Below are 115,343 nucleotides of genomic sequence, written 5' to 3' on the forward strand. Positions count from 1 at the left end.
GCGCATAAATATTTGTACTAGGATTTGTTACATCGTCATTTGTAAGATCGATAGGTTCATCAGAAACAACACTTTTTAAAACCCATTCCCCTGAAAATTCGGTTTCCTTATCTGATAATTCACCCGTAATCGGATCATCACACACTAAGTTATCGTCGTTCGAGTTGCAACTAAAAACTAAAAGGTTTATGGCAATTAGGGTTGCTAAAAAAAATGGCTTTTTCATGATTTTTATTTTTAATAAGATGTTGAATTAAATATTGAGGGTATTAAAATTTAATGGGGATGATTTTTTGTGTAAAATGTTGTTTATGAGCTTAGTGTGTTTTTAATTTCTCTACAAAAATACAACAAACAAAAAAGAACGAAGCATGACACTTCGTTCTTTAGGCTATAATTAACTAGGGAGATAATTATGCTTCAGTGTCATCTTCTTCCTCTTCTTCGGCTTCAACAACTTTTTTATAAGTAGTTGTAGTTTCGGTAGTGATTTTTTCGTCATTTACATCTGTAAAAGTAACTGTACCTACAACAGAGAATTCTGTGTTGTCTTCATTGAATTCAAGATTCGTTTCGGTAGCGAAACAATTAGCTACATTTATTAAAATGTTTTCTTCAGTTAATTTCCAAGTACCATTTGCTTCATGTTCTTCTTCGCAATCTTCTGCATTTTTTCCTTGGGTAAAAGTGTAATCTCTATCTGCTTTAAAAGTATAAACAGCATCTTGTTGGCATTCGTCATATTGCGAATAAATATCAGTACTTGGGTTGTCTGTATCGTCATCGGTTAAGTCGATTTCGTCTTCAGTAACAATGCCTGCTAGAGTCCAAGTTCCTGCAAATTCAGTTTCATGCTCGGTTAATTCTCCTGTTAATTCTTCTTCGCATACAATATCGTTGTCGTCGTTACTATTACAGTTAACAAGAAATACACTTAATACTAATAATGCTAATAAATTTTTTACTACTAAAATTGATTTGTTCATGATATTGGGATTTTTAATTTGTTTTAAAGAAGATGTATAAATTGTCGAAGCGTTGCGTTGGAAACATGAAAATATTTTATTTAATTTTTAAACCTTTGTGAACGAGATTTATAGGCAAATATTTTTTTTAAAAAAAGTTGTATTCATCATATTGAATTATTGAATTAAAAATAAAACAACGATTTCTTTAGCGTTAAAATCGCTTTTTATACATTAGACAAATAATTATTCAATTTTAGCTTATGAAAAAAGTTCTCGTCCTATGCTTTGCCGTTTTAATTCTTGCTTGTAATTCATCTAAAAAAGAGAAGGTTGCCAATGCCGATGAAACTAAAATGGTATCAGAAAAAGTTAAGCTTTACGAAGTCCCAAAGTTGGATTTAGGTCAAGCCAATAAGTTAGCCGATTTGCCGCTACATTGTATTAATATTGAATATCCAAATCGTTTGTCGCAAACTTTAGGTAGTGATGAAGATTTAAAATCGCCAGCGGTTTTACATCCTGCATTTTATGGGTGTTTCGATTGGCATTCGTCGGTTCACGGCCATTGGAGTTTGGTGAGTTTACTGAAGACTTTTCCAGATTTAGAAAACGCCGATACCATTAAACAACGTCTTCTTAAAAATATTTCTAAAGAAAACATTGAAGCCGAAGTCGCTTATTTTCATGGAAAACTTAATAAAACTCATGAACGTACCTATGGTTGGGCATGGTTACTGAAGCTTGCAGAAGAAATACACACTTGGGACGATGAAACAGCCAGAACCTTAGAAGCGAATTTGCAGCCATTAACCAATTTAATTGTTGAAAAATACATTGAATTTTTACCAAAATTGAATTACCCACTTCGCGTAGGAACCCATACAAATACAGCTTTCGGTTTATCCTTTGCTTACGATTATGCTGAAACAGTTGGACATGAAGCTTTAAAAGCATCTATTTCCAAACGTGCTAAAGATTTTTATTTAAGTGATGAAAATTGTCCGATGAGTTGGGAGCCTAGCGGAAGTGATTTTTTATCGCCATGCCTAGAGGAGGCAGCACTGATGAAACGCTTACTTTCAAAAGATGAATTTATAACTTGGATAGACGTTTTTTTACCTCAATTAAAGGATGAAAATTACAATTTAGAGCCCGGAGAAGTTTCTGATAGAACCGATGGACATTTGGTGCATTTAGATGGTGTGAATTTTTCTAGAGCTTGGAACTTAAATAAGATTGCTGAAGGTTTACCGCAATTTAATCACTTAAAAAATATCGCAAATAGAGGTATTCAATATTCGTTGCCAAGCATTTTTGAAGATAGCTATGAAGGCGGGCATTGGTTAGGAAGCTTTGCGATTTATTCGTTAAACTCTGTTTCTAAAAATTAATTAAATAAAATAGGGTAACACCGAAACATCCGTTTGAAAAACTGGTTTAAAAATATTGGCCCAGGCCCTTTGGTAGCAGCTGCTTTTATTGGTCCAGGCACGGTTACGGTTTGTACTTTAGCGGGGGTGGGTTTTGGATTTTCCTTGTTGTGGGCTATGGTTTTGTCTATTTTGGCAACCATTGTTTTACAGGAAATGTCGGCTAGATTAGGCATCATTTCTCAAAAAGGTTTATCGGAAATCATTCGAGAAGAAATAAAACATCCGGTAATTAAAGTATTGGCTTTACTTTTAATACTCTCGGCAATTGTTATTGGCAACGCAGCCTACGAAGCAGGAAATATAAGTGGTGGTGTTTTAGGTTTGGAAGCCATTATAGGAAAACAAAGTATTGCTATTGGCAGTTTCTCTTTAAATGGTTTAAGTGTTCTAATTGGTGTTATTGCCTTTTCGTTATTGTACATTGGTAATTACAAAGTCTTAGAACGGGTTTTGGTTGCTTTGGTAACTTTAATGAGTTTGGCTTTTCTGCTTACAGCTATTATAACAAAACCAGATTTAGCTCAAGTTTTTAAAGGGGCTTTCATTCCAAATATTTCAAAAGAAAATTTACTTACCGTTATTGCTTTAATAGGCACTACGGTGGTGCCTTATAATTTGTTTTTACATGCTTCATTAGTTAAAGAAAAATGGCAAAAACTTAGCGATTTAAAATACGCTAGAAAGGATACTATTGTGGCCGTAATTTTAGGCGGTATGGTGTCGATGTGCATTATGATATCGGCAGCTTCAATACAAACTTTACAAGTGCATAACGCGGTAGATTTAGCCAAAGGTTTAGAGCCTTTATTTGGTAGTTTTGCTAAATATTTTCTTGCTGTTGGTTTATTTGCTGCAGGCATAACAAGTGCGATTACGGCGCCTTTAGCTGCCGCATTTGTAATGAGTGGCTGTTTGGGCTGGAAAAGCGATATGCGCGCTGTAAAGTTTAAAAGTGTTTGGGGGAGTATTATAATTTTAGGGGTTTTATTTTCTTCATTAGGGATTAAATCCATTGAAATTATAAAATTTGCTCAGGTAACCAACGGCGTTTTATTACCAATAATAGCAGGTTTTTTGCTTTGGATTATGAATAAATCTTCAGTTTTAGGGGCTTTTAAAAATGGCTTAAAACAGAACGTTTTAGGAAGTATTATTTTAATTATTAGTATCTTGTTGTCTATAGCTACCTTAAATAAGGTTTTTCAATTAAATATTTTTTAAACATGCAAACACGCATAGATGTTAATGCCGATGTAGGCGAAGGAATGGGAAATGAGGCTGAACTCATGCCATACATTACGTCTTGTAATATTGCTTGTGGCGGTCATGCAGGCGATTTGCAAACCATGAAAACTGTGGCGCAATTAGCAAAACAACATCATGTTAAAATAGGGGCGCACCCTTCGTTTCCAGATAAGGAGAATTTTGGGCGACAAGCCATGGCTATGCCTTGTGTGGCGCTATACACCGCGATTAAAAATCAAATAAAAGACTTAATTGCTGTTTTAGATGAAGAACATTTACACCTGCATCATGTAAAACCGCATGGCGCATTATACAACTTAGCAGCCGTAGATGAAAAAATAGCAAATGTGATTATTGAGGTGATGAAGGGGTTAATGCTACGCGTAAAACTTTATGTGCCTTATCATTCGGTAATTGCTAGATTGGCGATTGAAAATAATATTCCCATTATGTATGAAGCTTTTGCCGATAGAAATTATAACGACAATTTAACTTTGGTTTCTCGATCTGAAAATAATGCTATGATTCATGATGCCGATACCATGTTTAATCATGTTTTTAATATGGTTACTACAGAAAAAGTAAAAACCATATCGGGTGTGTTAGCAACCATAAAAGCTGAAACCATTTGTGTTCATGGAGACAATCCTGAAGCCTGTACATTAATTTCAGAATTAGCAAGCCGTTTAGAATCTAAAGGCATTCAGGTTATTTAATGTTGGGTTTTAAACTTTCATATAAAGCTTATGGTGATCGTGCGATTTTGGTAGAATGGCCGAAACTTATTGCTGAAGATATTCTAAAAGATGTATTAAATTTTAAAGAAAAGATAAAAGCTTCAGATCTTGAAAACATCGCCGAAATACGTTCGGCATACCAATCTCTTTTAATTATTTTTGATGCTGCTTTTTCGTTTGAAACGGAAGTGAAATCGCTTCAAAATCTGTATAAAACTGAAACAAAATCTCTTGAATTACAATCTACTCTGTGGCGAATTCCAGTGTGTTATGATGCTTCTTTTGGTTTGGATTTGGATGCTATTTCTGATGCTAAAAACATATCAAAAACAGACCTTATTAAACGGCATACTCAGGCTATTTACAGTATTTATTTCATTGGATTTTTACCTGGATTTTTATATTTAGGGGGCTTGGATGAGGTGCTATGGACACCTAGAAAAGCCACGCCACGCATGAAAATTGCAAAAGGAGCCGTTGCCATAGGAGGGAATCAAACAGGTATTTATCCTACCGAAAGTCCTGGAGGTTGGAATATTATAGGGAATTCACCCATCGATTTTTTTAATTTGAATAATGAAAGGCCTTGTTTTTCAAAAGCAGGCGATCGTATTCAATTTTATGCCGTGTCTTTAAAAGAATATCACGACATTAAAGTTTTGGTTGAGGCGAATGTTTATCAAATAGAAAAGGAGGTAGGTGATGATTAAAGTTTTAAAACCAGGATTATTTACTACCATTCAAGATTTAGGACGTTTCGGATTTCAGGAATTTGGCGTGCCTTATTCTGGAGCAATGGATGTTTATGCCGCTAAAATGGCCAATGCGTTGCTTGGAAACTCTCAAAACGATGCGGTTTTAGAAATGACCATGTTGGGGCCTACTTTACAATTTAATTGCGCTACTTTAATTTGTGTTTCTGGCGCAGATATGCAAGCTAAACTAAATAATAAACCGATTGAAGCTTATAAATTGGTACAGGTAAAAGCGGACGATGTATTAAGTTTTTCTTCAGTAAAAAAAGGATTTAGAGCTTATTTAGCAGTGAAAGGTGGTTTTCAAACTGAAACTGTAATGCAAAGCCGAAGCATGTATCAAAGTATTACTGAAAATCATTATTTAAGTGAAGGGGATACATTACCTATTGAATCGTATAACAATCAGCAGTACAATCCTAATGCGGCTTTAAAAGTGCAACATGATTATATGGGGCAATCTGAAATAGGTGTATTTAAAGGTCCTGAATTTGATTTGTTAACCAAAGCGCAACAAGAAAGATTACTAAGCTTTAATTTTAAAATTTCTAAGGAAAACAACCGCATGGCATATCAGTTAAACGAGCCATTGGAAAACACATTGGAAGCCATTATTACCTCGCCAGTTTTACCCGGAACCGTGCAGTTAACGCCGTCTGGAAAGCTTATTGTTTTAATGCGAGATTGTCAAACAACGGGAGGATATCCTAGGGTTTTACAATTAAGTGAGGCAAGTATATCTGCGCTTTCACAAAAATATACAGGACAATCTGTACGATTTAAGTTGCTGGTTTACGGTGTTCGAGCGGAGTAGAAGAAGGTGTTATTCTTAATCAAATAGGAATTACACTTTCAATTTTTCCAATTTATCCTGATAGCCTTTAATTTCGTCGCGTAATTTTGCGGCAATTAAAAAATCTAAAGCTTTGGCCGCTTCTTCCATAAGCTTTCTTTTTTCACGAATTTTCTTTTCTAATTCAGGTTTGCTTAGGTATTCGCTTTCTGGTTCGGCAGCGCGAGCAGCTTCCAATTCGTAACTATAAGTACTCACCGAGTTTTTAGACAAGGCGTTGTTTAAACTTTTGTTTAAAGCTTTTGGTTTAAGTTTATGTGCGGTGTTGTAAGCAATCTGTTTTTCTCTTCGGTAATTGGTTTCATCAATGGTTTTTTGCATGCTTTTGGTAATCTTATCAGCATACATAATCGCTTTACCATTTAAGTTTCTCGCAGCACGACCAACGGTTTGTGTTAACGATCTTGCAGAACGTAAAAAACCTTCTTTGTCGGCATCAATAATAGCAACCAAAGAGACTTCTGGTAAATCTAAACCTTCACGAAGTAAATTCACACCAACAAGCACATCAAATAGCCCTTTACGTAAATCTTGCATGATTTCAACACGTTCTAACGTATCCACATCACTGTGAATGTAACGGCAACGAATTTGAATACGATCTAAATATTTAGTCAATTCTTCAGCCATTCGTTTAGTCAGCGTGGTAACTAAGGTACGTTCATCTTTTTCAACACGTTGCTGAATTTCTTCAATTAAATCATCTATCTGATTTAAACTCGGGCGCACTTCAATAATAGGATCTAATAGTCCTGTCGGACGAATAATTTGTTCCACATAAACCCCATCACTTTTTTCCAATTCGTAATCGGCTGGTGTGGCACTTACATAAATAACTTGGTTTTGCAGGGACTCAAATTCTTCAAATTTCAAAGGTCTGTTGTCCATCGCTGCAGGCAAACGGAAACCGTATTCTACTAAATTTTCTTTTCTACTTCTATCGCCGCCATACATGGCATGAACTTGCGAAACAGTTACGTGACTTTCATCAATAATCATTAAATAATCGTCTGGAAAATAGTCTAACAAGCAAAAGGGACGCGTGCCTGGTAATCGGCCATCAAGGTATCTTGAGTAGTTTTCAATCCCCGAACAATAACCTAATTCCCGAATCATTTCAAGGTCGAATTCGGTACGTTCTTTAAGACGTTTTGCTTCTAAATGTTTACCAATTTCTTTAAAATAATCATGTTGTGTAACTAAATCGTCTTGAATTTCTTTAATAGCGCCTTGTAAAACATCCTGAGATGTTACAAACATGTTGGCAGGATAAATGGTTAATCGGTCATATTTTTCAACGACTTTATTCGTTTGAATGTCAAAGGATTCAATCTCTTCAATTTCATCTCCAAAAAAGTGAATTCTAAACGCATCATCGGCGTAACTAGGGAAAATATCAACGGTATCGCCTTTAATTCTGAAATTACCGTGCTTAAATTCAGATTCGGTTCTAGAGTATAAACTTTGAACCAATTGATGCAGTAATTTGGTTCTAGAAATCACTTGATCACGTTCTAAAGTGATGACGTTTTTTTGAAATTCCACAGGATTTCCAATACCATATAAACAGGACACCGAAGCGATTACAATCACATCACGTCTTCCAGAAAGTAAGGAAGAGGTGGTGCTTAATCGCATTTTCTCTATTTCTTCATTAATCGATAAATCTTTTTCTATATAAACGCCAGAAACCGGAATATAGGCTTCGGGTTGGTAATAATCGTAGTAAGACACGAAATATTCAACAGCATTGTTTGGAAAAAACTGTTTAAACTCAGAATACAGTTGTGCCGCCAAAGTTTTGTTATGTGCTAAAACTAGGGTAGGGCGTTGCACTTCTTCAATCACATTGGCAATGGTAAATGTTTTTCCCGATCCTGTAACACCAAGTAAGGTTTGGTATTGCTCGTTAGAAGTAATACCATTTACAAGCTGTTTTATGGCTTGTGGCTGATCGCCTGTTGGACTAAATTCCGATTCAATTTTAAACTGCATTTTGCAAAAATAAAGAATTTCTAACGCTTAGTTTTATTTAGATGCTTCTTATAAAGTAAAGCCGCGCATTTAGTTTGATTTTTTACCAAGGATATAGCTATCTACCTGAAAACGGAGGTTGTTTATAATCTTTCTGGTTGCTGATTTCGAAGATTTCAGTAAACAAATTCGATCTAGTAACTGCTTACACAGTATTGGGTTTTGTGTTTATTAATCGACGTCTTTTTGTAATTTATCAGGATCTTGTCGTGTGTCAAAAATTGTAATTATTTCTATTTCTTTTCGTTCAGCTAATATTCTGTAGAAAAATGTTGTTTGCTTTGTTACAACACATTTATAAAGGTTTTTAAAGGCTGTAGATTTCGGACAACTATCTGGTTGATTTGATATTTGTTTGATTTTCTCGTTCAGTTTTGAGATAAATTTATCACGAGTTTTTAAACCCCACTCTTCGATTAAATATTCTGATAGTTTTAGAAGTTTTGATTCGGCAAGTTCGGATAAGAATACTTTCATTAAGAAATTTTCTTTAGAAATGACTCGAAAGAAACTCTTTTTCCTTTGTCCAATTCCTCAATTCCTTGTTTTATTTCAGATTGTTCAGATAAAGACAATTCATCCCAAAAATCGTTTTTTTCTTTTTTCACAAAGTCTGCTATGCTTTGGATAAAATCGGCATTTTCGGTCTCCAAAATAGTTTTTAGTAGCTCAAGTTTTGTAGTTCGAATGTCCATTTTAAAATCTCTTTATTTAATCAAATGTACAAAAAATATAAATTAGTTAGTTTTTTGCTGTTATGAAGCTAAACAAAATACTTAGTTGTATTAATATTTTTGATTTGTCTTTAATTCTACAAAAAAGGCATTGTAAATTAAACTTAAAATAATGTGATATTTTACCTTGATTTAGGTCCTTATAATTTGTTTTTAATAAGCGTTTAAAATTATTTCAATATGATATTTTAGCTTATTGGGCAACCTAACGTTTTAAAGTAAAATGTCCTGAAAATTCTCGGCCATCTTCAAGAACGACTCTAAACCAATAATCATCGGTTGGCATTTTACTGCCATTGCAGGTGCCATCCCAACCATTAGATTGCACAGATAATTGTTTCATTAGTTTACCATAACGGTTATAAATTAAAATCACACTATTGGGTTGCACCACATTACTTAAGCCTTTAATTTCCCAAAAGTCATTAAAACCATCGCCGTTTGGCGTAAAAAATTTGGCATGCCCAATTACTGAAATATCCAACGAAGCCGTTCCGCAGATGGCATCTTTTACAAAAATGGTATGAAAACCTGGGCTTACATTGTCGAAAAAAGGTGCTTCTTGATACACAATAAAATTAGTGCCTTCCAATCTTAAAGCGTACTCATAGTTACCTTGCCCAAGGTTGGTAGGGTCTATCGTGACTGAGTTGTTTTCTGAAAGATCTTTTATAGTCACATCATCTTGTGTGATATGTGGCATTTCTGATGCGTTTACTAGAATTTCCCGTGATCGCGAACAAGAACTTCCATCTGTTTTTGTTAAAGTAACAGTGTATGTTCCCGGCGTTGAAACGGTTATTTCTGAGTTATTCGATATAAACTGATTCGAAGTTGTGCCGTCTAAACTGATCCATAACCACTCATAATCAAAAATTTCTGAAGGATTGGCTTCTTCAGGATCTAATAAAATTGAAAAAGAAGGGTCTGAAGAACATACAATTCTAGGGCTTTCAACAGTAAACTCGGGAAGCGGATTTACTACCAGCTCAATAGTTGTTGTTGCAAAACAGCTTGTGTTTATAGGGTTAATAACCTTTGCTGTGATAATTTGACTCGTAGATGTAAACGGGTTTGGAATTGTAGGACTGTTTAAAATTGAATTTCCGTTTTCATCAATATAATCATAATAAATTTCCATGTTAGATTGACTACCCAAAATGTTGCTTGTAAAATTAGATGTGTTGAAAGCGTATAAACCATCATCATCTATATCGCCAGCAGCTCCATCACAAACAATTTGAGAGCCTACAGGGTTTGCAATAGGTTGTGCGTCTACAATAAATTCTAAAGTTGTTTCATCGGAACAAGGTCCATCGGGAGCCGAAGAAGCGCTGTTGGTCACCACAATTGTAATGGTTTGACTTGCTGTTAAAAACGGGTCCGGCAACGGACTTGGGAGTGTATTTCCAAGGGCATCAAAATATGTGATGTTGACATCGGAAGGATTTTGAGTTCCTAGTAATTGAGTTTCAATTTGAGACGTGACAAAAGGGTAAGCACCATCGGTATCGTCGTCGCATTGACGCTGGATTGTAACGGGGTTTGCTACGGGCAAGGCTTCCACGGTTAAAAGCACGTAAGCGCCTAAACCTAAGCAGTCATTCGATATATTGCTATCAATCCTAACATAAATATATTGCGAGCCTGGATAGCCAATGTTTCTATAATTTGAAATGTTGGTAATTTCATTTATTTCAGCCAAAGCATCTGCCTCATTTTTAAAGTATCTAGGCGGCAATGGGTTTTGTCCTGGAGGAATAAAACCTAAAATTGTTGCAGTAACGCTGCTAAAATCGAAAGTCGCAATGCCATCTCTCGCATTGTTATTGGCGTTATCATTCCCGTTAATATCTAAGAAATCATCACATTGATTAAACGTTGCTAAAAAAGTTGAAGGAATTACCGTAGTTGAAACGTTTAATTGAATTTCTGCAACAGACGCACATCCAGATTGAGAGCTGATGCGTGCCCAAACGACATCGGAATTTATGGTTCTATTTGTAAATGTGGTTGGGTTATTAATATATTCAGGACTAGTTATATCTCCAGAAACCGCTGCCGTTTGGGTTAAAAAATAAGCGAAGGTTTCATTACTAGCATTTGTTGAAATCTCGTCATTGGCTTCGGTTAAATTAAACGCACTAAAACCAAGGGTTGCTGGATCGTTATCATCACATTGAATTAAAATTACAGGAGAGTTTATAATGGGTAAGGGATTAACGGTTAGTGTAACAGCATCTGAATATAAACCACAAGCATTTCCTGTTCTATCTAATTTTACGCGGTATTGATTCGTGTTAAAATTTAAAGGCAGACTGCTGAAATTAAGCGTGTTTGTTTGTGAATTGCTGTAAATTAAATCGTCTGTAATTGCTGTCCAAATAATACCATCTGTACTTACTTCCCATTGATAAGTTTCAGCTTCAGGAGAAATGACACTAATGTTTCCGTTGGAAGATTCGCAAATGGTGGTATTAGTAGGTTGTGTGCTTATTGAAAGTGCTGCGCTATTTAGATAATCATTATTAGGTAAAGTATAACCATCTGACGCGTTGTTAACTAAGCCAGAAGCATCGGTGGTCACGCTGATGTTACCTAAATAACCATCATCATTTCCATCGGAAAAACCGGCTTCAATCACATCCGAACAACCATCGTCATCAGAATCTGAGTCCAAATAACTAAATACAGTATCGCCATCTAAATCGTTAAGGGTATAACCCATTTCATGGCTGTCAGGAGCAGTTTCTGCAGCGTCGGCCCAACCATTTGTTCCAAAATTTGGTCCGTCTTCAATGCCGTTTAAATCGGAATCAAATAAGGTTAAACCTAATTGACCAGTTTCAAATAAATCGTAAATCCCATCATTATCGCTGTCTAAATCATAAAAATCTGGAACGCCATCGTTATCAGTATCAATGGGAATTAGGGTGCTATCATAGACATCATCTAAACCATTGGCGTCTGCATCAATACCTGAAAGCGCTAATAATATGCCTTGATTTTCAATAAAATCGGGAATACCATCATTATCAGAATCCAAATCTAGAGCATCTTCAACGCCATCTAGATCGGTGTCTTTTTTGAAACAAGTCAGAGAAATAATACCGTTATAGGTTGAAGAACTCGTTGTATTCGCAAGTTTATGCGTAAACGTAAAGCTGTCAACTTGGTTCGCAAGAAATTGATATGGCGTGTTTCCTAATGGTGACGGATTGATTTTGAATCTAATTTCAGAACCAGAAATTAGGGTCACACCTGTTTCAAAAATACCATCAAAATTGGAGTCGACTAATAAGCGATTATCAGGGTCTACCAAAGTTATATTTTTATTTACCGGAGAAACTTTAGCTATAAAATATTCTCCATCTATAGCGTTGTGTGTGTATGATATGTCTTCAGAGAACTTAAAATTAACCGATTCATTAAACGTGATATCGTAGTTGTTTTCTGCGTTGCTATCTGGGGGTATATTACTTATAAAAGTTCCTGTTCCAGTCAATCTAATGGAACTTGTTCCTGGATTGGTTCGGTTAAGGGTAATATTATCTACTGCTAATGTTGTATTAATTGTGCCATCTTGAAATCTTAGTCTAGGAGGTCTTGTGTCTGCTAAGTCTAAAATCACATCACCACGAGATTCTGTACAATTTAAAATACCATCATTGTCATTGTCAATATCAATATTATCGATAATGCCATCATTGTCAATATCATCAGGGCATATACTTACAGGGATTTCAGCAGATTCAAGTTCTTCGCCTGTACAGGTAATAATGCCTACTAATTTATATTTCCCCGGAAGGCTAGGTTTAATTTTAGGCGTACTAATCATTAGATCAACAAAACCAGAACCATCATCGAACATCCATTTAAAACTGTCGAAATTTTGGGTGTTTGCTGCTTCTAAAGTAATGTTTGGAATACAATTTCCTAAAGTGGCGAATTCGGCATCAAAATTTATTTCTGGTACGGCAGGAAACCCAGAATAGAAACTTCCGGATGTTGCTGCATTATTTTCATTAAAATAAGCGACATAAAGTTCGTTGTCGCCTTGCACAGAAATATTTCCAGTTAGCCCGTTAATTTTATAGGTAACATAATTGGCATTGCCAGTAACGGCACTTGGGCCAATAGTTGAAAAATTGGAAAGTGCTAAATGATTAATGGTAACATTAGCACCCGTTTTTGTGACTATAGTTACGCCTCCGGAATATATGGTGTTGCCTACTTTGTCTATGTTTGCAATATTATCAATATTTCCTCGAGTTTCACAACTTAGTGGTGGTACGAAAAACAAGCCTTGGTTGGCTTCGGAATCGTTGGCACCTACGCCTTGGTATGCAAAAACAGCTTCAGAAGTTTTTACATACATATTCCCGTTAGAATTATACGAGTTTCCTTCAATAAGGTAATATTCGCCAGCATTAATGGTTGCTATTGTTGGGTTGCCGTTAATGCTTATTTCGGTGCCATTAGTATGTGCTACTATTAAAATGTTTTCCCAGTTATTATTGCCACCACCTTTTACAAAAATATATTCTTTACCTACTTTAGATAAATCGGCAATTTGGTCGATACCGTAATCTCTTCCACCGCCATTGTGAAAACTTCCATTGGCAGAACCACAGTTTACAACTATGGGTTTATCAGATTGTACCAAACAACCTATTAAACCATCTCGGTTGATAGTTGCATCTGCGCTATTTATGGCGATGGTATAACTTTCCCCTTCATTTAATGTGATGTTTATAGGCGTTGTACCAGCGTAGTTTTTTATAATTAACCCAGTTGGTAAATCACTAAAATTAACCTGTGTATTATCTTCCGTAGCCATAACAGAGACAAAATTTAAATAATTGGATTGCGGATTTTCGTTTGTAAACGTACCTACTCGAAAAGTTGTGCCTAATGCCGACAGTCCTTTACTAACTAAAGCTCCAGCTTGCGCGCCTCCCCCTGCATTCATTCTAATGGAAACGTAAATTGGTGCATCAGCTTCAATAACATAGCCTTTATTAGTTGTAATTTGACTGGTTTCATTCGACGTCATGAACAATTGCCCATTGCTATTGGCAAGTAGCTTAACTTGCGGATTTGTGTTAGAAACTACACCAGATATTTGACTTGTAACAGGTTGACCAACAGGAATTATAGTATAACTTACATTTGCAGCGCTTGGTGTAGAAATGTAAATATATTGGTCTTCCGGATTCGCATTTCCAAATGCAGCATTTGTTAATGGCGGAATGTAGTGTGTTTTACTTAATTGAGAGAATCCCAAATATCCAATAAGCATGAATATTAAAAACAAATAGGGTTTTAGGTGGTTGGCGTGGTGCATTATATTTTGCTAGTCGTTAGGTTGGTAGTGTTGGTAACTAATATATGATTTTAGCTCCTATTAGACTTCAGAAATAGCAAAAGGTTTATTTTAAGTATGATGAAATTATAAAAGGCTTACTTATGCTGAAGAATTTCTAACGTTTTAAAGTAAAATGTCCTTTAATTTCAAAATCATTGCCGTTTTGTACAATGTTTGCCACGAACCAATAATCGTCAGTTGGCATGTTTTCGCCATTATAAGTGCCGTCCCAACCGGGTGAAGAGTAAGGCAGTGTTTTTAAAAGTTTTCCTAAGCGGTTATAAATATAAACTATAGAGCCAGGAAGTTGGTCGGCGCCAATAATATGCCAAGTATCGTAATAACTATCATTATTTGGTGTGAAAAATTTAGGAATATCAAATACAAAAACATCTTGAGTAACATCCATACACCCGTTTAAATCGCGAACAGTAACCGTATGATTTCCGAAGCTCACGTTTTCGAAGGTGTTCGACGTTTGCGGATCGCCGCCATCTAAAACATACACATAATTACCAATGCGACCTGAATTGATATCTACTGTGATGCTATTAGGATCTGAAAAATCGATTTTTGAAGTGAATTCAATTTCAGCTTGTTCAGATTCTATAACGGTAAATGTTTTTGTAAACTGGCAGTTATTTGGGGTTGTTACCGTAACAGAATAAGTTCCCAATTGATTTGGATTTACTGCAATTTCTGAAAATGTAGCGTTATTTGCCATTGTATTTACGGTTGAAGACCATAAATAGGTGTCACCAATATCACCTGTAAACGCATCGATGTAAAGCGGTAGATTTTCACGACACAGGACCACAATATCATCAATAGGAATTACAGGTAACGGATGCACAATGGTGTTAAATTGTGTGGTGCTAAAACAACCTGTGCTGTTATTTTCTATTCTTGCATAAATGGTTTCACCATCAAAAGCAGGATATACTAAGTCTATGGCATTTAGGTTTTCTTCAGCATCAATAAGTGTTGTATAGTAATTTACTGTATATAAACTCTGTGACTGAGTTCCTAATATTGTAGCGGTATTCGATGACAAATCAAAAGCATATAAGCCATCAAAATCATCATCACAACTCATTAAATCAGGAGGTGTATTGGCTATTGGATTTGGGTTAATCACTAAATTAAAAGTATCGGTGATATGGCATCCTGTAGAAATATATGAAATACGAGTAAAAAAGGTATGGTTGTTTGCGGTATAATTAAAGTTTGGGTTAAGTGCAGCTGTGTTCGTTTCGGCATCACTTTGTGTGCTGTGAAATGAAATGTTTACTTCGGAAGGATTGCTAACTATCATATCATTTAGCGTTGATAAATCGAAAGTATCTGTCGTATTATCGCAAATCTCGTGGGTTGTTATGTGATTTATCGGTGGAGGTAAATTCACAATAAGCTCTAATGGAATAACGGTAAAACAGCCTGTTAATGTGTTGGCGACTTTAATATAAACCGTTTTAGTATTGGATACAAAATTGGTTGGATCTGTAATTTCATTTGAATTGTCTAAACCATCATTTTGATTAATTTCAGATAATTCATCAAAATAATTAATGATGAGGTTGCTTTGAACACGATCTAATAACTGAAAATTAGCCGTTGTTAAATCGAAAGTTGTATAACCATCATAATCGGCATCACAATTTATTAAAGGCGAAGCTTCTGTAACATCGGGTGCTGCAATTATATTTATTCCTAATTCTTCAACAACATGACAGAGCGAATCGTCACTTTCTATTCTAATGTAAATACTTTGCGGATTGGTTATATTGGTATAGATTGATGGTAGTGGGTTAGAGTTTGTTTCGGCATCATTTCTAGATTCATGAAATGAAATGTTTAAAATATCGGTTGTAAAACCTTCTCTTAGTTCGGCAGCTTTTTCATCTAAATTAAATTCATGCTTACCATCGTTAGATTTATCATCACAAATAAGATAATCTGAAAAGCTATTGTACATGGGGTCTGGCGAAACTTGTAATATAAACGAAGCTTCATCAAAACAAGTTGGATCTGTTATGTTTTCAACACGAACGTATATGGTTTGCGGGCTAGATGTGTTGTGATACACCGCATTTTTATTGATTAGAATGGTACGCGCGGCATCTTCAAAATAAAACACCTCTTTACCGCTTTGACCGTTTAAAATTTCAGCATCTTTTTCATAGAGATAAAAGTCGGAAACACTAGTGCCAGAGGGTTCGCAAATTTGATAATTACTAATTGTTGGAATAATGGGTAAGGTGTTTACAATGGCTTCAAAAGTTTCAATAGCAAAACAACCGGTGCCACTAGTTGCATCTTCAACACGCACATAAATAGTTTGTGTGTTTGTGTTGAAAGCGTCTCTTTCGGTGTCTGGAATTTCGTCGGTTTTCGTTTGGGCATCGTTTAAAGACGTGAAAAAATCGATTTCTAAACCTGTGGTGCTAGATACTATTTCCGGAATTTTATTATTCAGATTTATTATTGAAAAACCATCTTGATCGTTATCACAAATAACTTCGTTTGTAGGTTGCATTGTGCTAGGAGCGGTTACCACCTCAATTTGAAATTCGTTTACCGTATAACAACCAGAAGCTCCATTACTGTTTATACGAGCGTATAAAGTGGTTATGGGTGTGGTATTTGCAATAAATCGCGGTAATTGATTTGCCGTATTGTAGTTTTCGGCATCCATTTCATTATCAAAATAACTCACTGTAAAGTTCGTGTCACCATTTGTAATGGTATCATCTAATGATTCTAAATCGATGCTAGTAATACCATCATCATCGGTGTCGCAATAAGCTATTGGTGGACTGCTAAATAATAATATAGGATTTACTAATAAGGTGATTTCAGTATCTTCTTCGCACTCACCGTTACTAATAGTTACATATAGAGTCTGTTGGCTAGTTGCAGTATAAAATTGATTTTTATCTAGGCTATTGCCGTTGGTTCTGTCGTCTTCAGTTTCATAAAAAGTAACGGTAATGGGGTAGGGTAAATCGTTAGCAATGGCGCTTTCAATTGAAAATAAATTAAAATTAGCTGCGTCTGTAAGGTCTTCATTCGTATCACAAATGGTAAAATCGCCTGTATCCGTTGCTGTTAAAAGCAAATTGGTATGTATTTCAAAAGGCGCAACCGAGGCACAACCTGTAGTGTTATCTTCAACTCTTAAAAATAGGGTTGTATAGCCAGGTTCGCTAGCACCATTAGTAAATTCGTAATTGGTATCATTGGTTATTGGGTTTGTGCCATTGCTTGCATCATCATAATTGTCGTGAAAAGATGTGGTTACTCCTGTTAGGCCGTTTAAAATTTCATCTATAACTTCGGTTAAATCAAAATTAGCTTGACCATCTAAATCATCATCACAGGCATCAATATATTGTGTGTCTGTAACGATTATTGGGCTAACTTGAACATGAACATTAAGGGTGGTTGTACTCACACATCTTGTGTTCATATTAACCACACGAACATAAACCATATCATCAGGAGTATTCGTGTTAATGTATGGTGAAGTAATTGGGTTGTTTCCTGTGGTAACATCCAAAGTATTGTAGTGGTAAGAAACGTATAAATCACTATTCCCGCCTGTTATTTCGTCATTTTTCTCGGTTAAATCTATTACAGCATAACCATCAGGATTATCGTCACTATCACAAACTTCTAAAGGTGTTGGGGTAGTGATGTTAGGAAGTTCATTTACAATGAGGTTTAAACTAGAGTAGGCGTAGCAGTTGCCATCTAAATCTTGAACGCGTACATAAATGGTTTGTGGATTGCTAGTGTTTGAAATTGGCGAAGTAATGCCATTAGTGTTGCTTCTAGCATCCGATTCTGAATAATGGTAACTATAATCGTAATTTGCAAAAGGACTATTCGCTGCAACTTGAGAGTTTTTTGTTGAAAGATCGAAAACCTCCGTTCCATCGCCGCTAGAATCATCGCACAATTCATAATCGGGGATAAGATTCATAGGCTCTTCTGTGTTTAAAACGATAACAATTTCATCCTCTTCAATACAGTTTGTTCCGTTTACAGGTACAGAAACTTCAACGCGGTAGGTGCCATTTTGAGTGGCAGTATAGTTTGAAGAAATTGCTCCAGAAATTAAGTTGTTGTTTAAATACCAAGCATAAGAAGCCAAGGGGTTTTGTATGTCGGCATTAATAGTGAAACTTCCAGCACAGGTGGATACATCTTCACCTAAATTTAAAACTCTAAAACTGTCGCCTTCAATAAAAATAGCCGAGTCTAAAGTTCTATCGTATTGGTCGGCAATAACTAATTTAATGTGGTACCTAACGTTGGGTTGAATGCTTCCTGAAGCGGTTAATATTGTAGTTCGGCCATTATAATTGGTGTCTCCTACATTGTAACCATCAAAATATTCATTGTTTTGGGCTGGACAAACGCCAAAAATTTCGTCGTGAATGGTGTTGGTGTTTACAGGGATATTTGTGCCTGGAATTACAGCAATATTTTGGTAAGGGTCTGTGGTTCCAGCTTCTTTTATTAGAAAAACAAAACTATCGGAAAACTCACAAGGATTGATGTCGAAGTATTCTTCTGAAGCTAAGATGTAATTGAATTGAAATTGATTTGAAATAGAGACAAAATCGAACTCAATGGCCGTGGCGTTTAAATGGTCGTTGGTAGTGCCTAGAGCGGCTTCTAAATCAGGATCGGTTCCCCAAGTTGTCGAACCTTCGCTAAGCGTTGGGGTTATGACGTTATTTCCTCCTGAAGCGGCACCACCTGTAGAGAGCATTATACCATTGGCAAAGGGAAAATTAGAACTGCCGCGCTCAAAATAAGCGTAACTAGAAAACCCACTTGAGGTTCCGTTTACAGGCGAGCTGATGTTGCTTATATCCACACAACCATCAACTAAATTATCTTGTATTAGGGAGGTTAAATCAACCGAATCATTAACTGATATGCGCTGAGAAAACATAACATTACAGCAGCACAAAAGGCAGAATACGATATAAAAATTTAATCTCATTGTGGGTAGGTTTTTCAATATGATTTAAACGGCTAATTGCTAAACTTATTGGGAGATTATCCTAGTTTGAGCGAAAAATAGCTATTATTTAATTCTAACAGAAAAACATTAGTTAAACTACAAATTAATTAGTTTTTAGGCTTTAATTTTTTAAAGTGAAGTGGTTTTTATAAACTCTGCCATCTTGTAATTGTACAGAAAACCAATAATCGCCAGTGGGCATATTTTGGCCATTAAATTGTCCGTTCCAGCCTTCTCCTAAGGGATTTAATTCTTTTAGAAGTTTTCCTAATCTATCAAAAATTAAAATTTTGGTTTGAGGCTGAAAAATTTCAGATAGGCCATAAACTTGCCAAGTATCATTAATGCCATCATTGTTTGGCGTGAAGAATTTTGGAAAGCCTATCACAGAAACAGCACTGCGAACAACACCACAATTATTTTTAATGTCACGAACAGAAACGGTATAATGACCCGGGTAAACATTTTCAAAAAGGTTGCTGTCTTGGTAGGGAAAAAGCATGCCATTATTAGAATTGCTTAATTGATATTGATAAGCACCTTCGCCAGATACAAGAACAGTTATGGTATTATTTTGAGTGACATCTACAACCTCAATATTAGAAATCGTAGCGATGTTTGAAGCTTCTACAGTTACCGTTCTAGTTTTAGAACAGCCGTTAGAATTCATAATATCTACGGTATAAATTCCGGCTTCATTAATTTGAATTTCATAAGTGGTTTCGCCGGTAGACCAATTATAGGTGTAATCGGTTGGAGAGCCGCTTAAAACCGCAGCATTAATAGTTATGGTGCTAGGATATGTATTTAAGCAATAATAACTTAAATCTGTTTCATGAATTTCTGGTAAACGGTTTACCGTTAGTAATACGTTGCTTATACCATAACAGCTATTTGCGTTTTCAATACGCGCAAAAATAGTTTGCGAATATGGCGTCGTGTTTGTATAATTTTCGCCTAAGGGATTTTGTTCGAGAAGTGCATCGTCATAGGTTTCATAATAGACAATATCTAAAGGCAGTGTTGTAATATTTGAATTCACATCTTTTAAATTGAAATTGTAAAGGCCATCTTCTAAACCATCATCATCACAAGCATAAAGTGCTACATCGTTGGCATCGGTATTACTTATTTCAAGGGTTAATTCAGCAAAAGAAAAACAAGTCGTATTTTCATTAATAACAGTAACGTATAAAGTTTGTGGATTCGATGTGTTTTGAAAAGCATCTGCGTTAGCTTCTTGTGTTCTTGCACTATCTGTGTAGAATTTAACGATTCTATCGGCCTCATTTCCTGTTAAACCCTCTGTAGCTTCGTTGAGGTTGAAGGTGGTTATTCCATCAATAACAGCATCTTCTTCACATTGTATTAAGCTATAATTAAAGGCGTCGGGGTTTTTATTAAAACTAACATAAGCTTCACCTTCAATTTCACAATCGCCGTTATTTGGGTTAATGTGAAGCTCGTAATGACCAGAATCGGACACATATAAACTGGTGCCTGTTTCTGGTAAAACACTTCCGTTTTTTGACCATGTAAAAGTTGCTCCTGGTATGGGGTCTGTCTTTAAGGTATAGCTGCCGCCTTCGCAGAGGTCTAGGTTTGCAGAATTTTTCCCGTTGTTAATAATATCAATTTGTTTATTGAAAAATGATGCAATAAATGGCGGTAACCCTTGCGAGGAATTCCCTGGAGCCAGATTAATGGCTTGGTGGGTATAATCGCAAGCTAAGCCAATTTGATTCGGATCGTTTATTGCAGCCAAATAGGGTAAGCCTTGATTGTAAGTAGCGCTTAAGGCTCTGTAAATTTTACCATTCGGACCTAATTGCAACGCACCTCTATACAGTTGCCTGTCGTCTATCGTTACTGCTGAATTTGGAATATTAGGCGAAGCTAAATTATACTGAATTAATTTAGAGCGATGCGTTTCTGGAAGATCTGGATTATCATGCTCGTAAAGAACATTGGACGTTTGTGCATATAACAGTTGGCTGTCTGGCGAAAACTCTAAGCCATAAGGAACGCTAGCATTAATGGGAATAAGCGAAATAGGGTTTGAAACTTTACCAGTTGCTACATCAAAATTATATAAATCCAATCCGTCGTATGAATTGGCACATGCTAATTTTAAACCATCAGGCGAAAGTTTTAAATAACCTCTGGGGTCTATAACTTGCTTTGGAAAGGTTGATTTTACTGATGTAGAATTCACACCTGAATTTGAAACTTCAAAAGCATGAAACGTATCAAAAGTTTCGGCATGTCCTGTGTATGAAGCAAAAGTAAGTACCCAAATGGATTTGGTTGAACAGTCTTTTAAAACCGCCGTGAGTTTTTCTGAAGAATCTTGTAATAAATTTATGTTTTTAGTGGTAATATCACCTAAGCCACCCTCTAAAGTTAAGTCGACTATCGAATAATTAAAACCAAATTTTACTCCCGAATTGTTCCGACTATCATCCACGGTAAATACATAATAAATGTTTTGGTCGTTAGGTTTCGGGATGATAATGGCCGATTGTGTACTGGAAGGATCGCCATATAAACCATATCCATTTGGCATCACATCATGATTTTTGTTCCAAACAGAAATGCCATTGGTGTAAAATAATAAGTTTCCAGATTCATCGGAAATGGAAGTACACCCTTCAATTGTGTTGAGTTTACCGTCCTGGAGTGCGGTAACTGTATTGGTTGCAGAATCAAAATGAATACCACTATTATGACCAAAATACCAATTTGCAGCTTCGTTTTGGGCAAAAGCTGTAAAAGAAACTATGTAAAGTAATAAAAGTAGGTTGTTTTTCATCTTTATAAGCAACGCTTCCAAAGATATTATAAATCGCGGTTTTTCAACAATCTATAAGATAAAAATACAAAAAGGGCTGTCCAGCATAAAACGATAACTATTTCGCCTGTATGCACACCATAATCATAAACCAAATTGGTTTTGTCTGGAAACTTAGCCATGGTGATGCGTTGAAAAGGCTGATTAATTAAATTGTACATAGATCTTAAGGGAAAGAAACCTTGAATATTTTCGGCTGTATTGCTGTTAAATTTCCAAGCAAAAATGCCGTATAAAATCCATTCAAAAATATATAGGATAAAAAGAAAGGCTAATGCAAAAGCAGAACGCTTAATTAACATGCCAAAAAACAAACACAAACTAAAGAAGCTAACCAATTTTACGAAGTAAGCGACTAAAAAGTTTACATCTCTAAAAACAATAGAAGCTTCGGTGTAGCTTGAATAATATAAGCCAATGCTTAAAGTTAGTATAAAAATGAGCAAGGTTGAAATTAACGAAAAGAATACAATGGCATAAAATTTAGAAAGGATAAATTCCTTCTTACTCAAGCCGTCAATAAGATTCTGTTTTATGGTTTTATTGCTGTATTCATTACCAATCATGCTTACTACTACAATGGCAAAAAAGAACTTGAATTGCGATGCAAAAAAGGTTGTTAAATGCCAAATAACAGGAAAGTTAAAAACGCCTAATTCGCCAAGTTCTAAAGTGAAAAATCCGAATACATTAATTTTTAATGAGGATAAAAGAATGATGAAAAACGGCAGAATGAAGGAAACAAAAATAAGAATCTTACTCGTTCTGCTAAGCAGCAGTTTTTGTAATTCTAAGTTTAATAGTCGAAGCATTAAAGTTGGTTTTAGTAGATTATTGATGATCGGTTAACTGTAAAAACTGTTCTTCTAAACTGGCTTTACGTTGCACTAAATGTGTTAAAATAATGCCGTTATTAAACATGAATTGATTAAAATCTTCAGATTTCATGGGTTCGTTTAAAAAGGCGGTTATTAAGTTGTCTTCAACTTTAATTTTTTCAAATGATTTATGATTCTCTAATAATTGAAGAAGCTCAGGTTGCTTGTTACATTTTACTTCAAAAAAACCATGGCTAGAAACCATTTCGTCAACGCGTCCCGAATACAGTTTTACGCCTTTTCTTAAAACCACTACGTGCGAGCATACTTTTTCAACTTCATCTAATAAATGTGAAGCCAATAAAATGGTGGTGCCTTGTGCTGCAATTTGTTTTATAATTTCTCTTATTTGATGAATGCCTTGAGGGTCTAAACCATTTGTAGGTTCGTCCAGAATTAATATTTCAGGATCGTTTAAAAGGGCAGAGGCGATGGCTAAGCGCTGCTTCATCCCTAACGAATAGGTTTTAAATTTGCTGTGTTTTCGGTCTAAAAGCCCAACAATTTCTAGCTTTTCATCAATTTTAGATATGTCGACTCCTTTAATTTTACAAACCAGTTTTAGGTTTTGTGCCGCCGTCATATAAGGATAAAAGTTTGGACGCTCGATAATGGCACCAACCTTTTTCAGTGCATTGTGTGTAGAAGTGTTTCCATCAAACCAACTAAAATCGCCCGAGGTTTTGTTTACCACGTTTAAAACAATGCCTAATGTGGTCGATTTTCCGCTTCCGTTAGGACCTAAAATACCGTAAACATCACCTTTGTTTATTGTGAAAGTTAAATTATTTACAGCGGTTAAATGCCCGAATTTTTTGGTGAGATTTTTAATGGTAAGTATATGTTCCAAAAGAAAAATGTTTTAGGATTAACTTTTACGCACACTTAAATGCATTTTAAATAGGACGATTGCATTTAAATATTGTTACAGCATTATTTGAAAAAGCCTTAAATTTGAATAAGAACTATATTATGCAAGATTTAAAAATTTCCAAAAGAAAACCGTCGTACCCTATAACGCCAGAATTACATGAATATTTATCGCGTTATAATCGTGATGTGAAAATACCAATTTTTTACGAAGATTTGTTGCGTTTTCAAGGTTCAATAGTGGTGTATGACAAAGATGATAATGATACGCTTTGGATTCGTGTGTATTATAACGAGTTTGAACGTGAAGAGATTGAATCGTCATTGAAGAAAGTCTATACTATTTTTCATTCGGATGGAAATGAAAATATTTTGCCATTTCTAAGTGTTGATGCTATTGATTTTTGCACTTTCGGAAATTCGAAACCTTTCAGAATAAAAATCAGAAATGTTTTAAATGATAATACCACCTATTTCTATATAAAAACAGCCGATGCTTCTCGTGTTTACGGTTTAGAATTAGAGCACATGTTATCGCCTTATAATCTGAATTTTCTAGTATATAAAAACACATTGATTGAAGAGCATATTGCTGGAATTCCGGGCGATGAGTTTATAAAAAATATGCTACCCAATTGTAGCAAACCAGAAAAAGCGCAAATAGCCAAGGAGTTTGTGAAGTTTAACGAGCGTTGTATGATTAGATTGCTAGGCGATATGCGCTCCTATAATTATGTAATTGTACCAACGCACGATTTTGATAAAGTGGTTTATAAAATTAGAGCCATAGATTTTGATCAACAATCTTATGAAGGGAAATTTAATATTTACAGACCGCAGTTTTTCAAAGAAAATTATGAAATGGTTCAATTAGTATCGAATACCATTCAAAAATTATCGATAGACCAATATAAAACAGAAGAGCGTTCTATTTTGGTGAAACGCTTAAAAAGTTCGCATGTTCGAATTGAAAAACTCCTTGAGTGTATGGAGCATGATGAAATTTCTATACCAGAATACATCGATTCGTTAAAAACGACCATTTTTAATTACACCCACGATGTTAACTTTAAGAAAAGTAAAAACATGGGCGAAATTTTAAGGTTTTCTTTAGCGTTTTTAACGAGAAATTACGAAAATGTAAACATTGCCGCATTAAGGAAATTACGACGTTAATTCCAGTTTTCGTCAAAATCTAACTGATCGTAATCGTCCATATCCAGGCCGTCTTCAAATTCGTCAAAATCATCTAAAGCATCGGCTTCAAAGGACTTTTCTGGGGCAGCTTCAGGAACTTGACCTTGAACAAACATAAGGTTTGGGTAGTCGTAACCTTCGGTTTCTTCAACAATTTCGGCTAATTCAACATAAAACGTCCACATGCTTAAAAAATCGTAAACATAAATCAGTTTTGTTTGTTCCTCGTTTACAACATCGTCTAAGGTCGTTTCATTCATTAAACGGGCTGTAGCTTCTTCACTTAAATCAAATAAAGAGATTTCTTCACCTTGTTCCCAAATGTCGTTACTTACATAAAATGAAGCCATTTCGGTACCATCAAAACCAAAAGATTGCGTGATGGTGTTGTGTAAATCTTCTAAGGTATCTGACTGACGAATTTCTAAATCGCGAAAAATATCTTCGTCGGTGTCATTGTCTAATATAACTCTAAATCTGTAAATCATTAGTGAAAAATTTAATGTGCAAAGGTAGACTTTTTAAGTTATTTGGTAAAGCGATGTAAAGTAAATGTCATGCTTGTTAATAAGAAAAATGCACCTATTTGATGCGCAATACCTAAGCCTAACGGAACTTGATAAATAATCGTGAAAACACCTAAAGCGAACTGTAATAAAACTAAAAGTATTAATGAATTTATACCTTGCTTTTGAAGTGGTGTTAAAGTGAATTTATTAGATTTTTTCCAAATAAGGAAAATGAGAATCACTACGATATAAGCCAAAGTTCGATGAATAAATTGAATGCCGCTAGGGTTTTCAATAAGGTTTTTGTAGAAAGGATCTAGCACATAAACGGTAAAGTGCATAAACTGACCATCATTCATTAACGGCCAGTGGTTATGCAGTAAACCTGCTTTTAAGCCAGCTATAAATGCGCCGTAAGTAATTTGAATTATTAAAACCAGGTAACTCACCAAAATTAGATTTCGCATGGGTTTGTTAGCTGGTTTTTTATTGGGGAAAATAAGATCTAATGCCACCCAAAGCGTAGCTGCAAAAGTTAAAAAAGCGGTCACTAAATGCGCTGCGAGTCTGTAATGGCTAACGTCTGGCATATCTACCAAACCGCTTTTAACCATGTACCAACCTAAAAAACCTTGAAAAGCGCCAAGGCCAAGCAACACCAAACATTTTTTTATAGTGCTTTTGCTGAGTTGTTTACGTATTAAGAAATATAAAAACGGAATGATAAACACCATACCAATCGATCGTCCAATAACGCGGTGCAACCATTCCCAGAAGTAAATGCTTTTAAAATCTTCAATATTGAAATGATTATTATAGGCGTTATATTCAGGGTGCTGTTTGTATAAATCGAAAGCTTCTTGCCATTCCTGTTCACCAATTGGTGGAATGGTACCTGTAATTAATCGGTAGTTCGAAATGGATAAACCAGAATCTGTTAAACGGGTAATACCCCCAATAACAACCATTATAAAAATGAGGAAACATCCTGTTAATAGCCAGTAGATTACGTTTTTGTTGTCTTTTTTCATGGTTATGGAGTTGCTGAGTTTCGGAGTTTCAGAGTTTCAAAGTTTCAAAGTTTCAGAGTTTCAAAGTATCTTATAGTTTGTTAATCTTTGTTTTATTTTTAGTTGTTTTTTTAATTTATAGGTTACTTCATTTCTCTGTTACTCAGCGACTTTGTTACTCTGTCACTTTGGTGCTTGAAAGTTTCGGAGCTTCAGAGCTTCAAAGTTTCAAAGTATCTATAGTTTGTTAATCTTTGTTTTATTTTTAGTTGTTATTTTTACAATCAGAGGAGATTTTCCCTCTGCGACTTTGTTACTCTGCGACTTTGGTGCTTGAAAGTTTCAGAGCTTCAAAGTTTCAAAGACTCATAGCTTCAAAGTGTTTTATAGTTTGTTAATCTTTGTTTTATTTTTAGTTATTTTTTTTAATTTAATAGGTTACTTCATTTCTCTGTTACTGTGCGACTTTGTTACTCTGTCACTTTGGTGCTTTGAAACTCTGATACTTTCCCACTCTAACACTTAACCTCTAATTTTTCGAATAAAGCTAGTTAGCATGCGTTCAATTTCTCTTGTGTTTAAATATAATTTATTGAAATTATCTTCATTTAAATAAGTTAAATTGTAAGCAATTTCAAGTTGTGTTTGTAATTCGTATAAAGAACTTAAAGCAATATTTAAAAAACGTAAATAATCCTTTGTACCATCTCTTCCATAGCCTTCGGCTATATTACTTGGGATAGACGTCGCCGATCTTTTTATTTGTGATGTTAGAGCATAGAGCTCATCATGGGGGAAGTTTTTAATATCACGATAAACTTCAGTTACTAAAGCCATAGACTTTTGCCAAACTAATAGCTTTCTAAATGTATGATTGTTTTTCATATTATATTATTCCATCATTCTGTAACTCAGAAACTATGCAACTTTGAGTCTTTGTAACTTTGAAACTCTAATCATTAACCCACTTCAACCCAAGTTTAGCGCCTTTTTCAAGCATTAGTTGATAAGCTGCTTCATATTCATTCGGAATTACGCCTTCTAAAATGGCTTCTTTAATGGCTTCTTTAATAATGCCAATTTCGCGTGATGGTTTTAAATTGAAGGTTGCAATAATTTCTTCGCCAGAAATTGGTGGCTGAAAATTACGAACATGGTCGCGTGCTTCAACTTCAATAATTTTTTCGCGTACAATTTTAAAGTTATTATGGTATTTGTTGAATTTCTTCGGATTCTTAGTCGTAATATCGGCCTCGCAAAGCGTCATTAGATCTTCAACATAATCGCCAGCATCAAAAACCAAACGACGCACGGCCGAATCGGTAACAATATCTTGCGCCAAAACAATAGGGCGCGAACTCATAAACACCATTTTTTGAACAAACTTCATCTTGTCATTCAATGGCATTTTTAGTCTTTTAAATAAATGATACACCATTTTAGAGCCTTCAAATTCATGAGCATGAAAGGTCCAACCCACTTTTTTGCTGAATTTTTTCGTAGGCGCTTTGCCAATATCGTGTAAAAGCGCAGCCCAGCGTAGCCAAAGGTTATCGGTGTTTTGTGCAATGTTATCTACGACTTCAAGCGTGTGATAAAAATTATCTTTATGGCGTTGGCCTTCAACTTCATCTATACCTTTTAAAGCAGTAATTTCTGGTAAAATGTATTTTAAAAGTCCTGTTTGTTCTAAAAGTAAGAAGCCAATAGATGGTGTTTCGCTTTCTAGAATTTTATTGATTTCGGTAACAATACGCTCGTTGGTAATTATTTTAATGCGTTCGGCATTTTTTGTAATTGAATGTAGAGACTCTGGTGCAATTGTAAAATTTAATTGCGTGGCAAATCGAATGGCTCTAAGCATACGTAATGGGTCGTCGCTATAAGTAATATCGGGATCTAGAGGCGTTTTAATAATTTTATTTTCTAAATCTTGAATGCCACCAAACGGATCTAATAGATCGCCAAAATTTTCAGCATTTAAATTTAAAGCCAGCGCATTTATAGTAAAGTCTCTTCGGTTTTGGTCGTCTTGTAATGTGCCGTTTTCAACAGCTGGATTTCTACTGTCTTCGGTGTAAGATTCTTTTCGGGCGCCAACAAATTCAATTTCAATATCATCGTAACGAAGCATGGCAGTGCCATAAGTTTTAAAAACTTGAACTTTAGGTCTGTTGGGTAAGTTTTTAGCAACTTGTTTGGCCAGTTTGATACCATCGCCAATGGCAACTACATCAATATCTTTAGCAGCGCCTCTTTTTAGTATAAAATCGCGCACAAAACCGCCAATAACATAAGAATCTAATTGTAACTCTTTTGCCGATTGCGAAATGATTTTAAATATTGGATGTTGTAATGCTTCTTTGTAATTCATTTTATTTGCCACTAATACATGACTCTTTATGTTTTCTTGCTTCAGATTTTTATAGCCACTAATTCACGAATTTTCGCAATGTTTTAAGGTGTTGGTGGCGTTTTTTTATGCTTTTTAAGGCCTAATAATCTTCACAACACCATTATTGCTTAATTTGATAATGGATGATGGTTTAGAGCAGATTTTTTCGTGCTGCAAATTTACAACATAGTCTACACCTTTTAAAATGGCAGGTGCAATTTCTTTATAGGATTTTGGAGTTGGTTCGCCGCTAATATTAGCCGAAGTCGATACAATGGCGCCGTTAAGTTTTCTTGAGAGTTGATAACAAAACTCATCATCAGGAATTCTTATGGCGATGGAGCCGTCATCAGCAATTAAATTTTCAGCTAGATTTTGCGCATCATCATAGATTATGGTGGTGGGTTTGTCGGTCACTTCAATAATATTTAATGCAGCAGCAGGAACTTGTTTTACGTATTTGTTAAGCATTCTATCGTCTGCGACCAAGCAAATTAGTGCTTTGCTATCTATGCGCTGTTTTAAATCGTAAATCTTTTTTACCGCTTCAGGGTTTGTAGCATCACAACCAATACCCCATACGGTATCGGTAGGGTAGAGTATAATGCCGCCTTGTTTTAATACTTCAATGGTGTTTTTTATTTCTTGATGCATTATGATATCTAAATAAATGAAAATGTTTTTGCAAAATTACAATTATTAGTATTTAATTCTAAGTTCTAATCTGGATGTTTTATTTAGAATAACTAAAAACAATATCTAACTCATATTGTTAATAATCTGATTCAAGTCCTTTATTCTTAGAGGGCTCTAATAGAAATTAGGGATGTTTTATGTGAAATAAAACATCATGTAAAGTAGATAAAGCTGATATACAGATTAGTGATGATATTTTTTTGTTATACCTTTGAAAGGTTAAGTGTTTTAAATGAAATTAGTTTATTATAAATCCGAATCAGGAAACTTTGGCGACGATCTAAATGTGTGGATGTGGCCACAAATTTTTGGTGCAGATTTTCTTGAAAAAGAACGAGATATTGGTTTTTTTGGTATTGGATCTATTTTAATTGAAAATTCCGTTTTTATAGATCAAGCAAATTTATGTGAAAAAAAAGTGATTTTTGGTACCGGAGTTAGATCTATAAACGAAAATATTGAAATGGACGATTCTTGGCACATTCTTTTTCTAAGAGGTCCCTATAGTTCATTGAAATTAAAAGGAGATTTAGATCATTATATAGCTGATGCTGCATACTTTTTAGCCTTATTACCACAGTATAAAAGATATTTAGATACACCTAAAAAGTATAAAACCAGTTTTATTCCTTATTTTAAATCTATTGATAAGATGGATTGGCAAAAAATTTGTGACGATTTATCTTGGAATTTAATTTTACCAACAGAAGTAAATAGTGTAGAAGACTTTATTTTGGAAGTTGCAGCAAGTGAGCAGGTTATAAGCGAAGCGATGCATGGAGCTATGATTGCAGATATTGTACGTGTACCATGGGTGCGTTTTCGTTTTTATTCGCATTTATATGAAGGGACAATGGTTTCTGAATGGAAATGGAACGATTGGTTGTTGTCGATTGGTTTTTCTGAAAACATAGAAATTAATGTAGGATTAAGAAACAAGAAAAAGATTCGTGGATTTCTTAAAAAAAGAAAAATCAGGAATAGAATTTTTAATGAAGTAAAACAAATTAATAACTCAACCTTTCGTTTATCTTCAGATGTAACTTTAAATACGATTATAAAGAAATTAAAATCCAAAAAGGAAGAATTAGTTCAACTTATGGGTTAAGCTTTTAAATGATGTGTTATGATTAAAAGAATAAAACTAGCTTACCGAAATTATAAGTTGAAATTTAAGCTTCGGAAAAGGAAGGTTTTTTTCGATTTTAATTCTATTGAGTATGGGGCTAAAAATATTTTAATAATAGATTCTAAGATTCCTAACTACAATGAAGATTCAGGATCTAGGAGGTTATATGAAATCATTAAAATATTGTTAGATCAAGATTTTTCGATTTTTTTACTTGCGGATTTGAATGAATATAAGTACGAGAATCGTTATGCTGAAGAATATATCGAAGAATATAAATCAATCGGTGTCAAGGTATATCAGCCTAGTTTAGATATTAAAGGAGACTTAATAACAAAAGAAAGATTTATTAGCGAAGTTTGTCCATTTATTAATTATGCTTGGTTACATCGCCCTGAAATTTTTAATAGTTATTATATAACAATTAAAAGTTTAAATAAGAATGTGATATTAATTTATGACATGGTTGATTTTCATTATTTAAGATTAATCAGGGAATGGAAATTAAATAATAAAAGTAAGGTTAAGCTTTCGGCCGATAAAATATTAAACTTAGAAATTGCCAATTGTAAAGCGGCCGATAAAATTATTGTCATATCAGATAATGATAAATTGTCATTAGAAAAATACTATTTAAAGCCTTCAAAAATGACAACAATAGGTAACCTGCATGAATTTAGAGAAAGGCCAAATACATTTAAAATATTTTCAGAGCGTAAAAACTTACTATTTATTGGTGGATTTAGTCATCAGCCAAATGTTGATGCTGTATTGTGGTTAAAAAATGAAATAATGCCTTTAATTTGGGCTGTTGATAAGGATATAAAAATTGATATTATTGGGAGTAATATCCCAAAGAAAATTTTAAGTTTAAAAACCGAAAACTTTAATGTAATTGGTTTTGTAGAAGATCTTTCAGTTTATTTTAACTCAGCAAAAATATTTATTGCACCCTTAAAATATGGTGCAGGAATTAAAGGGAAAATAGGGCAGAGTTTTGAATTTAGTTTACCCGTTATAACAACCGATATTGGAGCAGAAGGTTTTGATTTGTCACCATTTTCAGAGGAAATGATAGCTAATACATCCGAATTATTAGCCTCTAAAATATTAAAACTTTATAACGATCAAGATTTATGGCGTGCTATTAGCAATCGTTCCGAACAGTTTATAACTCCTTTTACAAAACAGCATATAGAAAATCAGCTCAAAAAAGTTTTTAATTTAAAGAAGAGCCATTATAATTGAACTGATTAAACCTGTATTTTATAATAAAATAGGGGGCTATGAGATGCTTTAGGAGTGGATAATTATTACTTATTTTCTAAAAAAAAACTATATATTAAAAAAAAGATGTAAATTTATTTTACAAATAAAATTAGTTAATTAATGTTAAAACAATAATCATGAAAAAAATCAGTAAAAATTTTTTAATTGCATCATCCTTTATTTTTGCTTCCCTTGGAGTGTTTGCACAAAGCAATGCCAGTGATTTGAGTAGTTTAGTAAATATGAAAGCAAGTTATTTAGATGACGAGATGAGTAATCACGGCTATAAATTTCATAATACAAACAAAAGCGGTTCTGATATTTACCAAAATTGGTGGAACAGTAGCAAAAATAAATGTGTCTCAGTACATGTAACAGATGGTCGTGTTAAGTCCCTTGTTAATACACCAGCTTCTGATTGTGGTAAATCATCAAGTAGTAGTGGATCTCATAACAATTATTCACATAGACAAGGTAATGTAAATAATCTAGTAGGTTTAAATGTTAGCCATTTAACTAGCGAAATGAATAGACGTGGTTATACTTTACATAAATCAGATAAAAGTGGTAGAGACTACTATGAAAACTGGTGGAATAAAAATCAAGAAAAATGTGTTTCAGTACGTATAAGTAATAATGAAGTTAAGTCTGTTACAAATACAATGCCTATAGATTGTGGTAGTAATTCTAATAGTTATAAACACAGTTATGATTCAAACAAACACCATTATACAGGAAAAAAACAATACAGTGATTTAAAAGGTTGGGATGCTGTAAGAGCATACTCTGAGTTAGAGGGTCGTGGTTTTCGTCAAGTTAAAGAGCATCAATCTAATGGAAATACTTACAGACTTTGGAGAGATTATGACACCAATCAATGTATAAAAACAGTAAGTGTTAATAAAAAAATCAGCCAAATCTACGCTTCTGATCACTGCGATTAAATAGATTATTGATTTTTTACTTTTAAGTCTTTATATTTAAAAGAATAAATTAAAAAAATCTCAACATTTATGTTGGGATTTTTTTGTTTCAGGTTACTTTTAATTTTATGGTTGCTTTGTAATTAAAAGAATTCGATATAATGTGTTATAGATACTATAGAGAAATAAAAACTAATTGTAATTTTGTAAAATGAATTACATAATTAATAAGAGGTTTCAAGCTTTTGAAACAACCTTAACTAACTTTATAATTAATTTTGATACTCTAGGTGATAACTACGGAAATCAAGATAGAAATTCATTAAAATTATTTCAATTACAAGGAGAAACCATAAATGTAAAATCATTTAGGATTCCTAACTTAGTTAATCAAATAGCTTATTGTTTATTTAGAAAAAGCAAAGCACAACGCTCGTTTGAATATGCTTCCAGACTAAAGGAACTCGGTATTGGAACGCCAAACCCTATAGCATACTACGAATTTAAAAATTTTTTTTTGTTTAAAAAGAGCTTTTATATTAGTGAACATTTAAATTATGATTTAACTTATCGTGAATTAACTACCGATTTTAATATCCCAAATTACGAAGCGATTCTTAGAGCTTTTACACGGTTTACCTTTCAACTGCACGAAAAAGGAATTCATTTTTTAGACCATTCTCCAGGAAATACCTTAGTTCAGCTAAACAACGGCGATTATAAGTTTTATTTAGTAGATTTAAATCGTATGGAATTTAGAGCTTTAGATTTTGAAACCCGTATTAAAAATTTTTCACGATTAACGACTCATAAATCTATGGTAGAAATTATGAGTGATGAATATGCGAAATGTTCTAAAGAAAATTATAATAAAGTATTTCAGCTAATGTGGAAGGGTACAAAAGATTTTCAGGAAAAATACCACAGGAAAAGACGCTTAAAAAAGAAGCTTAAGTTTTGGAAATAAGTTAATTTATCTTTATTAATAACACCAATGTGTTTCGCTTTTTGAAGTGATTTTTAAGGAAGCAAATATTTTTTTGTAGTCCAGTTGACTAGAAACCGTAATTTAAAAATAAAACCCATTTAACAACTTAGTAGTATAAAAAGCTAGTGTAATCTTATCCAATTTAGAACTGCTTAAGTTTTTAATTTTTAATTTCGAATATAGTGTCTACAAAACGATCAACAGTAAATTTATTGAATACGTCTTCATTTAAAGGGACATAATCTTTCGATAAAAATGTGCTATCAATTTTAATGTTTTCAGGGTCTAAAACCATAATATTATTAGGGTTATAAAACTCGTAACCAGTTATTGTACTATTGGTTGTTATAAGTTTTTTTTGATATGCAAGAGCTTCAAAAACTCTAAAGCTTAACCCATTATGCCCGTCTCTTACTAAATCTAATAATATTTTAGAGTGTTCTAAATACCATTTTAATTGTTTTAAATCAATTTCATCATTAGAAAACTCAATGTTTTTATAAAGATTAGAAGGTTTTTTTTGGCTAACAATTATAAATTTATAGTTACTGTTAATAGTATCTAACTGTCTAGCAATTTCATTCAATTGTGGTATTCTTTGGTCAGGTGACATCACAATAAATACATCATATTTGAAATGATGTTTTATTTCTTGTTTTTCTAAGTATATGTAATTGGTTAAGTGTGTAAAATTAAAGGTTTTTACATCATCAAGATCAAAGGAATATATCTTATCAAATACATTATCAAGTAAATGATCAATTGGGAACCGTTTGCAACTATCATAGATGTAAGCCACATATTTTTTAGTAAACGATTTTATTTTTAAATGAGCCTGTTTATCTATTAAATCAGGCCTTATACACAAAATATAATCTTGTTTTCCCATTCTATTTAATTCAGTAAGAATGAACTCCTGACGTTTTATTTTTTTTATGTTTCTTTTAAAAAATAATTTTGAAAGAAAATTACCTGTTTTGTAAAAAAAGTTTTTGTATTCGTATTTATACTGACTAATATCAATATGAGTTACATCTACACCTTTCTTTTGTAGAGATTCGACGATGTGATAGTCGTAATTCCAGTAATCAAAGCTAATAAGGCAGACTTTCATATGATGTGTTAAGTTATATTTAAGTTTCAAATTTACCTTTTTTTTAGTTATCCATTTCAGATGTATTTAAGTATCGTATATTTGTTTTTCAGTTTTCAAACTACTTTTTTATGAATAAAATCCAAGTAGGCTTTTTAGTGTCTTATGATTATCAGCTTCTAAAAAATGCTATTCCTTTGGTTTATAGTGAAGCAGATACTATTTTTTTAGCGGTTGATATAAATAGAAAAACTTGGAATGGTGCATCTATAGATATTTCGGAAGACTTTTTTACTTGGATAAAGGCTTTTGATACCGAACATAAAATTCAACTTTTTGAGGAAAGCTTTTATGTTCCTGAGTTGTCAACCATGGCTTGTGAAGTTAGAGAACGAAAAATGTTGGCAGAAAAAATGGGAGTGGGAAATTGGATTATTCAATTAGATGCTGATGAATATTTTATAAATTTTAAGCGTTTTGTTGATTTCCTGAAAAGTAAAAACCATTATTTAGTAAATCCCGAGAAGCATAAAATACAAATTCAGCCATTTCATGTGAGTTTATATAAAAAGACCGAAAACGGTTATTTGTATGTAAATGAAGCAACAAAAACGGTGGTGGCTACCAATTATCCAGATTATAAAATAGGGCGAAAAACCAGAGGCAAAGTTGTGTATTTTAATGCCTTAATATTACATGAGTGTTTGGCTAGAGATCGAAAAGATTTAGTACAAAAACTTACTAATTGGGGACACAATGAAGAAGTAGATCTGGAAGGGTTTATGAAAAAATGGGATGCTGTAAACGAGACCAATTATAAAGACTTTGAAAATTTCTTTTTTTTAGAACCTGAAAAATGGAAACATTTAGATTTTGTAAAAGGAAAAAATTTCAAAAAGCTTTTTGAAAATTTCAGAAACGAAAAAGAAAAAGCATTGTATAAATCCGATTTTTTTATTTTTAAAAAAAATTTAGGACAATTCTTCAAATACCTATTTAAATAAAGAAAACATTTGAAAGCGACTTTAATATTATCTACTTATAATTGGCCCGAAGCTTTAGAGCTTGTTCTTGAAAGCGTAAAAGCTCAACAAGTATTACCGTTTGAGGTAATTGTAGCTGATGATGGCTCTAAGGAAGACACAAAAGACCTGATAGAGCATTATAAAAATAATTTTCCAGTGCCGCTAATTCATGTTTGGCATGAAGATGAAGGGTTTACTAAAGCAACTATATTAAATAAAGCTATCGCAAAAGCAAAAGGGACTTATATTATACAAGCAGATGGCGATTGTATTTTACATCGAGCCTTTGTAAAAGATCATATTGATTTTGCAATAAAAAACGGCTATTTATATGGAAGTCGTGTGAATATACAAAAAGCGTATTTGCCTGCTTTATTTGAAAAAAAACAGATTAAATTTTCTGCTTTTTCTAGAGGAATTAAAAAAAGAACTCGTGCTTTACATTTTCCTATACTAAGCAGTTTGTACACTAAGAAGGATGAGTTTTCTAAAAAATTTAGAGGATGTAATACTTCATTTTTCAAAAGTGATTTTGTTGCTGTTAATGGTTACAATGAAGATATAAAAGGTTGGGGTAGAGAAGACTCTGAATTGGCATTACGATTTCATAATTTCGGGTTACAATCTAGAAGATTACGGTATAGAGGTATTGTTTTTCATATTTTCCACGTGGAAAAGTCAAAAGCACAACTTGAAGCTAATAATAATATTGAACAACAAACCATTAAAGAAAAAGCAGTTTGGTGTGTAAATGGTGTAGATAAATATTTAGTCAACTAATGTTTTCAACATTTGATACCTGTAATACACACCATAAGCACTTAAATAACAAATTTCGAAACCTTCTTTGCCGTCCAAAAAGCCTAGCCTGAAAATATAATTCACTATAAATTTATAGCAAGGCCTGATGTAAAAATGAAAAAAGTTGGGTTTTATGCCTTTTTTGTGCAACTCTATGGCCTTTAGTTTGGCATAATGTTCCATTTTAGACTTATAATGGGCAGCACTATCAAAACAATAGTGAAGGATATTATGCTCTAAAAGCGCACTTTTGCCATCTATTTGTGGCATTTCATGTACTATTTTGTCTTTTATATAAGTCACCTTATCTTTTTTGAACAGGCGGTAGGTGGTGTCGGTTTGAAAACCACTAAAACGAATGCGTTTTTTCTTGAAGAAAAACAGACGTTTTATCATAAAAGCAACAGCATCTTGGGGTTGGTTTATGGTTTCTAATATTTCTGTTTTTAATTTGTCTGTAATACGTTCATCGGCGTCAATAAATAAAATCCACTCATGATTGGCTTGCTGAATTGCAAAATTTCTTTGATCGGCAAAGTTTTTAAATTCACGCTGAAAGATTGTAACGTTTTTTAATGCTGAAAGTTTTTCAAAAGTACCATCGGTGCTAAAGGAATCCACAACAATAATTTCATCTGCAAAGCTGATGTTTTTTATAACATCTTCAATATGATTTACTTCATTTAAAGTAATTATTAAAGCAGATATTTTTTTTGAATGCGTCAAATTATTAAACGTTTGTTGGTAAAAATAGCTATTATAACTTAAGTTTTTGGCTATTTATTAGAAAAGCGAAATCTATGTTTTTAAAAAGTTTTTTAGTTGCTCTATAAACAGTTCAGGCTTAAATTCTTGATAAAGCTGAGTCGCTTCTCCTTTAAATGCTTTTTCTGGTTTATTATAAATTTCTGGCTTAAAATCTTTTAAGTGTACACTTACATTCTGGTTGTTTTCAAAAAGATTCCATGTGTTTTTATCAATCCATGGCGAAAAAATAGCAAAGGTTTTTATTTGTAATGCTTTTGCCATATTTATAGCACCACCTTCGTTACCAATTAAAGCATTGCAATGCTTTGTTATGGCTAGGAATTCACGTAAACTTTTACCAAACACATTAAAATAAATTTGTTTTTTAGTTACAGGTTGGCATAAATTATAAATACTTTCAGCTTCTGTTTTCTGATTGGGAATGTAATTAAATAGTATTTGAGCATCTGGTTTTTCAGCAATAATAGCATCAATAATTTGGGCCATGTAGCTGAAGGGATATGTTTTATTGGGCCCACTGCCTAATACACCAATCATATACAAAGGCTGGTCTAATTGAATGTTGTTTTTTTCAAGAAATGTTTTACTATTCGAAATTTCTTCAGCAGTTAAATATATTTTCGGACTGATAGACGAGGCTTCAATACCTAAGGGTTCTAACAATTGCATGCGGTGCAAAATGGCTAAATTCCCACCAGTTAAATCTTTGACTCTTTTAATATTATGATGGTATAAAAAAGTGGTGTAAGGTTTATGATAAGAAATTTTAGTTTTAGCCTGAGAAAAAGCGGTTATAATATTGCTAGAAATTTTAGAATAAACATCGATAACAATATCGTATTGTTTAGCTTTTATACGCTTTGCAAATTGAAGTAATGCCTTTTTACTCGTTTCTTCTTTTTTAGTGAAGAAAATAAAATCATCTATAAAAGGATTGTTTTCTACAACAGGAAAGGTGTGCTCATTAATTAAATAATGTAATTGAGCGTTTGGATATTTATGGCGAAGTGCTTCAAACAGAATACTGCTTGTAAGCACGTCGCCAATCATTTTTTGTTGTATAACAAGAATATTCACTTATACCGCTACACTGTGCTCACGAAGTGCATCGTTAAGCGATGTTTTTTTGTTGGTGCTTTCTTTACGTTTACCAATAATTAAAGCACAAGGTACATTGTAAGTTCCAGAAGGGAATTCTTTAGCATAACTACCAGGAATAACAACAGAACGTGCAGGTACAACACCTTTATATTCTATAGGTTCATCGCCAGTTACATCAATAATTTTTGTACTCATTGTTAAGGTAACACCAGCACCTAAAACCGCTTCAGTTTCAACGCGAACACCTTCAACAACAATACATCTGCTTCCTATAAACGCATTATCTTCAATAATTACTGGAGCAGCTTGTAATGGCTCTAAAACACCACCAATACCAACACCACCAGATAAGTGAACGTTTTTACCAATTTGTGCACAACTTCCAACCGTAGCCCATGTGTCAACCATAGTACCTTCATCTACATAAGCACCAATATTTACATAACTAGGCATTAAAATAGTTCCAGCCGAAATATAAGCTCCGTGTCTTGCAACAGCGTGAGGTACTACACGAATACCTTTTTCAGCATAACCTGTTTTTAAAGGAATTTTATCGTGAAATTCTAAAGGGCCACATTCTATAGTTTCCATTTTTTGAATTGGGAAATATAAAACAACACCTTTTTTAACCCACTCGTTAACTTGCCAACCACCTTCAACAGGTTCTGCAACTCTTAATTCTCCAGCGTCTAATAAATCGACAACCTTTCTAATTGCCGCGATTGTCTTGTCCTCACTTAAAAGCGCTCTATCATTCCAAGCGTTTTCTATGATTTGTTGTAATTCTGTCATTGATATAAATATTTTAAGCAAATATACTAGCTATCATTTAAAAAGGGAATGTATTTATTAAATTAATAAGCATGTTTGTATTAGAAAAGAAGAAATTTAATTGTTGTTTTTATTAGGAGAAACGCAATACCTTTTCAATTTTAACAAAGATAAAATTGGAAAATAACATTTTATTAACTACATTTATCGGCGTAATTTGCACTTAATCGATACTTTAGTGAAATTTTGTAACAGAACTAGTAAACGATTTAATTTTAGAATATAGCTAGTTTATTAGCAGTTATGGGTTTTATTGGATGTATTTTGAGGGAAATAATCAACTAACCAACTAATTTCGAGCACGTGAAAATAAATTTACACCTTGTATTCATTTTTTTGTTCTTTTTTTCTGTGGGATACGCCCAAAAAAAAGAAACACCTTTAGAAGTTGAAGCAACTAAAACGGAATCAATTTTAAAAGATGTTAAAGTTGATTTAAAGCCTGACAGCAGCGCTTTATTAGTGAACGAATTAAAAATGATGCCTTTGGCTGATTTCAAAAAAAGCGATATTCGTTTGTATTTTAACCGACAGAAAAAAGTAAGAAACATAACCATTGTATTTCCAAAAATGATCATGGAAGCCTTGGCTTAAATCAAATAATAAAAAATATTTTAGCTTTAAAAGCGAATAAAGACTGTCTGAAAGGGCGGTCTTTATTTTTATAAGACTTAATTTTGCAAAAAAAAGTATGGCACGCATTTTAGCATTAGATTATGGAACCAAAAGAACAGGAATCGCTGTAACCGATGCTATGCAAATTATAGCTTCAGGATTAACCACGGTTAATACTAAAGAGTTATTAACTTTTCTTAAAGATTATACGAAACAAGAACAAGTCGAATTGTTTTTGGTTGGCGAACCTAAACAAATGGACAATACAGCGTCGCAGAGTGAAGCCTATATTGTTCCGTTTTTAGCCAAGTTAGAAAAAGCGTTCCCAAACATTCCAATTAAGCGTGTCGATGAGCGTTTTACCTCAAAAATGGCCTTTCAAACCATGATAGATAGTGGTTTAAATAAAAAACAAAGACAAAATAAAGCGCTAATAGATGAAATTAGTGCGACTATAATTTTACAAGATTATCTGCATAAATTATAATTGATAGTACCAATTGTATGTTTTTTGTTTAATTATGATGAAAAATACTTTTACTATACACTTAGTTTTATGTCTTTTTATAAAGAAGTGTTGTATTTTTGCAGACATTAATAAAAGCACATAATGATTTTACCAATTGTAGCCTACGGCGATCCTGTTTTAAAAAAGGAAGCTAAAGACATAACCAGAGATTACCCTAAACTTGATGAACTGTTAGAGAACATGTTCGAAACCATGTATAACGCCTTTGGAGTTGGTTTGGCAGCACCTCAAGTTGGATTACCAATTCGATTATTTGTTATAGATACCACACCTTTTTCAGAGGATGATGATTTATCAGAAGACGAAAAAGCAGCTTTAATCGGGTTTAAACGTGTGTTTATAAATGCCAAGATTATTGATGAAAGTGGTCATGAGTGGGCGTTTAACGAAGGGTGTTTAAGTATTCCAGATGTTCGTGAAGATGTTTTTAGAAAACCAAACATTACCATTGAGTATTTAGATGAAAATTTTGAAGCACACACCGAATCGTTTGATGGTTTAGTGGCGCGAGTTATTCAGCATGAATACGATCATATAGACGGGGTATTATTCACTGATAAATTATCGAGTTTAAAAAAACGATTAATAAAAGGCAAGCTTTCTAACATATCAAAAGGAAAGATAAATGTAGATTATAGAATGCGTTTCCCAGATCAAAAAAAGAAACGATAATATTTGCAAGACATCAATAAACATTTAATATTTGCCACTTTTAAAAAGTAATATATGAGTTTAGAAAAAGTTATATCAATTGCAGGAAAGCCAGGATTATATAAATTAGTAACACAAACACGCGGTGGTTTTGTTGCAGAATCTTTAATCGATAGTAAGCGTATTTCTGTAAGTGCACAAAATAATGTTAGTGTATTAAGCGAAATTGCTATTTATACTTTAAACGAAGAAGTGCCTTTAAAACAAGTTTTAGAGAACATTAAGAAGAAAGAAAATGGTGCACCAGCTTCTGTAAAACCTAAAGACAGTAAAGATAAATTAGAAGAATATTTCTTTGGAATATTACCAGAATACGATGAAGATCGTGTGTATGCTAGCGATATTAAAAAAGTAATACAGTGGTATAACTTATTACAACAGCACAATATGTTAGATAATTTGGTTGATGACGAAGATGCTGCAAAACCTTCAAATGAAGAATAATAAGCAAACGCCTTACTAGTAATATAAGCCTCCTTTTTTTAAGGAGGTTTTTTTATGGCTTTTCGTTAATTTTATCAAATGAAAATTTCAAAACCTCATTTAAGTCTGAAGAACCTCATTTTTTTGGTGCTTATAGTTTTGCTACTAGTTCCGAAAACACGTCAGCCTATTCAAATTTGGTTAAATAGAGGATTGGCATGCTTTATCCGTCAACTATTTCAGAGACTAAACAACAGGTTTTAACCGATTATAATTGGCAGCTTCAAACCAAATCTGGTACTCTATTTAATTTTGAAAACGCTAAAGGTAAAGTGGTTTTAGTTAATTTCTGGGCAACTTGGTGTCCGCCATGTATCGCAGAAATGCCAAGCTTAGATGCGCTTTATTCAGATTATAACGATCGGGTGGTTTTCGTTTTTGTGTCTAATGAGTCGCCTGAAAAAATTAATGCCTTTTTAAAAGACAAAGGTTATACTTTTGAACCGTTTACGCCACTCACACAATCTCCAGAATTTTTTAATGTAACCAGTATTCCAAGAACCTTTTTAATAGATAAATCGGGGCATGTTGTTATCGATAAAACAGGAGCTGCTAATTGGAATAGTGATCGTGTAAGAAACACTATTGATGCTTTATTGAGCGTGGATTTGTAGTGATAAATAATTATGCCATCAATCTGTTCAGATAAACCCTATTCCTTCAAATAGGTCTCAGAAAACAGTATTCTAAGAAAAATCTTTATAAAAATCTTACCATATTTTAAATATTTAAGTTTTTTTCTAGTTCATTTCTTCTTATAAAAAAGAGATTATTTATTCTTAAGGGCTTATTTGTGTAAATAAAATTACTGGCATAAGTTACTTTATGTTAAGTTGTTATGTTGTTTTGTAGTAATTGTGCATACATCGATGAAACGTATGTAAAGAGTTAATCTACTTATATAATATCGTAATTATAAACATTTCAAATATTATTGTGTTTTCGTAGGAATAATACCAATTATTTTCCTGCAACAACTAAACCAATTACAATTAAAACCAATAATTATGATTTCTAAAAACTACAAATTTCTTGTGGTCACATTATCTGTTTTTATTTCAAATATTAGTTTTGCTCAAACGCCTGTTCCTGTTGGATCTGGAAGTTATGCTTCTTTTCCGCCGAGTCAGGAATTAGAATTTGAATGGGATGGTACCATTTATTACAATGATTATGACTTTGTATACAACGACCCGATTTATGTTTCAGACGGAGAAACTAGACCCATACCAACAAACGATTGGTGGACTCGCCTTTTAATCGATCAATATGGTGGTTTATTATATGCTTATCCTTTAATTTTAGAGCCTACTTCCGAGGGTTTAAAAGTGCAATATCCAATAGGATTTACACAAGATGGAACAAATCTTGAGCGGGGCAATGGGCTCATAATTAAAGCAGAAAATTATACGCCAGACAAAGCCATTGCAGCTGATTGGACCGATTGGTCGGTTGTTATGGGGATGCCAGATGCAGAAACTGGCGCAAATATGAATGTGACCATGGCGCACGGGATACCATTTACTCAAATTGAAACAAAAGGTATTAATCCTATACTGGTTTCCAACACAACAGCGACGTATTTTACAGCTTCAGGAGACCCTGTAGTATTTCCAATTGCTGCTGGGGGCGAATTTGTGTTAGAAACAGAAGGGCGATTGTTTGGAATTCATCTTGGCGATGGCGCTACTGCAAACATTAATAAAGATACTTATATCTCTGTCGATTTGGGGGCTGAATATCCAATATCATCCATGAACTTGATTTGGGAAGCCGCTTTTGCATCAGGATATAGCATTCAAGTTTCTAATAATAATTCTGATTGGACTACTATTGAAACTGTAACCAATGGAAATGGCGGTACAGATAGTTTTAATCTTTCGATAACTAGTCGATATGTTCGAATTTTGTTAACCGAAAAAGGAAGCAATTATGAATATTCTTTATACGAGATTGAAATATATAGTAATGCGACAAATATTGCATTAAATAAAACTGCAGTCGCATCGTCTCAAGAAAATAACAATGCACCTCATTTGGCTGTCGATGGAAACACAAGCACACGTTGGGAATCTGCTGCTGGGCAAGTAGAAAAATTGGTGATAAATATGAATGGTGCAGAAAATCATTTTGTAATTTCTGCTTTAACTGATTATAGCGACCTTAGTACTTATGAAAATTATGCGCATAATAAACCTGTAGAAACCATTGTAAATTATGATTACGATGTTAATGCCGGAAAAGTGAATACAACTTGGGAGATTGCTACCGAAAATTTAAATGGAGAAGCTAATGGTAATACCATTCAGGGATTTATTCCGCATCAATATAAAAACACCACTTTTACCGATGTTAATTTCACAAATACTAATTATGTTTCTCCAAGAGGTGTTTTAAAAACAGCCATTGGCAAATCTTTCTCATTTTCATATAATTTTGGAGGTATTTTGCCAAGTTTTACGTCGCCTTATAAAAATGAAAATGATGCCAGTCCTTATAACGCTAATGCACAATATGAACTTATTTCTAAGTTTGCATCGCAACGAAAAACGTATGGAAATGATACTTATTGGGGCGGAAAAGACCTAGTAAATATAGCAAAATATGCTTTAATGGCTAAAGAGTTAGACCATCAAGCTTATGAAGAAATTAAAGCTTTAGCAAAAGCATCACTTGTAGACTGGCTAACCTATACCAATGGGGAAACAGCCCATTATTTTGCACGCTACGACCGTTGGAAAGCATTGGTTGGTTTCGATCAATCTTATGGTTCGGCGCAGTTTACCGATAATCATTTTCATTATGGTTATTTAATTCATGCTGCAGCTTTATACGGCATGATTGATAGTGATTTTTTAAACGATTATAAAGGGATGTTAGAGCTTGTTTGTAAGCAATATGCCAATTGGGAAAGAGACGATGATTTCTTACCATATTTTAGAACTTTCGATCCATGGATAGGACATTCTTACGCAGGAGGGACCAGTTCTGGAGGCGGGAACAATCAAGAATCTACTTCTGAAGCCATGCAATCTTGGATTGGGATGTTCCTATTGGGAGATATTTTGAATAATAGTGCCATGCGTGATGCTGGTGCTTTTGGATATCGAAGTGAAGCAGCGGCTACTATGGAATATTGGTTTGATTGGGATCAAGAAACCCTTCCTGAAGCTTACTCTCATGATATGGTAGGAATATTATGGAATGGTGGCTATTCATATGGAACTTATTTTAGTGGAAGTCCCGTACATATTCATGGCATTCAGTATTTACCAGTAGCCCCAGGTTTTAAGTATTTAGCTGAAAATAAAACTTGGGCAGCTAAAGAATATTCGGATATGATGAGTGAATCTATGGCGATAGATGGGCATACTAGAGAAATTGATTTTGGCGATGATTGGGCACAAGTTGCTTTGGGGTTCAGATTGCTGTTTGATCCTGAATATGTTTCAAATTTTATGCAGTCTAATCTTGCATTAGATGAAAATAATCCGGATTATATTATGGATTATGAGGTGTCTGGTATGACTTATTTCTACACACATGCTATTCAAAATTTAGGTGATTTTTCTTTTAATTATTACACAAACTTCCCAACAAGTAGTGTGTTTGAAGAAAACGGAAATTTTTCACATGCTGTAGTTTTTAATCCTTCAGATGCTGAAAAAGAATGTGTGGTATCCGATTATTTTGGAAATAAAATAGCAACATTTAATGTGCCTGCCAAAACATTAGTAACATATCCAGATCTTCCTGAAACTGGTCAGAAACCAGAAGGTTGTTTCAGTATTAGCGGGCAAGCAAGCGCTACTTCAGGAGATAGTTCTGCATCAGCAGCCGTTGATGGGGATTTAGGAACACGTTGGATAGCAGAATCTACTACACCATGTACTTTCAATCTTGATTTAGGCAAACAATGGCTTCTTTCTGAAGTAAGTATTGCTTGGGAGACCGCTAATGCGAGCGATTATACGCTTCAAGGTTCAACAGATGATTTAACGTGGACTGATATTAAGAAATTTAGTGGTTTAGCTTCTGGCGAAAGAACCGATGTGATTGATGCAAATTTAGAATCTTATCAATATTTACGCTTAAATATAACTGCAGCTTCAACACCTTGGGCATATTCTATTTATGAAATTAATGTTTGCGGACAAGTTGATGATGGTAATAATAGTTTGAGTACAGACGAGGTGTCTCATCCAAATGATTCAGCAATAGTATTTCCCAACCCAACAAATTCTGATGTTGTTGTAAAAGGAGCTATTGCGGGGGCAACCATCGAACTATATACTATAAGCGGACAAAAAGTAATGCAGGTTATTGCTCGAAGTAATGCGCAAAAATTGGATTTTCAAAAATTACCACAAGGTGTTTATTTTATGAAAATAAGCGGAGAACCCAAGGTTATAAAAATAGTTAAGCAATAATAGATTTGAAAGCTGCTTGAAAAGTAGTACGAGTTCAATAGGTCATACTTGTTGAAAACATATCGATTATTTAATGTGTTTAATAAGTTGAATATGAGTTTATAAAAGAAACTTTTCAAGCAGTCTCTTTTTTAGAAATAACGATTAAAATTCCAAAAAAACTAGAATATGATTCCTTTTGAAAAAAACACCAAGGTTATAATAGATTTTACTTGGATCGTTTATACGCCAAGTCGGGAATATCAAATCATGAATTTTCGCGTCATTCCAAAATCTAGAAACTTTTTTACACGATCGTTAAAGTACAGTTGGCTTCGTTAAGATAGACTATGATAAGAATTAGGAGTAATAAGCCTTTTAAAAGTTTTCGGTTTAACTAAGTGCGCACGAGAATAACACAAATATACTTTTCATCTTTTTTCAATTGTTTTTAGATATTCAGTAAACTGCAGTAAAACAAAGGATTGTAAGGTGTTTTATTCCGTTTGTATTTTCGTCTTTTTTCAATTGTTAACAATTGTGTGCACAAATTTTGTGTTATTTGTGCACAATAGATTATCTTTGATATGTTCAAATATATCATATCATGGCTACAATTGCATTTGCTTACCGTTCTACAAAAAAGGAAGCTAATATTCAAGTAAGATTTGTTTATCAATTAGAGGGGTTTAAATCACGTAAAAGTATTTATGCACCTACAAAATTTGAAGTCTTAAATGCTTTTTGGGATAAATACCAATCAGGAACTAAATTTTCAGGAACTAATAAAGATTTAGCGTTAAAACTTGATACACTTAAAAAAGAATTAAGCGAACATATTTTAGATGCTTATAAAAGTGTAAAAGACAAATCAATTATAAATAAAGAATGGTTACTTCAAAATGTGCACGAGTATTACAACCCTCCACAACCTGAAATTGAAAATGTAATTCCTGAAAGCATTATAGAATATATTGATTTTTATAAAAAAGATAGGGGAAGCGATTTGAGTTTAAACGCTGTAAAAAAATGGGGTGTTATTAAAAATAAACTTATACGTTTTGAAGCATCACAAGGTAAACGGTTTATATTAAGTGAGGTTACCAGTTCTTTTAAAAATAAGTTTCTCGATTTTTATATCGAAAATCAATATTCCATTAATACTACGCAACGTGAATTCGCATACATAAAATCATTGTGTAAACATGCCAGGTTAAAAGGTTTAGATATTTCACCTGAAACAGAAGGTTTGTCAATAAAAAAAGAAAGGTTTAAAAAGCCTTATCTAACCTTTAAGGAATTAGAAAAAATTCAAAAATTAGAATATTTATCCGAGTCGTTAGATAATGCTCGTGATTGGCTTTTAATCTCATGTTATACAGCCCAGCGTATAAGTGATTTTATGCGTTTTGATAAAAGTATGATCCGTTATGAAAATGAAGTACCCGTAATTGAATTTAGACAACAAAAAACGCAAAAAGAAACTATTGTGCCTTTATTGCCCCAAGTGATTAACATCATAAATAAAAGAGAGGGCGAGTTTCCGCGTCGTATTTCAGATCAAAAGTATAATGAATCCATAAAATTGGTTTGCAAAGAGGCCGGTATAAACGATCTTATGAAAGGTAAAAAGCGTATTTGCGTAGCGCCGGAAGGTGTGAAACCTAAAAAGCATCATTTTAGAGATTTACCAGGTGAGTTTGAAAAGTGGGAGTTAATAAGTAGCCATTGCGGTCGTAGGTCTTTTGCCACTAATTATTATACAAAATTGCCAACTTCTTATTTAATAAGTATAACAAATCACAGCACAGAAGCTCAATTTTTATCGTACATCCAGAAGCCTAAAAAAGAATTGGTTTTCGATGCTTACAAACAATTATTAAACGTTTAAATATTGAAGTATGGCAGGCAGTAAAATAAATACAAATGCGTTTGGTTACGGTTCAAACTTCGAAATAACATTTCAAGATTATAAGAAACTTTATCCAGTTCTATTAAATGATTTTTTAAATAAGGGTGGCGACTTTACAGAATTAAATTTTATTGACGAACAATTAGAAGCATGTAAAAGACATACAATTGAGCTAAAAGAAGGTTTGGATAATTTAGATTTTCACAGTAAAAACAGGCTTGAGGTTCTACAGTTTTTTATGAATAGAATATTACTTTTTGATGGTTATGATCTAGAAAAGGAAACCGAAACAGAAGAACTAACAATATCTTTATCTGAAGAAGGGAAAAGGCAAGTTTATCAAGACCGATTAGAACCTGTTTTAAAAAACAGGATTGCATCAAATAAGAAAATAGCAGAGTATTTAAACAATCTAAGATCTATGATAAACGATATAAAGTCAAGCAGTTCAGAACCTAACATTAACCTTTTAAGCTTTAAACATCTTATAGAAAATAGCGAAACATACAAACGTGTTTGTTCTAATGTGTTAGGTCCTTTAGAGTTTGGAGGTAAAAAATATGCTTGCCATAATGTTTTTGGAAACACATTATTGTTTTTACATACAACCCTACAAGATGAGGAAATCTATAATACATTAATTGAAAATGGTTTCGATATTAGGATATATCAACACGCTTTTATAAAAGGAAGTGAAGAAGGTAAAGAATATTTCAAAGAGAGCTTAAAAGGTATGTATTCAAAAAATGAAGCTTTATCAACCATTAGTTATTTAGAAAATGAAGCTGGAAAAATTTTAAATAATATTGATCTCGTTATTAATCCGGGTGTGTTTGAAAAATACGGATATCATTCACAGGTATTAAATTATATTTCAGAATACAAAAAACAAAAATCTATTTGGTTTACTGGTAATAACAAAAGTGAAGTTTCAGAATCTAAGATACATGAATTGCCAGAAGGGTTTAATAAGTTCGTTATTACTGATGAAGCAAAAAGGGTGTTGCCAAAGATTTATGACACTTATAAAAATACAGATGGCAAAAATTTAGCTATCCTAATTTATGTATTATACGAAGAAAATATTATTAAATATGTAAAGCGTTCTAAAGCTGGATTAAGTAGAAAAGACTTAATGATTTGCTTTAACCCTAAGGCAAACGATGTTTTGGTAAAGAATTATTTTAACACAGGTTCTGATAACGAATTATACCGTATAGATAACAAACCTAGTTCACATTTTGTTTATGATGATGATATTGAGGAAGTTAGACAAAAAATACACTCTATTACAAAAGATGAGGTTACTTAAAGTAACTTTACAAGTATCTTCAAGTAACTGGTTTTCAGTTAATTACATAGGATTACAAGATATATTTGCAATGTAACATTAACATTGTAAAAAATGACAGATTTAAATGTAAACCTGCAAGACTATTTGCAGATGATAGTAAAACAAGCTGTTCAAAATTCTATTCCAGAAACAGCTAAGGCAGCCGCAGATTTAATAAAAAAAGACTTACAGGAAAACGATCCAGACGAACTTTTAACACCAAATGAAGCCGTAAAACTATTACGTTGTTCAATAACTTCTCTTTGGCGTTATGAAAAGTCTGGAAAAGTAAAAAGCGTAACCATAGGTGGTAAACGATTATACAGAAGATCCGATTTATTAGAAGCATTATCTAAATAAAAAAGGTCTGAGATATGAAAGACCATAAAAACAGACCAGATTTTAACCACCTGCAAGATATAAAAATAGACTACACTAAACAAAGAAAGCTAGTTTATAGCTCTTTCTATGCAGCTCCTAGGACAATGTTAATGGTTGCCTTAGATGCTGGAGTTTTCAGGGCTAATGTATGCAGATATGTTGCACAGTTTAAAAATCAAAATGCAATAGCTGAGGTTAAAAAGGGAATTTGTGAAATATCAAAACATCCTGCTACGTACTACAGCACAAATCCGAAGTATTTTGAAGATGATGATGAGTCTCTAAAGGAAGCAGCTAATGAATAACGCATTAGAAGCATTAAAGGCTCTCAAGTACGCTAATTTAAAGGTTAATCATCCTTTAATGCCTGAACATGCTATACCTAGACCAAAGTACACAGATCGAAATTCAAACGGGTTGACTCGATGTGTTATTGATTGGATAAAATTAAACGGATTCCAGGCTGAACGAATAAACAGCATGGGGCGTATGATCGACAATAGAGAAACTATAATTGATTCAATTGGTAGATCTCGAAATATTGGAAGTGTAACCTGGACAAAGGGAACTGGTCAAGTTGGTACGGCAGATATTTCTGCCACGATTAAAGGCCGTTCGGTTAAGATAGAAATTAAGTGTAAAGCTACCGGAGATAATAAGCAAAGTCCGGAACAAAAAGAATATCAAAAAAGCGTAGAAGCTGCAGGCGGTGTTTATCTAATAGTAAGAACCTTTCAAAGCTTTTTTGATTGGTATGTGGAATTTGTAAAAATGTAATAATGGCACAAAATATAAAAGATTTAAAAGCGGTGTACTTCAGCCACGATTGCAACGCTAGGAATGATGAGAAAATTATCTCATTACGTATGAAACATGGAACTTTAGGTTATGGCCTTTATTTTATGCTGTTAGAGCGTTTAGGGTCTTGCACAAACTACGTTGCTAAGTTAGATTATGATTTAATGGCTTATGAATTAAGAGAGAGTCCTGAGATTTTGAAAAGTGTGATTGAGAATTTTGGATTATTTAAAATCACAGATGATAAGAAATATTTCTTTTCTCAAAGTTTTACGTCTAGAATGGCTTATAAAGACAAAAGCTCTATAAATGGTATTATAGGAAATTTAATTAGACATGGACACGCTACAAGGGATCAATTAGATCAAATGTCAGAAGATGAAATTACAGCTCTAAACAACAAAATTAAAAGTGAAAAGTCGGGGGCGAACTCGGGGGCGAACTCGGGGGGCGGTCGCAATAAAGAAAGTAAAGGAAGTAAAGAAAAAGAAAAAGAAAAAGAAGAAAGAAGAGAGAGAGAAAAAGACGCTCGCGCCATCGATATTTTGAAAGAAGAAAAAGAGTCTGAACTCGATGTATTGTGGATGCAAAATAAAACACAAATAAAAGACGCAAAAAAGCTAATTGATTCTTTCAACGACAAAATGGATTTAGAAGCCGCTCAAGGGAAAATTGAATTTGAATCTAAACAGCTTATGCCAAGATTTAGAACTTATGTTAGGCAATGGGTATCTAATACCCTAGAAAAAAAAGAAAGAGAAAGTAAAACCCCTGCACCAGATTCTTATGAATCAGGAAAACTACCTAGAAAAAACTACCCAAATGACGCCGATAGGATGTATAGCAAGATGAAAAGGCTTTAAAAATCAATTCTAACGCAAAAATAAGCTAATCCTAGAGTGTTTTAACAAACTAAAGTAATTGTATTAACAAATCATTTAAACAGTCTTAAAACAACCCTAAAATAGACAAATAAAATATTACTAAATTTTTAAATAAAATAACAATGGAGAATCAAACAAAAATTAATGATGCGCGTAACTTTATGAGTAGATCTAAAGTAATACCTGAATCACTCAAAGCAAAATGGCTAGAACGAATTAAATATGATAGTAAGGTGTCAATTCAGGACCAAGTTAAAGAGTTGGAAGATGAAGTAGCTGAAGTTTCTATGGGTGTTACAGGTAAATTTCCGGAAGGATATAAGGCTGATGATGCAGCTAATGAAGTAGATGCTGATGAGGTGATAGATGATGTGTTAAACAGTTTAATGTAAAATAATAATGGCAGCAACAAAAGAATTTAAAAGAATCCTAATAGATGAGGATAAAAAACATCTTTCAAAAATTGTAAATCAAATAGAGAAATTTCAACCTCTTTTGCAAAAATTAAAGGCAAAATTTGAGGGTTTAGAGTTAGGTCCGTTAACCGATGAAGTTTATCAGGAGTTAGTATCTCAAGGCAGTAAAAGATTAGCTCAGGAACATTTAAAAAACCTAAATGGACAATGTGAAAAGGCTGGCATAACTTCTCAAATAATTAAAGAAGGGTTTTATAAAACGAGCCAGGATCGAATTAATCAATTAAATGACGTTTTAGGTAAACTGAAAAACCTTAGACCGATTGATATTAGTTTGGTAACTAATTTTAATGTGCCATCATTACGTCCAACTGATATTTATTATAGCCAAAAAAGAAATTTGTTTATGGTGGGACCAGAACAAAAGGAAAAATTATTAGAGAAGTATTGTAGGGTTTATATTGAAACTGAAAAGGAAAAAACAGCGGTAACCGCTTTAGAGAATCTAGTAAAAGCTTATAACGAATTTACAAGTATTACAGATGGATCTTTGTTGAGATTCTGCGGCTTAAAGGGTTTAGATAGTTTCGTTGTTGATCATATTGAAATAAATGCAGGAAACAAAGCCGCAAACAATAAGGTTGAAATCTTAAAAGAAGCTAAAGCCAAATCAAAAGATTTAGTTTTAGCTATGGTGTAATGCTTAGATATTTATAAATAATATCAATATTCCTACACCCTTTAAACTTCCTACGGTATTTTAAAACGAGAGCCAGCGGCTATTGGGGAGTTGTTTATCAAAGATGTTAGTGCAAACTAGCATCTTTTTTTTGTTGATAATTGTTGATTTTATTTTGGGCTTTTTTTGAGTTAATTTGTCGTTTACTTTTTATTCCAAAAACTACTAAAGGGGTAAAAAAAAAAGGTGTATAATCAAAAAAGTTTTATCAATATAGCGTGTTTTATCTATTAATTAAAACTTGTCAAAACTTGATACCCAGGGGTGTATAAAAATTTAATTCTTCAAAATTGGGGATCGGTTAAATCACAATAAAGCTTATCTTTTATAGGTTCTATTCTGTAATTGAACACAAGTCAGATTATTAAGTGGTTTAAATACAGTCATTTAGTTTAAGGTTAGTTGGTTAATTGTGCACATTTTGAGCATAAAATATTATTATTCTATTTTTTTAATGCGTTTTACAAGGTTTCATGTGTTATTTGTATAATAAATAATATTTCTATTCTTTTGCTAGTGTTAATAAGGGTTTACAGCGTTTTTAAATGTTGTGAACCTTTTTATTTGCCCGCAATTTGCCCGTTTTTTTTCAGTTAATTTGTCCTTTTACTCAAAATTGAGGAAAGTCTATACATTCTTTATATCCATATTCAAACATTCTTTTAGGGCAATTTGTAAAACCCAATCCAACTACGGAATTAACTAGGTTATTTAACGGTTCAAATCGCATCTATATTTTACATTGTTACCAAGTAAAACTTTTAAAAGATAGACTATTATGGGATTGTTACAAAACGATATTAACAGAACTAAAATTCAGGCACACAAATTTGAAGATATAACAGATTGCAATACGTTCATGCAAAATCAAAGCAGTCGTATTATTCAATTTGAAACTTTTTATAATACAACCTTAGACAAATGTGTTTATGTGATTTTACTTAAAGTAAATATTGATAATTAAAAGATGGCACTAGATAAACATTTAAAAACACTACATAAAGCACATGATTTATTAGATAAATATCATGATACCATGATTTCTATTCTTAAGGAATTAGGTGAGAAAATAACAAATAAAGCGAGACAGTCTGCTCCTGATATTAAGGATGGAAGTTCTCATAGTTTTTTACTAGGCTATAGTGTTATTTATAAAGGGAAAGGTGTTTTTAATTATAATGAAGGTCTTGATAACTGCGACAAAATATGTAATAATATTTCTAATTATTTAGCCAGATTATGCCCTGACAACTATGGTTTAGTGATAATTAATGATGTGAACTATGTAATCTATTTCCCTTCTAAAGATTGTAAAAGTTTTAAATCACATACAGGTTTAATTACATCGGATATGATTTCCGATAATATTGTTAAAATTTAAGATCATGGGAGTAGTAAGCGGCGAAAACTCATTGTTTTTTGCTACAGGATTAGACAATTCGGGGTTAAAACAAGATTCTTTTGATGCTGTTGGTATCATACAGAGCATGGGAAGTAAAATAGCAAGCATAAATCCATTTGCAGCTTTGGCTGTAGGTGCAATTGCGGCTTTTACTGCCATATCTGTTGACGCTTATAAGTTGTCTAAAAACTTTGAGCAGGCTATGAAAGAGGTTGAAACTATTTCTGCAGCTACACAAAAAAACTTCAAAGGCATTTCTAAAGAGGTTTTCGAGCTTTCAAAAATAACACCAGATGGTCCTGAAAAATTAGCTAAAGCATATTATCAAATAGTATCTGCTGGATATGATGGGGCTAAAGGTATCAAGTTATTAGAAACGGCATCTAAAGCAGCCGTTGCGGGTGTTACAGATACTATTACAGCAGCCGATGGAATAACAACTGTATTAAATGCTTTTAACCTAGAAGCAGAGGAAGCCACAGATGTTGCCGATGTCATGTTTAAAACCGTGCAATTAGGTAAAACTACATTCTCAGAATTAGCTGCAAACCTGTCTACTGTAGCCCCGTTAGCAGCATCATCTGGTATTGGATTCGACCAAGTATCTGGTGCAATTGCATCATTAACAAAACAAGGTGTGCCAACAGCACAAGCTATGACACAAATTAGAGCTGCCATAGTTGGTGCAAATGAAGCTTTAGGGGATGGTTGGTCCAACACGCTTACATTACAAGATGCTTTTCAAAAACTATATGAAGAGGCCGGAGGTAGTCAAGTAAAGCTTCAAAAAATGGTAGGAAGTATTGAAGCTGTTTCTGGAATTCTAGGATTGGCAGGAGACAAAGCGAAAGGCGCTGCAAGCGATTTACAAGCCATGGGGGATGCTGCAGGGTCTAGTGAAGGCGCTTTTAGAAGAATGTCCTCATCAAATGTTAATCAAATAGACATCCTAAGAAATAGAATAACAGCAACTACCAAAGGTATTGGGGATGCTGTATTAAGCATGAGTAATGATATTGCAGGGGGATTAAATGATTTATTAGAACCTTTAGACGGGGTTGTTTCCGGACTAGAAGATGAGCGTTTAAATTTATTAAAATTAGAGTCTACTGTAAAGGATAGCAACACAAGTAACGAGGAACGAATTAAATTAATTCAAGAATTAAAAGAAAAATATCCTGGCTTATTATCAAACATTGATGCGGAAACTATAAGTAATGATGAGTTATCACTTTCCATAAGAAAAGTAAATGACCAACTTATTAATAAAATAATTTTAGCAAAAAAAGATGTTGAAATAAATAATCAAAACGAAAACACGGCAAAAGTAAGATTAGATGTTATAGAGAGAGAAGATGAGATTAGAAAGAACCTAGTTAAACTAGCCGAAAAAGAAGGTATTATTTTAAAAGATAATGCAACATTAATAGAACAAAGTAAAGACTTTTTACAACAAGCAGGGCGTCAAGAAGGAGGTAGGCTTATTAATCCGATCGTTGAATTTTCACATCAATTAGTGTTATTAGAGAAGTCTCAACAAATTCTAAATAGCGCTGAAAGAGAAGGAACAAAACTATATGAAGAAAAACAAAAATTAGCAGATAGACTCGGTATTACTTTAGAAGATAATTCGAAGAAAATAACCGATGAGACTAAAAAACAACTCGCTTTAATAGCTGCTATTACTAAAGAGCAGTATGTTAAAAATAATGATGTTTTAAAACAGTTTTTGAACTCAGACAATAAAGCTATTGCCGAGGCTGCCGAAAAAAGAAAAGCGTTTTTTGATTTTACCCCAAAAGGAGATCCCGAAGAAGATAACACGTTTATTGATTATCTGAAAAAGAAGGAAGAGCAGTATGATTCATACACTTTGGCTATTCTTAATAAAGATGAAGATTTAGCAAATAAGCTTAGAGATCAATACGATTTAAAAGAGGAAGATTACACAAGTTATCTTAGAGCTTTATACGCAGAGACTGAGGACCATAATAAAAAAATAAAAATATTAGAAGCTTTAAATGGAAGCTCTATTATACCAAGAGCCGAACAAGAAGTAGCTTCAGAACTTGAGCCATTACCTATTGTACTTGATATAAAAATTGACACGAATTCTATTAACGCAATAAGTGCCAAATTACAAGATTTATACAAAGAGTTCAACGAGGCGCAAACAGAAGAAGAAGCCAGAGCTGTTGCGGAACAAATAAAAATATACAAAAAGAAACTTGATGAAAAACAGGCCCTTTTAAAAGAAGAGGAAGCCTCTGAAACACAACTTACAAGACATATTTCAGACATGTCCAATATTGCGCTTAAAGCTCATATTTCGAATTTAAGGAAGCGTGTAGAGGAACATAAAAAGGCAGGAAAAGATATTAAATTTCTTGAAGATGAGATAGCGCAATCCCAAGAGCAAATTGGTAGCAATATTACCGATACTATTGGGCAAATAACTGGTGCCGTACAAGAAGCATCTTCATTATTTAGAAAGTTTGGAGACGAAGATACAGCACAATTATTAGATCAGTTGGCAGGTGTTGCAGAAGGCGCTGGAAGTATAGCCAAAGGTATTCTAACTGGAAACCCATTAGATGTAATTACTGGCGCTTTAAAAGTTCTAAATTCAGCCATAACAGTCGAGGTGGTTAGCGATACTGAAAAATTTGAAAACGCAATTAAAAAGCTAGAAAGCGCAATTGAGCAGTTAGACTATGTGATTTCAAAAAGTATAGGTCAAGATAAAGTAACCAGTAGAAAACAAGCTATTGATGATTTAAAAGCACTTGAAGAGCAAGCACAATTAGCTAAAGAAGCTGAATTAAATGCGAGAAAAGAAGTTAAATTACTAGGTATTACTGTAGGCAAAAAAGGAGCTGGGAGCGGAACAGATGCGAATAAGTTAGAAGAGCTAACCGATAAAATGGAAGAGGCTAGACGCAAAGCTGTAGAATTTCAAGAGCAGCTTAATGAGCTTTACACTGGCACAACTGAAAAAACAATTGTAGATAGTATCATAGCAGGTTTAAAAGAGGGTAAGAGATCTGTAGAAGATTTTGCAGATAACTTCAAAGAATTGATTCAAAACGCAATGCTTAATGCTTTTCAACTTAAATACCTAGATAATCAGATTGATAAGTTTTATGAAGATTTTGCTTTAGCCGGAGCAGATAGCACATATTCAATAAGCGAAATTGAAGCTCTAAAAAGCTTGTACAATCAAATCCTTAATGGTGCTCAAAGTGAGTTAGACGCTATAAACGATGTGCTTAACGGTGCTGGAATTGGTGGTATTGGAAGCGATACCTCTAATAGTGAAGCTGGTCTTGCAGGGGCTATAAGACGAGAAATAACCGAAGAAACAGGAAGCGAAATAGCAGGATTATTAAGAGGTGGATATGATTTGGCTAAACAGCATTTTGAAATCTCAATTAAACAGTACGATTCTCTAAATAACATTGTGGCATTTTCAGAACGTATTGCTGATAATACAGCAAACACCGTACTAGAGCTGCAAAACGCCATAATAGAATTAAAGAAAATAGCAGACCATACAGAACGTCATTATCTTTTAGATTTAGGATAGATGCGTATTTTAAATAAACACAGTTGACTTATGCCAGTATTAAATATTTACAGAAACAACACAATAATTGCCTCTCCAGAAATAGATGAAGGAACAAAGCTAGTACGCCGTATTATGAATGCTCAGCGTGTAACGGCTAATTTTGTAGCTAATGAGGTGCTTCCATTGGAGCTTGGTGATTATGTTACTGTGCAAGGTGAGAATTATTATTTAAACCAGTTGCCTACGGTCGATAAAACCAATGAAAACAGCTATAAATATGTAGTAGTTTTTCAAAGTATACTCTACAACCTGTATAAAAAAATGCTTATTTCTTCAGATGGATTAACCGATTTTAGCTATACAGGAACCGCAGAAGATATGCTTTTGTTAATAATAAGTAACATTAACCAAATAGAAATTGGTTGGAGTGTTGGTAATGTAGATGATACCGAAATTAAAACCATACAGTTTGCAAATGAAAGCTGTAGAACGGCACTTACTCTAATTGCATCAACATTTAACCTAGAGTTTTATTTAAATGGAAAAACTGTTTATTTAGAAGAAGCTATTGGTACCATTAGAGATTTAACATTTAAATACGGTCAAAACAGTGGTTTGTATAACATTATTAGAAAGCCAGTAGAAAGTAAAAGCCTAGTTACAAGATTATACGCTTACGGCGCTACAAAAAACCTGCCTTACACCTACAGAGACCACGCTAAACGTTTGGTTTTTGAGGAGCGTTATTTAGAAAAAAACGAAACTGTTTACGGTATTCAAGAGGGGTATTATACTAACGACGATATTTTCCCAAACCGCACGGCAACATTAACGGCCGTTAGCGATTCGTTTGGCGATGGCGAGGGGCATGTAACCGATGCCTCGTTAGACTTTAATATAAACGATTATATTACTGAAACACGACCTAAAATAGTATTTAAAAGCGGGGAATTAAGTGGCTATGAGTTCGAAGTTTGGAAGTACGACCACGACACGAAAAGCATTTATTTTAATCCATTAAAAGAGGGTGATGGTTTTGAAATTCCTAGCGAAACCAATATGCCTGCAATTGGTGATAAATACACTTTGGTTAACATAAACATGCCACCCATTTATATTATTGAGGCTGAGGACGCTTTAAAGGCCGCGGCGCAAAAGTATTTAGATAGTAATTGTACGCCAAAAAGCCTTTATTTAGTTAAGTTAGACCATAAGTTTGTAAAAACAAACGCAATTACTTTAGATGCTGGCGACCTTGTGAAAATTGAAGATGCTTACTTGGGAATAGATCAGGCCATACGCGTTAATCAAATTACTTTTCCTCTGGTTAATCCTAATAAAATTGAAGCTGTAATTGCCGACTTTATTCCGTACAGCCTTCAGGAGCAAATAACAAAAGTTACTTCTAATATTAATCGAACTATCAATAATATTAATAACACTGTAACGAATAATACAAGAGTTGTAAATAATAACACCACGGTTAACGGCGGCGAGGTTAATAAAATTAAAATTAATGGTCAGGAGTTTTGGTGGGAAAAAGCCTTTGATAATAGCGGGGCAGATTTAGAGCCTAACGATGTGATTTATGGCAACTACTGGAACCGTTACATTTTTGTAAAAAAGTGGACGTTTTTAGGCGGCATTAAAGAGCTTCGAGAGAGCTGGGACGAAATTGAAACTATAGACGAAACACCAGAGCCATGAGTAAATCGATATTTAAAAGGTTACGAGTTAGAATTTTTAAAAAGTTGAGGTTTTCTTGTTTCCTAAAAGGTCTTTTTGAACTGTTTTAGTGGATGCGAATACCATTTCTGACACGTCAATAAGTATTTCCTTTACCATTTTTTTGTTTTGATTATTTAAGGTGTACCATTCTGCAAATAATCTTCTTTTTTCTAAAAGGCGCTGACTTCTGTTCATCTTTTCAAGTTTTTGATTTAGTTTTTCTGTTTTCAGATATTTATTAAAATCTTTGTGTAACTCTATAATTAGCTGAAATTGTTTCATTAACAATTCTGGAGTTGTATTTAGATTGTATTTATCGATGTACTGTTGTGCTGATTTTTTTATCTCCATTTTAGTTAACTTTGTAATTATGAAAACTATATTTGACTTCAATCCCTCTGAAAATGAACTGAATGATTTATTTTCTAACTCGAAAATGAACAAAGACACTTATTTGAGTGAATTCGACTCGCACGCCTATAAATGGGATTTGTGTTTGCTTTTTCATATTCGTAATGATTATCAAAACTTAAATGAAACCTTAAGCAAATTAGATCCTTTAACTCGCCAAGATTTCTATAGGACTATTGAGCACACTTAGAATTTAATATCTAGCCTTCACTTGGCCAATAAATCTCACAAATACAATCATTAACACCAAAATCATATAGCTTTAATAAGCTATCCCCTTCTTTTAAAGGAATACTCTTAATCAGTTCTGGCAGGTTTTTAAATGGCCTGTATTCAAACAACCGTACTATATTTAATAACTGTTTGCTATGGTAATGATCGAAGTCAGGTAATCTTCTTTTTAGGTATTTAATAATATCTAAGTTTTTAGTGTAATACGTTTTTATATCAAAAGAAGAATTGTCTTCACAAGTGTTTGATTCAGCATTTAAATTTTCATCTAACGCGATATTTGAAATTTTTGTATTCATGATTTTAAGTTTTAATTGTGGTTATTTTTTAAAAAGCGTGTTACTTAATAAATCTATTTTGTTTGAAATTGAATCCAACTTTAAAAGAATTTCATCTATGCTATTTGAGTGCCTTAAGTCCAAATCAATATACTTTTTAAGTGCTTGTTTTAGATCTGGATAAAACCATCTATCCACAAATACGAAAGGCTCCATTTCTAAAGTCTTTTGATTTTTCTTTTCTCTAGTTTCTGAAAAGACTAAAACCCACGAGTAAAAATCTTTTTCAATTTTGTAATTTTCTGATAATTCAATTGCTTTCATAATTATAAATATTCAATTTTTATAGATCCTGATGCTATTCCATTAGATATGTTAAAAGTATTCCAGGGCTTAACCTCGAAATTATTTTCATCTTCTTTAGCTTCGAAATGCTTTAATGCTTTCTGAAGCTTATAAACCCCCCAAGCTTTTTTTAAACAAGTTGAAAATGATTCTCCTGTTCTTTTCTTTGCTGCGTGTGCTGCCTTAAAGATTTTACTTCTAAATGATTTTAATATGCTTTTCATAATTATTATACTTATTTGTTTAACTTTCTTATGCAAATATAACACATAAATATAATAACAAGCAAATTTAATTAAACTTTTTTGTGTAATATTTTGTAATTAATTATACAATTATGTTTAACTTTGATAAAAAATATAATATCATGCTTAGAATAAAACAGATTTTAAAAGATCAAGGCAAAACACAAAAGGACCTAGCTAAAGATTTAGATATGACCCCTATAGGAGTGAATAAGCTTATAAAAGGAAATCCAACTTTAGAGACGTTGCATAAAATTGCAAAGGCTTTAGGCGTTGAGGTTATCGATTTATTTGAGAAAAAAACATCAGATACGGCTAAAGTAATTTACATTAAAGAAGATGGAAAATTTAAGCCGGTAGGATGTTTGGATAAATTACAATAATGCAAGTTAGTACGATCGTAGAAGTTTTGTATCTTTGTTTTATTCTACTATGTAGCCATAGGCAGAATATTTGAACAATTAGAGAGGGTTTTATACCCTCTTTTTTTATAAGTGCACAATATGTGCACAATTCTAAAGACGGTTAAAGTGTACTTATTTAATTATCAAAGTATTATGAAGTTGTAAAGTGCGCACGAGAAGATTCGAACTTCCACATCCTAAACGGATACTGGCCCCTCAAGCCAGCGCGTCTACCAATTCCGCCACGTGCGCTTAATTTAGTGCGCAAATATACTGAAGTTTTAAGTGCTATATAAATTTGTTTAAATTTTTTTTGAAATTCTAATTTGGGCGAGCCATTTAAAATAAAGGGTTACATTTAAGTATAACAAATCGCATCCTAAATCATGTATACAATTCATATAGAAGATAGCAATGGTGTCATGCATAACTTAAATTTTGAACCCAACACCACTCAAAATTTAATGGTTTTTATAGCAGATACATTGGCAGAAGAAATTGGCGACTGTAGGGGTAGGGCTTGGTGTGGAACCTGTATGATTCAACTAATGGATGGCGATTATACAAGTGAAAAAATAGGAGACGAGCAGCTTATTTTAAATCAATTTCCAGATATTCCTAATACGCGTTTAGCCTGTCAAGTTTTTTTAAGTGTTGGTTTGCATAATACAACTTGGAAGGTTTTAGACTCGCGACAGTTTATCTAGTTTCTTAAATTATTAATTAAACAATAAAAAGCCATGGCAACCAGCTACGGCACCAGCAGTTGTTATTAAACTTAAAATTAATAAAACCCAATGCGCCATGTGCATAATATTGAATGTTTTTTCAGGGTTTTTTTCGGCATATTTTTTAAATACTTTATGAAGAAATAGAGGTTCGAATATGTAAAGAATTAAAGTAAAAAGAATCCAGACTAAAGTCATGGCATGAATCCACCAAAAACGCAGTTCTAAATACCGATGCCAACCATCTAAAACATAAAGCATATAAAAACCAGAAAGCCCCGTTAAAAGTGTTGTTATTTTAGCTTGTATGGCAAATTTACCTTCAATAGTTTCAAAAGTTTTAATTTGATCTTCTTTTGAAGTCATGCGTTTCACAGAAGGAATAATAACCGTAGTAACCATAGCAACTCCGCCAATCCATAAAATTACAGCTATAACATGAACAACTCTTGCAATAACTAATTCTTCCATAAATAAAATTTTATAGGGTGTGTAACAAAGGTAAAACAATTGTAATCATCAATCTAAGCTCCAGTCATTCATAACTAAGCTGTTCAAAACTTTCAAAATCAGTTTCATTACGTTCGTTAAATATTGCGTTTTCTTTGGTAAGAATATCTATAGGCGAATAAATCTTGTTTTTGGGTATTTTGTTCTTTACCAAAAAATCACTCATTAAATGAATCGATTCATAGCCTTGTTCAAAAGGTTTTTGAGAAATTAAAAAGGCAACTTGATCTGTTGCTAAACTTTCAATGTTTTGCTTGGTGTTATCAAAGCCTATTATTTGGAGCTTAGCTAAATAATTACTATTAATAGCGTTAGCAATAGTAGCTACCCGACTGGAAGGAACAAATACACCTTTTATTTCTTGGTGTTCCTCTAAAAACGAATTTATTTTTTTTTCAATGCTAGCATCATTATTAAAACCATCAATACTTAAGGTTAAAACTTTATTTTTAATGTTATTTTTTATGAAATAATCATTAAAACCTTCAATTCTTCTTGATATAGCATGGTAGTTTGTTAGGTTTAATCTGGCATGTACTACTAAAGTCGAGGTATTTTTGCCTAAGCTTAAATGCATTAATTTGCCAGCAACATAACCACCCATATAAGAATCTTGACCAATAAATGAGATGTTATTAAAACCATCTAAATCAATATTTAGAAACAAATACGGAATATTTAATTGCTCTAATTGATTAACAATTTGTTTTGTTTCTGTCATAAAAGTAGGAACAATTATAACAGCTGTTGGGTCAGATTTTATTAAAATATTAAATTGTTCCAAGTAGGAGCTAGGATCAAATTGATTAAAAAAATAATTTTCAACGTCAACCCCATAATTTTCAACTTCATCTTTAGCTTTTAAAATTCCTAAATATGGCGATTTCCAGAATACATTATTTGTGTCGAAGTTAGGGGTTAGGGTTAAAATTTTAAATTTGTTTTTCATGGCAAGTGCCCGTGCAACGGGATTTACCTTGAAATTATGTTTTTCTAAAATTTTTTCTACTTTTTCTTTCGTTTTTTGAGATACACCACCTCTGTCATGTAATACCCTATCTACAGTTCCTTCTGAAACTTGAGCTTCTTTTGCAATATCTTTTATTGTAATCATAAAATTATAAGAGGGGGTTGAGCCAATTGAATGTACACTTTTTAGTGCTATAGTCTTAATTAAAAATCAAATATAAAATTAAAATCCCATATTTTTGTGTGCGCACACGGTTTTTTGATTACTTTTGTTGTAGTACTATTTGTTTTTTTAAAAACACATTTCGTGTGCGTACACGAAAATAAATATAAATGTTGAATTTTAGAACTAATAAGAGATGAGTAAAGTAGTGGTTTTAACAGGAGCTGGAGGTGTATTATGCAGTACGCTAGCTAAAGCATTGGCGAAGCAAGGACATAAAATAGCCGTTTTAGATTTAAAAATAGAGGCCGCAGAACAAGTCGCAAAGGAAATTGAAGCAGAAGGCGGGACTGCAATTGGTGTTATTGCCAATGTTTTAGAAAATGAATCTTTAGAGGCCGCGAAGTCTAAAATAAATGAAGCACTAGGAAGTGTTGATATTTTAGTGAATGGTGCAGGAGGAAATCATCCTCTGGGAACCACTTCAAATCCGTTTTTACAGGAAGGTGATTTATCGAGTAGCGTAGAAGGTTTTAAAACCTTTTTCGATTTAGACCCAAAGGGCATTGAGTTTGTTTTCAATTTAAACTTTATTGGCACCTTACTACCAACGCAGGTTTTCGCTAAAGATATGGTTGGTAAAAAAGGTTGTAGCATTTTAAACATTTCGTCTATGAATGCTTTTACGCCGTTAACAAAAATACCTGCTTACAGTGGTGCGAAAGCAGCGGTTTCAAATTTCACACAATGGCTTGCAGTACATTTTTCTAAAGTTGGCATTCGTGTAAATGCGCTTGCGCCAGGGTTTTTCTTAACCGATCAAAACCGAACATTACTTACAAATACCGATGGAAGTTTAACACAACGCGGACAACAAATTATAGACCAGACACCCATGGGACGTTATGGCGAACCAGAAGACTTAATAAGCACAACGCTGTATTTGTGCGACGATGCATCGTCGTTTGTAACAGGAGTAGTTATTCCAATCGATGGCGGATTTAGCGCTTATAGCGGTGTATAAAAAAATAATAATTTAGAAGTTATGGAACAAACATGGAGATGGTACGGACCTAAAGATCCGGTAACCTTATTAGATATTAAGCAAGCAGGTGCAACAGGAATTGTATCGGCATTACATCATATTCCTAATGGTATCGTTTGGAATACAGAAGCTATTTTAGAACGTAAAAACACCATTGAACAGGCTGGATTAACATGGAGCGTAGTAGAAAGTATTCCGGTTCATGAAACGATTAAAACCCGTTCAGGCGATTTTCAAAAATACATTGAGAATTACAAACAAAGCATAAAGAATTTGGCAGCTTGTGGTATTGGTATTGTGTGTTATAACTTTATGCCAGTGCTCGATTGGACACGTACCGATTTAAATTATGAGGTTGCCGATGGGTCTAGAGCTTTGCGCTTTGATGCCACGGCTTTTGCGGCTTTCGAATTGTTTTTATTGCAACGTCCAGGGGCAGAAGCAACTTATACCGAAGCGCAACAAGCGGCTGCGAAAAAATATTTTGAAGGCATGACTGATGCCGACAAAACCCAGTTGGTAAACAATATTATAGCAGGGCTTCCTGGTGCCGAAGAGGGGTATACCTTAGAGCAATTTCAAACCGTTTTAGATACTTATGCTCATATTGATGCCAAGGTGTTAAAGGCGAATTTAGTAGCTTTTTTAAAGGAGATTATTCCTGTAGCTTCACAAAACGAGGTGCTTATGTGTATCCACCCAGACGATCCGCCGTTTCCAATTTTAGGCTTGCCACGTGTAGTAAGTACTGAAGCAGATTATGCGTATTTGTTCGAGCAAGTTCCAAACAGATCTAACGGTATTACATTTTGTACAGGGTCTTTAGGCGTTATTGCTTCTAATGATTTGGTTCAAATTTTTAAGCGTTTTGCAGACCGCGTTCATTTTATTCATTTAAGAAGTACTCAGCGTGATGCAGCAGGAAACTTTCATGAAGCCAATCATTTAGAAGGCGATGTGCCGATGGTGGATGTGGTAAAATCCATTATTTTAGAAGAACGTAACCGTAAAACAAAAGGTAAAAATGATTGGAACATCCCTATGCGTCCAGATCACGGTCACCAAATGTTAGATGATTTGAAAAAGAAAACAAATCCGGGCTATTCAGGAATTGGACGTTTAAGAGGTCTTGCTGAATTACGTGGTTTGGAATTAGGTATCTCTAAATGCATTTAAAATGAAACATATCGATTCGGAAGGATTTATAACAGATAACTTTTTGTTGAATTCTAAAGCTGCCGAGGTTTTGTACCACGAGTATGCAAAAGATATGCCTATTATTGATTACCATAATCATTTATCGGCAAAGCAAATTGCTGAAGATAATCCCATTAAAAACCTTACTGATGCTTGGTTACAAGGCGATCATTACAAATGGCGCGGTATGCGAGCAAATGGTGTTGATGAGGATTTTATTACAGGTTCAGCTTCAAAATTAGATAAGTTTAAAAAATGGGCAGAAACAGTACCTTATACTTTGAGAAACCCGTTGTTTCATTGGACACACTTAGAATTAAAACGCTATTTCGATATCGATTTGGTATTGCAATCCAGTACAGCTGAAACGATTTACCAGCAAGCCAATAAAATTTTAGAACATAAAACCCCTGCGCAACTTTTAGAGCAAATGAAAGTTGAAGTGGTTTGCACAACAGACGATCCTACAGACGATTTAGCATATCATAAACAAATTGCTAAAGCCGATTTTTTCACGAAAGTCTATCCTACATTTAGAGCTGATGCTTTGTTTTTTATTGCTGAAGATGCGTTTTTAGGATATTTGAAAAAGCTGGAAGCTGCTTCAAAAGTTTCAATAACTAATTTTTCAGAATTTATTGCTGCGATTGATTCTAGACTCAATTTCTTCAATGAAAACGGCTGCCGATTATCAGATTTTGGTGTTGGTGAAGCTTTGGTGATGGAAGATTGTACTTTAGAGGAAGCTTCAGTTATTTTCAAAAAACGATTGGATTCTAAACCTCTTTCAGCTTTAGAAATCAATAAATACAGGTCGTTTCTATTCATTTATCTAGGTAGATACTATCATAAATTAAATTGGGTTCAACAATACCACTTAGGGCCCATCAGAAATAATAACACGCGGTTAGTTGAACAAGTGGGCTTAGATGCAGGTTGCGATTCGATTGGCGATTTTCCTATGGCAGAATTTATGTCGGCACTATTTAATTCCTTAAATTCAACAAACCAATTAGCGAAAACAATCACTTATAATTTAAATCCATCGCAAAACGAAGTGTTCGCAACCATGATGGGAAATTTCCAAACAGGAGGCACGCCAGGTAAAATGCAATGGGGGTCGGGTTGGTGGTTTTTAGACCAAAAAGATGGTATGGAAAAGCAATTAAATACCTTGTCTAACATGGGCTTATTAAGTCGTTTTGTGGGCATGTTAACCGATAGTAGAAGTTTTTTATCATTCCCAAGGCACGAATATTTTAGAAGGCTATTGTGTAATGTTATTGCCGAGGATTTAAAACAGGGTTTAGTACCAAATGATATCACTTTTTTAGGAAAAATGATTCAGGATATATGTTATCATAATGCCGTAAACTATTTTAATTTTAATAACCTCCATTCAAATGATGCAAATTAAAAACAAAATTGCGTTGCTATTGCTAGTAAGCCTTTGCCTTTTATCCTGCAAAAAAGAAGACACTGTAAAAACTCTTTATTTAGGACATACATTGCCACAAACACATCCTGTACACAAAGGGATTTTAGAGTTTAAAAAGGCCTTAGAAAAAAAATCGAATGGTACACTTAGAATTAAAATTTTCCCTGATGGCCAATTGGGGTCCGAGCGTGAAGTTTTAGAATTATTGCAAATAGGAAGTGTGGCCATCACCAAAGTAAGTGCTGCAACGCTTTCTAATTTTGTTTCAGAATATCATATTTTAGGAATACCATATTTGTTTAGAGACAAACAACATCAATTTGATGTTTTAGAAGGGCCTATTGGTAAATCGATTTTAGAGAAAGGCTCTAAGTTTTGGTTACGCGGCTTGTGTTATTATGATGCTGGAAGCCGAAGCTTTTATACTAGTAAAAAAGCCATTAGAACGCCAGAAGATTTAAAAGGGCTCAAAATTAGAGTGATGAATAATCAAATGGCTATTAATATGGTAAATGCTATGGGAGGTTCTGCAACGCCGTTGTCATACGGTGAACTTTATACAGCCATTCAGCAAGGTGTTGTAGATGGCGCAGAGAATAACCCGCCTTCATTCGTATCTTCAAACCATTATGAAATTAGTAAATATTATACATTAGATCAGCATTCAGCAGTACCAGATGTTCTCTTAATCGGAACCAAATTTTGGAATACGCTTTCAGATGAAGAAAAAGTTTGGGTACAAGCAGCAGCAGATGAATCTTCACAAGCACAAAAGAAATTCTGGAACGACTCTGTTGAAGAATCTATGAAAATAGCAAAAGAAGCAGGGGTAGAGGTAATTATTCCGGATAAATCCTTGTTTGCCGAAAAATCGAAATCGGTTATTGAAGCATTTGTAAAAGAATTTCCAGAGATGGAAACTACAGTAAATAAAATACAAAATAAGTAATTATGGATAAAGCAGAGCTTGTTTTTAATAAGGTGAATAAACTTCTGGAATGGTTTTTAATAGGCGTATTTGCCCTTTTGGTATTAGATGTGCTTTTCCAAGTATTTTCCAGGTATATTTTAGGGACTTCTTTTACATGGACTGAAGAATTTGCCCGATTTTCTCTCATTTGGATGACCATCTTAGGAGCGGCTTATTTAAATGCAAAAAGAGAACACCTGTCTATGGATTTTTTATACGGTAAATTTTCGCTAAGAAATAAACGAAAAGCATCCATTTTTATAGAGGTATGCATCTTTCTTTTTGCGGCAATCGTGATGGGCATTGGCGGTGGTAATTTGGTATATATCACCTTACGTTTAGAGCAACTTTCGGGAACTTTACGTGTACCTCTTGGATACGTTTACGCTATTCTACCTTTTAGCGGGTTGTTAATTATGTGCTTTTCGGTATATCATATTATAAAAATTTATAAAAACAAAAACGCATTATGAGTATTGAAGTTTTAAGTATTATTGTTTTGTTTGGTAGTTTTTTCATTCTTTTATTGTTAAAAGTTCCTGTGGCTTATAGTATTGGAATTTCAACTACTTTAAGCCTTTTGCTAAATATTGATAGGTTGCCAGGGTTAACAACCATAGCCCAACGTATGACGACTGGTATTGATAGTTTTGCCTTATTAGCCATACCATTTTTTATTTTGGCAGGTGAAATTATGAAACAGGGTGGCATTGCCAATAGGCTTATAAATTTTGCCAAATCTTTAGTAGCGAGTTTGCCAGGTGGCCTAGCCTATGTAAATGTTTTGGCTTCCATGCTTTTTGGCGCCATTTCAGGTTCAGCTTTGGCAGCTGCTTCTGCAATAGGAAGTATCATGACCGATAGAATGGAAGATGAAGGGTATCCTAGAACCCTGAGTGCGTCTGTAAATATTACAGCATCGACAACTGGATTATTAATTCCGCCAAGTAATATTTTAATTGTTTATGCCTTGGCAAGTGGAGGTACCGCTTCTGTAGCGGCTTTATTTATTGCGGGTTATTTACCAGGAATTTTATTAGGTTTTGCCATTATGGGTTATGTGGCATTTATAGCCATTACTAGAGGTTATGCCAAAGGTAAACGGGCTACTTTAAAGGAAGTTTGGACTTATTTTAGAAAAGCTTTTTTTAGTTTGTTACTATTGGTTATCGTGGTAGGTGGTATTGTAGCTGGTGTTTTTACAGCAACCGAAGCCTCTGTAATCGCAGTTTTATACGCAGCCATTTTGGCTTTAGTTTATGGCGATATGAAAACTAAAGATTTTCCTAAAATACTGCTGTCTAGCGCAAAAACTACAGCTGTGGTTATGTTTCTAATTTGTACCTCAATGGCGATGTCTTGGTTGTTTTCTTTTGAAAGTATTCCAGATATGATTAGTTCGTTTTTACTAGACCAGCTAAGTAATAAATTTGCCATCTTTTTAGCCATTAACATTATTTTACTCATTATTGGTACGTTTATGGATATGACGCCTGCCGTACTAATTTTTACGCCTATTTTTTTGCCAGTAGTTACTACTTTAGGAATGGATCCTGTGCATTTTGGTATTGTAATCGTATTAAATTTATGTATTGGTATTTGTACGCCACCAGTAGGCACATTACTTTTTGTGGGCAGTAGTGTAGCCAAAATTTCTGTAACACAGGTGATTAAGCCTTTGTTGCCATTTTTAGCAATAATGGTTGCCGTTTTAATGCTAATATCTTATATCCCTGAAATATCTCTGTTTCTACCTAGATTATTTGGGTTGTAAATTATACTAGCTTAAAAATATAGAAAATATAAAGGCTTAAAGTTCAGTTGAACTTTGAGCCTTTTATTGTTTTAGGCTATTATCGATTTAATTAAAAGTCACTTTTAACGGCGAATTAACTTTAAGCGAAAACTCTTGAAGGTAGTTCTCCCAAGCTGATTTTGTAGGATATATTCTTCTAGTCATTGAAACTTATCCTTTATTTATCCGTATTTAAGACGATTGGCACCCCAATTATAAATGGAGTGACACAGATTTGACACACGCTTTTAAATGAAAATACCGAAACCCTTTTGTTTAGAAAGTGTTTCGGTATTATTGTAGCGAGAGCGGGGCACGATCCCGCGACCTCCGGGTTATGAATCCGACGCTCTAACCAGCTGAGCTACCTCGCCATAATTTGAGGCTGCAAATATATAAACATTATTAATGTTACCAAACAGAACTGAAAAAAAATAATATTAAATTTTATACCCTCACTTATCAATTTATGTATATATTGGCAGATATAAATTTCAAAAGTACTTATGGACGACAAAATTAGATTTGATATTGAATTTCCTATACACGCTTCCCCTCAATTATTATATCAATATATATCTACACCTTCTGGTTTGTCAGAATGGTTTTCGGATAATGTAAACTCTCGAGGCGAGATGTTTACTTTTATTTGGGACGGCAGTGAAGAAAAAGCTAAACTTTTAAATAAAAAAAGCGGCGAACGCGTAAAATTTAGGTGGTTAGAAGACGTAGAAGACGAGTTAAGTTATTACTTTGAAATTAGAATACAAGTGGATGAAATCACTAAAGATGTGTCTTTAATTATTACAGACTTTGCTGAAGATGATGAAATCGATGAATCAAAAATGCTTTGGACCAATCAAATTTCTAGTTTAAAGCAAGTATTAGGTTCTGCTTAATTACAAATAGCATATTTTAAATTATATTTGTCCCGCTTACAAAATAATGCTGTAAGCGGGCTTTTTTATGACAAATTTTAACGGAACACTTTTAGACGGAAACGCATTTTTATCAATCAAAAATAGGGGGTATGCTTATGGTGATGCCCTTTTTGAAACGATTAAATCAAGCGGCGGAAAAATTTTATTTTGGGAAGATCATTATTTCAGGTTAATGGCTTCCATGCGAATAATGCGTATGGAAATTCCTATGAATTTTACCATGGAGTTTCTTGAAAGTGAAATTCTAAAAACCTTAGAAGCTAATAATTTGGCTAAGGAGTCTGCCCGTGTAAAATTAATGGTGCATAGAAATGAAGGGGGCTTATACACGCCTAGCACAAATCATGTAAGTTTTGTGATTTCTGTAAATTCAATTCAAGAAAACTTTTACGCTATTCAGGATGAGTTTTACGAAGTCGATTTGTTTAAAGACTACTATGTGTCACCAAGTTTATTATCTACCCTAAAAACCAATAATAAAGCCTTAAACGTCGTTGGAAGTATATATGCTAAAGAAAATAGCTTAAACAACTGTTTACTTCTCAACACAAACAAGCAGGTTGTTGAGGCTTTAAATGGAAATGTTTTTTTAGTAAAAGGAAACACGATTAAAACGCCGCCTTTAAGTGATGGCGGATTAAAAGGCGTGATGCGTACGCAACTTATAAATATTATTAAAACGGTTGCAGAATATGAATTGGTAGAAGAATCAATTTCGCCTTTCGAACTTCAAAAAGCAGACGAAATATTTATAACAAACGTTATGGTAGGAATACAGCCAGTAAGTAAATACAGGAAAAAAAGCTACACCAACGATGTTGCAAAAACATTGCTTCAAAAGTTAAATGTAAAAATACGCTTAGCTTAATTGTAACTAGGGTTTTCGGGGGCATTAGACCAAATGCTATATTCGCCACCAAATTCTAGCATTTTTTCTTTCCAGAAAGAAGCGTAGTCTTTTTCTATGATGCTGTTTTTATAAACATTATCTGAAACCACCCAAGAATTCGCTTTTAATTCGTTTTCTAATTGATTGGTATCCCATCCAGAATAACCAAGGAAAAAACGAATATCATTTTCGTTAATGGTGTTTTCTTTAATAAGTTCAGCTACACGATTAAAATCGCCACCCCAATAAATTCCTAAAGAAATTTCAATACTATTTGGTATCAATTGTGGGATTTTATGAATAAAGTATAAATTATCCTGTTCTACAGGACCACCGTTGTACACTTTAAAGGTGGCTTCCAATTCTGGAATTAATTCATTTATAGTATAGTCTAATGGTTTATTTAATATAAATCCTATAGAGCCTTCATCAGAATGGTCAGCTAGCAAGACTATAGAACGGTTAAAAGAAACGTCTCCAATAATTGCTGGTTCAGCAATTAGTAAATCTCCCTTTTTGGGCTTTATTGTAACCATATGTCGAGGAATTAGTAACTAAATCTAATATTTATTTATTAAAAAAGCAACTCTTTTGGGTATATATCAAAAAAAGCCCCCAATATTGGAGGCTTTTTGTATTATTTAGGAGTAAATAATTAGTTTACTGCGTTTGATAAATCAGAACCAGCTTTAAACTTTACAATGTTTTTAGCTGCAATTTTGATAGTTGCTCCTGTTTGTGGGTTTCTTCCATCTCTAGCAGCTCTGTTAGAAACTGACCAAGATCCGAATCCTACTAAAGAAACTCTGTTACCTTTTTTTAAAGCTCCTTCAATTTCTGTTAACGCACATTCTAAAGCCTTTTTTGCAGCTGCTTTAGTAATTCCTGCGTGTTCTGCCATTGCGTCGATTAAATCTGTTTTGTTCATAATGTATAATTTATTTATTGTTAAAAGTTGGTAAAACGTAATTGTTAAATCCATTACAAATTTATACGGATTATGCAACCATGCAAGTAACAGCAAGGGAAATACCTAGTTTTGTTAATAACTTAATACATTTGTTAATAAAGGCAGTGCATTTTATCGGATTTTTTAAAATATCAATGGCAATAAGGGTTTACAGCACTTTGGCATTTTCTTCAAAAGTATACCCGTTTAAAAGTGATTTTATGTCCATGGCACGTTTCCCTGGAAGCTTTATTTCTTTCAAAATGATGTAACCTCCTGTAACTGCAACTTTTAGTTCTTTTTTAGTTGAAAGTAATGTTCCAATAGGGGTATTGTGTTCAATTAATTCCTTTTCGGTGGCATAAATTTTTATATCTAATCGGTCTTCACCATTTATTAATGTGCACCATGCTGCAGGATACGGACTTAAACCGCGAATTTGATTATATATATGGTCTATGGAAGTGTTCCAGTTAATTTTACAATTGTCCTTATCGAGTTTATAGGCAGTCTTAATATCGGTAGAATCTTTCTGTGGAATGGTTTTTACAGGACCACTTTCAATTGATTTAACGGTTTTTAAAACTAAAGCGCTTCCTATGTTCATCAATTTATCGTGAAGGCTTCCTGCATTCTCATTAGCTTCAATAGGAAGTTCTTCTTGAAGAATCATGTCGCCCGTATCAATTTCTTCATCAATAAAAAAGGTAGAAACCCCTGTTTTTGATTCACCATTTATAATGGCCCAATTTATTGGTGCCGCTCCACGGTAGTTTGGCAATAGGGAAGCGTGTAGGTTAAAGGTGCCATATTCTGGCATTTTCCAAACCACTTTTGGTAACATTCTAAAAGCCACCACAATTTGTAGATTGGCATTTAAACTTTTTAATTCTTCTAAAAAATCGTCGTTTTTTAAGTTGGTAGGCTGTAAAACGCGTAGGTTTTTAGAAACCGCATATTTTTTTACAGCACTTTCATTTAACTTTCTACCACGACCAGCTGGTTTGTCTGGTGCAGTAATTACGCCTACTATATTATAGTTGTTTTCTACTAAAGTTTGTAAAGTGGCTACCGCAAAATCGGGAGTGCCCATAAATACGATTCTTAAATCTTTCATCTGTTGATGTCTTTATTTTTTTATTTATGAATGTGTTTTTTGAAGTAAATGTGTCAATTCTAGTGAATTTCATTCATTGTTAGGATTGAAATGATTATAGAGAATAAAATTTTTCAATACTAATTCGAACCGAAATTTATTTTTTCAAAATGCATAATAATTCAAAAGGTGTTTTTAAAACTTTATAAATGACTTAATTTATATGTGTTATTTGATGTAATAGCTATAATGTCATGCTCCAAAAGTAATTTTAATACAGTTTTCAGCTCGTTTTCAGAGCAGTTTATTTTTTCTAAAAGGGTTCTAGAATTGTAAGCTCCTGTTTCTAAAACTTCAATAACTTGTCGTTTTATACTAGTAATATCTAGAGGTGCTTCCTTTTTTTTCTGATTGATGCAAACCGAACATATTTTGCAAGCTTCAACATCTGTTTCTCCAAAATAGGAGAGCAGCTGAATGCTTTTGCAAACCGAATCATTTTCAATATAATCCAGCATGGCTTGTACTTGATTTTGTTTCAGCTTATTTTGTTGTTTAATAATTGGCGCAATTCTATTTATCGTTTTTTCATCTTCTCTAGGTGCTATAAAAGTGACTTGTGCATCGGTTTTAGCTAAGTTTAAAGTAATGATTTCATCTTCTTCTAATTGTTGTAAAGTATGGATTAGTTCACCTTCTGAAACGGATGCTTTTTGTGCTACTTTAGGTAAATCTATTTTTGTTAGATGATCGAAAATACCGCCATACATGCGTAACATCGATTTTACAATAATCCCAAAAGATTGATGCGTATTTAAATAATTAAAAAGTGCATTATTCGAAATTATAACCTGGATGGTGACTTTGTTTTTAAATTGCTTCGAAAGCGTAATCACACTATTCCTGTCTAAAAAAAGCAGGGCATTATAGCATAATATAGCAGGGAATTGATAGGTTTTACTGAAGCTGTTAAAATCGAAATCGAAGGTTTGGTATGCGCCTTCGCCATAAGAAATTTGAAAATAACTGCACAATTTTCGGTACACCTGTTTTATAAAATCTACCGTAGGTAAAACGTTTAAAAACTGATTTATAACCAATTCCTTATCACTATTATTCTTTAAAATTACAGCAAAAGCTTTGTCGCCATTACGTCCGGCACGACCAGCTTCTTGAAAATAACTTTCTATGCTTTCTGGTAAATTTAAGTGAATCACGGTTTTAACATCGGGCTTGTCTATTCCCATACCAAAGGCATTTGTCGCGACCATAACTTGGTTTTGGTTTTGCAACCAAGCCGTCATGTTTTTATCTTTTTCATCGTTTGATAAACCACCGTGATAAAAAGTAGCACTAATGTTTCTCGATTTTAAAAACGCCGAAATATCTAAAGTCGATTTTCTATTTCTAACATAAATAATTGAAGATGCTGGATTCTTTTTTAAAATGGTTTCTAGTCTGTAATGTTTGTCATCTTCATGAAAAACCATGTAGGCTAAATTGCTTCTTTCAAAAGAGTTTTTAAATATTTTAGGCTGAATAAAATCGAGCTCCTTAACAATATCATCAACAACCTCTGGCTTTGCCGATGCGGTTAAAGCCACCACATTTGCTGAAGGTTTTAGTTGACGAAGCAATGCAATATTTTTATAAGCCGGTCTAAAATCACTGCCCCATTGCGAGATACAGTGGGCTTCATCAACCGCAATTAAATTCACATTCATTAACCGAATACGATCTTGAACCAATTCCTGCTGTAAACGTTCTGGCGAAATATATAAAAACTTGTAATTGCCGTAAATACAGTTGTCTAGCATAGTATCCAACTGGCTGTAGCTTATACCACTGGTTAAGGCCATGGCTTTAATGCCTTTATCGTTTAAGGCCTGAACTTGGTCTTTCATTAAAGCAATTAAGGGGGAAATAACGATGCAAATCCCGTCTTTTGCCAAAGCTGGAATTTGAAAACATAAGGATTTTCCACCACCTGTTGGTAATAACACAAAAGTGTCTTCGCCTTCAATAACCGCATTTATTATGGCTTCTTGTTCGGGTCTGAAACTTGTGAAATTCCAATAGCGTTCTAATATGTTAATAGGATGATCCATATTAGAGCTGACAGGTTTTTAAAATGAAATTTGTGCGATTTTCAGGAGTATCAAAAGGCACATCAATTAAGTTATAGTTGTATGATGTGTAGGTTTTAATTAGAAATTGATGTATTTCTTCAGCTTGATTAAAATTCTCGTAACGCTCATTATCACTAGTGTAAATAGCTTTCCAAGGTTTTAAAATAAAAACGATATCGTATGTTGTTTTTTTACAAGCCTCGGTGAATTCTTTGGGATAAGCATCGCCTATATAATCCATATAAGCCAAAACATCGTGAACACCTCTGTCAAAAAAAACGGGTTTATTTTTTAGGTTTTCGGCAGCTTTAAATTGCTCTAAACGCCCGTTTAATAGCATATCGCTAAAAAGTAGGGGATTGGTTAAAAAAAGCTGATCGATGCCTTTTTCTTGGGCTTCAATAATAACCTGACGCGAAATTTCTTCCATGCAGGTAAAACCTTTTTTTATTAATGAGTTAATTAAAGTCGATTTTCCTGTTCCTGGACCACCCGTAATAAGAATCTTTTTTGAGTTCAAATCATCCATATTTGCTGTAAAAATCGGAATTTAACAGCGATAAAAAAAATAGAAAGACCATCAACATGATTATAAATTACATTATCTTGAATTGATTTTGATATATTGGTACTTTTCAGGATACGAAACTGTATTATTGAAAAGATGAAATTGTATATTTGTACTAGAAAAAACACATTATGAGCATACCTCCGAATTCAGAAGAATTTTACGAAAAATTAAAAGAACAATTATACGATACAACCCATTGGCCATCGGAATACTTATATAAATTTATAGTGCTTTCAGATAAAGAAAGAATTACGAAATTAGAGGATATTTTCGATAATTTAGGCGCTGTAATAGAGACAAAAGAATCTGCAAAAGGAAAATATACAAGCGTATCTATTAACGTGAATATGAAATCTCCAGAAGCTGTTATCGAAAAGTATAAAGAAGTGGCAGAAAAGATTGAAGGTGTTATAAGTCTTTAGTTTTTTTTTGTATTTTGCGCATGCAGAAATACTTCCTGCAACAAATTTAACTCTACACATTTATTTTGATAGATAATTTAGAATACAACACAGAGCGTGAGCATTTAATCATTCCCGAATACGGAAGACATATGCAGAAAATGATTAATTACGCCAAATCACTTGAATCAAAAGAAGAACGTAATAAAGTCGCAAAAGGCATCATTGCTGTCATGGGAAACATGCAACCGCACTTAAGAGACGTTCCAGATTTTCAACATAAACTTTGGGATCAAATGTTTATCATGTCTAATTTTGAATTAGATGCCGATTCGCCTTACCCAATTCCTACTAAGGAAATTTACGAAGAGCGCCCAGAGCCTTTAAAATATCCTCAGAATTTTCCAAAATACCGTTTCTACGGAAACAATATTAAAACCATGATTGATGTGGCAAACACATGGGAAGATGGCGAGCTTAAAGAAGCTTTAACTTATACCATTGCAAACCACATGAAAAAGTGTTTTTTAAATTGGAATAAAGATACGGTTGAAGATGCTGTGATTTACGATCATTTATACGAGCTTTCTGGAGGAAAAATTAACTTGAAAAATTCTGAAGAAGATTTATCAGATTCTACAAGTTTAATGCGCTCAAAAACTAAGTTTTCAGGCAATACCAATAGCTCTAAGAAAACCTATCAAAAGAAAAGTAATTCGAATAACCGACAAAGAAAACGCTACTAGTATTTCATGGGAACATTTATAATTGAAGGCGGACACCAACTAAAAGGAAGCATACAACCACAAGGCGCAAAAAACGAAGCTTTACAAATTTTGTGTGCTGTTTTGTTAACACCAGAATTAATTACCATCCATAATATTCCAAATATTGTCGATGTTAATAAATTAATTGAGTTGCTTAAAAAACTTGGTGTTAAAATAGAAAACATTGGCAAAGGCTCTTATACGTTTCAAGCTGATGAAGTTAATTTACCCTATTTAGAGTCTGAACAATTTAAAATAGATGGTCGCGGTTTACGTGGGTCTATCATGATTGTCGGGCCTTTATTAGCGCGTTTTGGTAAAGGGTATATTCCTAAACCTGGAGGCGATAAAATTGGTCGTCGTCGATTAGATACCCATTTTGAAGGTCTTATAAATTTAGGAGCCAAATTTAGATACAGTAAAGAAGAGCAGTTTTATGGTGTTGAAGCCGAAAAACTTAAAGGAACTTACATGCTGCTTGAAGAAGCTTCGGTTACAGGAACAGCAAATATTGTAATGGCTGCCGTTTTAGCTGAAGGGCAAACCACAATATACAATGCCGCTTGCGAGCCATATTTACAGCAGTTGTGTAAAATGCTGAATAGAATGGGCGCTAAAATTAGCGGTGTAGGCTCTAATTTATTAGTCATTGATGGTGTTGAAAGTTTAGGTGGCACCGATCATACCATGCTTCCAGATATGATTGAAATTGGAAGTTGGATTGGGCTTGCGGCCATGACAAAAAGCGAGTTAACCATTACCAATGTGTCTTGGCATGATTTAGGCGTGATTCCGGCAACTTTTAGAAAATTAGGGATTACTGTTGAAAAACGAGGCGACGATATTTTTATTCCAGCACACACAAACGGTTATGAAATACAAAGCTTTATAGATGGTTCTATTTTAAACATTTCTGATGCTCCATGGCCTGGATTTACTCCAGATTTATTAAGTATTATTTTGGTGGTAGCCACACAAGCTAGAGGCAGTGTTTTAATACATCAAAAAATGTTTGAAAGCCGTTTATTCTTCGTTGATAAATTGATTGATATGGGTGCAAAAATTATTTTATGCGATCCGCATCGTGCTACTGTTATCGGGCATGATTTTAAATCAACTTTAAAAGCAACCACTATGACATCACCAGATATTCGCGCAGGGGTTTCCTTATTAATTGCAGCACTTTCTGCAAAAGGAACGTCTTCAATACAGAATATAGAGCAAATAGATCGTGGTTACGAACATATTGATGAGCGTTTACGCGCCATTGGAGCGAAAATTACGCGTGTTGAAGATTAAGTAATCGAAAGGTTAAAAATGAAAATTTAAATGTAGTTACTTAGCTTTAAACGAATCTTTTTAAAAAAAAATATAATGACCACGTTAAGATGGTTTTAGGTAAAAAAAAAGCCCTTATTAAAATTTTAATAAGGGCTTTTTTTATGGTTTAAGGTTAAGGTCTACCTTTTAACCTTTTTTCAATTTTTTGTTTAATGACTGTTAATCGTTTCATTAAATCCATGATTTCAGGATCTTTTTCTTCTTTATAAATGGTATTTAAGCCTAGAATAAGGTCTTTTACTTCTCTAGATGATTCAATACGCTCGCTGGTTGTTTTAAAAGTGTGTTTGCGTTGTTCGAATTCTAAAGCGCGTTCTATAATCTCCATAGTATGTTTTTAATCTTTAATCAGTTTAAGGGTTGTAAAAAGACAAGTTCTTCTCACAATTTGCCAATATAATAAAATCTATTATATTTTTGTTTTTTATAGAGAATAATTATGTAAATTTTAGCACTTCAAAAAAGATATCACCTACTTTTTATGTTATTATAGCTTTTAAATTCCAAAAGATGATCTTCTTTAAACTGTTTTAGCGCATGTTTTTCGATTATTTTATCATGTTTATCGAGATAACTTCTTTTTATTTGGTCCAAGGCAAGTCTTTATAAATTGATTAATTTAGTCAATTAAGAATACATTATATAAATCCATTTATGAAGATGCTATTTTATCCGTTTATCCTATCGCTTTATTTGTTTTTTACGGCTTGTGGAGCTGATGATGTTTCCGGTTCAAAACCAGATGTAGAAGTCCCAGATGCTATTACAACTTTTTATTATGGAGCCGATTTGTCTTATGTTAATGAGATGGAAGATTGCGGTGCTATTTATAAAAATGATAGCGGTATGGCCGAAGATCCGTATAAAATTTTTAGTGATGCAGGAACTAATTTAGTACGTGTCCGTTTGTGGCATAATCCTACTTGGACTAACTATTCTAATTACGAAGATGTTAAAAAATCAATATACAGAGCAAAGCAGCATGGTATGAAGGTGTTGTTAGATTTTCATTATTCTGATTCTTGGACAGACCCCGAAAAACAAAAGATTCCAGCGGCTTGGGAAAGCGAGATGGAAAACAATGATGCTTTAGGAAAGCTATTATACGATTACACATATAATACTTTAAAGGATTTACATACCGCCCAATTGCTTCCTGAAATAGTTCAGGTGGGTAATGAAACAAATCCAATGATATTACAGGGCGACCATTTGGTTTGGCCAATTAATTGGGATAGAAATGCTTATTTATTAAATAAAGGCATCCAGGCGGTACGCGATATTTCAAAAGAGACAGATAAAAAAGTAGAAGTAATGCTTCATATTGCGCAACCCGAAAACGGGCTTTGGTGGTTTAAGGATGCTGTTGCAAATGGCGTAAACGATTTTGACTGGATCGGTTTATCCTATTATCCAATTTGGTCGGAGTACAAGCTAAATGATGTAGGGACTGCATTAACAGAACTAATAAGTACTTATAAAAAACGCTTAATGATTGTTGAAACAGCTTATCCTTTTACAATGGAAAATAATGATGCTGCAAATAATATTTTGGATAATACCGCGCTTATTTCAGGTTATCCCGCTACACAACAAGGACAATTAAACTACCTCAATAAATTAGCAGAAATTATTAAAAACTCTGGAGGAGAGGGCTTGGTGTATTGGGAGCCAGCTTGGATTTCTACCAAATGTAGTACACTTTGGGGCGAGGGGTCGCATTGGGATAATGCAACGCTTTTCGATTTTAATAATAAAGTAAATTTGGGCATGCAATTTTATAATGCTTCATTAAAAAAATAATAAAGATTAAATCCGTTTATAGAATGACTTTCAGTTCAAAATTAAATCGCTATTTAGTGCTATTTGCAATGGCTGTATTTTTTCCAAAGCACGAAATTATAGCGCAAACAAGAGCCATTACAACCTTAGAATCGGGTTGGAAATTTCAAAAAGGAGACTTCAAAAATGCTATGGAAGTTAATTTTGATGATTCGAAATGGCAAAACGTTTCAGTGCCTCATGATTGGGCAATCTATGGGCCATTTGATAAGGAAATTGATAAGCAGAATGTAGCCATTGTACAAAATGGTGAAAAAGTAGCTTCAGAAAAAACAGGACGTACAGGCGCTTTGCCACACATAGGAACAGCGTGGTACAGAACGCAATTTGATATTTCAGAATCCGATTTGTCTAAAAAAGTCATTTTGCTTTTTGAAGGAGCCATGAGTGAGCCTCAAATATTTTTAAATGGAAAAAAAATAGGAGAGTGGGCTTATGGATACAGTTATTTTTATTTTGATATTTCTGAATTCATTAAAAAAGGCAAAAACACATTGGCTGTACAATTAACAAATAAAGCTTTTGCTTCACGTTGGTACCCTGGAGCTGGATTGTATAGAAAAGTAAGTTTAATCACTAAAAATAAAGAAAGTATTAATCAATGGGGCACCTTCATTACCACGCCTTTTATTAGTAAAGAATCTGCCAAAGTTAATGTAAAAACGAAAGTTTCTGTTGAAAACGGCACTTTGGTAACTACCATTTTTAATGCAGAAGAAACTGCTTTAGGTTCAGATAAAAGTACTTTAGAATTTGGTCAGGAATTTGATCAAAACATCAAAGTTAAAAATCCTAATTTATGGAGTCCAGAAAATCCCTATTTATATAAGGCCGTTACACAGTTTTTTGTTGAAGGTGTGTTAAAAGATGAGGTAACCACGCGTTTTGGAATTCGAGAAATTAAATATGAAGCGAATAAGGGATTTAGTTTAAACGGTGAAGTCACAAAATTTAAAGGGGTTTGTTTGCATCACGATTTAGGCCCTTTAGGCACTGCGGTAAATATCGCAGCACTACGTAGGCAATTAGTTATTTTAAAAGATATGGGTTGTAATGCCATTCGCAGTTCGCATAACATGCCTTCTTTTGAGCAATTGCAGTTATGTGATGAGATGGGGTTCATGTTTTTAGCTGAAAGTTTTGATGAATGGGCGAAACCAAAAGTAGAAAATGGATATAATCGATTTTTTGAAGCCTATGCAGAAAAAGATATAGTAAATCTGGTTCATGCTACTAGAAATCATCCATCAATAGTGATGTGGAGTTCGGGCAACGAAGTACCAGATCAATGGGGTAATGAAGGTGTAAAACGCGCCAAATGGTTACAAGATTTATTTCATAGAGAAGACCCTACACGCCCTGTAACTGTTGGAATGGATCAGGTAAAAGCAACTATGGAGTCTGGCTTTGGTGCCTTATTGGATGTTCCAGGATTAAATTACCGTGTGCATTTATATGAAGAGGCTTTTGATAAATTTCCACAGGGGTTTATTTTGGGTTCCGAAACGGCTTCTACAGTAAGTTCAAGGGGGATTTATAAATTTCCTGTTGAAAAAGCTTCGATGAAAACCTATCCAGATTTTCAAAGTTCTTCTTATGATTTTGAATACTGTAGCTGGTCTAACCTTCCAGATGATGATTTTGTGTTACAAGATGATAAGCCTTGGGTTATTGGAGAATTTGTATGGACAGGGTTTGATTATCTTGGCGAGCCAACTCCTTATGATAATAGTTGGCCATCACGCAGTTCCTATTTCGGAATCTCAGATTTAGCAGGATTGCCAAAAGATAGATTTTATTTGTATAGAAGTCGCTGGAATACAGATGCGGAAACTTTACATATTTTGCCACATTGGAACTGGGAAGGACGCGAAGGAGAAAAAACACCAGTTTTTGTCTATACCAACTATGATGCTGCCGAGCTTTTTGTTAACGGAAAAAGTATGGGGATTCAAAAAAAGAATCCTTCTACACCACAAAACAGATACCGATTAATGTGGATGGATGTTATTTACCAACCAGGGAGTATAAAAGTAGTGGCTTTTGATAAAACAGGACATCCTGTTGCTGAAAATGAAATTAAAACAGCAGGAAAACCGTATCAAATTGTTTTAAAATCAGATAGAAAAATAATAAAAGCCGATGGTAAAGATTTAGTTTTTGTTGAAGTTGCTGTGGTTGATAAAAACGGAATTCCATGCCCAACAGCAACCAATCAATTACAATTTAAGGTTTCAGGAAACGGTAAGTTTAGAGCGGCTTGTAATGGCGATGCTACGTCTTTAGAACTATTTCATTTACCAACGATGAAACTGTTTAGTGGAAAATTAGTTGTTTTGGTAGAGTCGACCAAGGTTGCAGGACCAATGGAATTACTCGTCTCTGGAAAAGGTTTACAAAAAGGCCGTTTGAAATTGCAGGCAACCCATTGATTATTTCTTTTAAAATTAAAGCACTTGGTGTGAAAGCTGCTATTTTAATTTATACATTTATTTAATTTCTTATTAAAACAATGTTTAACAGTTAAAAACAAACATCTCATGAAACACATCTTATTTTTAGCTTGCATTTTAATTTCGGTAAGTGCCTATTCACAGACTGAAAAGGAACTTATTGGTAAATGGCATTTAATTGGTTTTACAACGCCCGAAGGCAACAAAAAAAGCATACAAGAAGAGTTTGGTACAACAGAGGTTTATCAAATTTTTTATAAAGATCACGTTTTTGTAAGTACGATTGGCGATGAGGAGTACTCGGGCACATGGGAACTTAAAGATAACAACAAAGAATTAGAGATTGAAACAGACGATGGACCGCTTAGATTTCATGTTGTTTATGCCGACAAGAAAAAAAGAACCATTTCAAACGGAATGTTAGGGACTTTGGAATACGTTAGAGCAGCAAATGAGTAATTGTTAAATACAATGCTTCTTTTAAATTATAACACTAGTTAATCTTTTTAGCTAGTGTTTTTTTATGTAGTAAATAGGTGTATAGTTTGTGTTAGCTAAATTTTTACCATAAAAAAAGAGGCTCTCATTACAAGACCCCCCTTTCTTAGTCAACCAAACCAAATTAAATTATTTTTTAACTAATTTTTTAACCGTACTGTAGTTGTTTGCATCGGTAACACGAATAATGTAAACCCCAGTTTTTAAATGACTTACGTTTAATTGGTCGTTAGTTAATGATTTTGTTTTTAAAACTTGTTTACCCATAACATCAAAAATGCTAACTTCTGAAATAGCTTGAACACCTTTAATAGTTACATGAGAACTTGCAGGGTTAGGGTAGATAGCGAAATCTTTAGTATCAAAAGATTCAGAACTTAAAGATGGATCAAAAGTAAAAACAACACTATCGATAACAAGGCTCTGATCTACAGATGGTCTACCTGAAGCAGTTGGATTGTTAGAATCAGCAACTCTAATTCTAAAAAAGTTTGCATCACCTGTCCATGCAGCAAATTCAGTCAAGTTAATTTCAAAAGTTTGAAAATTTGAACCGCTTGTTAATGGATATGTCATTGTGTTATTGGTTACATCTGTTCCGGCAGTAATTGCTAATTGATCTGTAGATGCTTCTTCACTTTTTAAGATTATAGTTGCTTTATTATAAGATCCGGTAGGAATAGGAAAATCAAATAAATTAAATCTAGCCCATTGATTTGCTGTAAGTGCTAATGTAACTTGTCCGCCAGTATGCGAAGACACACTAACCTGTGGATCTACTGTCCAGCCTTCTAAATCATTATCTGTATCAAAAGTAAAGGCATAATCAAAACTAGGGTTAATTACAAAATTAGCTGTCACTGTTTTGTCAGTATCCATTAGAATGTTATCAGGGTTAGTTGTCCCTGTTAAATCACCACTCCAACTATCAAAATTCCAATGAGTTGAAGCATTTGCTGTAAGTGTTTCAGTATCGGTAGGATCATAACCTAGCTTGTCTAAAGTTCTAGCTACAGTTCCAGCTCCAACAACATTAACAGTAAGTACGTTCCCTGCAGGTGGAACGTATGTTAAAGAAACATCATCCACTTGAATAGCAGTGCCATTAACATTGTTTTTTATGAAAATTCTTGCACTAATAGTGCCTGTTCCAGAAATTGTGAATGTTTGTTCGACATATTCCCATGTCCCATCGTTCATTATTGTATAATTAACTCCATTTATATTTGAAGTGGTTCCATTATCTCTTATTTGCGGTAGTGTATTAACATCTTTATCTCCTTTAACCCAGTAGCTAAATAAATAATCACCAGCCGCTAATCCTGAAATGTTCACACCTCTAACTTGACTGTTAAATGATCCATTTGAAACAATTTTGTATGAAGTTGAACCATCTGCAGTGTGTGAATCTGCAGGTGATACTATACCTTGTCCTGTACCAGCATTATTATCTGACCAATCTGTGGCATCAACAAATGTGGGATTGGACAGAAGGTTTTGAGTAAACCCAAATAAAGGGATAATTGCTAATAATAAAAATGTAATTTTTTTCATGATGTTCGAATTTAGTTTAATATTAAAATTTTAGTGTAATAATGTGTGCCATTGGTTAGTTGGGCTTTAAGAATATATGTACCGTGTTCTAATGTTGGCCATCGTATGCGTGTAATGTTTTTTGAGGGATTTGAATAAATTAAGTTACCATTTAAGGTATACAGTTCAATGGAATTTATAGGTTGATTACTTTTAATGTTAATATAATCTGTTGAAGGATTAGGGTACACTTTTATAAGTTCCGATTTATCATTATCCTTTATGCTTAAAGTATTGCCTAGTAATGCATCTTTTACACCTTTAACCCAAGTTCTTGTAGGTTCAATATAGATGGTTTTTCCAGATTTATGTCCTGCATCCCAAGCGGTAAACGAGAACCCTAAATCGATGGCTTTTTGAGCTAAATATTGGTGATATAAAACTCGAGAAGCTTCTTCAGGCCCTCCAAAATCACCATAAGTGTTTTTATTGTAATTGAATCCCCCTTCATTATCTGCGCCAAATTCACCTAAATAAATGGGGATGTTTTTGTCTGTAGACCATGTTTTAACGGCTCCGAAATTGGTGTCAATTTCAGCTTTGTCAGCAGGGGTACCCCAATCATAATCATTATGATTTTCACTAGCAGAAGCCGTAAAATCTCGTGGCCAATAATAATGAAAGGTTGCTATTAAATAGTTATCCATATTCAAAACCTGATCACTAATTTGTAATGGTGCTTCAAATGAATTTTTGCCTCCTCCGGTAATAATAATATTTCGGTAACTGTTCTTGCCGCCTGTAGATCTAATAATGTTTATTATATCTTCATTTAAGATGTCCATTTCATTAGCACTCAGACTAAAATATGGCTCGTTTACGACCTCAAATACTAAATTTACGGAATAATCTTTAAATCTGTTAGCAATTGATAACCAAATAGTTCTGAATTTCTCATTATCTGCAGCTCTTTTTGCTGATGTAGGATGTGTATAGTAAGGTGCGTCTTTACTTTTCTTACTAAAAGTGTGCAGAAACTCATCTTTTAAGGTATTTCCATGAAAATCTAAAACAACAATTAAGTTTTCATTTAAAGCCCAGGTGATTACTTCTTCAATACGGTCTAAATAAGCAGGGTTTACAACATAATCTGAAGCTGTTCCTGTATAATTAGCAGAAGTATTTTCAGCTTTTGAATAGACAGACGTGTCTCCAGTGGTTCTATCTCCAAAGAAATCCATCGGGATTCGTACTGAAGTAAATCCGGCACTAGCGACGTCTTCTACATAGGTTTGGGTTAATGCAGGTGCCCAATTACCTTCTTTAGGGGCACTTAAAACATTCCCAATGTTAATGCCTCTACCCATTTTCTCAATCATCTCTTGAGGGGTAGTTTGTGCGTAACTCAATAATTGAATTACAAATACGATCAAAAACATTGGAAAGTGTCTCATGTGCAAGCTGCTATTAATTGCTTAGTAATTCTTTACCCTTTTTACGTGCTTTCATTTGGTCTTTTGTAAGCACTTCTTTAAATAGTTTCTGACTGTATTTTTTTATAATGGCTTTGTTATCGGCTTCATAGGTGCCTGCTTCTCTTGCATTTTCTAATTCTCTGGAGCGATTAATAAATAAAAGTTTTACTTCAAATCTTTGCGCTTCGCTAAGTGCTTGCGATCGGTCTCCAGTAATAATTTGTGTGTTTATTTCTTCTACTTTTTCATTTGCCTTTTCTATGACTTTATCCGATTGAGCGAATCCAGAAAAGGTTAGTAATAAGAATAGAGTAGTAGCGATTTTTAGTTGCTTCATTTGTTTTGTAGTTTATTAGTTTCGTTTTAGTTTTTGTAAAATTAGAAATCTAGGTCTCTAATGGGGTTTGATAATAGTCTGAAAAGGTTTGAAAATCGTGAAAACCCTATTTTTACTGGTGTAACGAGAGGTTTTTTAGAGCTATTAAATTTGATGTTTTTTTTAATTTTCAATTAAAACCATCAGTTTTTCTTAGGGAATAGTCGCCATAATCCGTCTACATTTTCTTGTAAAATCACTTCAGGATCGCCTCCTTTTACATGGCCTAAAATTCCAAAAGGGCCTTTGTAATTTAAATCCAATAATTGCTGAATCATCTCTTTTTCAAGATTACCATCACCAATAGTTATAATTTTCGGACCGTCTTTTTTCATGCCATTTAAATTAACACACCATAAATAGGGCATTAACAATTTTATATGTTTAGGGTAGTTTTCTAAATCGTGATGGGCATGATGAAAATTAAAAACCACACCTAAATTTTCGTTAGGAAGTGCCTTTATAATTTTTAATTGATTTTCGGTTTGTCCAGCCCAACCACCATGATTGTAAAGGGCAATTTTACAGCCTAATTTTGATGCACGATTAGATAAATAGGATACCATGCTTACAGCATCATCTAAAGCTTCAGCATCCGATAAATTTTCAAAATGTTTGGGATCGAATCCTATCCAGATTTGTGTTTTTAAACCAACGGCTTTTAAGTTTTTAAAAACAGCTTCGTTTTGGTCTCGTAATGCATTTGGTTGGTCTTTGTCCAAGTTTAAATACAGCCACACCGCATCAATTTTTACATTTTCGGCTTGAGCAAGTTCCCATTCTTCCTGCATGGTTGGTATATGTCTTGGCCTATTTCCGTAGCCATAACGCTCAAAACCTAAATGTTTCAGCATGTCGATACGGGCTTTTGGACTTCTTTCTTTTACATCGAAACCTACAATAGACCAAGGGACAAGCTTGCTTTTTTCAAAAGGGTAACGACCTGTGTTTTCCTGTTTAGAAGTTTTGCAACTCCAAAAACTAATAATTAAAACGATTAAATACAGCGTTTTTTTCATGTATGCTTAGTTTGTTTTTATTAGTTTTTTAGTGACAGACCTTGTTTTTAAAAGATAAATGCCGTTTGGTAAATGACTTAAATCTAAAGTTACCGTATTGGTGTTTCGTTGATAATTGAAGTTTTGCTTCTGTCCTAAAACATTATAAAGGGCTAGATTATTTACATCTAAATCATTATAACGAATGCTAAGCTCATTTCTAAAAGGATTTGGGTAAATAGCGATTGTATTTAACTTTTCTTCATTTATAGATAGAGAGGCGTTATATTCAATGGCGCCTAAATCTGGTTTTGCGTCTCTATTGCTTCCAAAGTAATCATCTGTTGGCGCATAAGTGATATTGCCCATACTAATGGCAGGCGAATTTGCATCCAAACTAAAGTCGTAATCGTTAGCATTATAAGTACCGGCATTAACAAACAACGGGTTTGCTATTTTGGTGTTACTAGCTATGTTTTTTATATCGCTATCTTCATTCACAGTACCATTAATTCCAAAAATAAGATTGTCTGAAACTTCTAATTTCGTTGTTCCTCCAGCAGATAAGGCATAACCGCCCCAATCGGTATCAATTACCGAAATATTATTAATCATTTTTATGTCATTGCTGCTTTGCGCACTAATGCCAATATTATTCCCTTTTTGCGTTTGTCCGGCATAGGTCACTGTATTAGAATATGAATTCATATAACAGGTATTGTTTATAAAATCGATGCGATAACCATCGTTTGAATGTACACCGCTAAAGCCATTCCAATAGCACAGGTTGTTAGCTACTAAAATGCGCCCGCTACCATTAATCCAGCCACTTGTATTGTTTCTTTGAAGTGAAATGCCTTTACCTTCATCGATTCTTGGGGTGATAATGGTTTTTGTTGGTGCCCAAGAATACTGCTCATTATAATTATGGTGAATGGTATTTCTTAATATTTGAACACTAAAATCTGAAGTTCCAATAGGTTCCGTTTTTGTTACTACCAATGCATGGGTGCCAGAATATGATTTTGCCGAACAACGGTAAATTTCATTTTCTAAAATTTCTACAAAATTGCTATCCGAAACGCGTAAACTGCCTCCAGGGGTATGATGAATTTTAGTGTTTCTAATTATAATATTCGAGCATGTACTTAGGTATAAGCCACGAGTGTCAATGTAAGAAGGTCTTACCACGTTTAAGTTGCTAATATCGGTGTAGTTATCCGTTTCTTCAACCACATTATCGTTGTCGTTGATTTCATCTTCATTTCTGTATCTTACATCATTTACATTAGGATTTGTTGCTGTTCCAATCAATGAACTATCATCAATTAGATAGGCGAACTGTAAGGCATGTGCTGTACTTAAAGGAATGTTATCTACTTCGCCTTCTATATTGAAACCTTCAATAATTAAATAAGAACTACTAGTTACCCTAAAAATATTTGCGCCATCTCCCTTTAAAACGGTATTGGCATCATAAGGTTTAATGGTGATGTATTGCCCCGCAGAACCATTTAAATTATTAATTCTTACGGTATTTTCAGAATGCCAAAGATGGGCATCGCTGGTGTTTCCAGAATAGGAATAATTAGGGTTGTAGCTCGTGTTGGTATAGGTGCCTATTACAAAAACGGTATCTCCGGGTTGAACATTGTTTTGAATTTCACTGAAGGTTTTAAAAGGTGATGATGCACTGGTGCCAGAATTGGTGTCATCTCCAGCCATGCTTACATACCAGTTGGTTTGTCCAAATAAAGGAAGTTGCAGACTAAAAGCAAGTAGCAAACAAATAAAAGTAGTATTAGAATTCATGTAGTTAGTTTTAGTTATTTCAAATCTACTTGCAATTCTTTTTTTTGGGGTTTAATAATTGTTTGATTAGTAGCAATTATCGTCAAACATCACATAATGAGAGGTTTGGTTAGTGTTTAAAATCAGGGTTTGGTTTTGGAGATTCATAACCTGTTTCTGTTTTCCAAAGCTCTAAACGTTTTTTTAATTTTGAAATAACTTGCGGATTTTCTTTAGAAACCTCTCTGGTTTCATAAGGATCCGAATTTAAATTGAATAGGGTATAGGTCGACGATTCTACAGCTTCAGTCATTTTATACCCATCCATTTGAATCACATTCACCCATTGGCTGGCAAAAGTTTTTGTTTTTTCGTTATACCGTGCGTAATTGGTGTATTCCCAAATAAGCGCATCACGATTGGTTTTTGAAGTTTTACCTAATAAAATTGGCGATAAGTCTTCACCATCTAAAACGTAGTTTTCTGGTTTAGGTGATTGGGTTAAACCCAAAAGTGTTGGATAAATATCCACATGAATTATTGGTGCTTCAGAAGTAGAACCTGCCTTTATTTTATTTTTCCATTTGAAAATATATGGCACACGAATGCCGCCTTCTAAAGTCTGACCTTTAACGCCTCGATATGGCTGATTAAAAATATTACTTTCTGTTTTGTAATGCCCATTATCGCTAGTAAAAACAATGATGGTGTCGTCTTCTAAACCTAAATCTTCTAAGGTTTTTAATAATTGGCCAACGCTATCATCTAGACTTTTAATCATGGCTAAAACCTTGATTTCATCTGGGCCAACGTCTTTGTTTCCTTTTAGTTTTTGTTTGAAATGTTTGAGATATTCAGCTTTTGGTTCTAAAGGTTTATGCACCAAATAATACGGCACATAAGCAAAAAATGCTTTGTTTTCAGATTGTGTTTTTTTAATAAAATTGATGGTTTTTTCAGTTATTACATCGGCTGAATATGGCGTGTTATCTAACTGGTTTTGCTCAGGAAACGTTTTAAAATTATAATGTCCTGTAATTTCGTAACCTTCATCAAACCCTTGATTTTGAATTTGTAACGCGCCTTTTCCTAAATGCCATTTGCCATAAGCTGCTGTGGCGTAATGGTTATTTTTTAATGCTTCTGCAATAGTAATTTCATCTAAAGATAATCCGGCACCCGAACCTTTTACTCTGTTAATTTCAGGAGGAAGAAAGCGCATGGCTTGCAATGTTTTTTTATCTGTTTTATAGCGATCTGCCACACGGTATACTTTATGTCTTGGTACATAGTGTCCAGACATAATGGATGCTCTCGACGGTGCACAAGTCGGGTCGTTGGAATAACCATTTGTAAAATGTAAACCTTCGGCATATAGTTTATCAATATTGGGCGACTCAACTAATGTATTCCCGTAACAGTTTAGAGCATTTACTCCTAAATCATCAGCCAAAATAAAAACGATATTGGGTTGTTTCTTATCGGATTTGGCATTCGGTTTTTGAGCGTTACAAAAACTGAAAGCTAAAAGAGACACTAAAAAAAATATTCTATTCATCTTAAAAACGGTTTATGATTTTGAGGACATTTTACTTCAATGGTGCGTATAATTCAAATTCGGCCAAATAATAATCTTTCGTGTTTTTAACTTTCAAACGGATTTTATCGGTTGTAACAGGGTTTTTTAAGTACTTTAATGGCTCGAATTTAGGTTTCCATTTATAAATCGTTTTCCATCCACCATTACCATCGGGAATCTGTAATTCAGGGTTGTTTTTCGTTACCCATTCTTCACCACGACCAGCAACAAAACTTTCAATAGTTTCGGGTTTTTCAAAATTGGCTTGAATCCAAATGTCTTTATTTTTTTTAGTAGACGCATGCCAAACCGTTGTTGGGTTACCATCTATAACATTTTTTGTGGCTTCTTGGTTTTGTGAAGCCGTTAAAGTCGCTTGTTGTGTTAAGGTTTTTATAGAGTACATTGGTGCCATATCCATGGCACTGGCATTCAATTCAATGGCTACAGTAGTTACTATTCTTTCTAAAGATTGCTTTGGAATGGTTAGCGTATAATTTTCAGTATTTTGAGATAATTCAATCTTCTTCCCATTTAATAATGAAACCGATCTAATTGTTTTATTAGGGAAATTAGGCAAGGTTAATGTGCCGTTTTTTTGCCAATTGAAAACATGTAAAAATACTTTGTTGCCTTTTCGAGTTGAAACACCCCAATTACTTGGGAAGTAAGGGCCACCACGGCTTCCTGCAATACTTTTTTCGCCATTTACTGCCCACCAATCGGCAATTTGTTCCAAGCGTTTTACTTCTTCAGGATTTAAAGCGCCATCGCCCATTGGACCAATATTTAATAACATATTGCCATCGGATCCCCAAGTGTAAAGCAGAATCTGCATCAATTGTTTAAGGCTTTTTGCGTTTGTGTCTGGGTTGTATCCCCACTGGCTTGTTGTGGTATGGCAAGCCTCCCAAAGTTGTTGGTTGTTAAACTGACTAACCGTATGTTCGGGCGTGTAAAAATCGGCACCAACACCACCGCGGTCATTTACCATAGCATCGGGCTGTAATTCACGAATTCTTGCCATGACTTCTGCAGAAGTATTTTTCCAATCGCCAGGACCTAAACCATCAAACCAAATTTCATTTATTTTACCATAATTGTTTAATAATTCTTCCATTTGAGCCTTGTAGAAGGTAATATATCTATCATGATGATCTTTGGAATCGCAATCAGGATTATACCAATCTCGAGGCGAATAATAAAATCCGAAATCGAAATTTTGTTTTCTACAGGCTTGTTCTAATTCTTTTAAAATATCTTTCCCATAAGGGGTATTCATGATATCGTAATCTGTTACTTTAGAATCGAACATGGAAAACCCAGCGTGATGTTTTGCAGTAAATACGAGATATTTCATCCCAGCACGTTTGGCTAAATCTACAATATAGTCTGGATCGTACTTTGTAGGATTAAAGGTTTTGTATTGTACATCGTAAACTTCGGGTTCGATATCTGCTATTTTATACGGTTTTCCTCCTGGTTTATGACTTTTACTGTTTCGAGAATGACTGAGTTGTTTGCCTAGCTGGCTTATAGGTCCCCAATGAATAAACATCCCAAAACGTTTGTCCTTAAAGCGTTCTACAGCTTCCGGACTGGCTTTTTCGACTTTTACGTTTTTGTCTACTTTATAAGACTGAATTTCATCTTTTTGAGCAAATAGATTGGTGTAAATTGCAAATACTATAGCAATGGCTAATAAGCAGTTTCTTCTAATTATCATGCTTAGTTGTGTTTGTTTTTCATCCAAAACAGGGCTTTCCATGTTTTCGGACCATCATTTTCTAGTTTTTCTCCTTCGGTGCTTCTTCCGTTAAAAATGATGTTGTTTAAAGTTGATGTTAGTTCTTGTGTTTTATCCGCGTAAGCGTTATCATAAAATAAATTATTTTTTTCTGAAGGATCTTTTGCAATATTGAACAAATAACTACCTCCTTTTTTAGGATTTAAATCCATTTTCCAATCGCCTTTTCTAATGGAAAAACGACCAGCAAAATTGCTATACACCGAGGCTTCTCGGCTATAGTCATTCTTGCCCTTCAACAATGATAAAATGCTGTAACTGTCTACACCTTGATTAGGATCTGTTTTTACATTCAAAATATCGGCACAGGTGGCATATAAATCGCCTAAGGAGATTGTTGTATTATTTTTTGAATTGGGTTGCACTACGTTTTTCCACTGCACAATAAAGGGAACTGTATGTCCGCCTTGATGTAACGTGGCTTTTCTGCCTCGTAAATTTTTACTTGGTTTATGTTTGTATTTAGATTCAAATTCAACAGGGAAAGAAGATTTTGATGCGCCATTATCTGCTGTAAAAATAATGATGGTATTGTTTTCTATACCATTAGCTTTTATAGCCGAAACAATTTGACCTACCGTCCAATCTAATTCCTGAATAAAATCGCCATAAATTCCAGCTTTGCTTGTGCCCAAAAATTCATCTCTAGGGTAAACAGGGGTATGGGGAGCAGTTAAAGGAATGTATAAAAAGAATGGTTTGTCTTTTTTGTGATTATTTATGTATGCTACCGATTTATTGGTTAAATCTAACATGACCTGTTCGGCTTTAAAACCAGGAGCTTTATCTCCTTTACGTTTTAATTTTTGTCCACCAACTAAATCATTTTTTCGGCCATCAGGAAAATCTTTATCCTTCCCATCGGGTTTCATGGTTTCTGTAGGGAGAACTATGAGTTTATTATTTTCTGAATATACATAAGGCGGAAAATCTAACGAGGCATTTAATCCGAAGAAATAATCAAAACCGCAATTTGTTGGGCCTCCTGTAAAGGGTTTACTGTAATCTACTTTTTTGCTGATATCTTCATTAAACTGATATGGGTTTTTCGGGTTCATTTCAAGGCTAGCCTCATCTTCAATAACCCAATTCCAGCCCAAGTGCCATTTTCCAATCATAGCAGTTTCATAACCATTTCGTTGTAATAGTTTAGGCGCTGTATCTTTTGTGTCCTCGATCATTGCTTTAGAATAGCCATCCAATACTCTAGATTTTAATCGAGTTCTCCAAGCGTATTCGCCAGTCATAATGCTATATCGAGAAGGCGTACATACCGATGATGTGGTATGTGCATCAGTAAAACTAATGCCGTTATCTATCAATAAATCGATATTAGGCGTGTTTACTTTTGCTTCAGGGTTTAAACCAGAAACATCGCCTATACCCATATCGTCTGCTAAAATATAGACGATATTTGGCTGCTGGGTTTGCGCGTTAAAAAGCGAAAAGCTAAGCAAGCATACCATGAGAAAAAATGTCTTAGTCATGAGTAGTAATTAGTTTTTTTGAATGGTATTATTTTTATTAATAGTTATTTTTTAATGGTAAAACTGTCAAACACGGTACCTGTAAAAGAATTATAAGCTTTAAAAACTAAAGACTTTCCATTAATTTCGAATAATCCAAAACTCCCAACGTGTTCAGCATGAGCTACTATAGTGCCATCTTTACAGTGCTCTAAATTAAACGGGTCTGGAAACCATTTTTTGTTTAGTTTTCCACCAGCACCTAAGGTTATGGATATAAAACGGTTTTCTAAATTTTTATATTCAGACTGGTTTGTAACAGATCTATCAACGTTTCCAGAGGCATCATAAGGTTTTAAGCGTTCGTAAGTATGTGCGTGTCCGTTTAAAACCAAATCGACATTAGAATTGGCAAAAATAGGGTAGAGGTTTTCAACATGATGATAATTCTCTTTATAGGTACAGGTTTTACCATTGTGATGTAAAAACACTATAATCCAATCGTATTTACCTTGTACTTTTTTTAATTCTTTATTTAACCATTTGGTTTGCTTTTCTAGTTCGAAAAAACCTCCATTTCTGGAATCTAAACCAATAAAATAGGCATTTGCATACGAAAAACCGTAGTAATGTTCGTTATCAGGCAAGGCCCATTCTTTTTCAAAGTTTTTTTCAGGATCCGATAGCCAATCGTGGTTTCCTGCAACTGGGTAAAACGGGGTGTTTTTAAAAACCTTTTCAAAGGGTTTAAATAAGTGGTTGTCGTAATTTTTACTTTCGCCTTTTGGGTAAACAATATCCCCTAAACCTAAGCCAAAATCGGGTTTAATGCCTAGTTCTGTAATGCGGGTTGCAGGTTCTATGGCAAAACTTTGTTTTTCTTTGGCACCAATATCTCCTAAGGCATAGAAACTAAAAGCTGTGTTTTTGTTATCTGGAGCCGTAGTAAAAAAATAATCTTTACCACTAGCTAATAAATAACCATTGGAATAAATGGCATAGTTGTACGCCGTTTGTGGTTTTAGGTTTTTAATAACCACCTCGTTGAATTTATCACCTTCATGCAGTACCAGTTTTCCTGCGACTTCATTTTCTTCTAAACTGTTAAGGTCGTTATAAACAACTTTACAGTGTCCTGTAACGGCATTGGTTTTCCAAGTAATGGTTACCGTGTTTGGTCTAACCATTTGTAAATAGGGCTGACGAATTAAAACAGGTTCCGCCTTAAGGTCTACAAGTTCCGGTTGGGATTCTTTTGCAGATTTACATGCTGAAAAACTAAGTAAAATAACAAGAATTAGCGCAATGCGTTTCATTTTTAATTTTTATCTAAATAGTTAGGAATACCATCGTTATCTGAGTCACCAGCGCCTTCCATGTCGTCTGGAATGCCATCGTTATCGGCATCACGAACTAAAATCTTGCCTTTGTTTTTTGAGGACATTTCATAAGGTTTCGTTTTTAGCAAAGCCATACATCCATCACCTTCGCCTTCGTTTCTAATATTTCTTGAGAATTTATGTAGTAAAGGCTCGTAAATTTCATGTTCAACCACCGCTAAATTTCTAGTTTCGTTGGGGTCTCTTTCATAATCATACAGCTCATAAAAATTTTCTTTACCCTTTTTTACCCATTCGATGTAGCGGTATTTCCCGTTTACACGATAGCCGTAACCTAAACCACGCTGCCCTTTGTAAACGGTAACAGCTCCAATTTTAACTTCGGCATTGGTATCGTTTAAAATAGGCACTAAGCTGCGTCCTTTAAGAGGTCTACCTGTTGTACTATTGGCATTTTTTGGTTGTTCTGGAATTGGTAACCCTGCCAATTCGCAAAGTGTTGGGTAAATATCGGTGGTAGATACTGCCGAAAAAGTTTCACCTTTTGCTTTTGGGTTTCTAGGATCGATAATAATTAATGGGGAAGACGAAGCCACTTCTAAATTCGAGTGTTTGTTCCAACGGCCATGTTCACCTAAAAATAAACCATGATCGCCCCAAATTACAATGATGGTATTGTTAGCTACTCCTAATGCTTTCAGTTTTTCTACAACCAATCCAATTTGTGCATCTACATACGATGTACAAGCGTAATACCCTCTTTTAAGTTCCAATTGAAAGGCTTCATTAATACGTCCTGTTTCTGGATCTATATTTTGCTTAACATCTTCACCATGCGGCACATAAGTTTTTAAATCGTCGCGACCAATAGGTGCTTTCTGATTGGCTGCAACCTCAAATTTTGTATTCGCGTATAAATCCCAATACTTCTTTGGAGCGATAAAAGGTTCGTGTGGTTTTTTAAACCCAATAGCCATAAAAAAAGGTTGGTCTTTTTTAGCAACTTCTTCCAATAATGCGTTGCCTTTTACGCGAATAATACCATCTACATAATCTTCATCGGGTAAATCTTGAAAATCTATAGCAACACCTTTAGGGTTGTGGCCGCCTCTTGGAGCTAAATACGGAATGCTCCATGAAGCAGGGTCGTCGCCATCACCATTTTTTCCATTACCAACAGTTCTTGGATCGTGAATTTTTCCTGCTGCAGCTGTTATATACCCATTATTTTTAAAATATTCAGGTAAAAAAGTCACGTTAGGCAGTTTTTGTCTGATGGGTTTAAAACCAATAACGCCCGTTTCTTCTGGCATTAAACTGGTTGTTAAAGCTGCACGAGAAGGACCGCAAACGGCATACTGTACTTGATGATTTCTAAACGTTACGCCGTGTTCTGCCAAGGCATCAATATTTGGTGTAATGGCTTGGTTGTCGCCATAAACGCCTAAGTTATTTCGTAAATCGTCTACACAAATCAATAAAACATTAGGTTTATTAGGGTCTGTATTTTGAGCGTTTGTGGTTTTAAAAACCAGCAATACTAGTATTAATAAGATGGCAATTTTTTTCATTTTTGAGATTGTATTAGGTTAAATAGCAATTTTATACATTATTTAGTTCGTATTATTCGCCTTCAATTTGCTGTTTAAATGCCGTATGAAGGGTGTGTTTTAGTTGTGAAACCACGTTTTTATAGTCTGGATGATTGACTACATTTTCGTTTTCAGATTTATCGGTTCTATGGTCGTATAGCATCGATGTTATGGTTGCGTTGTCTTCTGCTTTTATAAATTCAGTATAACTAAAATCTTTCGTTTTTAAAGTAAACCCATTTCCTTTTTTGATTAAAACATGAGGTTTACCTTCCGAAGACAAATCATTAAAAACAGCAACCAAGCTTGTCCCGTCCAATTGGTTTTTAGGGTGTTCTAATTCACATAATTCAGCTAAAGTAGGGTAGATGTCTACCAACTCCACTAAAGCATTAGTGTGCCCTTTTTTATTTTGTAACGGATTGTAAATAATTAAAGGCACTTGCGTGGATGTGTTATAATTCGTGAATTTTGCCCATTGCGTGTGTTCTTGCAAATTATAACCGTGATCGGAAACCAAAACCACAATGGTGTTTTTATCCAAATCTTGAGCTTTTAATTCATCTAAAATGCTTCCAATAAGCGCATCAACATAGCTTACCGTGGCATAATAACCGTGAATTAAAGTTACGGCTAGCGAATCTGAAACCTGTCCTTTTTTAGGAATATTTGAATAAGCGCGCATTTCTGGCCAAGTACTAATGCTCATTTTTGGAGCATCTTTAGGAGTATAGTTGAAGTTTTCGGGTTGTTTGATGCTTTTTCTATCGTATAAATCCCAGTATTTTTTTGGCGCGTTAAATGGTAAATGCGGACTAATAAAACCAGCGGTTAAAAAGAAGGGTTGGTTCGTGTTTTTTAGCTTTTTTAAATCACGAATCACTTTTTGAGTGACCAAACCATCAATATAAATCGAGTCTGCTACGTTGGCGCTTTCAAAAGCAGGGCCTGTATTTGTGGCTTTGTATTCCATCATATTTTCTGGATTTTGATAATCTTTCCAAAGGGATTGCCAATAATCGGTTGGTGCTAAGTTTTTATCATTTTCATCAAAAGCATAAGGGCGCCAAAGTTCGTCCCAATCGGATTCTCTATCATCTAAATGGTGATAGATTTTTCCGTTAGAAATGGTTTTGTAACCATTAATTTTAAATAACTGCGGAAGCGTCACTGCATTTGGCGTTTCCTGCTCTACAAAAGTATTGTAGTTTAAAAATCTGTTTATTGTGGGTAACATGCCCGTAAGCATACTGGCTCTTGAAGCTCCACAAACAGGAACATTGCAATAAGCGTTATTAAATTGAACGCCTTTTGAAGCTAAGCCATCAATATTTGGTGATTTTATTTGTGCAAGACCATAACTACCTAATTCCGGACGCAGATCGTCCATGTAAAGCAAAAGTATATTGGGTTTTTGAACGGTGTTTTTTGGGTTTTGATTTTTACATGTTATTAGACATGTGAAGCTCAGAACACAAATCAATTTTAAAATGAATCTAAAGATCATAGGCTCTTATTTGGAATTATAAAATTAGAACTATAGACTAAAACAGAGGTTTGAGATTAAACAATAATGCACCAATAATTGTCAAAAAAATAGCGAAATAGACTTAAATGAAACCTTTTAGGTTAAAAAGCAAACCTCCTTTGTTTGTTTTAAAGATAATTTTACCAGCATAACTAAACTATACTTATGAAACATTTTTACTACAAACATTTTTTGTTTTTTACATTGTGTATTCTATTTGTTACGCAGGTTAATGCGCAAATGGATATGATGAATGTAATTCCATCTAATCTCGCAACGCATACCGCGAAACAAACTGGCTCTTGGTTTGATACCAATACTTGGAATACAGGAACAATTCCTTCAACAGGAGCGTTTGTTTACATTCCCAAAAATATCACGGTTAATTATGAAGGTTCATCCAGTGACCACATTTTTGCAATTCGTGTTGATGGGGTTTTTAATTGCAAGCAAACCAATGCCAATCAAACTACAAGGTTGAAATTTGATACTTTCTTTTCTATGCATTCGTCTTATGTTACATTCTTGGCAAATAAGGCTTCAGACGGAAAAATTATAGTTGAAATTGCCCCTTTCGATATCGAAGCTTATAAATCGGGAACGAATAATTGGTCTGCATCGGCAAAAAATCATTTTAAAGATAATGATGTCGTTACTTTTAAAAACAGATCGGGACAAGGTGATGACAGATACAATACTATAGAACAAGCTAATAATGGAGATTTTCAAATTATTGAATCTGCAGGTACTGTTATTAACGATGGCGCGGGCGTTTTAGGTCGTTACAGTTGGGACCCTACGCAATTAAGTTTGGGAATGGTAACTATGGGGCAATTAGAAATTATCGGACAAGAAAAACTGAATATGGCTAAACTAGCAACCGATGCTACTTCGGGACAGAGCAGTATTGAGCTTTCTGAAATACCAACAGGTTGGAAAAATAACGATGATATTATTATTACCAGTGGGGGGAATGCTATAGCTTCAAACAATGGTGAAGATCAAGTGAAAATTCAGAATATTTCTGGAACAACCATTTCATTAACTTCAAATCTTTCTAAAAACCATCAAGGCCGATCTGCCGATCAATTGCATTGTTATGTGGGCAACCTAACACGTAATATTGTATTTAAATCGCCTTCAACTCAAGTGGTATCTCAACGCGGTCATATTATGGCCATGCATAACGCTGACAATGTACAAATTAAAAACGCCCAATTTTTAAGATTAGGACGAACAGATAAATCAAAACTATTAGATGATTTTATTTGGAACAATTGGCTAGACCCTAAAGTTTTTGTTTCAAAAATATCGGCATTAGGTCAAGAATGTGCAGAAATGCGCCCCGTACCAATCAATGAAGTTACAAACCCTAGAGGGCGCTATTCTATTCATTTACATAAATTAGGCGCTGCGTATAACGCAAGCATGGCAGAGGTTATAGGAAATGTGGTTTGGGATAATCCGGGTTGGGGTATTACTCATCACGATTCTCATGCCGACGTTTCTAAAAATGTCGTTTATAAAATTATAGGTGCAGGTATTGTTTCAGAAACCGGAAGCGAAACCGGAACTTGGGACAATAATTTGGTTGTAAATGTAGCCGAAGGCCATAAAACAGACCCTTATACAGCGTCATTATATCATGATGATTATTTGTTTTCAGGGCAAGGTTTAGCCATGAAAGGTCGTGCTGTACTATGCAGAAATAACGTGATTGCCAATGTAAAACAAGGCGTAGGGGTTATTAATATGAATAACTCCATTAATAACCTAGACCGCTTAGATGCACAAGCATTAGCTACCACTCGAGTGGGGCACGAGGTTGATAATTTTCCGCTAAGCATAAACGGTTATAGTAAGGAAGGCGATGGGGTTATGCCTGTTGAAGCCGCCTTAATTATGGAAAATACCTTGGTGATCGATTCTAATATGGGATTACGTTCTATTGAACGCGATATGGGGGTTAACCATGAGTCGCGCTCTGTTTTTGATGGATTTGTAGCCTGGGGAACTAAAACAGGTATATCTATTACCTATCAAGCCGATTATAGCTTTAAAAATGTTTTTATTTCTGGCGATAATTCTAGTAAAACTTTAGGTGTCGATATGTGGAAACACTCACACAACCAAACTTTTGAAAACATAAAGATGGTGGATTTAAAGCATGGTATTAAAGTGTCTAAAACGGTATTGAGCGATTCTCAAGGGCCTAAAACTAGAAATAACGGATTTACACCCTGGGTTTTTGTGAATTTAGAAACGATTAATGTTGATGAACTTTACGATTTGGAAGTTGATAACCCAAGTGTCAATGGTACTTTTAATTATACAGAGCATACCGATAATGTCATTCATTTAAGTGCTACTGATATTGTTTCTAGACCAACAACATTTACCGTTATTGACGATTCTACCTTTGAAGTTGATTATGCTGAAACAGGAGAAAATGCCTTGCGTTTTGAAGTTGATGGTGTTATTACCGATGACTTTGGAAGTTATGATATGGGGATTCAACAAGCTTGGGCTCAAGGGACTTTGCGTTATGGATACCCTAAACGTATCTATCAATTTGCTTCTCATGCTAAATTTGAAGAATATCTGGCTGCAAACGGTGTTTATAAAGATGAAAACGATAATAATCAACTGTATTTTATACTTAAAGAAAGCTTGCCCAACCGACGCACTTTTAAGTATACAGAATTTCCAGTTCGCGTAAAAATTAAAAACGCGCCAACATCTGGCGTCTTTGCAAACGCTAAAGTAGAAACTGCGGCAGCTCTAGAACCAAAGGATCAAATGATTAGTCGTTTGGCAACTGTTTCGCAAAGTTCTACACGAAGTAATTTAAGTTATACCGATGGAACACACCCAACAGCTACCATTACATTAGAGGCAGAAAAGGCTGTAGATGGAAATAATAACGGACGTTTAAATGCGCAATATTACCAAAGAGGTTTAGTGCCAGTGGGAAGTTTTTCTCAAACTAAAGAAGAAAGTGAACCTTACTACGATTTAGATTTCGGAGAAATTAAGCAGATTAGTTATTTCGATATTTGGAACACCGTAGAACTTAATGGTTCCGATATTGAAACCGTTTCTAATCATTTTAAAAACTTCTCTGTATTTATATCAGATACACCATTTACAAGCACAACTTATGCTGGCTCTAAGTCGGAAGCCGATTATCAGTACGATAAAAATGCAACGCCAACTCGTAAGTTTTCTCAAAATAATTTGAATGCTATTGGACGGTATATGCGTATTCAGTCGTCGCACCCAAGCAATATCAAACTTAAATTCGCAGAAATTGAAGTGGTAGGACGTACTTACACAGGAACTTTAAGTAAAGATATCATTGCCGAAAACTTAATTAAAGTATATCCAAACCCAACGGAAGGCCTTTTAAATATAAAGCTAAATAAGAATTACAATAATGTAAATATTAGTATTTATAATTTATTAGGACAAACCGTGTTGATAAAACACTTTGATAATTTAACCCATACCCAACTGCAATTTAATGGGGCTGCAGGTTTATATTTTGTGAAGATTACTGGCGATAACAGTTTAAACGCTTTGCTTAAAATCGTTAAAGAGTAAAATTCATTTAAAAATTAGTCGCAGTTTACATGGTTGTTAGCTCTCATTTCAAATAAACACGTGTTGCAAAAGTTAAAACAAACACGTATTTTTGTTAAAAAGCAAATAGTATGAATACGAAATTAACTTTGACAATAGAAAAAGAAGTCATCAAAATCGCCAAAGAATATGCTAAAGAGAAAGGATTAAGTCTTTCTGAAATGGTAGAAAACTATTTCAAATTTGTTACGGTAAAAAGGATTAAACTTAAAGAAAAAGAACTTTCACCTAAAGTTAGAAAACTTAGAGGAATTATAAAATCTGAAAATGACCTTGACTACAAAAAAATATTAACTGAAGAACTTTCAAAAAAGTATGGAGTATAAGCTTTTTGTTGACTCGGATGTAGTCATTGACTTTTTTACCGATAGAGCACCTCACGTAAACCCTGCAAGTGAACTCTTTGAACTTAACGAACAAGGAAATATAAAATTGTACTTGTCAGCTTTAAGCATTAATAACATTTATTATATAACAAGAAGATTTTTAGGACATAAAAAAACACTTGAAGTCGTTGAGTTGTTAACCGAAATGACGGAAATTATAGGAACAACAAAAAAGGAAATTATTCAAGCATTGAAAAATAATTTTACTGATTATGAAGATTCCGTTCAATATTCTTCTGCTTTGACAATTAAAGATTTGGACGCAATTATTACACGAAATGTAAAAGATTACAGAAATTCTTCGATTGCCGTTATGACACCGCTGAATTTTCTAAAAATGAAAGAAAAAAACGAGAGCTAACGTTATACGGTGTTGTGTGTAGTTTATTTCATTCGGATTTGTTTCTTTTCATTATATAAATTAATTCTTCCATATTTATCTCTACATTTTATAAATCCATATACTTCAAATGTATTTATATCAATAGTATCTAATATTCTTACTCCTTTAGAATTATAATAGATATTTCGATTAAAATGATATACATATTTCGAATCCGAAGAAATTCCTCCACTTTTTGGGTATACAGTTAAATTATCATATTCAGAGGATGGTACTTTAACATTATTAATGAAATAACTACATCCATCTCTTGTCCACCGTCTATAGCTATTTTCAATACTGTCGTTAAAAACGAATTCAAAATTTTCAACAGAGCAAACATTCAAAGCATGATTTTTATAATAAATATTTCGATAATCTTTTGAATAGTAATTATTGATTATTTCAAACTGTTTAGAGCTTGAATTTGTTATTGAATCTCCGTAGTAGTATGTTCTATATTTATCAATAGAATATCCTCTTTTTAATCTTTCAAAAGTATTTGGATCTGCACCTTCAATAATTTTTTGTTTGAAGAATACAAAATTTTTATCTTTCCCATATCTTCCTTTAATATGCTTGAAGGTGTTTTTGTCGGCATTGCTGATTTTCCTTTCAACTCTACCTTGTCCTGTATTCCATTCAATATAATATACTCCGTCCTTACGAATATCATAAGGTGAGCAACTTAAAATCAATGTAACTAGTATTAAGAAAGTTGAAATTTGGAAAAGATGTCTTTTTTTCATAATTACACACAACATTGGATATAAGTAATTGCTTGTTCTAGCCTACTTCTGAAAATCTTCGCGGATTTTTAGTCTGATGTGTATTTGTTAAATCAACCGCTAAACCCACGAAACTACTCATAGTCGAGACCGTTTTAGGTAACAGTAAACTGCGACTTTATTATGTAGGATTACTATATTTTGGTTTTTGAAATTTCAGTTTCTTTATAACCAATACGTTGTGCCATGGTGTAAATGAATTGCCCTTGTTTTACGTTTATTGGTTTTGAATACACTTGCCATGGGCTATTAAAATCGAGTTTTTCTTCAGATGTATCTGAAATAATATAGGCTATTGAAGCACCTTTGGTTTTAGAATTCAAGGAAACTACACCCTTATTATTTTTTACTTCTACTGAAGCTGTTACAGGCTGCTCAAAATTAGGCCACATGTTTTTTATTAATTGGTTCTCAGGCAACATGCCTAAATCGGTATGGGAGTCACGAAACTTTAGTAAAGCCGTTCGCATGCGTTTTTTAACATCAGAAAATTTTGGGTTATCGGCTAAATTATGTAACCTGTTTGGGTCGTTTTTTATATCGAATAATTCTTCATCTTGTTTCGGTTGAAACCAAGTGCTTTGTACAGCGTTTAATTTGTTTTCATCACGAAGCTGAATCATTTCTTTCATCATAGGGACTTGCAAGCGGTATGAAATATCTTTATACCACAATTTTTCAGGAAAATCATTAATCACATAAAGGTATTGTTTGTCGTATACCGCACGCGAACGATCGGTTATTTCATCAAAACGATCGGAGGTTCCAAAAACATAATCTCTAGGTTGGCTATCTTTTTCACCCATAAAAGCATTGCCTTGAAGATGATTTGGAATTTCGGCACCAGCCAAACTTAAAATAGTAGGCGCTAAATCTACAAAGGAAACCAGACGATCGGTACGGCCTTTAGTGCCTTTTAAATCCTTCACCATAAAAGGTACGTGTAATCCACTTTTGTGTATGTCACGTTTTTGTCTTGGTAATGGTCCACCATGATCGCTGTAGAAAAATATGATGGTGTTATCGTAAAGTCCGTCTTTTTTAAGCTGCGCAATTAATTTCCCAACCTGCTGGTCTAACAATTCAATATTGCTATAATTACGAGCCACATTGGTTCTAGATGTTTTGGTATCTTGATAATAAGGGGGTAGAGGTACGCTGTCTGGATTAACCGTTAGGGGTAATTTGCTGTTCTTCCAGATTTTACTTTCGTGGGTTATATCAAAATTAAATACAGAGAAAAAGGGTTGGCCTTTGGCACGATTTCTCCAATGTGCTTGTGCATTATTTTGATTCCAAACCGTTACAGGCGCTGCAAATTGATAATCTGTTTTTTGATGATTGCTCGTAAAATATCCCGCTTCGCGTAAATATTCTGGGAAACATTTTATGTATTCTGGGATTACTGCGGCATATTCAATAACGGGGTTGCCTTCTAAATCGACAACATTAGTTTCCTTTTTATAATTTCTATTTCCCCAAGATTGAATATCTTTTCCTGTGCGCATGTGCATGGTACCTAAAGTTGTAGGATACATGCCTGTTACAATAGCAGACCGGCTTGGCGCACAAACACCAACAACAGCATAAGCGTTATCGTAAATTAAGCTTTCTTTAGATAAAGCGTCTAAATGAGGCGTTTTAGCCGTGTTATCGCCGTAGAAAGAAAGGGTAGGGCTAATGTCTTCACAAACAATCCAAAGGATATTAGGTTGTTGTTTAGCAATTTCAGGGGCTTTTTTGTCCTGTTCTACTTTACAGGATAGATTTAAAATAACTAAAAGTGAAAATAAAATAGGTTTCATTAGAGTTCAATTTTTATAAAGTTTTGATGTCTTGGTTGCACTAAAAATGTTCCGGTTATCACTTTACCATTTTCAACAAAAGCATATTCGTATTCGCCATAAAAACCTTTTGCTTTAAGGTTTCCAGTGGCATCGGTTACCGCATTTAAGTCGGTTTTCCAGGCGCCATCAACTAAAGAGAAATAAGCTTTACCCATAGCACCAATGTCGCCATTTTCTTTAAAAATATCAACTTTTTTCTTGGCATTTTCGGTATAGCCCCAAAACAAAAACTCAGAGACGTTTGGGTGCGAAAAGGCAGCAATCATAAAATCGCGGGTGTATTGTTCTCTAATTTTAGGCTCTTGAATGTCCATGGTAAACTCTGAAATACTAATTTGTTTTCCTAGCGTCGCATAAAAGGCTAAAATTTCTAAAACGCGTTCTGGAGGAGTGAGGTCGCTACCAATATGACTTTGAATACCTATACCTTGTACTAAACCGTTGGTATTTTCGTCTATACGTTTTATAAAATCGTAATACCATTGTTGTTTTTGGGTGTCTAAACCACCTTTACTAATAATACCGTATTCGTTTGTAAAACGTCGTGCTTGCGGTTGTAAAGCTTTTGCACTTTTAAAACCTTCGTATAAAATATCTTCCGAACCGGTTATAGTTTGTAAATCTTTGTTGGTGTAAGCTTCGTTAACCACATCCCAGTTAGAAATTTGTCCTTTTGTGAGCGTTAAAACATTGGTTACATGTTCGTGCATTAAGCTTTTTACTTTTTCAGGGTTGTCTTTGTTTTCCTTAATTTTAGGCGTTAAATAACGAAATCCTGGCCAAATTAAAACATGACCTTTAACATGAATAGCGTCGCTTCTTAATTGCGTAATCGCATCTAAAGTTGCTTGTCTGGATTTAGGCTTTTCCCAACTTTTAATTTTTAAATCGTTTTCAAAAACCGCAAGATTGAAGGCTTTTTTAAAGTTTTTATATTTTGAATTGTCTTCAACAACATCTTTGGCATTAAGTGCTGCACCAAAAGGAAAACTGTGTTTTATTAATTTAATGTGTACTTTTTTATGCGGTATTACCGTTCCGTTTTTTGTTAAGTGTAATTGAAATTGGCCTGTTCTAATGGCTTCAATACGTTTGTTAGCTTCTATACGCCATTGGGCATCGGCTTCCATGCCTGCATAGGTGATTTCTGTTTTTGGTAAATCTTCAAAAGCGGTACCTTCTGGGAAACTTTCAAATTTCAAATTCTTAATAAGAAAGGATTGTTCTCTAAATCCGAATTGCATCACAATGCCTAAATCTTCTTTCTTAACGTATCGGTTCGTTTCAAAAGGAATGTAGTAGGTTTGCCAATTGCTAGAAAACGTTTGGGTAGAAGCGATGTTACCTTGATAATTATCGAGTTGTTTGAAGATAAATAGAGCTTTGGCTTCACCAGTTTCTAAACTTGAGGTCATCGTTTTCGCTTGAAAAGATAAAAGAAAAACACGGCCTTTTTTATAATTACTTTTTGTTATGTGAAAGTTGGATGATAAATTGTGTATAAACTTGGGTTCTTTTTCGGTTTTAAAAAGAAGCTCTAAGCTATCGGTTCCAACGTTCATTTTTTCAACTTTACCATAGTCTGGATTTGCTGAAATAAATTTTAAGCGTTCGGCTATAATTAAATCCTGTCCTTTAGGATTATTTTGAGCTAAAGCGCTAAAGCCAATGATTAATATGATGAGGTTTAGAATATTTTTCATAGGATTACTGTGTGTTTTTAAGTGTTTGATTGCCTTTGATGTAGCCTAAGGATTCAAGGAATTTGTCTGTTTCAATTAAAGTATCAATAAAATAATCACCTTTATTAAAGAAACTGTGTTCTGCGCCTTCATACAAATGTAAATCGCAGCGACTACCTACAGCTTTCATTTTTTCTTCGTAGGCTTTTGATGATGCCACAGGCGTTGTTTTATCGTTAGTTCCAAAAAAAACAATGGTGGGTGGCGCCCCTTTAGAAATATTATGTAACGGCGAAATCTCTAAATATCTACCATCCATTTTTCTATAGCCGTAACCTTGTTTGCTATTGTCGTACACGGGATTAAACAGTACTAAAGCATTTGGTTTCGAGCTGATTTGTAAGTCTTCGTTGCTACCTTCTAAACCGTCAATATTTCCGGAAGCTGCGGCTAAATGTCCGCCAGCCGATCCGCCGCCTGCTGCAATTAAATTCGGATTAATATGTAATGTTTCAGCGTGTTTTCTAACATAGCGAATTGCCGATTTGGCGTCTTCAACAGCATCAAAAGGCGTGGTTTTATGTGTGTTGAACAATCTATAATCAGCAGAAATAGCTATCATACCACGTGAAGCTAGATAGCTGGATTGACGCGAAAAGGCTTTATAGCTTCCCGAGTTCCATCCACCGCCATGAAAAAAGACGATACAACTGTAGGTTTTAGAAGGATTAAAATCTAAAGGTTTATAAATATGAAGCTTTAATTTTACGGTATCTATTTCTTTGTAAATCAATGTTTCTGGTGTAATGTCGGCTATTTTGTATTGCGCATTAACACTAAAACAAAGACTCATTATTAACAAATAGATGAATGGTTTCATAATGTTTAGAATTTAGACTTCCAATCGTTAAGTTTCGTTAACAAACGCGTTGTGGTTTCAGGCATTTTTTCTGAAAGATCTTGTGTTTCAGAAGGATCTAAAGCAATATTGTATAATTCGGTGCGACCTTCTTCATACCAATTAATTAATTTATAATCACCTTTTCTAATGGCTGAAGATTTGGTGTCGCCTGTATTTACAGGGCGTGCCTTTGATGAATGCCAAAACACCATTCTGTCGTCCCAGGTTTCTTTGTTTTGAAGTAATGGTAAAAAACTTTTACCGTTAGTCTCTAAGTTTTTATTTGCTGCAATGTCTAAAACCGTAGGAAATACATCCATAAGCATCACAATGGATTTTTTGTCTGTTTTTGGTTGAAATTTCCCGTTCCATTTCACCATCAAGGGTACTTTAATACCGCCATCGTATAACCAACCTTTTCCGGCACGAAGCGGATAATTACTGGTGGCTAAATGTCTTTTATTGGTTCCATCGTTGGATAAGCCGCCATGATCTGAAGACAGAATAACAATGGTGTTATCGTCTATTTTTAAATCTTTTAAAATTTGTAATAATTTCCCAACATTTTCATCCATGGTTTCAACCATAGCAGCATAAGTAGGGTTGTCCTGACGCATTTTTGTTCGTCCTGTGCCTTCATTAATGTATTCCGGCAGATTTCCGTAGTCGAAATTTTTAATTTCTTCTTTGTTACGTTTAATATCTTTTTCTTTAGCTTCTAAAGGTTGGTGTACGGCGTAGAATGAAAACATGGCCATAAATGGTTTGCTCTTATCGGCATTGGTAATGTATTTCGCAACATTATCGGTCATTACATCCATTAAATAATCACCTGCTTTACTTACGGCATCAACATCTGGAATAGGCGATTTTTTATTAGCGCCCTTACCTTTTTTCTCATTAAAAGGATATAGGAAACTAATAGGCGATCCGGCGTGACCAGCTGCAAAACTAAAGTCGTAACCAAAGTCTTTTAAACTTTCTTCGCTTCCCAAATGCCATTTTCCAAAATATGCAGTTTGATAGCCAGCCGCTTTTATGTTTTTTACGAAGTTTTTATTGTCTTTTACGTTGTTCATTTCAAACCCATCATCTGGAACATCGCCATTTTGAACAGGGTAGTTGCCAGTCATCATCGCAAAACGAGAGGGTACGCAACGCGGATAATTGGCATAGGCATTATCAAATACAACAGATTGTTTTGATAGGGCATCAATATTTGGGGTTTGATATATTTTTGATCCGTTTACACTTAAATCATGATAGCCTAAATCGTCGACATGAATAATGAGTATGTTTGGTTTTTCGGTTGAAGCACTTTTTTTTGTGGTGTTAGCTACTTTTGATTTACAACCAAAAGTGAACATCAATACAAATAAAAGAAAGTAGTAGCGTGAGTAGTTTTTCATCAATAGAGAGGTTTTGATTAGTTGGTTCGAATTGGAGTTAAAGTAAATTGGCGTATAAATCTTGTTTAGATGATACGCCAATGGGTTTTTATCGTGTTTTAGTTGTTATTCTTCTTGTTTTTATTTTTGTTGTTCTTTTTTCCTTTTCCCTTGGGTTTTAAAATTTTAGTTTTTTCAGGAATTAAGTATGCTTTTTTCCAGGACTTTAAAAGCCCTAAGAGTTCTTTTGTTTTTTCAGGGTTTGAAGCTGAAAGGTCGTGCGCCTCACTAATATCTTTTTTAAGATTATAAAGCTCAACTTTATTGGTATCTAAAAACTGAATCAATTTAAAATCGCCAGAACGTACTACAGCCGCTTTACTATCGCCTGTACTATGTGGTCTTGCTTTTTGTGAAATCCAATATACAGTTCGGTCTTTCCAATTGTCTTTACCTTCTAAAACCTTTTTATAACTTTTACCATCAATACCAGAAACGGTGTGGTTTGTAACTAAATCGAGTAGGGTAGGGAACACGTCCATACCAAGCACGATAGATTCGTTTTCTACTCTTGGTTTTAGTTTACTATCCCATTTAATGAAAAGAGGTACACGAATACCACCCTCGTATAAATGGCCTTTTCCTGCTTTTAACGGATTGTTGGTGGTTGCTAAATGACGCTCGTTTTTATTCCCGTCGTTTGATAATCCGCCGTGATCTGATGAAAACACAATAATGGTATTCTTATCGATGCCTGCAGCTTTTAAGGTTTTTAAAATACGGGCTACATTTTCATCAACATTTTCAACCATTCCGGCATAAGCAGCATCGTCTTGACGCATTTTTCTTCGGCCTTCGCCTTCTTTAATATATTCTGGGGTATCGCCAAAATCGATGGACTTTAATTGTTCTTTGTTTCTGGCTTCATCCTCAGGTTTAGCTTCAATAGGCGTGTGTACTGCATAAAAAGCCAATACGGCTAAAAAAGGTTGGTCTTTAGGTCTGTTAGTAATGAATTCTAACAGTCTATTGGTTAACATATCTGAAGCATAATCACCTTCTTTTCCATCTTCTTCAAGGTCTTCAACAGGTTCTTTAGCTGGTTTACCGTTTAATTGGGTATTAAAAGGGTAGAACCTTGAACCAACACCTCCAGATCGTCCAGCGGCATAACTTTCATCGAAACCAAAGTTTTTCGGTGTGCTATCGCCTTCACCTAAATGCCATTTTCCAATGTAAATTGAATGATAACCAGCATTACCAAATTGTTTTATTAAATTTTTATCTTCAGGAATATTCCCTAACCATCCTTTGTTTTCATTAACCGGATACGTGCCTGTCATCATACCATATCGCGATGGGGTGCAACGCGGATAACTGCTGTATGCATTTGTAAAGGCAACAGACTCGCTTGCTAGTTTATCAATACTAGGGGTGTTATACAATTGAGAACCTGTGAAGCTTAAATCGTGATATCCTAAATCGTCGGTATGGATGATTAAGATATTTGGTTTGTTTTGTGCTAAGCTGATTAACGACACACAAAACATAAAAATGAAGCTGTACTTTTTCATATGGTATTTGTATTAACTAAGACTATGATGCGTTTTTAAAATTATGAATTATTGAGTTAAATGTGTTTTAAGCTTCGCTTTTAAAGCGGTTACGGTGCTCTTATAACTCGGGTCGTTTACTAAATTTTTAGTTTCTAACGGATCTTTTTCATAATCGTAAAGTTCGCGTCCTACTATTTCATTGTCTTTATAAGGTTTATAACTTCTATAGTTATTATCATGCCATTCGGTATAACGGTAACGTTCTGTTCTTACGGAGTAACCCATACGTTTCTGACGCGCATATTGGTGGTAAGCATAATCCATTTCAATGGTTGTTGTAGCATCATCATCTAACAAAGGCACTAAAGATTTTCCGTCGGTTTGTGTGCTTTGTGGTACGTTTGATAATTCGAAAACAGTTGGAAATAAATCAACTAAATTAACGGGGTGATGCTCTTTCTTGTTTTTAGCAACGCCTGGTCCTGCAAACATGAATGGAATACGTGTAGCTTGCTCAAAATTTGAATGTTTACACCATTCGGTATGATCGCCTAAATGCCAACCATGGTCGCCCCAAAGTACAATAATGGTATTGTCTAATATATGGCGACGCTCCAATTCGTCTAAAAGCAAGCCTAATTGTGCGTCGATATAAGAGGTACAAGCCATGTAACCATGAATTAATTCACGTTGCTTGTTTTCGTCAATAATATCGCCAATGTTGTAGTTGTCATCAATATCACTAAAAGCTCTTAACTCTCCATAAGAATGGTAGGCGAACTTTGGTGTGCCTTCAGCCAATTGTTGAAATTTAGCCAATTCAATTTTATCTCTATCGTATAAATCCCAGTATTTTTTAGGGGCTACAAAAGGTAAATGTGGTTTTTGATAACCAACACCTAAAAACCAAGGTTTCCCCGATTTTTCTAAGTCACCTAATTGTTTTAAAGCAGTTTGAGTGTACAGCCCATCTTGGTAAGCGGTATCACTCACATCGATGCATTCGGTTGAAGGTTTTAATCTTTTAAACACATAGCTTCTAATTTTCCCGTTTTTTGTGATGCCTTTCGCTCTAGCTTCTTTTTCTAAACGTTTAAACTCCTGTTTGGTTTCAGGGTTTTGATAATAGGAAAAGGCAGCTTTGCCAGCAGCAGGATCAAAATTATCTGGTAACTGGTGTGGCATAGTCCAGCTTTTAGCATCGTGTCCTCCAGAGGTAGAACCTTTATGGTAAATTTTCCCTACTGCTGTGGTTTCATAACCTTGAGAAATTAAATACTCTGGCATTGAAATTAATTCTGGAGCAGATTCTCTAAAGTTAGTATGTAAATCCCAAACTTTTGTTTTATCAGGATTTGTGCCTGTCATCACACTAGCACGTGAAGGGCCACAAACGGCATATTGTACATGCGCATTAGTGAAAGTCATACCCATTGCTGCCAAGCGATCAAAATTGGGGGTAATCATTTGCGATTCACCATAATTGGATAATAATGGTTTTAAATCGTCTACCGCAATAAAAAGAATGTTCTTTTTAGCGGTAGACGTTTTTGAAACTACTTTTGAAGGCTGCTGAGTTTTGCACGAAATTGTAGCAAAACACAGTAACATGATGTAAATAAGCTTATTATTTTTCATTTTTTTTACCAGTTCTATTCGTTAAGATATCTTGAACCGAAGTTTCATCATCTTCATGATCTACAATCGAACCAAAATCGGCATCAGTAATCACTCTAAAATCAGCAAGCGATTTATTGTTTTCGTATTTAATCATTAAATCTTTCAACTGTGCCTTTAAATCTTTAATCACATTGTTGTATTGCGGATCGTTGATGATGTTGTGCATTTGTTCTGGATCTTTTTCTAAATCGTAAAGTTCCCAAACATCGATGTTATAGTAAAAATGCGCTAAGGTGTATTTTTTAGTTCTTATGCCATAGTGTGGTTGCACATGGTGCCAGTAAGGAAACTCATAATAATGGTAATACATTCCTTTTTGCCAATCCTTAGGTGTTTTTCCGTGTAAAATAGATTTAAAACTTTCACCCTGCATTTTATGGTCGGTTTTAATATTAGCCATATCTAAAAGGGTAGGTGCAAAGTCGATGTTTGTAATAATATCTTCGTTTACAGTTCCCGCTTTAACAGCTTTTGGGTAACGTACCATAAATGGCATACGTAAGGATTCTTCGTAAATAAAACGTTTGTCGAAAAAGCCGTGATCGCCAAGGTAAAAGCCTTGATCGGAAGTTAAAACAATAATCGTGTTATCTGTTAATCCGTTTTTATCTAAATACTCTAAAATACGACCAATGTTATCATCTACAGATTTTACACAAGCTAAATAATCTTTAATATAGGTTTGGTAACGCCATTTTTTACCTTCTTCGGCACTCATGCCATCTGGTTGAACAATTTCTCCTGGTTTTGCTCCATAAAACGCCCATTGAATTTTTTCTTTACCTTTTAAATTGGCAGGTTCTTCAAATTTCATATCACGACGTGAGAAGTAATCCATGGTCATTTCGGTATCTCCAGCCGTTAACTCACGACCTTTATAATCGTCGTTAAAAGTTGCAGGATAAGGAAATTCGACATCTTCCCATAATTTTTCGTATTTAGTATCTGGTTCCCAAGGACGGTGAGGTGCTTTGTATTGTAATACCATTAAAAACGGATCGTTTTGTTTTCTTCCAGATTCTAACCAATCTAAAGCAAATTCGGTACTTAAATTAGTAGAATACCCTTTTTCTTTAACATCAACACCATTTTCGTTATACACAGGATCCCAATAATGACCTTGTTGTCCTGCGGAATTATGATATTTAAATTCATCGAATCCTTTTGGTTCCGATCCTAAATGCCATTTACCAAAAAGTGATGTTTGGTAACCGTTTTTTTGAAACTCTTGAGGGAAAGTCCATTTTGTTTCATCAAATTTCCCACCGCTTTCATTTTTGAAAAAGCCATTTTTATTACTGTAATCGCCCGTAAGAATCGCGGCACGACTTGGTCCACAAATGGCGTTTGTACACAACACATCTTGAAATAACATGCCTTCGTTAGCAATTTTATCGATGTTTGGCGTTGGCGCAAGATCTTTATAAATGCCACCGTAAGCACTAATCGCCTGGGTTGTTAAATCATCAGCCATGATATAAATAATATTAGGCTTTTGGGTGTCCGCTTGGTGATCTGCTTCAGCAATTTTTGTAGACTTTTTTGTTTGACCACAAGCCATTGTCATAACTACCATAGCTAGTGATGCTGTGG

General features: G+C 34.1%; 101 protein-coding genes and 2 tRNA genes (2 of these 103 cut by a window edge). 51 read left to right on the forward strand and 52 right to left on the reverse strand.

Annotated elements, in window-relative coordinates:
• Together H6X70_RS11365 and H6X70_RS11370 are read right to left on the reverse strand one after the other, a co-directional pair.
• Positions 1–226, reverse strand: partial view of a DUF5004 domain-containing protein gene (locus H6X70_RS11365; protein WP_194767816.1) — the 5' end (the start) only. Its footprint begins 293 nt before the window's first position; the window shows 226 of its 519 coding nt (coding positions 1–226); its start codon is at positions 224–226; its stop codon lies off the left edge, out of view.
• A gap of 187 nt (positions 227–413) precedes the next feature.
• Complete coding sequence (locus tag H6X70_RS11370) at positions 414–986, reverse strand: DUF5004 domain-containing protein (protein WP_194767817.1); 573 nt, start codon at positions 984–986, stop codon at positions 414–416.
• Between the two features lie 242 nt (positions 987–1,228).
• On the opposite strand from H6X70_RS11370, the gene H6X70_RS11375 reads away from it, so the two are divergent.
• From H6X70_RS11375 to H6X70_RS11395, 5 genes are read left to right on the forward strand one after another with little or no spacing between them, the layout of a single operon-like run.
• Positions 1,229–2,359, forward strand: coding sequence for a DUF2891 domain-containing protein (locus H6X70_RS11375; RefSeq protein ID WP_194767818.1), 1,131 nt, complete (start codon positions 1,229–1,231; stop codon positions 2,357–2,359).
• A 33-nt stretch (positions 2,360–2,392) separates the two neighbouring features.
• Complete coding sequence (locus H6X70_RS11380) at positions 2,393–3,622, forward strand: Nramp family divalent metal transporter (RefSeq protein ID WP_194767819.1); 1,230 nt, start codon at positions 2,393–2,395, stop codon at positions 3,620–3,622.
• A 2-nt stretch (positions 3,623–3,624) separates the two neighbouring features.
• The gene (gene pxpA, locus H6X70_RS11385; protein ID WP_194767820.1) at positions 3,625–4,362 is read left to right on the forward strand and encodes a 5-oxoprolinase subunit PxpA; all 738 of its coding nucleotides are present in this window, start codon (positions 3,625–3,627) and stop codon (positions 4,360–4,362) included.
• On the forward strand, positions 4,362–5,093 hold the full coding sequence (gene pxpB / locus H6X70_RS11390) for a 5-oxoprolinase subunit PxpB (RefSeq protein WP_194767821.1): 732 nt from the start codon (positions 4,362–4,364) through the stop codon (positions 5,091–5,093). Before pxpA ends, pxpB begins: the two co-directional genes overlap by 1 nt.
• Positions 5,086–5,952 (forward strand): biotin-dependent carboxyltransferase family protein, encoded by an 867-nt coding sequence (locus tag H6X70_RS11395; protein WP_194767822.1) that lies wholly within the window; start codon positions 5,086–5,088, stop codon positions 5,950–5,952. Before pxpB ends, H6X70_RS11395 begins: the two co-directional genes overlap by 8 nt.
• A 30-nt stretch (positions 5,953–5,982) precedes the next feature.
• On the opposite strand, the gene uvrB is transcribed toward H6X70_RS11395, so the two are convergent.
• The 8 genes from uvrB to H6X70_RS11435 all read right to left on the reverse strand — a co-directional run bounded on the left by uvrB (position 5,983) and on the right by H6X70_RS11435 (position 23,744).
• A complete protein-coding gene (gene uvrB, locus H6X70_RS11400) occupies positions 5,983–7,986 on the reverse strand; it encodes an excinuclease ABC subunit UvrB (protein ID WP_194767823.1) in 2,004 nt (667 codons plus the stop codon).
• Between the two features lie 210 nt (positions 7,987–8,196).
• Positions 8,197–8,502, reverse strand: coding sequence for a type II toxin-antitoxin system RelE/ParE family toxin (locus H6X70_RS11405; protein WP_194767824.1), 306 nt, complete (start codon positions 8,500–8,502; stop codon positions 8,197–8,199).
• Complete coding sequence (locus H6X70_RS11410; protein WP_194767825.1) at positions 8,502–8,720, reverse strand: hypothetical protein; 219 nt, start codon at positions 8,718–8,720, stop codon at positions 8,502–8,504. Before H6X70_RS11410 ends, H6X70_RS11405 begins: the two co-directional genes overlap by 1 nt.
• A gap of 244 nt (positions 8,721–8,964) precedes the next feature.
• Positions 8,965–14,106 carry a T9SS type B sorting domain-containing protein gene (locus H6X70_RS11415; RefSeq protein WP_194767826.1) on the reverse strand — a complete coding sequence of 1,714 codons (5,142 nt, stop codon included), beginning with the start codon at positions 14,104–14,106 and terminating at the stop codon, positions 8,965–8,967.
• Between the two features lie 136 nt (positions 14,107–14,242).
• On the reverse strand, positions 14,243–19,144 hold the full coding sequence (locus tag H6X70_RS11420) for a T9SS type B sorting domain-containing protein (protein ID WP_228530342.1): 4,902 nt from the start codon (positions 19,142–19,144) through the stop codon (positions 14,243–14,245).
• Between the two features lie 142 nt (positions 19,145–19,286).
• Positions 19,287–21,977 carry a T9SS type B sorting domain-containing protein gene (locus tag H6X70_RS11425; RefSeq protein ID WP_194767827.1) on the reverse strand — a complete coding sequence of 897 codons (2,691 nt, stop codon included), beginning with the start codon at positions 21,975–21,977 and terminating at the stop codon, positions 19,287–19,289.
• 26 nt (positions 21,978–22,003) lie between these two features.
• Positions 22,004–22,828: an ABC transporter permease gene (locus H6X70_RS11430; RefSeq protein ID WP_194767828.1), complete on the reverse strand. Its 825-nt coding sequence runs from the start codon at positions 22,826–22,828 to the stop codon at positions 22,004–22,006.
• Positions 22,829–22,847: 19 nt separating this feature from the next.
• Entirely contained in the window at positions 22,848–23,744 is an 897-nt protein-coding gene (locus tag H6X70_RS11435; protein WP_194767829.1) for an ABC transporter ATP-binding protein, read from the reverse strand.
• Between the two features lie 122 nt (positions 23,745–23,866).
• Between H6X70_RS11435 and H6X70_RS11440 the strand changes: the two genes are divergently transcribed.
• On the forward strand, positions 23,867–24,940 hold the full coding sequence (locus tag H6X70_RS11440; RefSeq protein WP_194767830.1) for a hypothetical protein: 1,074 nt from the start codon (positions 23,867–23,869) through the stop codon (positions 24,938–24,940).
• Here the strand turns inward: H6X70_RS11440 and H6X70_RS11445 are convergent.
• The 5 genes from H6X70_RS11445 to H6X70_RS11465 form a co-directional block, all read right to left on the reverse strand.
• The gene (locus tag H6X70_RS11445; protein ID WP_194767831.1) at positions 24,937–25,449 is read right to left on the reverse strand and encodes an IS1096 element passenger TnpR family protein; all 513 of its coding nucleotides are present in this window, start codon (positions 25,447–25,449) and stop codon (positions 24,937–24,939) included. The genes H6X70_RS11440 and H6X70_RS11445 overlap by 4 nt on opposite strands.
• Before the next feature lie 38 nt (positions 25,450–25,487).
• Positions 25,488–26,501 (reverse strand): COX15/CtaA family protein, encoded by a 1,014-nt coding sequence (locus tag H6X70_RS11450; protein ID WP_194767832.1) that lies wholly within the window; start codon positions 26,499–26,501, stop codon positions 25,488–25,490.
• Positions 26,502–27,002: 501 nt separating this feature from the next.
• Positions 27,003–27,365, reverse strand: coding sequence for a four helix bundle protein (locus tag H6X70_RS11455; protein ID WP_194767833.1), 363 nt, complete (start codon positions 27,363–27,365; stop codon positions 27,003–27,005).
• A gap of 67 nt (positions 27,366–27,432) precedes the next feature.
• A complete protein-coding gene (locus tag H6X70_RS11460; RefSeq protein WP_194767834.1) occupies positions 27,433–28,854 on the reverse strand; it encodes a CCA tRNA nucleotidyltransferase in 1,422 nt (473 codons plus the stop codon).
• A 114-nt stretch (positions 28,855–28,968) separates the two neighbouring features.
• Positions 28,969–29,529 carry an L-threonylcarbamoyladenylate synthase gene (locus H6X70_RS11465; RefSeq protein WP_194767835.1) on the reverse strand — a complete coding sequence of 187 codons (561 nt, stop codon included), beginning with the start codon at positions 29,527–29,529 and terminating at the stop codon, positions 28,969–28,971.
• 274 nt (positions 29,530–29,803) lie between these two features.
• Between H6X70_RS11465 and H6X70_RS11470 the strand changes: the two genes are divergently transcribed.
• From H6X70_RS11470 to H6X70_RS11485, 4 genes are all read left to right on the forward strand, one after another.
• Complete coding sequence (locus tag H6X70_RS11470) at positions 29,804–30,679, forward strand: hypothetical protein (RefSeq protein WP_194767836.1); 876 nt, start codon at positions 29,804–29,806, stop codon at positions 30,677–30,679.
• Between the two features lie 18 nt (positions 30,680–30,697).
• On the forward strand, positions 30,698–31,948 hold the full coding sequence (locus H6X70_RS11475) for a glycosyltransferase (protein WP_194767837.1): 1,251 nt from the start codon (positions 30,698–30,700) through the stop codon (positions 31,946–31,948).
• A 158-nt stretch (positions 31,949–32,106) separates the two neighbouring features.
• On the forward strand, positions 32,107–32,913 hold the full coding sequence (locus H6X70_RS11480) for a hypothetical protein (protein WP_194767838.1): 807 nt from the start codon (positions 32,107–32,109) through the stop codon (positions 32,911–32,913).
• Between the two features lie 190 nt (positions 32,914–33,103).
• Positions 33,104–33,859, forward strand: a complete 756-nt coding sequence (locus H6X70_RS11485; RefSeq protein WP_194767839.1) for a lipopolysaccharide kinase InaA family protein — start codon at positions 33,104–33,106, stop codon at positions 33,857–33,859.
• Positions 33,860–34,040: 181 nt separating this feature from the next.
• Here the strand turns inward: H6X70_RS11485 and H6X70_RS11490 are convergent, their stop codons facing one another.
• Positions 34,041–35,024, reverse strand: coding sequence for a hypothetical protein (locus tag H6X70_RS11490; protein ID WP_194767840.1), 984 nt, complete (start codon positions 35,022–35,024; stop codon positions 34,041–34,043).
• Positions 35,025–35,104: 80 nt separating this feature from the next.
• On the opposite strand from H6X70_RS11490, the gene H6X70_RS11495 reads away from it, so the two are divergent.
• Both H6X70_RS11495 and H6X70_RS11500 read left to right on the forward strand, forming a co-directional pair.
• On the forward strand, positions 35,105–35,977 hold the full coding sequence (locus H6X70_RS11495) for a hypothetical protein (protein ID WP_194767841.1): 873 nt from the start codon (positions 35,105–35,107) through the stop codon (positions 35,975–35,977).
• Positions 35,978–35,986: 9 nt separating this feature from the next.
• Positions 35,987–36,778 (forward strand): glycosyltransferase family 2 protein, encoded by a 792-nt coding sequence (locus H6X70_RS11500; protein WP_194767842.1) that lies wholly within the window; start codon positions 35,987–35,989, stop codon positions 36,776–36,778.
• On the opposite strand, the gene H6X70_RS11505 is transcribed toward H6X70_RS11500, so the two are convergent.
• The 3 genes from H6X70_RS11505 to H6X70_RS11515 form a co-directional block, all read right to left on the reverse strand.
• Entirely contained in the window at positions 36,767–37,525 is a 759-nt protein-coding gene (locus tag H6X70_RS11505) for a glycosyltransferase family 2 protein (protein ID WP_194767843.1), read from the reverse strand. The two genes, H6X70_RS11500 and H6X70_RS11505, sit on opposite strands and share 12 nt — an antisense overlap.
• Positions 37,526–37,597: 72 nt before the next feature.
• On the reverse strand, positions 37,598–38,617 hold the full coding sequence (locus H6X70_RS11510; RefSeq protein ID WP_228530343.1) for a glycosyltransferase family 9 protein: 1,020 nt from the start codon (positions 38,615–38,617) through the stop codon (positions 37,598–37,600).
• Between the two features lie 27 nt (positions 38,618–38,644).
• Positions 38,645–39,460 carry a 2,3,4,5-tetrahydropyridine-2,6-dicarboxylate N-succinyltransferase gene (locus H6X70_RS11515; protein ID WP_194767845.1) on the reverse strand — a complete coding sequence of 272 codons (816 nt, stop codon included), beginning with the start codon at positions 39,458–39,460 and terminating at the stop codon, positions 38,645–38,647.
• A gap of 342 nt (positions 39,461–39,802) precedes the next feature.
• Here H6X70_RS11515 and H6X70_RS11520 point away from each other — a divergent pair, with 342 nt between their 5' ends.
• The 19 genes from H6X70_RS11520 (at position 39,803) to H6X70_RS11610 (ending at position 59,386) form a co-directional block, all read left to right on the forward strand.
• On the forward strand, positions 39,803–40,093 hold the full coding sequence (locus H6X70_RS11520; RefSeq protein ID WP_194767846.1) for a hypothetical protein: 291 nt from the start codon (positions 39,803–39,805) through the stop codon (positions 40,091–40,093).
• A 97-nt stretch (positions 40,094–40,190) separates the two neighbouring features.
• Positions 40,191–40,601 (forward strand): Holliday junction resolvase RuvX, encoded by a 411-nt coding sequence (gene ruvX / locus H6X70_RS11525; protein ID WP_194767847.1) that lies wholly within the window; start codon positions 40,191–40,193, stop codon positions 40,599–40,601.
• Positions 40,602–40,724: 123 nt separating this feature from the next.
• Positions 40,725–41,315 (forward strand): peptide deformylase, encoded by a 591-nt coding sequence (gene def / locus H6X70_RS11530; RefSeq protein WP_194767848.1) that lies wholly within the window; start codon positions 40,725–40,727, stop codon positions 41,313–41,315.
• Between the two features lie 54 nt (positions 41,316–41,369).
• Entirely contained in the window at positions 41,370–41,798 is a 429-nt protein-coding gene (locus H6X70_RS11535; protein WP_194767849.1) for a DUF5606 domain-containing protein, read from the forward strand.
• Between the two features lie 197 nt (positions 41,799–41,995).
• Positions 41,996–42,451, forward strand: coding sequence for a TlpA family protein disulfide reductase (locus H6X70_RS11540; RefSeq protein WP_228530344.1), 456 nt, complete (start codon positions 41,996–41,998; stop codon positions 42,449–42,451).
• Positions 42,452–42,844: 393 nt separating this feature from the next.
• Positions 42,845–46,267, forward strand: a complete 3,423-nt coding sequence (locus tag H6X70_RS11545) for a glycosyl hydrolase (RefSeq protein ID WP_194767850.1) — start codon at positions 42,845–42,847, stop codon at positions 46,265–46,267.
• 168 nt (positions 46,268–46,435) lie between these two features.
• Positions 46,436–46,588 carry a hypothetical protein gene (locus H6X70_RS11550; protein ID WP_194767851.1) on the forward strand — a complete coding sequence of 51 codons (153 nt, stop codon included), beginning with the start codon at positions 46,436–46,438 and terminating at the stop codon, positions 46,586–46,588.
• A 265-nt stretch (positions 46,589–46,853) separates the two neighbouring features.
• A complete protein-coding gene (locus H6X70_RS11555; RefSeq protein ID WP_194767852.1) occupies positions 46,854–48,137 on the forward strand; it encodes a site-specific integrase in 1,284 nt (427 codons plus the stop codon).
• Between the two features lie 10 nt (positions 48,138–48,147).
• Positions 48,148–49,470, forward strand: coding sequence for a hypothetical protein (locus H6X70_RS11560; protein WP_194767853.1), 1,323 nt, complete (start codon positions 48,148–48,150; stop codon positions 49,468–49,470).
• A gap of 93 nt (positions 49,471–49,563) precedes the next feature.
• Positions 49,564–49,851: a helix-turn-helix domain-containing protein gene (locus H6X70_RS11565; RefSeq protein ID WP_194767854.1), complete on the forward strand. Its 288-nt coding sequence runs from the start codon at positions 49,564–49,566 to the stop codon at positions 49,849–49,851.
• A 14-nt stretch (positions 49,852–49,865) separates the two neighbouring features.
• Complete coding sequence (locus tag H6X70_RS11570; RefSeq protein WP_194767855.1) at positions 49,866–50,177, forward strand: hypothetical protein; 312 nt, start codon at positions 49,866–49,868, stop codon at positions 50,175–50,177.
• Entirely contained in the window at positions 50,170–50,649 is a 480-nt protein-coding gene (locus H6X70_RS11575; RefSeq protein ID WP_194767856.1) for a hypothetical protein, read from the forward strand. Before H6X70_RS11570 ends, H6X70_RS11575 begins: the two co-directional genes overlap by 8 nt.
• A gap of 2 nt (positions 50,650–50,651) precedes the next feature.
• Positions 50,652–51,533, forward strand: coding sequence for a Lin1244/Lin1753 domain-containing protein (locus H6X70_RS11580; protein ID WP_194767857.1), 882 nt, complete (start codon positions 50,652–50,654; stop codon positions 51,531–51,533).
• A gap of 143 nt (positions 51,534–51,676) precedes the next feature.
• Positions 51,677–51,946 (forward strand): hypothetical protein, encoded by a 270-nt coding sequence (locus H6X70_RS11585; RefSeq protein ID WP_194767858.1) that lies wholly within the window; start codon positions 51,677–51,679, stop codon positions 51,944–51,946.
• Positions 51,947–51,953: 7 nt separating this feature from the next.
• Positions 51,954–52,670: a hypothetical protein gene (locus H6X70_RS11590; RefSeq protein ID WP_194767859.1), complete on the forward strand. Its 717-nt coding sequence runs from the start codon at positions 51,954–51,956 to the stop codon at positions 52,668–52,670.
• Between the two features lie 817 nt (positions 52,671–53,487).
• Positions 53,488–53,673: a hypothetical protein gene (locus H6X70_RS11595; protein ID WP_194767860.1), complete on the forward strand. Its 186-nt coding sequence runs from the start codon at positions 53,488–53,490 to the stop codon at positions 53,671–53,673.
• A 3-nt stretch (positions 53,674–53,676) separates the two neighbouring features.
• Positions 53,677–54,090, forward strand: coding sequence for a hypothetical protein (locus H6X70_RS11600; protein ID WP_194767861.1), 414 nt, complete (start codon positions 53,677–53,679; stop codon positions 54,088–54,090).
• Positions 54,091–54,094: 4 nt separating this feature from the next.
• Positions 54,095–57,697 (forward strand): phage tail tape measure protein, encoded by a 3,603-nt coding sequence (locus tag H6X70_RS11605; protein WP_194767862.1) that lies wholly within the window; start codon positions 54,095–54,097, stop codon positions 57,695–57,697.
• A gap of 30 nt (positions 57,698–57,727) precedes the next feature.
• A complete protein-coding gene (locus H6X70_RS11610; protein ID WP_194767863.1) occupies positions 57,728–59,386 on the forward strand; it encodes a phage tail protein in 1,659 nt (552 codons plus the stop codon).
• A 36-nt stretch (positions 59,387–59,422) separates the two neighbouring features.
• Here the strand turns inward: H6X70_RS11610 and H6X70_RS11615 are convergent, their stop codons facing one another.
• Positions 59,423–59,758: a hypothetical protein gene (locus H6X70_RS11615; protein WP_194767864.1), complete on the reverse strand. Its 336-nt coding sequence runs from the start codon at positions 59,756–59,758 to the stop codon at positions 59,423–59,425.
• A 19-nt stretch (positions 59,759–59,777) separates the two neighbouring features.
• Here H6X70_RS11615 and H6X70_RS11620 point away from each other — a divergent pair, with 19 nt between their 5' ends.
• Positions 59,778–60,008, forward strand: a complete 231-nt coding sequence (locus H6X70_RS11620; protein WP_194767865.1) for a hypothetical protein — start codon at positions 59,778–59,780, stop codon at positions 60,006–60,008.
• A gap of 10 nt (positions 60,009–60,018) precedes the next feature.
• On the opposite strand, the gene H6X70_RS11625 is transcribed toward H6X70_RS11620, so the two are convergent.
• Genes H6X70_RS11625 through H6X70_RS11635 form a run of 3 tightly spaced genes read right to left on the reverse strand, consistent with a single transcriptional unit; the run spans position 60,019 to position 60,896 of the window.
• Entirely contained in the window at positions 60,019–60,348 is a 330-nt protein-coding gene (locus tag H6X70_RS11625) for a hypothetical protein (protein WP_194767866.1), read from the reverse strand.
• Positions 60,349–60,369: 21 nt separating this feature from the next.
• Entirely contained in the window at positions 60,370–60,651 is a 282-nt protein-coding gene (locus H6X70_RS11630) for a hypothetical protein (RefSeq protein WP_194767867.1), read from the reverse strand.
• Positions 60,652–60,653: 2 nt separating this feature from the next.
• Complete coding sequence (locus H6X70_RS11635) at positions 60,654–60,896, reverse strand: hypothetical protein (RefSeq protein WP_194767868.1); 243 nt, start codon at positions 60,894–60,896, stop codon at positions 60,654–60,656.
• Between the two features lie 143 nt (positions 60,897–61,039).
• Here H6X70_RS11635 and H6X70_RS11640 point away from each other — a divergent pair, with 143 nt between their 5' ends.
• Positions 61,040–61,300, forward strand: a complete 261-nt coding sequence (locus H6X70_RS11640; RefSeq protein ID WP_194767869.1) for a helix-turn-helix domain-containing protein — start codon at positions 61,040–61,042, stop codon at positions 61,298–61,300.
• A gap of 188 nt (positions 61,301–61,488) precedes the next feature.
• On the opposite strand, the gene H6X70_RS11645 is transcribed toward H6X70_RS11640, so the two are convergent.
• Positions 61,489–61,573: transfer RNA gene (locus H6X70_RS11645), tRNA-Leu, on the reverse strand.
• Between the two features lie 134 nt (positions 61,574–61,707).
• On the opposite strand from H6X70_RS11645, the gene H6X70_RS11650 reads away from it, so the two are divergent.
• Positions 61,708–62,028 carry a 2Fe-2S iron-sulfur cluster-binding protein gene (locus tag H6X70_RS11650; RefSeq protein WP_194767870.1) on the forward strand — a complete coding sequence of 107 codons (321 nt, stop codon included), beginning with the start codon at positions 61,708–61,710 and terminating at the stop codon, positions 62,026–62,028.
• A 12-nt stretch (positions 62,029–62,040) separates the two neighbouring features.
• Here the strand turns inward: H6X70_RS11650 and H6X70_RS11655 are convergent, their stop codons facing one another.
• Both H6X70_RS11655 and H6X70_RS11660 read right to left on the reverse strand, forming a co-directional pair.
• Positions 62,041–62,520, reverse strand: a complete 480-nt coding sequence (locus H6X70_RS11655) for a hypothetical protein (RefSeq protein WP_194767871.1) — start codon at positions 62,518–62,520, stop codon at positions 62,041–62,043.
• A 64-nt stretch (positions 62,521–62,584) separates the two neighbouring features.
• Positions 62,585–63,673, reverse strand: a complete 1,089-nt coding sequence (locus H6X70_RS11660) for a LacI family DNA-binding transcriptional regulator (RefSeq protein ID WP_194767872.1) — start codon at positions 63,671–63,673, stop codon at positions 62,585–62,587.
• A gap of 214 nt (positions 63,674–63,887) precedes the next feature.
• Here H6X70_RS11660 and H6X70_RS11665 point away from each other — a divergent pair, with 214 nt between their 5' ends.
• Genes H6X70_RS11665 through H6X70_RS11690 form a run of 6 tightly spaced genes read left to right on the forward strand, consistent with a single transcriptional unit; the run spans position 63,888 to position 70,115 of the window.
• Entirely contained in the window at positions 63,888–64,715 is an 828-nt protein-coding gene (locus H6X70_RS11665) for an SDR family oxidoreductase (protein WP_194767873.1), read from the forward strand.
• Between the two features lie 21 nt (positions 64,716–64,736).
• The gene (gene uxuA / locus H6X70_RS11670) at positions 64,737–65,912 is read left to right on the forward strand and encodes a mannonate dehydratase (protein WP_194767874.1); all 1,176 of its coding nucleotides are present in this window, start codon (positions 64,737–64,739) and stop codon (positions 65,910–65,912) included.
• A 1-nt stretch (position 65,913) separates the two neighbouring features.
• On the forward strand, positions 65,914–67,350 hold the full coding sequence (gene uxaC, locus H6X70_RS11675) for a glucuronate isomerase (RefSeq protein ID WP_102996294.1): 1,437 nt from the start codon (positions 65,914–65,916) through the stop codon (positions 67,348–67,350).
• The gene (locus H6X70_RS11680) at positions 67,337–68,320 is read left to right on the forward strand and encodes a TRAP transporter substrate-binding protein (protein WP_102996295.1); all 984 of its coding nucleotides are present in this window, start codon (positions 67,337–67,339) and stop codon (positions 68,318–68,320) included. Before uxaC ends, H6X70_RS11680 begins: the two co-directional genes overlap by 14 nt.
• Positions 68,321–68,322: 2 nt before the next feature.
• Complete coding sequence (locus tag H6X70_RS11685; protein ID WP_102996296.1) at positions 68,323–68,814, forward strand: TRAP transporter small permease; 492 nt, start codon at positions 68,323–68,325, stop codon at positions 68,812–68,814.
• Positions 68,811–70,115: a TRAP transporter large permease gene (locus H6X70_RS11690; RefSeq protein WP_199287709.1), complete on the forward strand. Its 1,305-nt coding sequence runs from the start codon at positions 68,811–68,813 to the stop codon at positions 70,113–70,115. The genes H6X70_RS11685 and H6X70_RS11690 overlap by 4 nt, the downstream gene beginning before the upstream one ends.
• A 321-nt stretch (positions 70,116–70,436) precedes the next feature.
• Here the strand turns inward: H6X70_RS11690 and H6X70_RS11695 are convergent.
• Positions 70,437–70,510 (reverse strand) — tRNA-Met (locus H6X70_RS11695).
• Between the two features lie 132 nt (positions 70,511–70,642).
• Here H6X70_RS11695 and H6X70_RS11700 point away from each other — a divergent pair.
• Both H6X70_RS11700 and H6X70_RS11705 read left to right on the forward strand, forming a co-directional pair.
• A complete protein-coding gene (locus tag H6X70_RS11700; RefSeq protein WP_194767875.1) occupies positions 70,643–71,035 on the forward strand; it encodes an START-like domain-containing protein in 393 nt (130 codons plus the stop codon).
• Between the two features lie 67 nt (positions 71,036–71,102).
• Positions 71,103–71,945: an aminotransferase class IV gene (locus tag H6X70_RS11705; protein WP_194767876.1), complete on the forward strand. Its 843-nt coding sequence runs from the start codon at positions 71,103–71,105 to the stop codon at positions 71,943–71,945.
• Here H6X70_RS11705 and H6X70_RS11710 read toward each other — a convergent pair.
• The 5 genes from H6X70_RS11710 to H6X70_RS11730 form a co-directional block, all read right to left on the reverse strand.
• Complete coding sequence (locus H6X70_RS11710) at positions 71,942–72,502, reverse strand: YqgE/AlgH family protein (RefSeq protein WP_194767877.1); 561 nt, start codon at positions 72,500–72,502, stop codon at positions 71,942–71,944. The genes H6X70_RS11705 and H6X70_RS11710 overlap by 4 nt on opposite strands.
• Positions 72,503–72,621: 119 nt before the next feature.
• On the reverse strand, positions 72,622–72,894 hold the full coding sequence (locus H6X70_RS11715) for an HU family DNA-binding protein (RefSeq protein WP_194767878.1): 273 nt from the start codon (positions 72,892–72,894) through the stop codon (positions 72,622–72,624).
• A 190-nt stretch (positions 72,895–73,084) separates the two neighbouring features.
• On the reverse strand, positions 73,085–74,032 hold the full coding sequence (gene fmt / locus H6X70_RS11720; protein WP_194767879.1) for a methionyl-tRNA formyltransferase: 948 nt from the start codon (positions 74,030–74,032) through the stop codon (positions 73,085–73,087).
• A 182-nt stretch (positions 74,033–74,214) separates the two neighbouring features.
• Positions 74,215–76,119, reverse strand: coding sequence for an ATP-dependent DNA helicase RecQ (locus H6X70_RS11725; protein WP_194767880.1), 1,905 nt, complete (start codon positions 76,117–76,119; stop codon positions 74,215–74,217).
• Position 76,120: 1 nt separating this feature from the next.
• Entirely contained in the window at positions 76,121–76,660 is a 540-nt protein-coding gene (locus H6X70_RS11730; RefSeq protein WP_194767881.1) for an AAA family ATPase, read from the reverse strand.
• Between the two features lie 179 nt (positions 76,661–76,839).
• Between H6X70_RS11730 and H6X70_RS11735 the strand changes: the two genes are divergently transcribed.
• The 3 genes from H6X70_RS11735 to murA all read left to right on the forward strand — a co-directional run bounded on the left by H6X70_RS11735 (position 76,840) and on the right by murA (position 79,178).
• Entirely contained in the window at positions 76,840–77,133 is a 294-nt protein-coding gene (locus tag H6X70_RS11735; RefSeq protein WP_194767882.1) for a DUF493 family protein, read from the forward strand.
• Positions 77,134–77,198: 65 nt separating this feature from the next.
• Positions 77,199–77,858 (forward strand): DUF4290 domain-containing protein, encoded by a 660-nt coding sequence (locus H6X70_RS11740; protein WP_194767883.1) that lies wholly within the window; start codon positions 77,199–77,201, stop codon positions 77,856–77,858.
• A 6-nt stretch (positions 77,859–77,864) separates the two neighbouring features.
• A complete protein-coding gene (gene murA / locus H6X70_RS11745; RefSeq protein WP_194767884.1) occupies positions 77,865–79,178 on the forward strand; it encodes a UDP-N-acetylglucosamine 1-carboxyvinyltransferase in 1,314 nt (437 codons plus the stop codon).
• A gap of 154 nt (positions 79,179–79,332) precedes the next feature.
• Here the strand turns inward: murA and H6X70_RS11750 are convergent, their stop codons facing one another.
• Entirely contained in the window at positions 79,333–79,548 is a 216-nt protein-coding gene (locus tag H6X70_RS11750) for a hypothetical protein (RefSeq protein ID WP_194767885.1), read from the reverse strand.
• A gap of 326 nt (positions 79,549–79,874) precedes the next feature.
• On the opposite strand from H6X70_RS11750, the gene H6X70_RS11755 reads away from it, so the two are divergent.
• The 3 genes from H6X70_RS11755 to H6X70_RS11765 all read left to right on the forward strand — a co-directional run bounded on the left by H6X70_RS11755 (position 79,875) and on the right by H6X70_RS11765 (position 83,974).
• A complete protein-coding gene (locus H6X70_RS11755) occupies positions 79,875–81,023 on the forward strand; it encodes an arabinogalactan endo-beta-1,4-galactanase (protein ID WP_228530345.1) in 1,149 nt (382 codons plus the stop codon).
• 68 nt (positions 81,024–81,091) lie between these two features.
• Complete coding sequence (locus H6X70_RS11760) at positions 81,092–83,494, forward strand: DUF4982 domain-containing protein (protein WP_194767923.1); 2,403 nt, start codon at positions 81,092–81,094, stop codon at positions 83,492–83,494.
• A 108-nt stretch (positions 83,495–83,602) separates the two neighbouring features.
• Positions 83,603–83,974 (forward strand): lipocalin-like domain-containing protein, encoded by a 372-nt coding sequence (locus H6X70_RS11765; RefSeq protein WP_194767886.1) that lies wholly within the window; start codon positions 83,603–83,605, stop codon positions 83,972–83,974.
• Positions 83,975–84,142: 168 nt separating this feature from the next.
• Here H6X70_RS11765 and H6X70_RS11770 read toward each other — a convergent pair whose 3' ends face one another.
• The 11 genes from H6X70_RS11770 to H6X70_RS11820 form a co-directional block, all read right to left on the reverse strand.
• Positions 84,143–85,567, reverse strand: a complete 1,425-nt coding sequence (locus tag H6X70_RS11770; protein ID WP_194767887.1) for a T9SS type A sorting domain-containing protein — start codon at positions 85,565–85,567, stop codon at positions 84,143–84,145.
• A gap of 11 nt (positions 85,568–85,578) precedes the next feature.
• Positions 85,579–86,985: a cellulase family glycosylhydrolase gene (locus H6X70_RS11775; protein ID WP_228530347.1), complete on the reverse strand. Its 1,407-nt coding sequence runs from the start codon at positions 86,983–86,985 to the stop codon at positions 85,579–85,581.
• Positions 86,986–87,013: 28 nt separating this feature from the next.
• Positions 87,014–87,358 (reverse strand): hypothetical protein, encoded by a 345-nt coding sequence (locus H6X70_RS11780; RefSeq protein WP_194767889.1) that lies wholly within the window; start codon positions 87,356–87,358, stop codon positions 87,014–87,016.
• A 182-nt stretch (positions 87,359–87,540) separates the two neighbouring features.
• Positions 87,541–88,416 (reverse strand): sugar phosphate isomerase/epimerase family protein, encoded by an 876-nt coding sequence (locus H6X70_RS11785; protein WP_194767890.1) that lies wholly within the window; start codon positions 88,414–88,416, stop codon positions 87,541–87,543.
• Positions 88,417–88,422: 6 nt separating this feature from the next.
• Complete coding sequence (locus H6X70_RS11790; RefSeq protein WP_194767891.1) at positions 88,423–90,207, reverse strand: T9SS type A sorting domain-containing protein; 1,785 nt, start codon at positions 90,205–90,207, stop codon at positions 88,423–88,425.
• A 109-nt stretch (positions 90,208–90,316) separates the two neighbouring features.
• The gene (locus H6X70_RS11795; RefSeq protein ID WP_194767892.1) at positions 90,317–91,744 is read right to left on the reverse strand and encodes a sulfatase; all 1,428 of its coding nucleotides are present in this window, start codon (positions 91,742–91,744) and stop codon (positions 90,317–90,319) included.
• A 31-nt stretch (positions 91,745–91,775) separates the two neighbouring features.
• Entirely contained in the window at positions 91,776–93,491 is a 1,716-nt protein-coding gene (locus tag H6X70_RS11800) for an alpha-L-fucosidase (RefSeq protein ID WP_194767893.1), read from the reverse strand.
• 2 nt (positions 93,492–93,493) lie between these two features.
• A complete protein-coding gene (locus H6X70_RS11805) occupies positions 93,494–95,059 on the reverse strand; it encodes a sulfatase family protein (RefSeq protein WP_194767894.1) in 1,566 nt (521 codons plus the stop codon).
• A 44-nt stretch (positions 95,060–95,103) separates the two neighbouring features.
• The gene (locus H6X70_RS11810) at positions 95,104–96,354 is read right to left on the reverse strand and encodes a purple acid phosphatase family protein (protein WP_194767895.1); all 1,251 of its coding nucleotides are present in this window, start codon (positions 96,352–96,354) and stop codon (positions 95,104–95,106) included.
• Between the two features lie 2 nt (positions 96,355–96,356).
• Positions 96,357–97,949, reverse strand: a complete 1,593-nt coding sequence (locus H6X70_RS11815) for a sulfatase-like hydrolase/transferase (RefSeq protein ID WP_194767896.1) — start codon at positions 97,947–97,949, stop codon at positions 96,357–96,359.
• 52 nt (positions 97,950–98,001) lie between these two features.
• Positions 98,002–99,369 (reverse strand): sulfatase, encoded by a 1,368-nt coding sequence (locus H6X70_RS11820; RefSeq protein WP_262893308.1) that lies wholly within the window; start codon positions 99,367–99,369, stop codon positions 98,002–98,004.
• Positions 99,370–99,663: 294 nt separating this feature from the next.
• Here H6X70_RS11820 and H6X70_RS11825 point away from each other — a divergent pair, with 294 nt between their 5' ends.
• The 3 genes from H6X70_RS11825 (at position 99,664) to H6X70_RS11835 (ending at position 103,887) form a co-directional block, all read left to right on the forward strand.
• Positions 99,664–103,101 carry a T9SS type A sorting domain-containing protein gene (locus tag H6X70_RS11825; protein ID WP_194767897.1) on the forward strand — a complete coding sequence of 1,146 codons (3,438 nt, stop codon included), beginning with the start codon at positions 99,664–99,666 and terminating at the stop codon, positions 103,099–103,101.
• A 110-nt stretch (positions 103,102–103,211) separates the two neighbouring features.
• Positions 103,212–103,466 carry a DUF6364 family protein gene (locus H6X70_RS11830; protein WP_194767898.1) on the forward strand — a complete coding sequence of 85 codons (255 nt, stop codon included), beginning with the start codon at positions 103,212–103,214 and terminating at the stop codon, positions 103,464–103,466.
• Positions 103,456–103,887 (forward strand): type II toxin-antitoxin system VapC family toxin, encoded by a 432-nt coding sequence (locus tag H6X70_RS11835; RefSeq protein WP_068602414.1) that lies wholly within the window; start codon positions 103,456–103,458, stop codon positions 103,885–103,887. The genes H6X70_RS11830 and H6X70_RS11835 overlap by 11 nt, the downstream gene beginning before the upstream one ends.
• Before the next feature lie 23 nt (positions 103,888–103,910).
• Here H6X70_RS11835 and H6X70_RS11840 read toward each other — a convergent pair whose 3' ends face one another.
• From H6X70_RS11840 to H6X70_RS11875, 8 genes are all read right to left on the reverse strand, one after another.
• Positions 103,911–104,657 (reverse strand): DKNYY domain-containing protein, encoded by a 747-nt coding sequence (locus tag H6X70_RS11840; protein ID WP_194767899.1) that lies wholly within the window; start codon positions 104,655–104,657, stop codon positions 103,911–103,913.
• A gap of 173 nt (positions 104,658–104,830) precedes the next feature.
• Positions 104,831–106,501, reverse strand: coding sequence for a sulfatase (locus tag H6X70_RS11845; protein WP_194767900.1), 1,671 nt, complete (start codon positions 106,499–106,501; stop codon positions 104,831–104,833).
• On the reverse strand, positions 106,501–108,246 hold the full coding sequence (locus H6X70_RS11850; RefSeq protein ID WP_194767901.1) for an endo-1,4-beta-xylanase: 1,746 nt from the start codon (positions 108,244–108,246) through the stop codon (positions 106,501–106,503). The genes H6X70_RS11845 and H6X70_RS11850 overlap by 1 nt, the downstream gene beginning before the upstream one ends.
• Positions 108,247–108,250: 4 nt before the next feature.
• Complete coding sequence (locus H6X70_RS11855; protein WP_194767902.1) at positions 108,251–109,105, reverse strand: alpha/beta hydrolase; 855 nt, start codon at positions 109,103–109,105, stop codon at positions 108,251–108,253.
• Between the two features lie 5 nt (positions 109,106–109,110).
• On the reverse strand, positions 109,111–110,535 hold the full coding sequence (locus tag H6X70_RS11860; protein ID WP_194767903.1) for a sulfatase: 1,425 nt from the start codon (positions 110,533–110,535) through the stop codon (positions 109,111–109,113).
• A gap of 98 nt (positions 110,536–110,633) precedes the next feature.
• A complete protein-coding gene (locus H6X70_RS11865) occupies positions 110,634–112,088 on the reverse strand; it encodes a sulfatase (protein ID WP_194767904.1) in 1,455 nt (484 codons plus the stop codon).
• Between the two features lie 48 nt (positions 112,089–112,136).
• Positions 112,137–113,708 carry a sulfatase gene (locus H6X70_RS11870; RefSeq protein ID WP_194767905.1) on the reverse strand — a complete coding sequence of 524 codons (1,572 nt, stop codon included), beginning with the start codon at positions 113,706–113,708 and terminating at the stop codon, positions 112,137–112,139.
• On the reverse strand, positions 113,698–115,343 hold the 3' portion of the coding sequence (locus tag H6X70_RS11875; RefSeq protein ID WP_228530349.1) for a sulfatase. The gene runs 40 nt beyond the window's last position; only the last 1,646 of its 1,686 coding nucleotides appear in the window; the start codon falls outside the window, past its right edge; the stop codon is at positions 113,698–113,700. The genes H6X70_RS11870 and H6X70_RS11875 overlap by 11 nt, the downstream gene beginning before the upstream one ends.

It is taken from the genome of Tamlana sp. I1 (genome assembly GCF_015355625.1).
GTDB lineage: Bacteria > Bacteroidota > Bacteroidia > Flavobacteriales > Flavobacteriaceae > Pseudotamlana.

What these genes read in the sequence shown, in the direction of transcription:
- H6X70_RS11370 (WP_194767817.1), bottom strand. Translation starts at nt 986, where the DNA reads ATGAACAAATCAATTTTAGTAGTAAAAAATTTATTAGCATTATTAGTA.
- H6X70_RS11375 (WP_194767818.1), top strand. Translation starts at nt 1,229, where the DNA reads ATGAAAAAAGTTCTCGTCCTATGCTTTGCCGTTTTAATTCTTGCTTGT.
- pxpA (WP_194767820.1), top strand. Translation starts at nt 3,625, where the DNA reads ATGCAAACACGCATAGATGTTAATGCCGATGTAGGCGAAGGAATGGGA.
- pxpB (WP_194767821.1), top strand. Translation starts at nt 4,362, where the DNA reads ATGTTGGGTTTTAAACTTTCATATAAAGCTTATGGTGATCGTGCGATT.
- H6X70_RS11395 (WP_194767822.1), top strand. Translation starts at nt 5,086, where the DNA reads ATGATTAAAGTTTTAAAACCAGGATTATTTACTACCATTCAAGATTTA.
- uvrB (WP_194767823.1), bottom strand. Translation starts at nt 7,986, where the DNA reads ATGCAGTTTAAAATTGAATCGGAATTTAGTCCAACAGGCGATCAGCCA.
- H6X70_RS11405 (WP_194767824.1), bottom strand. Translation starts at nt 8,502, where the DNA reads ATGAAAGTATTCTTATCCGAACTTGCCGAATCAAAACTTCTAAAACTA.
- H6X70_RS11410 (WP_194767825.1), bottom strand. Translation starts at nt 8,720, where the DNA reads ATGGACATTCGAACTACAAAACTTGAGCTACTAAAAACTATTTTGGAG.
- H6X70_RS11415 (WP_194767826.1), bottom strand. Translation starts at nt 14,106, where the DNA reads ATGCACCACGCCAACCACCTAAAACCCTATTTGTTTTTAATATTCATG.
- H6X70_RS11420 (WP_228530342.1), bottom strand. Translation starts at nt 19,144, where the DNA reads ATGAGATTAAATTTTTATATCGTATTCTGCCTTTTGTGCTGCTGTAAT.
- H6X70_RS11425 (WP_194767827.1), bottom strand. Translation starts at nt 21,977, where the DNA reads ATGAAAAACAACCTACTTTTATTACTTTACATAGTTTCTTTTACAGCT.
- H6X70_RS11430 (WP_194767828.1), bottom strand. Translation starts at nt 22,828, where the DNA reads ATGCTTCGACTATTAAACTTAGAATTACAAAAACTGCTGCTTAGCAGA.
- H6X70_RS11440 (WP_194767830.1), top strand. Translation starts at nt 23,867, where the DNA reads ATGCAAGATTTAAAAATTTCCAAAAGAAAACCGTCGTACCCTATAACG.
- H6X70_RS11445 (WP_194767831.1), bottom strand. Translation starts at nt 25,449, where the DNA reads ATGATTTACAGATTTAGAGTTATATTAGACAATGACACCGACGAAGAT.
- H6X70_RS11450 (WP_194767832.1), bottom strand. Translation starts at nt 26,501, where the DNA reads ATGAAAAAAGACAACAAAAACGTAATCTACTGGCTATTAACAGGATGT.
- H6X70_RS11455 (WP_194767833.1), bottom strand. Translation starts at nt 27,365, where the DNA reads ATGAAAAACAATCATACATTTAGAAAGCTATTAGTTTGGCAAAAGTCT.
- H6X70_RS11460 (WP_194767834.1), bottom strand. Translation starts at nt 28,854, where the DNA reads ATGAATTACAAAGAAGCATTACAACATCCAATATTTAAAATCATTTCG.
- H6X70_RS11465 (WP_194767835.1), bottom strand. Translation starts at nt 29,529, where the DNA reads ATGCATCAAGAAATAAAAAACACCATTGAAGTATTAAAACAAGGCGGC.
- H6X70_RS11470 (WP_194767836.1), top strand. Translation starts at nt 29,804, where the DNA reads ATGAAATTAGTTTATTATAAATCCGAATCAGGAAACTTTGGCGACGAT.
- H6X70_RS11475 (WP_194767837.1), top strand. Translation starts at nt 30,698, where the DNA reads ATGATTAAAAGAATAAAACTAGCTTACCGAAATTATAAGTTGAAATTT.
- H6X70_RS11480 (WP_194767838.1), top strand. Translation starts at nt 32,107, where the DNA reads ATGAAAAAAATCAGTAAAAATTTTTTAATTGCATCATCCTTTATTTTT.
- H6X70_RS11485 (WP_194767839.1), top strand. Translation starts at nt 33,104, where the DNA reads ATGAATTACATAATTAATAAGAGGTTTCAAGCTTTTGAAACAACCTTA.
- H6X70_RS11495 (WP_194767841.1), top strand. Translation starts at nt 35,105, where the DNA reads ATGAATAAAATCCAAGTAGGCTTTTTAGTGTCTTATGATTATCAGCTT.
- H6X70_RS11510 (WP_228530343.1), bottom strand. Translation starts at nt 38,617, where the DNA reads ATGATTGGCGACGTGCTTACAAGCAGTATTCTGTTTGAAGCACTTCGC.
- H6X70_RS11515 (WP_194767845.1), bottom strand. Translation starts at nt 39,460, where the DNA reads ATGACAGAATTACAACAAATCATAGAAAACGCTTGGAATGATAGAGCG.
- ruvX (WP_194767847.1), top strand. Translation starts at nt 40,191, where the DNA reads ATGGCACGCATTTTAGCATTAGATTATGGAACCAAAAGAACAGGAATC.
- def (WP_194767848.1), top strand. Translation starts at nt 40,725, where the DNA reads ATGATTTTACCAATTGTAGCCTACGGCGATCCTGTTTTAAAAAAGGAA.
- H6X70_RS11535 (WP_194767849.1), top strand. Translation starts at nt 41,370, where the DNA reads ATGAGTTTAGAAAAAGTTATATCAATTGCAGGAAAGCCAGGATTATAT.
- H6X70_RS11540 (WP_228530344.1), top strand. Translation starts at nt 41,996, where the DNA reads ATGCTTTATCCGTCAACTATTTCAGAGACTAAACAACAGGTTTTAACC.
- H6X70_RS11545 (WP_194767850.1), top strand. Translation starts at nt 42,845, where the DNA reads ATGATTTCTAAAAACTACAAATTTCTTGTGGTCACATTATCTGTTTTT.
- H6X70_RS11550 (WP_194767851.1), top strand. Translation starts at nt 46,436, where the DNA reads ATGATTCCTTTTGAAAAAAACACCAAGGTTATAATAGATTTTACTTGG.
- H6X70_RS11555 (WP_194767852.1), top strand. Translation starts at nt 46,854, where the DNA reads ATGGCTACAATTGCATTTGCTTACCGTTCTACAAAAAAGGAAGCTAAT.
- H6X70_RS11560 (WP_194767853.1), top strand. Translation starts at nt 48,148, where the DNA reads ATGGCAGGCAGTAAAATAAATACAAATGCGTTTGGTTACGGTTCAAAC.
- H6X70_RS11565 (WP_194767854.1), top strand. Translation starts at nt 49,564, where the DNA reads ATGACAGATTTAAATGTAAACCTGCAAGACTATTTGCAGATGATAGTA.
- H6X70_RS11570 (WP_194767855.1), top strand. Translation starts at nt 49,866, where the DNA reads ATGAAAGACCATAAAAACAGACCAGATTTTAACCACCTGCAAGATATA.
- H6X70_RS11575 (WP_194767856.1), top strand. Translation starts at nt 50,170, where the DNA reads ATGAATAACGCATTAGAAGCATTAAAGGCTCTCAAGTACGCTAATTTA.
- H6X70_RS11580 (WP_194767857.1), top strand. Translation starts at nt 50,652, where the DNA reads ATGGCACAAAATATAAAAGATTTAAAAGCGGTGTACTTCAGCCACGAT.
- H6X70_RS11585 (WP_194767858.1), top strand. Translation starts at nt 51,677, where the DNA reads ATGGAGAATCAAACAAAAATTAATGATGCGCGTAACTTTATGAGTAGA.
- H6X70_RS11590 (WP_194767859.1), top strand. Translation starts at nt 51,954, where the DNA reads ATGGCAGCAACAAAAGAATTTAAAAGAATCCTAATAGATGAGGATAAA.
- H6X70_RS11595 (WP_194767860.1), top strand. Translation starts at nt 53,488, where the DNA reads ATGGGATTGTTACAAAACGATATTAACAGAACTAAAATTCAGGCACAC.
- H6X70_RS11600 (WP_194767861.1), top strand. Translation starts at nt 53,677, where the DNA reads ATGGCACTAGATAAACATTTAAAAACACTACATAAAGCACATGATTTA.
- H6X70_RS11605 (WP_194767862.1), top strand. Translation starts at nt 54,095, where the DNA reads ATGGGAGTAGTAAGCGGCGAAAACTCATTGTTTTTTGCTACAGGATTA.
- H6X70_RS11610 (WP_194767863.1), top strand. Translation starts at nt 57,728, where the DNA reads ATGCCAGTATTAAATATTTACAGAAACAACACAATAATTGCCTCTCCA.
- H6X70_RS11615 (WP_194767864.1), bottom strand. Translation starts at nt 59,758, where the DNA reads ATGGAGATAAAAAAATCAGCACAACAGTACATCGATAAATACAATCTA.
- H6X70_RS11620 (WP_194767865.1), top strand. Translation starts at nt 59,778, where the DNA reads ATGAAAACTATATTTGACTTCAATCCCTCTGAAAATGAACTGAATGAT.
- H6X70_RS11625 (WP_194767866.1), bottom strand. Translation starts at nt 60,348, where the DNA reads ATGAATACAAAAATTTCAAATATCGCGTTAGATGAAAATTTAAATGCT.
- H6X70_RS11630 (WP_194767867.1), bottom strand. Translation starts at nt 60,651, where the DNA reads ATGAAAGCAATTGAATTATCAGAAAATTACAAAATTGAAAAAGATTTT.
- H6X70_RS11635 (WP_194767868.1), bottom strand. Translation starts at nt 60,896, where the DNA reads ATGAAAAGCATATTAAAATCATTTAGAAGTAAAATCTTTAAGGCAGCA.
- H6X70_RS11640 (WP_194767869.1), top strand. Translation starts at nt 61,040, where the DNA reads ATGCTTAGAATAAAACAGATTTTAAAAGATCAAGGCAAAACACAAAAG.
- H6X70_RS11650 (WP_194767870.1), top strand. Translation starts at nt 61,708, where the DNA reads ATGTATACAATTCATATAGAAGATAGCAATGGTGTCATGCATAACTTA.
- H6X70_RS11655 (WP_194767871.1), bottom strand. Translation starts at nt 62,520, where the DNA reads ATGGAAGAATTAGTTATTGCAAGAGTTGTTCATGTTATAGCTGTAATT.
- H6X70_RS11660 (WP_194767872.1), bottom strand. Translation starts at nt 63,673, where the DNA reads ATGATTACAATAAAAGATATTGCAAAAGAAGCTCAAGTTTCAGAAGGA.
- H6X70_RS11665 (WP_194767873.1), top strand. Translation starts at nt 63,888, where the DNA reads ATGAGTAAAGTAGTGGTTTTAACAGGAGCTGGAGGTGTATTATGCAGT.
- uxuA (WP_194767874.1), top strand. Translation starts at nt 64,737, where the DNA reads ATGGAACAAACATGGAGATGGTACGGACCTAAAGATCCGGTAACCTTA.
- uxaC (WP_102996294.1), top strand. Translation starts at nt 65,914, where the DNA reads ATGAAACATATCGATTCGGAAGGATTTATAACAGATAACTTTTTGTTG.
- H6X70_RS11680 (WP_102996295.1), top strand. Translation starts at nt 67,337, where the DNA reads ATGATGCAAATTAAAAACAAAATTGCGTTGCTATTGCTAGTAAGCCTT.
- H6X70_RS11685 (WP_102996296.1), top strand. Translation starts at nt 68,323, where the DNA reads ATGGATAAAGCAGAGCTTGTTTTTAATAAGGTGAATAAACTTCTGGAA.
- H6X70_RS11690 (WP_199287709.1), top strand. Translation starts at nt 68,811, where the DNA reads ATGAGTATTGAAGTTTTAAGTATTATTGTTTTGTTTGGTAGTTTTTTC.
- H6X70_RS11700 (WP_194767875.1), top strand. Translation starts at nt 70,643, where the DNA reads ATGGACGACAAAATTAGATTTGATATTGAATTTCCTATACACGCTTCC.
- H6X70_RS11705 (WP_194767876.1), top strand. Translation starts at nt 71,103, where the DNA reads ATGACAAATTTTAACGGAACACTTTTAGACGGAAACGCATTTTTATCA.
- H6X70_RS11710 (WP_194767877.1), bottom strand. Translation starts at nt 72,502, where the DNA reads ATGGTTACAATAAAGCCCAAAAAGGGAGATTTACTAATTGCTGAACCA.
- H6X70_RS11715 (WP_194767878.1), bottom strand. Translation starts at nt 72,894, where the DNA reads ATGAACAAAACAGATTTAATCGACGCAATGGCAGAACACGCAGGAATT.
- fmt (WP_194767879.1), bottom strand. Translation starts at nt 74,032, where the DNA reads ATGAAAGATTTAAGAATCGTATTTATGGGCACTCCCGATTTTGCGGTA.
- H6X70_RS11725 (WP_194767880.1), bottom strand. Translation starts at nt 76,119, where the DNA reads ATGGATCATCCTATTAACATATTAGAACGCTATTGGAATTTCACAAGT.
- H6X70_RS11735 (WP_194767882.1), top strand. Translation starts at nt 76,840, where the DNA reads ATGAGCATACCTCCGAATTCAGAAGAATTTTACGAAAAATTAAAAGAA.
- murA (WP_194767884.1), top strand. Translation starts at nt 77,865, where the DNA reads ATGGGAACATTTATAATTGAAGGCGGACACCAACTAAAAGGAAGCATA.
- H6X70_RS11750 (WP_194767885.1), bottom strand. Translation starts at nt 79,548, where the DNA reads ATGGAGATTATAGAACGCGCTTTAGAATTCGAACAACGCAAACACACT.
- H6X70_RS11755 (WP_228530345.1), top strand. Translation starts at nt 79,875, where the DNA reads ATGAAGATGCTATTTTATCCGTTTATCCTATCGCTTTATTTGTTTTTT.
- H6X70_RS11760 (WP_194767923.1), top strand. Translation starts at nt 81,092, where the DNA reads ATGGCTGTATTTTTTCCAAAGCACGAAATTATAGCGCAAACAAGAGCC.
- H6X70_RS11765 (WP_194767886.1), top strand. Translation starts at nt 83,603, where the DNA reads ATGAAACACATCTTATTTTTAGCTTGCATTTTAATTTCGGTAAGTGCC.
- H6X70_RS11770 (WP_194767887.1), bottom strand. Translation starts at nt 85,567, where the DNA reads ATGAAAAAAATTACATTTTTATTATTAGCAATTATCCCTTTATTTGGG.
- H6X70_RS11775 (WP_228530347.1), bottom strand. Translation starts at nt 86,985, where the DNA reads ATGTTTTTGATCGTATTTGTAATTCAATTATTGAGTTACGCACAAACT.
- H6X70_RS11780 (WP_194767889.1), bottom strand. Translation starts at nt 87,358, where the DNA reads ATGAAGCAACTAAAAATCGCTACTACTCTATTCTTATTACTAACCTTT.
- H6X70_RS11785 (WP_194767890.1), bottom strand. Translation starts at nt 88,416, where the DNA reads ATGAAAAAAACGCTGTATTTAATCGTTTTAATTATTAGTTTTTGGAGT.
- H6X70_RS11790 (WP_194767891.1), bottom strand. Translation starts at nt 90,207, where the DNA reads ATGAATTCTAATACTACTTTTATTTGTTTGCTACTTGCTTTTAGTCTG.
- H6X70_RS11795 (WP_194767892.1), bottom strand. Translation starts at nt 91,744, where the DNA reads ATGAATAGAATATTTTTTTTAGTGTCTCTTTTAGCTTTCAGTTTTTGT.
- H6X70_RS11800 (WP_194767893.1), bottom strand. Translation starts at nt 93,491, where the DNA reads ATGATAATTAGAAGAAACTGCTTATTAGCCATTGCTATAGTATTTGCA.
- H6X70_RS11805 (WP_194767894.1), bottom strand. Translation starts at nt 95,059, where the DNA reads ATGACTAAGACATTTTTTCTCATGGTATGCTTGCTTAGCTTTTCGCTT.
- H6X70_RS11810 (WP_194767895.1), bottom strand. Translation starts at nt 96,354, where the DNA reads ATGAAACGCATTGCGCTAATTCTTGTTATTTTACTTAGTTTTTCAGCA.
- H6X70_RS11815 (WP_194767896.1), bottom strand. Translation starts at nt 97,949, where the DNA reads ATGAAAAAAATTGCCATCTTATTAATACTAGTATTGCTGGTTTTTAAA.
- H6X70_RS11825 (WP_194767897.1), top strand. Translation starts at nt 99,664, where the DNA reads ATGAAACATTTTTACTACAAACATTTTTTGTTTTTTACATTGTGTATT.
- H6X70_RS11830 (WP_194767898.1), top strand. Translation starts at nt 103,212, where the DNA reads ATGAATACGAAATTAACTTTGACAATAGAAAAAGAAGTCATCAAAATC.
- H6X70_RS11835 (WP_068602414.1), top strand. Translation starts at nt 103,456, where the DNA reads ATGGAGTATAAGCTTTTTGTTGACTCGGATGTAGTCATTGACTTTTTT.
- H6X70_RS11840 (WP_194767899.1), bottom strand. Translation starts at nt 104,657, where the DNA reads ATGAAAAAAAGACATCTTTTCCAAATTTCAACTTTCTTAATACTAGTT.
- H6X70_RS11845 (WP_194767900.1), bottom strand. Translation starts at nt 106,501, where the DNA reads ATGAAACCTATTTTATTTTCACTTTTAGTTATTTTAAATCTATCCTGT.
- H6X70_RS11850 (WP_194767901.1), bottom strand. Translation starts at nt 108,246, where the DNA reads ATGAAAAATATTCTAAACCTCATCATATTAATCATTGGCTTTAGCGCT.
- H6X70_RS11855 (WP_194767902.1), bottom strand. Translation starts at nt 109,105, where the DNA reads ATGAAACCATTCATCTATTTGTTAATAATGAGTCTTTGTTTTAGTGTT.
- H6X70_RS11860 (WP_194767903.1), bottom strand. Translation starts at nt 110,535, where the DNA reads ATGAAAAACTACTCACGCTACTACTTTCTTTTATTTGTATTGATGTTC.
- H6X70_RS11865 (WP_194767904.1), bottom strand. Translation starts at nt 112,088, where the DNA reads ATGAAAAAGTACAGCTTCATTTTTATGTTTTGTGTGTCGTTAATCAGC.
- H6X70_RS11870 (WP_194767905.1), bottom strand. Translation starts at nt 113,708, where the DNA reads ATGAAAAATAATAAGCTTATTTACATCATGTTACTGTGTTTTGCTACA.